Origin of the sequence: Duganella sp. S19_KUP01_CR8, from assembly GCF_036688705.1 — a bacterium.
Classification (GTDB): domain Bacteria; phylum Pseudomonadota; class Gammaproteobacteria; order Burkholderiales; family Burkholderiaceae_D; genus Rugamonas.
The window spans coordinates 115,344-229,335 of record NZ_JAQQPR010000005.1; the positions used below are offsets into that span (position 1 = coordinate 115,344).

A 113,992-nucleotide genomic window follows, 5' to 3' on the forward strand; every position below is an offset into this window, starting at 1 on the left:
AACTCCTGGTTCGGCAGTTCGATCTCGCTGCCTTCCTCCATGCCGAACGGCGCCACGCACAGCGCCTGGATCGGAGGTTCCATGCCGGGGATGGCAGGCATCGACGATTCGATCGCCACATAGTAGGCACGCGCCGTACCGCCGCGAATGCGCACGCCGCTGCCGCGACGCACGTAGCTGTAGTAGGCCGCGCCGCGCGCCACCGCCAGGTCCAGGTCCGCGCCGCCCAGCATGCGCGCAGGCTCGGAGCCTTCCAGGTACAGCCAGTCGTTGATGGCGTCCATGATGCGCTGCGACAGCAGGTCCGACTTGAACACGCCGCCGTTGAACAGCACCGCCGTTGGATGCAGGAAGGTCGCGTCGGCGCTTTGCTTGCCGACGTAGCCTTCCAGTTCGCTGGTCGCACCCAACTGGCGCGCCAGGAAGGCGGCCAGATGGCGCGTGATGCCGGCGTCCTGCGCATACGGCAGGCCAAGCTGCGTCAGGCCTGCGCGTGTGCGCACCGCCGGACGGGCCGACGCTTCCACCTGTGGGAAGAAACCGTCGAGGATGAAGGTAGTCACTTCGTCGCGCGTCAGTTCGGTGCGGATCGAACCGCCGATCAGCTTCGAGCCACGGCTCGGCACGACGATAGGCCAGGTATCGACGCTGGCGTCGGCCAGCAGTTTTTCCTTGGCGCTGCGGCAGCCGTAGGTCAGCGCGCGCATTTGCCAGGCGTCGAGCTGGGTGCCGTTGGCGGCCAGCTTGCGCGCCACCAGATGCGCCAGCGCCAGGTCCATATTGTCGCCGCCGAGCAGAATGTGGTCGCCCACCGCGATGCGGTGCGGTTCCAGCACGCCGTCGCGTTCCAGCACGGCGATCAGCGAAAAGTCGCTGGTGCCGCCGCCCACGTCCACCACCAGGATGATGTCGCCCGGCTTGACTTCCTTGCGCCAGCGGCCTTCGCTGCCCTGGATCCAGCTGTACAGGGCCGCTTGCGGCTCTTCAAGCAAGGTCAGGTTGGTGTAGCCGGCCGCGCGTGCCGCGTCGGCCGTCAGTTCGCGCGCGCCTGGGTCGAACGATGCGGGGATCGTCACCGTCACCGCCTGTTCGCCGAACGGCGCGTCAGGGTAGGCCTGCTCCCACGCCTGGCGCAGGTGCGTCAGGTAGCGGGTCGATGCTTCCAGCGGCGAGACGCGCGACACTTCTTCCGGCGCGTCGTTCGGCAGCAGGGCGGAGCGGCGGTCGACGCCCGGATGGCTCAACCAGCTCTTGGCGCTGGAGACCAGGCGGATAGGCGTGGTGGCGCCACGGCTGCGCGCCATCTCGCCGGCGACGGCGGTTTGTTCTTCCGGCGATTGCGGCCATGGCAGGCTCAATTCGCCCGGCGCCAATTCGTCCGCGTGCGGCAGGTAAAGGAAGGACGGCAGCAGCGGCAGTTCTTCCACCGTGCCCGGTGCGGTCAGCTGCGGAATGGCCAGCACGCCGTGCTGGGTTTTCTCGCCGTCGCTGGCGCCCAGGTCCACATAGGACAGCGCGCTGTGCGTGGTGCCAAGGTCGATGCCGATGGCGTAGCGTGGGTCGCTCATAATTCCACCTCCGCCGGCGCCAGGATGGCGGCATCGTGTGCTTCGGCCAGTTTCGGCAGACGCACGTTGGAGGCGCGCCAGCCGCGATGGCTCAAGGCGCCGCGGAACGGCGCGCTGCCGACCACGTTGCCGGTCAGGCGCACGGCGCTGGCGTCGAAGCCTTCTTCCAGCACCACGCGGCTGCCTTCGGCCTCGCTGCGTACCGCTTCGATGGTGAAGTGCTCGCGCAGCACTTTGCTGCAGCCTTCATGCACCACGCGCGCGGCGGCGCCGATGTCGGCGTCGGAGTAGGCGCTCAGGTTTTCCTGGGTGAAGTCGATCAGGCGCGCTTCGCGCTGGAACAGGCTCAGAAGCTGCAAGGCGGCATCCGGCGTGGCCACGCGCAGCGGCGTTGGCGCAGGCGCGGGCGCCGGGGCTGGTGCCGGAGCTGCCACAGGAGCGGCGGCCGGCTGCGGCGCGTCGTCGATGCGCATCAGGCGCGCTGCGTACTCGGCGTCGGACAGCGCGCGGAAAAACGCGCCGATGGCGATGGAAATCCTGCTAAAAAACGACGGCAATGGTTGAGTCGAATTGTTCATATTGTTTGCTCGTATCGGGTGAGCCGGGGCGCCGCATCGGCGGCATCCTGGCGAGGTGTGGGTTGGGGGCGCGCGTGGCGCGGGGAAATTCCGTCCCCCGGAAGCCCTGCATGATACCAGCTTGATCACTTGGTTCCCAAGAAGGCAAGCATGCACCTTTGATATTTCGCTTGATATCGTCATTTTAAGCGCCTAGAATACTGTATATGTATACAGTAGTTTGGTGCCGCGATGTCTTACGATGAAAACCACGATGAAAATAATCAGGAGCATGTAATGCTGCCGCCGCCGTCGTTGAAGGCGCAAAAAGGCCGTGGCGCGGTGTCGAACCTGCAAGGGCGGTTCGAGGTCCACGCGCGCGAGGCGTATGACGACGGCTGGGAGCGTGAAGAGGAGGAAGCCCCGCCCTGGAAGACGCAAGTCACGGACGAGCTCTGCAAATCCATCCTCAGCCGCAATGCTTCGCCGGATTTGCCGTTCAGCGTCTCGCTCAATCCCTACCGGGGCTGCGAGCACGGCTGCATTTATTGCTTCGCGCGGCCCACGCACAGCTATCTCGGCCTGTCGCCCGGCATGGACTTCGAGAGCAAGATCTTCGCCAAGGTCAACGCGCCGGAAGTGCTGCGGCGCGAGTTGGCCAAGGCCAGCTACGAGCCGTCCTCGATCGCGCTCGGTGTCAATACGGACGCCTACCAGCCCTGCGAGCGTGAACGCAAGCTCACCCGCCGCGTGTTGGAGGTGCTGCAGGAATGCCAGCACCCGGTTGGCCTGATCACCAAGTCCTCGCTGATCGAGCGCGATATCGACATCCTGTCGGCGATGGCGGCCCGGCAGCAGGCCGGCGTCGCCATCACGCTGACCACGCTGGATCCTGCCATCGCGCGCACGCTGGAGCCGCGCGCCGCCGCGCCCGCCCGTCGCCTGCGCACGATCCGCACGCTGACCGCCGCCGGCATCCCGGTCGCGGTCAGTGTCGCGCCCATCATCCCCTTCGTCACCGAGCCCGATCTGGAGCGCATCCTGGAAGCGGTGAAGGAGGCAGGCGCCGTCAGCGCCCACTACACGGTGCTGCGCCTGCCGTGGGAAGTGGCGCCGCTGTTCCACCAGTGGCTGCAAGCGCACTTCCCGGAGCGGGCCCAGCGCGTGATGAACCGCGTGCGTGAAATGCGCGGCGGCAAAGACTACGACAGCAACTTCGGCGCCCGCATGAAAGGCGAGGGCGTGTGGGCCGAGCTGATACGCCAGCGCTTCAAGATCGCCACCGAACGTCTCGGCCTGACCGGACGCGGCAGCCGCTTTCACAACATGGACGCGTCGCAGTTCACCCGTCCGCTGGTGGTGCCGCCGCTGGGCGCGCGCGCCAAGGCGACGGCCGACGCCGGTCAGCTGGACTTATTTTGAGGAGGCCTACACGCCGGTGTAGACGGAAAGTTCAACATCTTCCGCAAACGGCAGCGACATGAAGCCAGATTCAGGCGAACGCACCAGCGCCACATAGTCCGGATTCATGTCGGCGTTGTCCGCGATGACGAGCGCACCCGGCCGCAGCCGGCTCCGCACCAGGCCGAGGATCTCGGGATACAGCGCCTTGGCGCCGTCGAGCAGCAGCAGGTCGACCTGTTCCGGCAGATCGCTGGCGAGCGTTTCCAGCGCATCGCCGGCGCGGATGTCCACCAAGTCGAGCACGCCGCCTTGCTCCAGATGGTCGCGGGCCCGCGCCACCTTGGTCGGTTCGAACTCGCTGGTGATCAGATGGCCGCCGCCGTTGTCGCGCAGCGCGGCTGCCAGGTACAAGGTCGAGATACCGAACGACGTGCCGAACTCGACGATATTGCGGGCACGGCAGCTGCGCGTCAGCATGTACAGCAACTCGCCGGTCTGGCGCGACACGGGCAGCGGCACATCCTTCAGCCGATGGTAGAGGTTGAGGTATTCGGTCTTGCTGCGCATCAGGCGGTCGCGCTCGTCCTTGGACAATTCGGCGACGGCCGGAATCGCGGCGATCTGCACGGCGTCGGCTTCGTCAAACAGGCGGTCGAGCAGCGAGGCCACGGGATTATTGGTCAGGGTTGTCATGGTGATTCCTTTCGAATGAAGAATGGATATAATATGAAGAATCCTTCATGTTTCATATTCGCATTCGGAAGCTCCCCCCATGGCAGACCCCGCAAAAGCCCCAATCTCCTCGCGCAGGAAGCCCAAGCAGGCACGCTCGGCGGACCTGGTTTCGGCCATTCTTGAAGCGGCTATTCAGGTTTTGGCGAAGGAGGGCGTGCGCCGCTTCACCACCACGCGGGTGGCGGAGCGTGCCGGTGTGAGCGTGGGATCGGTGTACCAGTACTTTCCGAACAAGGCGTCCATCCTGTTCAGGCTGCAGTCGGATGAGTGGCGGGAAACCACCGAGATGCTGGTCAACATCCTGCAAGACAAGCAGAAGCCGCCGCTGGAGCGGCTGCGCGCACTGGTGCACGCCTTCCTGCGTTCGGAAGTGGAAGAAGCCGACATCCGCACCGCGCTCAACGACGCCGCGCCGTACTACCGCGACAGCCCCGAAGCCCACGAGACGCGGTCGGAGGTCGATGACATCATGAACGCCTTCATGCTGGAAGCCCTGCCATCGGTCACGGACAGCGTGCGGGCCCTGGCGGGCGACCTCATCATGACGACCTTCGGTTCAGTCGGCAAACAGTTTTCGGAAATGCCGCGCACGGAGGAAGAAACCCACGCCTACTCGGAAGCCTTGGCCGATATGCTGTGCGCCTACCTCGCCAGTCTGAACTAGCAGGCCGCAGGACAACACGCCTATATTCCCTGCCGTGTCATGCTGTTTCAAACGCCATCCAGCACCAAGGCGGCAGCCTGGAAATCCCCTTCGAGCACGACATCGATTCCACGCCCCATCCAGTAAGCGCCGCTGGCGCGCTGCGGCGTCTGCGGCGTGGCACTGCCGGAAATCGCCCGAAGCGCATAGTTCCGTTTCGGATCAAGTCCGCGCAGCTGGATGCGCGGCTGCGGATTGCGTCTGCCGCCGGAGTGCAGGAAGGCAAACAGCACGGCCTGTTTGCCGTCCTGTGCCACGGACAGCGTGGCCGAGCGTGCCGCTCCGCGCTGCGGCGACACCAGACGGTACAGCTTCCCTTGCTGCACCGTCGATCGGACACTCTTGTATTCCGCGACCAGGCGCTTGGCTTTCGCGAAATCCTCGTCCTTCCAGTGATTCAGATTGGCGCCGATGCCCAGCGCTCCCTGCATCGATGACAGGAAGCGGTATTCCAGCGACGTGACGCGCTTGTTGAGGTAGTTCGGCGCATCGGTCACCCAGGCCATCATGATCCCTGGTGCATAGGCGTGGCTGAAGCCGTCCTGGATCAGCAGCCGATCGAACGGATCGGTGTTATCGGATGTCCACACTTGATCGGTCAGCGCCATGATGCCGAGATCCACGCGGCCGCCACCGCTGGCGCAGGATTCGATCTCGAGCTTCGGGTGGCGCCGGCGCAGTTCGGCCAGCAGTTTGTACAGGTTTTCCACGTAGCTGACATACAGCCTCTGCTGCTCTCCAGGCGCCGCCTCCGGCCAGCCGGGTTCCGACCACGCGCGGTTGTGGTCCCACTTGAGGAAGGCGATGTCATGCTCAACGAGGAGCTTGTCGAGCACCGTCAGCAGGTACTCGTACACATCCTTGCGCGCCAGGTTCAGTACCAGCTGGTTGCGTGCCTCGTTGCGCGGCCGGCCCTTGAAGTTGATGACCCAGTCCGGATGGGCTCGATACAGATCACTGTCCGGATTGACCATTTCCGGCTCCACCCACAGCCCGAACTCCATGCCGAGCGCGTTGACTCGCCTGATCAGCGGCGCCAGCCCGTTCGGGAATTTTTGTCGGTTGACGAGCCAGTCGCCCAGGCCGGCCTTGTCGCTATTGCGCGCCCCAAACCAGCCATCATCGACCACGAAACGCTCCACGCCGATGCTTGCCGCCTTCTCGGCAAGCGCCACCTGTCCCGCTTCATCGACGGCGAAAGCGGTGGCTTCCCACGAATTATAGAGAATGGGGCGCAGTCGCGGCTGCGGCGCACCAGGCAGGATGCGCTCGCGCTGGTAGCGGTGGAACATGCGGGACGCGCCGCCAAAGCCACTCTCCGAATATCCGGCGTGGAACGCAGGCGACGCCAGGCTCTCACCCGGCTTCAGCCGATAGGCGAAGTCGAAAGGGTTGTAGCCGGCGGTCGTGCGGACGCCGCCTAGCGCATCCATGTCGACGTGGATGCGCCAGGAGCCGCTCCATCCCAGCGCACCGAACCACACGGGACCGGATTCCTCTTCCGTGCCGGCATGGCTGATCGCGATCCACGGATTGGCCTGGTGGGAAGTGATGCCCTTGCGGCTTTCAATGACGATGGAGCCCGGCTCGATCGGGCGCGTCTGCAATGCGAATTCACCCCCCCAGCGTCCTGTCAGGTAGGAAAGGCGGTAATCGTCCCGGTATGGCAGGTTGATGCTCGCGGCCGCCAGCTGGTCGAGCTGGATCCAGCTGGCCGTGCGGTTTTCCACCACGGCCGAGCGGACCAGGATGCCTGTCGCCATATCCATTGCATACGTGAGGGTCACATGGACGGCGCGGCTGGCATCCTTCATCCGCACCACGATCCGGTCCTTGTCGAGCTGGTGACTCACGTAGCGCAAGGCGAGGTCGCGCACGCCGTCCGGGAACGTCACCTTCAGGGCTGGTTCGACGGTCAGGCCACCGCCAAAGGACGGGAACTCGAACGGCGTGATCGTGACCGGCATTTCATTGGAGGAGTTTTCGGGCACCGGCACGGGGGCCGGCAAGCTATCCTCGCTGGACAAGGCGCTACCCCAGTACATCGACTGCAACTGCCCTTCGCTATTGACGCCGAACGCGTAGGTGACGCCCGGTCCATCGAGCCGGAAGACCCTGGTGGTTTCGTCCACGGAAGGCCGGGCCATGACGGAGCCGTCGATGGCGATACCGGCGAGGCCGCCGAGAAGTTGCATGCAGAGGGTGCGGCGGCGCTGGTCGATATGAGCCATATGGTGTTGTCTCGCGATCGTTATCGTTGCAGTGGATGTGGTTTCGACTGGATGGGACTGATCCCGGCCGCCATCATATCAAGTACCTTGGTCTTTCAGCGCGGCCAGATGGCGTTCGATCTCGAACACATGCTGGTCATGGCGGCCCAGTTCGCGCAGCGCGCTGGCCAGATGGTTGAGATAGTCGCTGTTCGGCCCGCTGGGTCCGGCGGAGCGGGCGATATGCCGCGCGATCTCCTGCTCGGAGGCGGCGCCGAGGAAGGCCGTGTTGTCCGGCGTGGCAATGTAGACCAGGCCTTCGACGCTGTCGCCGTCCTCAAACGCGATGGCGATCGCCAGCCGCAGATAGCCGTTCTTCTCGCGATGGTCCAGGTGCGCGAACACTTCCGGCGTCACCAGATAGGCCATGCCGTGGCACACCGCGCCGGGCGCTTCGATGATGGTCACGACCCGGCCCGGCGCGTCCGGCGTGCCGCGATGGTCGTGCGAGCCTTGCCAGAAGCGCCGCGTCCAGTTGGCGATGCTGGCCGGACGGCGTTCAAGGTAAGGGAAGTCGGCTTTGTAAATCAGTGAGCCGTAGCCGAACAACCAAACGCTGTGGTGGCCGTCGAACTGGTCCATCTTCTGATTGATGGCGATGGTATCTGCTGTCATGCGTCAATTATAAAACGTTCAGCCCTGCGGCACATTCCACTGATGCGCCGCTGCAAACTCTTGCAGGAAGGCGACGAAACTCTCGGCCGCGGGGGACAGCGCCCGCGCGTTGCGCGTGTAGACGAAGAAGCGCCGCGTCAGCGCCGGCGATTCCAGCGGCCGCATCTGCAAACCATACAGCTGCACCATCTTTTCCGCATACGGCAGGCACACCGTGATGCCCAGCCGCGCATGCACCATGGCCAGCGCGGTGGTCATGAAGGTCACCTCGTTGTACGGGCTCAGCGACTGCTCGCGGAACGACGCGTGCATGTCGCGCAACAGCCGCTCGGTGAACTGTCCCTGCAGCGAGATCAAGGGAAACTCGTTCACATCGGCCCAGGTGATGCGCTTGCGCTGCTCCAGCGGATGGCCGGGCGGATACACCACCACGAAGGGCATCTCAAACAGCGGCTGCGCTTCGATCTCGGCGGTGGTATCGCGGTCCGGGCCGATGCCGAAGTCGGCCTCGCCACTGAACACCCGCGCCGACACCATCTCGACCGGGCTGTCGGCCAGCCACACCTGCACGTCCGGGTAGCGCGCCTTGTAGGCCGCGATCACCTCCGGGATCAGCGTGCAGGACAGCATCTGCGGCGCCGCCACCCGCACCGAACCCTGCTTGAGCGCCTTGCGGCTGGCGATGTCGGCCATGGCGCGGTCCAGGTCCTGCAGCATCTTCTCGAACAGCGGCGTGAGCTCGCGGCCGATCTCCGACAGCTGCGCTTTGCGCGTGGTACGCTCGACGACGCGCACCCCCAGCATCTGCTCCAGCTCCTTGATCTGGCCGCTGAGCGCGGATTGGGTCACATTGAGATGCTCGGCGGCCAGCGTAAAGCTGCCGGTTTTGGCGAGCGCCACCAGGGCGCGCATCTGGCGCAAACTAGGATTCATCGGGAAATCTGATAAGTGGGTTGGAAAATATCGTTTGTATGATATCTGAAATTCGCATTTAATGCGGAATGACTGATCTGGAGACAAGCATGAAAATCAAGCAAATCCACCATGTGGCCTACCGCTGCATCGACGCCAAGCAGACCGTCGAGTGGTACGTCAAACACCTGAACATGAACTTCGTACTGGCCATCGCCGAAGACGAAGTACCGTCCACCAAGGCGCCGGACCCGTACATGCACGTGTTCCTGGACGCCGGCCATGGCAACGTGCTGGCCTTCTTCGAGCTGCCGACCCAGGCGCCGATGGACCGCGACCACAACACCCCGGCCTGGGTGCAGCACCTGGCGATGGAAGTCGAGACCATGGACGAACTGCTGGCCGCCAAGGAGCGCCTGGTCGCCGCCGGCATCAGCGTGATCGGCCCGGTCAACCACACCATCTTCAAATCGATCTACTTCTTCGACCCGAACGGCCACCGCCTCGAATTGGCGGTCAACACCGGCACGCCGGAGATGATGCAGAAGCTCGACGCCGTCAAATGGGAGATGCTGGAAGAGTGGTCGCAGACCCGCAAGGCGCCCAAGCACGCCGCCTGGATGCACGCACCGGAGGTGAAAGCATGAAGCTCGCAACCCTGAAAGACGGCAGCCGCGATGGCCGCCTGGTGGTGGTCAGCCGCGACCTGTCGCGCTACCAGCACGTACCGAAAATCTCCGCCACGCTGCAGCACGCGCTGGACAACTGGGAGCTGGTATCCCCGCGCCTGGAGCAGGTCTACGCCTCGCTGAACGCCGGCGACGCCATCGATACCCATCCGTTCGACCAGCAGTACTGCCACTCGCCGCTGCCGCGCGCCTACCAGTGGGCCGACGGTTCGGCCTACATCAACCACGTTGAGCTGGTGCGCAAGGCGCGCAACGCCGAAGTGCCGGCCTCCTTCTACACCGACCCGCTGATGTACCAGGGCGGCTCGGATAGTTTCATCGGCCCGCGCGATGCTATCTTCGCGCTGTCCGAAGAATGGGGCATCGACCTGGAGGCCGAAGTGGCCGTCATCACCGGCGACGTGCGCATGGGCGCCAGCGTCGGCGACTGCGCAAAAGCGATCCGCCTGGTCATGCTGGTCAACGACGTCTCGCTGCGCAACCTGATCCCGAACGAACTGGCCAAGGGTTTCGGCTTCTTCCAGTCGAAAGCGGCCAGCGCCTTCTCGCCGGTGGCCGTCACGCCGGACGAACTGGGCGCGCACTGGGCCGACACCAAGCTGCACCTGCCGCTGCTGGTCGACCTGAACAAACAACCCTTCGGCAAGCCGAACGCCGGCGACGACATGACCTTCAACTTCGCGCAACTGGTGGCGCACGCCGCCGCCACGCGTGAACTGGCGGCCGGCACCATCATCGGTTCCGGCACGGTGTCGAACAAGCAGGGCAGCCTGCACGGATCGAGCATCGCCAACGGCGGCGTGGGCTACTGCTGCCTGGCCGAAGTGCGCATGTACGAGACCATCGAAAGCGGCAAGCCGCAAACCGGCTTCCTCAAATTCGGCGACAGCGTGCGCATCGAGATGAAGGACGAGCAGGGCGCCAGCATCTTCGGCGCCATCGAGCAAACCGTCACGCACTACCAAGAGCGCAGCTAAAGCATGAAGCTTTATACCTACTTCCGCAGCACTGCGGCCTATCGCGTGCGCATCGCGCTGAACCTGAAAGGCCTGGCCTACGATGCCGTGCCGGTGCACTTGCTGCGCGACGGCGGCGAACAACTGGCCGACTCCTACCGCGCGCTTAATCCGTCGGCGCTGCTGCCGACGCTGGACGACGACGGCAGCGTGATCGGCCAGTCATTGGCCATCATCGAATATCTGGAGGAGACGCGCCCGCAAGTGCCGCTGCTGCCGACCACCGCTGCCGACCGCGCCCGCGTGCGCGCGCTGGCGCTGACGGTGGCTGCGGACACTCACCCGCTGGGCAACCTGCGCGTGTTGAAGTACCTGAAGAACCAGTTGAAGGTGACCGAAGAAGTCAAGCTGGAATGGCAGCAGCACTGGCTGCGCACCGGCATGGCGACGCTGGAGCGCCTGCTGGCCGACGATACGCGCACCGGCCGCTACTGCCACGGCGACACGCCAACGCTGGCCGACTGCTGCCTGGTGCCGCAGGTATTCGGCGCCCAGCGCTTCGGGGTGGACATGGCGCCGTATCCGACCATCATGCGGATCTTCGAGGCCTGCGCCGAGCTGCCGGCCTTCCAGCAGGCGCACCCGTCGCAGCAGCCGGACGCGGAGTAAGCAAGCACCCCGTACGCCTAAGCGATACGCATGCCGCGCCACTTAGGGGTCGGACCCCGTACGGGGTCCGACCCCGTTGGTCGTGCGGGGTAATCAGGCGCTGACCACGCGGTCGCGCCCTTGGTGCTTGGCCTGATACAGCGCCTTGTCGGCGCGCGAGATCAGCGACGAGGCGCTGTCCGGTGCTCCTTCCGGCGCCGACGCCGCCACGCCGATGCTGACGGTGAGCGTAATCAGTTCACCGTTGTCGCCCTCGATGCGCAGGTCGGCGACGTCGCAGCGCAGCCGCTCGGCGGCGCCGCTGGCGACATTGATTTCGGTCTCCGGCATCAACAGCACGAACTCCTCGCCGCCGAAGCGCGACGCCATGTCGATATTGCGCATGCCGCCGGCCAGCGCCTTGGCGACGGCCACAATGGCGCGGTCGCCGGCCTCGTGGCCATAGACGTCGTTGACGTTCTTGAAGTGGTCGATGTCGACCATCAGCAGCGACAGCGGATGCTTGAAGCGGCGGCTGCGTTCCAGCTCCTTGTTGATCTGCTCCGTCATGCGGCGGCGGTTGCCGATGCCGGTTAGTGGATCGGTGGTGGCCAGCTGTTCCAGCTTGGTGTTGGCGATCATCAGCTCCAGCGTGCGTTGCATCACCCGCGCTTCCAGCTGGTTGCGTTCATCGTGCAGCGCGGACAGTGTTTGGCGGCGCCCGCGCAGCGCGACGATCAGCGCCGAAATCAAGATCCCTTCCAGCACGATCAGCGTGGCGCCGGCCAGTATCTGCCACAAGTATTCCTCGAACACGCTGCGCGGGCGGTTGAGCCATTGCGCCGTCGGCGGAATGTTCTGCAAGTGGAAGCGCTGTGCGGCGCCGTAGTCGAACAGGTAGCCGGGGATGCCGGCGATATCGGGCTTCTGCTGCATCAGGATGGCGGCGATGGCGCGGCCTATGCGCTCGGCGCTGACCACGTAGCCGCCGACCACGCCGGGCACCACGATGGCCTCCCAGTTGGTGAACACCGGCACCTGCGTGGTGGCCGCCAGCTTGCGCGCGATGTCCACCGGCCGGCGCCGCTCCCCGGTGACGTCGTGGTAGGTGGGCAGCAGGAAGATGGCGCTGCCGGGCCGCAGCAGCGCGGCCAGGCGGAAGATCTCGTCGTAGCTGAGTTGATCCCAGTATTCGAAGCGCATTTGCTTGTCGTAGCCGGCGGCCGCCTTGCGCATGCCGGTCACGGATTCCTGCATGCGTTCCGTGCTGTCGCCGATCACCACCACGTGCCGCACGTCCGGCGCCACTTGCGGGATGATGCCGATGGCGCGGTCGAAATCCGCATGGACCTGGTAGGCTATGCCGTCGGACGGCGTCCAGTCCAGTCGTCCATGGTTGACGTAGTGGCGCGGCACGCCTCGGAACAGGTCGGGACGCTCGCTGAGGAAGCGCGCCGCCACGTAGTTCTCGGTGATGATGGCGTCGAACTTGATGTTGGCATACTTGGTGCGCAGGTACTGCTCCATACCGGCCTGCGCCTGCTCGTCGCCGACGCGCACGGCGTCGAAGCGTTCTTCGAAAATACCCAGCGCGGAAGTCAGGTTTTTGTCCGCCAGTTCGGTCGTTAAACCCTTGTTGATCAGGCGCTGCCAGGCCGACGCGGAATCGGAACCCAGCGAATACAGCACCAGCACCTTGCGCTCACCGGCGGCCCATGCGGGCGCCGCCAGCATCGACATCAGCAGGGCACAGCAAAGCAGTAGCCGGCGCCAGAATTGGCGTGGCCCGGTTCCGTGCGCGGCAGGTGGATGATCCTTGTGCGGCATGGTCGGCTGTGATTCCGAAGGCAAAAATGGCGTATGCGGCGAAATTTGCATTCAGGCAAGTCTAGCATGCTTTCTTTCACTATTGTTTAGTCATGCGGCGCGCAAGGCGTCGACGATTTTCATGCGGGCCGCGCGCAGCGCCGGCAGGAAGCCGCCGACCATGCCCATCGCCAGCGAAAACATGAGCGTTTTGACCACGATCGCCGGCGTCAGGCGGAAGCCGAAGGCCAGCTCGGAGAAGGACTGGAAATTGGTGGTCGAGAAGGACAGGAACTGCATCAGCGAGGCGCAGGCCAGGCCCAGTGCGCCGCCCAGCACCGCCAGCAGCATCGACTCCGCCAGGAAGGCGGCCAGGATGCTGCGGCGCTGGAAGCCCAGCGCGCGCAAGGTGCCGATCTCGCCGACGCGGTTGGCGACCGAGGCGTACATGGTGATGGTGGCGCCTATCATCGCGCCGATCGAGAAGATGATCGACAGGATCAGCCCTAGCACGCTGATGAAGGTGGACAGCGCCTTCGACTGGTCGGAGTAGAAGGTCTGTTCGCGCTTGGCGTCCAGCGTCAGGCGCTGGTCGGCTTCGATGTCTCTCTTGAAGCCGTCGAACAGCGAGGTGTCGGCCAGCCGCAGCACCATGGCCGAATAGGCGTTGCGGCGGAAGGCCGGCATCAGCTGGTCGGCGTCGCCCCAGATCTCGGAATCGAAGCCGCTGTTGCCGGCGTCGAACAGGCCGACCACGGTCCACTGGCGCTGGCCGAAGCGCAGCGTCTCGCCGATGCCGGCGCCCTCGAAGCGGCGCGCGATGCTGGCGCCGGCGATGATCTCGGAAGCGCCGGGACGGAACATGCGGCCCGCCGTCAGCTTGACTTGCGGCCGCAGCATCAGTCCGCGCGGCGAAATGCCGCGGATGATGACGTTGGACGGCTTGGCCGAGCCGCGCTTGTTGAGCGAGATCAGCACCACCGTTTCCTTCGACAGCAAGGGCTGGCCATCGGCGCCGAGTGCGATGGCCGGGTGGCTGGAGGCGATGTTGGCCTGGGTGCGGTCTACGCCGCTCTGCACTTCGGTGGCGGCCGAACGGCGGATCAGGATCACGTTGTCGTATTCGCCGGTGGTGACCATGGTGTTGCGCAGGCCTTCGTCCAGCATCAGCACCGTGGCGAACACGAACACCACCAGCGCCAGGCCGGCGCCGGTCAGCGCGGTGGTCAGGCGGCGCGCCCACAGGTTGCGGGCCACGTAGGACAGGGGAATCTTCAACCTATGCTCCTCAAGCCGTCGACGATGTTGATGCGCACCGCCCGTATCGTCGGCGCGATGGCGGCGACGGCGCCGATGGCCAGCGCGGCCAGCACCTGCTGGATCACCGTCAGCTGCGACACTTCAAACACCGGGAACATGGTGCCCATCACCTTGCCGAGGAAGCTCGCGAACGGGAACAGGATGACGATGCCGATCGCCGCGCCGATCGCCGACAGCAGCAGCGATTCGCCCAGGATCATCAGCGTCAGGAAGCCGGGGCCGAAGCCCAGCGCCTTCAGCGTGGCGTATTCGCCCAGCCGCTCGCGCGCGCTCATGGCCATGGTGTTGGCCATCACCGCCGCGATAATGATGATGACCACGAACGACACCACGCGGATCGCCACCACGATCGCTTCGGACATCGACACGAAGCCCAGTTGGAAGGCCTTCTCGGTCTCGGTCAGCGTCTCGGCCAGCGAGTTGGCGAACTCCTTGTCGACGGCGGCGGAAATGGCGGCGGCGTTCTCCGGCTGGTCGATCTGCACCACGTACACGCCGATCTGGTTGGAGCGGCGCGGCGCCACCTTCTTCATCGTCTCGTTGACGTAGTCCCAGTGGAAGAACAGGGTGGAGGTGTTGGTGGTGCTTTGCTTGCCGTCGTAGATGCCACGCACCACCAACTCCCAGTTGCCGGGGTAGATGGTGCCCTTGAGCGGAATGATGTCGCCGACCTTGAAGCCATATTGGTCGGCCAGCTTGCGGCCGACGATGCAGCCCTTGCGGTCCTTGAGGAAGGCGGCGCGGTCGTCCGGCGGCAGCAGGTAGTCGGGATAGATGTTCAGGTAGCTGTCGCCGGAGATGGCGAACTGCGCGAAGAAGTTCTTCGGATCCTTGTACGTGCCCTGGAACCAGTTGGCGAAGCCGACGCCGGATACGCCCGGCACCGCGCGGATGCGCGCCTGGTAGGACAACGGCAGCGGGAACACCAGCGAGGTCTTGTTGCGCGTGACCAGCGTGGTGTTGGACGCACCCTCGGCGCCGGCATACCACGCGTCGACCACAGTTTGCAGCAGGCCGAAGGAAAAGATCGCCACCACCAGGCCGAGTATGGTCAGCGAGGTGCGCAGCTTGTGGCGCATGGAGTTCTTGAAGATCAGCCGCAGCGTGTACATGGTGCTAGGCCGTAGCGGCAGGTTCGCCGGCGATCAATTCGCCTTTTTCGAGATGGACCATGGTGCGCGCCTGCGCCGCCGCGTTGGCGTCGTGCGTGACCATGATGATGGTCTTGCCCAGCTGCTGGTTCAGCTGCTGGAGCAGGGCCAGGATCTCGGAGGCCGAATTGCGATCCAGGTCGCCGGTGGGCTCGTCGGCCACGATGATCGTCGGATCGGTGACGATGGCGCGGGCGATGGCCACGCGCTGCTGCTGGCCGCCGGACAGTTCGTTCGGCGTGTGGTCCATGCGGTCGGCCAGGTTGACCATCTCCAGCGTCAGCTCGACGCGCTCGCGCCGTTCGCGGCGCGACAGGGGCGTAAGCAGCAGCGGCAGTTCGACGTTCTCAAACGCCGACAGCACCGGCATCAGGTTGTAGAACTGGAAGATGAAGCCGACGTTGGTGGCGCGCCAGCGCGCCAGGTCGGTCTCGCCCATGCCTGCGATATCGAGGCCGGCTATGCGCAGCACGCCGCGGTCCGGCTTGTCGATGCCGGCGATGAGGTTGAGCAGCGTGCTTTTGCCGGAGCCGGAAGGGCCCATCAGCGCCGTGAAATCGCCGGCCGGTATCGCCAGGCTGATATCGCGCAGCACCTCCACCACCTGGTCGCCGCGACGGTAGGACTTGACCAGGTGCTCTATCAGTACCAGTGGCTCGCTCATTATTTTTTCGCCAGGCTGACCGGGGCGCCGTCGTGCAGCTTGGCGTCCGGCGTCATTACCAGCTTGTCGCCGGGTTTGACGCCTTTGATTTCGACCAGCTCTCCGATCTTGCGGCCCTGCGTGACGGCCACCTGCCTGACCTTGTCGCCATCGACCACGAACACCACGGTCTTGCCGTCGCGCGTGGCGAGGGCGGCGGCCTGCACGGCGGTGACGGCCTGCTTGTCCTCGGGCGGAACGGCCTTCGACAGGAAGGCCACCTTGGCGCTCATGTCCGGCAGCACGCGCGGATCGCGGTCGACAAAGCGCACCTTGACCAGCAAGGTCGCCTTGCTGCGGTCCATGGTCGGCACCATGCGCGAGACGGTGCCGGCCAGGTGCAGTTCGGGGAAGGCGTCGAGCAGGATTTCGGTAGGCTGGTCGACGCGGATTTTGCTGAGGTTCGATTCGGAGACATCGGCCTCCACCTCCAGCGTATCCATGTCGGCGATGGTGACTACCGCGCCCTTGCTGTCGGCGGCGGAGGAGAAGGGCGTGATGTTGTCGCCGACGTTGGCGTTCTTGGTCAGGATCACGCCGTCGAAGGGAGCGCGTATCACGGTCTGGTCCAGCGCCACCTGCGCGGCCTGCGCGTTGGCCCTGGCGGCGGCGATACCGGCGTTGTAGCCGGAGATGTTGGCCTTGGCCTTGTTCAGCCGCGCGTGCGCGGTGTCGTAGGCGGAGGCGGTGATGAATTTCTGGCTGAGCAGCTCTGCGGTGCGTTTGAAGTTGGCCTGCGCATCCAGTAGTTCGGCCTGGCCCTGTTCCAGGTTGGCCTGCGCCACCTTGATGTTAGCCTGCGCCAGGCCCAGCGAGGCGCTGACGTCGCGGTTTTCCAGCCGTGCGATGACCTCGTCCTTTTTGACCTTGCTGCCCTCGAGCACGCCCAGCCACTCCAGCCGGCCGGTGGCCTTGGACGATAGCGCCGCCTTGCGCTGCGCCACCACGTAGCCGGTAGCATTGAGCAGCGTGTAGCTCTGCGCCGGATAGGTCTGCGCCACGGTCACGGTTTCCACGCTGGTCTTGCCGCTGAACTGGCCCATGGCGACCTTGCCGCCTATGCCGATGGCGATCACCACCACCGCGATCTTGATCCATCGGCGACGCCTGGAGCGCTGCCCCTGAACCTGCAGGGTTGCACCTCGTTCAATTTTCAGCCGGGAAATATCAGGAGTCGCCACGAAAGCCTCACAGGAAAGCAGAAAAGTTAACAAGAAGTTCAGCAAATAGTGCGGGAAAATCGGGATCGCTGCAAGTTGATTTGCAGTAACGCCGCAGTCGCGCCGAGCTGGACGCATGGCTTCTCTGCTGTCATGCGTGCGGTGAGGTACATACGCTGGTGGTCGCCTGTGACAGCATGGAACTTTGGTAATTGCCGGGCCCGCTATGACCACCATGCCGCACGATGCCGCGTCGCTGAAGTTGCTGACGGAGATGCAAAAGGATTCCTTCGAATACTTCATTCACGAAACCAATCCATCCAACGGCCTGATACGCGACAAGACCGAACCGGGCTGGCCGGCCAGTATCGCCGCCGTCGGCATGGCGTTGACGGCCTACACGATAGGCGTCGAGCGTGGCTGCATGCCGCGCTCGGAAGCCGTGTCGCGCACGCTGACCACCTTGCGTTTCTTCGCCAACAGTGAGCAGAGCAACGCGCCCGGCGCCACCGGCCACAAGGGCTTCTACTATCATTTCCTCGACATGGAGAGCGGGGCGCGCGCATGGAAGTGCGAGCTGTCCAGCATCGACACCGCGCTGCTGATCGCCGGCATGCTGACGGCGGCCGAGTATTTCAGCGGTGCGTCGCCGGGCGAGGGCGAGATCCGCGAACTGGCGCACATGCTGTACCGGCGCGTGGACTGGCAGTGGATGCGCCGCCGCAACGCGTTGCTATGCCACGGCTGGAAGCCGGAAAGCGGTTTCCTGCGCTGGCACTGGGAAGGCTACGACGAGGCGCTGATCCTGTACGTGCTGGCGCTGGGTTCGCCGACATATCCGATCGGGCGCGACAGCTACGACGCCTGGGCCAGCAGCTACGAATGGAAAACGGTGCACGGCATCGACTACCTGTATGCGGGGCCGCTGTTCATCCATCAGATGTCACACATCTGGCTGGACCTGCGCGGCATCCGTGACGACTTCATGCGCGAGCACGACCTGGACTACTTCGAGAACAGCCGACGCGCGGCCTACGTGCAGCAGCGCTACGCGATCGAGAATCCGATGGGCTTCCCCGAGTACGGCGAACTATGCTGGGGCATCACGGCCAGCGACGGACCCGGCCCGACCACCCGCAAGATCGACGGCGTGCAGCGCAAGTTCTACGACTACGTGGGGCGGGGCGCGCCGTACGGCCCGGACGACGGCACCTTGGCGCCGTGGGCGGTGGCGGCTTCGTTGCCGTTCGCGCCGGAGATCGTCCTGCCCAGCATCGCCCATTATCAGGGCATGCAGCTGTGCGAGAGCAATCCCTACGGCTTCAAGGCCTCGTTCTCGACGATTTTTCATCTGTGCGAGAAGGGTTGCCGGCGCTGGGTGTCGCCTTACCACTTCGGCATCAACGAAGGGCCGACCGTCATCATGGTGGAAAACCATCTAAACGATTTCCCCTGGAGCCTGCTGCGCCGGAACACCTACCTGCGCAACGGCCTGCTGAGCGCCGGCTTCACCGGCGGCTGGCTGGACGGCCAATAATTCCAGCTCATTGGGCAAGAACAAGGATCGGCGATACAATCTCGCCTTTCCCCAAAAGTTTTTTCTCATGACGATCCCGACTTCGATCCTCGATGCGCTGGCGCGCGCAGATGCTTCCTGGCGTCCATTGCTGGTGCAAGGACTGGAGGCCATGATGGCCGCCACGCCCGACTACCTGCCGCAATTGGCCAACGACCAGTACCTGCCGACCGAGCAGCGCCTGTTCGCCGCCTTCGCGCTGCCGCTGGATAAAGTGCGCTTTGTATTAGTCGGTGAAGGCCCGTATCCGCGCGCCGAGAGCGCCACCGGCGTCTGCTTCATGGACGGCGCGGTCGGCAGCCTGTGGTCGGACGAGGAGGGGGGCGGCCTGTCCAAGCCGGTCAATAAAGCCACCTCGCTGCGCAACTTCATGAAGATGCTGCTGGTGGCCGACGGCCAGCTGTCGCTGGACAACACCGCCGGCGAAGCGATGGTGGCCGTCGCCGCCCGCGCCCGCAGCGGATCGGGCAGCCACATCCAGACCCTGGCCGACATGCAACAGAAATTGATCCAACAGGGGTTTTTGCTGCTGAATGCCTCGCTGGTGTTCCGCAGCCACGTCGCCCCGGCCAAGGATGCCAAAGCCTGGCTGCCGTTCTTCGAGACCGTGATGGCCGGCTTGGCCGCGCAGGCGTCCACGACGCCGACCATGGTTTTATGGGGAAAGATCGCTGAGTTGCTGAGCAAGTTGCCGGTAATGAAGGAGTTCTCGCAGATCGTGGCAGAGCACCCTTACAACCTAAGCTTCATCGGCAATCAGGACATGCACCAGCTATTTAAGCCGATGGAGTTGTTGAAACGCTAAGCAACCCTTTGGGCGCAAGGGCCTCCGGGCAAACTTTGTTAAAGTTTGGTATACTTGACTAAATCGATCAACTAATCAGCTCTTTGCAACACTGTGATTAGCGACAAGGTCGATATTTTAACCCAGTTGAACCGAGGTAGTGATGCGTCTGACCACCAAAGGCCGTTTTGCTGTGACTGCGATGATCGATCTGGCTTTGCGCCAAGGCAAAGGCCCGGTCACGCTCTCCGGCATCAGCCAGCGCCAGGCCATTTCGCTGTCCTACCTGGAACAGTTGTTCGGCAAGCTGCGCCGCCATGAGATCGTCGAATCGATCCGCGGTCCGGGCGGCGGCTACAGTCTGGCGCGCCGCGCCGACAAGGTCACCGTTGCCGACATCATCATCGCCGTCGATGAGCCGCTTGATGCGACCCAGTGCGGCGGCAAGGAAAATTGCCACGGCGCGGATGCCGCCAGCGGCGCGCGCTGCATGACCCATGAACTGTGGGCCACGCTGAACGAAAAAATGGTGGATTACCTGGATTCCGTGTCGCTGCAGGATCTGGTCGATCAACAGAAGCAAAAGAATGCTGAACAAAACGTGGTCGTGATGCACCGTAACCACGCCGCGCTTGGTTAAGAGAAATAAATAACGGAGTAACCCAGATGAACGCCCCTGAAAAAAATATCGCGCCAGTGAAGTTCCAGACCGCCCCGCATTTCCCGATCTACATGGACTACTCGGCCACCACGCCGATCGATCCACGCGTCGCCGACATGATGATTCCTTACCTGCGCGAGCAGTTCGGCAATCCGGCATCGCGCAGCCACATGTACGGCTGGACCGCGGAAAAGGCAGTGGAAGAGGCGCGCGGCCACGTCGCCGCCCTGGTCAACGCCGACCCGCGCGAAATCATCTGGACCTCCGGCGCCACCGAATCGAACAACCTGGCGATCAAGGGTGCGGCCCAGTTCTACAAGACCAAGGGCAAGCACATCATCACCGTCAAGACCGAGCACAAGGCGGTGCTGGACACGGTGCGCGAACTGGAACGCCAGGGTTTTGAAGCGACCTACCTGGAACCGCAGGACAACGGCCTGATCACCATCGAGCAGCTGACCGCCGCGATCCGTCCGGACACCATCCTGATCTCCGTCATGCTGGTCAATAACGAAATCGGCGTGATCCAGCCGATCGACGAAATCGGCGCGCTGTGCCGCTCGAAAGGCATCATCTTCCACTGCGACGCCGCGCAAGCGACCGGCAAGCTGGTGATCGACCTGCAAAAAACCAAGGTCGACCTGATGACCTTCACCGCGCACAAAACCTACGGTCCTAAGGGCGTGGGCGCGCTGTACGTCTGCCGCAAGCCGCGCGTGCGCATCGAAGCGCAAATGCACGGCGGCGGCCACGAGCGTGGCCTGCGCTCCGGCACCCTGCCTACCCACCAGATCGTCGGCATGGGCGAAGCCTTCCGCCTGGCCAAAGTGGAAATGGACAGCGAGATCACCCGCATCAAGGGCCTGCGCGACCGCCTGGCCACTGGCCTGCAAGAGATCGAAGAAACCTACATCAACGGCGACATGGAACACCGTGTGCCGCACAACCTGAACGTCAGCTTCAACTACGTCGAAGGCGAGTCGCTGATCATGGCCGTGAAAGACCTGGCCGTATCGTCCGGTTCGGCCTGCACCTCGGCCTCGCTGGAACCATCGTATGTGCTGCGCGCGCTGGGTCGCAGCGACGAGCTGGCGCACAGCTCGATCCGTTTCACCATCGGCCGTTTCACCACCGAAGAGGACATCGACTTCGCCATCAACCTGATGAAGTCCAAGGTACACAAACTGCGTGAGCTGTCGCCACTGTGGGACATGTTCAAAGAAGGCATCGACATCAGCTCGATCCAATGGGCAGCCCACTAATTTTTAAGATACAGAAAATACAGGAGCACCAAAATGGCTTACTCGGAAAAAGTGTTGGACCACTACGAAAATCCACGCAACGTGGGCGCGTTCGAAAAGGGCGATGACAGCGTTGGCACCGGCATGGTCGGTGCACCGGCTTGCGGCGACGTGATGAAGCTGCAAATCAAGGTCGGCGCCGATGGCCTGATCGAAGATGCGAAGTTCAAGACCTACGGCTGTGGTTCGGCCATCGCTTCCAGCTCGCTGGTGACCGAATGGGTCAAGGGCAAGACGCTGGATCAGGCGCTGGCCATCAAGAACACCCAGATCGCTGAAGAACTGGCGCTGCCGCCAGTGAAAATCCACTGCTCGATCCTGGCGGAAGACGCCATCAAGGCAGCGGTACTGGACTACCAGACCAAGCACCCAGTCGCAGCGTAACCCAGTCATTCCCGCGAAAGCGGGAATCCATGCCGAGCCGGATACGGCCAGTGAGCATGGGTTCCCGCCTGCGCGGGAACGACGTAGGAGAATCAAATGGCAATCACCCTGACCGAAAAAGCAGCCAAGCATATCAACCGCTACATCGAACGCCGTGGTAAAGGCGTCGGTTTGCGTTTCGGCGTGCGTACCACCGGCTGCTCGGGCCTGGCCTACAAGCTGGAATATGTGGACGAAATCGCCGACGAGGACAGTGTCTTCGAATCGCACGGCGTCAAGGTATTCGTCGATCCGAAAAGCCTGCCGTACATCGACGGCACCGAGCTCGATTTCGCGCGCGAAGGCTTGAACGAAGGCTTCAAGTTCCATAACCCGAACGAGAAAGACGCTTGCGGTTGCGGCGAAAGCTTCCGCATCTGATAAGCCATGCAAAATCACTTTGAGCTGTTCAATCTGCCGCAGCAGTTTGCCGTGGACGCGGAGGCGCTGGACGGCGCCTACCGCGACGTGCAGGGCCGCGTCCATCCCGACAAGTTCGTCAATGCCACCGACGCCGAAAAGCGCGTCGCCATGCAGTGGGCCACCCGCGCCAACGAAGCCTATCAGACCCTGAAAAATCCGCAGAAGCGCGCGCAGTACCTGTGCGAGCTCAATGGCGTCGATTTGCAGACCGAGTCGAATACGGCGATGCCGATGGCCTTCCTGATGCAGCAGATGGAATGGCGCGAAGAACTGGGCGACGCCCGCGCCGCCAAGGACAGCGACGCGCTGGAAGCGCTGGACAAGCAGCTGCGCAACGAACGCAAGGCGCGCCTGGCGGAGATCGAAACGCAGATCGACGGCGGCGATTTCCACGCGGCGGCGCAAGGCGTGCGCGCCCTGATGTTTTTAGAAAAATTCAAAGAAGAAATAGAGCATAGCTTCACAGCGCTCGAAGACAACTAACAAACCCGGGGTCAGGTCCCCCATTTGAGCATGACCTCGGCTGTCCAAGCGAGGTCATGCTCAAATGGGGGACCTGACCCCGGATTAAAGGCATCGAAATGGCACTTCTGCAAATTTCCGAACCAGGCATGTCCACCGCACCGCACCAGCATCGGCTGGCGGTCGGTATCGACCTGGGCACCACCAATTCGCTGGTCGCCACTGTGCGCAACAGCATTCCAGAAGTGCTGAACGATGAAGATGGCCGCCCGTTGCTGCCGTCCGTGGTGCGCTACCTGCCGAACGGCCATGCCAACATCGGCTACAAGGCGCAGGCCGCGCAGACCACCGATCCGAAGAACACCATCGTTTCCGTCAAGCGCTTCATGGGGCGCGGCCTGGCCGACATCGCCTACGCGGAAAACATGCCCTACGATTTCCAGGACACCCCTGGCATGGTGCAGCTGAAGACCATCGCCGGCGTCAAGAGCCCGGTCGAGATCTCCGCGCAGATCCTGGCCACGCTGCGCCAGCGCGCGGAAGATTCGCTGGGCGACGATCTGGTGGGCGCGGTCATCACCGTGCCGGCTTACTTCGACGACGCGCAGCGCCAGGCCACCAAGGATGCGGCGCAACTGGCCGGCATCAACGTGCTGCGCCTGCTGAGCGAGCCTACCGCCGCCGCCATCGCCTACGGCCTGGATAACGGTTCGGAAGGGCTGTACGCGGTCTACGACCTTGGTGGCGGCACCTTCGATATCTCCATCCTCAAGCTGAGCAAGGGCGTGTTCGAAGTACTGTCCACTGGCGGCGATTCCGCGCTGGGCGGCGACGACTTCGACCACCGTCTGTTCTGCTACATCCACCAGCAGGAAAAACTGGCGCCGCTGTCGGACGAAGACACCGCCGTGCTGATGGTCAAGGCGCGCGAAGCCAAAGAGCAGCTGTCGAACAAAAACGATGTGACCGTCGACGCCATCCTCGGCTCCGGCGAAGAAGTGCATCTGAAGATCACCGCCGAGACCTTCCAGGAGATCACCAAGCACCTGATCGACAAGACCATGAAGGCCATCAAGAAGGCTTTGCGCGACGCGAATGTCGATGCGGACGACGTCGACGGCGTGGTCATGGTCGGCGGCGCGACGCGCATGCCGCACGTGCAGCGCGCGGTCAGCGAATACTTCCACACCATCCCGCACGCGAACATCGATCCGGACAAGGTGGTGGCGCTGGGCGCGGCGGTGCAGGCCAATCTGCTGGCCGGCAATCGCGCGCCGGGCGACGACTGGCTGCTGCTGGACGTGATCCCGCTGTCGCTGGGCATCGAGACCATGGGCGGCCTGGTCGAGAAGATCATCCCGCGTAACTCGACCATCCCTTGCGCCCGCGCGCAGGAGTTCACCACCTTCAAGGATGGCCAGACCGCGCTGGCGGTGCACGTGCTGCAAGGCGAGCGTGAGCTGGTGTCCGACTGCCGTTCGCTGGCGCGCTTCGAGCTGCGCGGCATTCCGCCGATGGTGGCCGGCGCCGCGCGCATCCGCATCACGTATCAAGTTGATGCGGATGGCTTGCTGTCGGTGTCCGCGCGCGAGCTGCGCTCCGGCGTCGAAGCGTCGATCATCGTCAAGCCGGCCTATGGCCTGGGTGACGACGACGTCGCGCGCATGCTGCAGGATTCGTACAAATCGGCCGATACCGACATGGTCGCCCGCGCACTGCGCGAAGAGCAGGTCGAGGCCGAGCGCATCTTGCTGGCCACGCAATCGGCGCTGGACGAAGACGCATCCCTGCTGAGCGACGAAGAACGCGCGGCGGTCGACCTATTGATGAACAAGGTGCGCGACGTGGTCGCCCAGTCGCAGACCGGCGCCGTCGATCACGCGGCGGTGAAGTCCGCCGTCGAAGCGCTGGCCAACGGCACCGAAGAATTCGCATCGCGCCGCATGGATCGCAGCGTGCGCAGCGCACTGGCCGGCAAGACGCTGGACCAGGTAGTTTAAGGCGCCGCACGTCATTCCCGCGCACGCGGGAATCCATGCTGAGCTGACTGAATCGCGCCCCTATGGGCTCCCGCTTTCGCGGGAGCGACGGCGGGGCCCATTAAATGTAGAGGTATCAAGTGCCACAAATCGTATTCCTGCCCCACGAAAAACTGTGCCCGGACGGCGCCGTCGTCGAAGCCGAAGTCGGCAAGACGCTGTGCGACATCATGCTCGAAAATGACATCCACATCGAGCACGCCTGCGAGAAGTCCTGCGCCTGCACCACCTGCCACGTGCTGGTGCGTGAAGGCTTCAACTCGCTGAGCGAAGCCAGCGAAAACGAAGAAGATCAGCTGGACAAGGCCTGGGGCCTGGAAGCCGTGTCGCGCCTGTCGTGCCAGGCGGTGGTGGCGGACGAAGACCTGGTCATCGAGATCCCGAAATACACCATCAATCACGCAAGCGAAGGCGGGCACTGATATGAAATGGACCGACATCACCGCGATTGCGGAAGCGCTCTACGATAAGCACCCGGACATCGATCCGCTGACTATCCGCTTCACTGATCTGCACAACTGGATCGTCGACCTCGAAGAGTTCGACGACGACCACTCGCGCGGCGGTGAAAAAGTCCTTGAAGCGGTTCAGCAGGCGTGGATCGATGAAGCCAAGTAAGCAAACGACCAAGATCGGCGCCACCGTCACCGGCGCCGACAACATGCCGGAAATCCGCGAAGGCCAGACCGTCGCGCTGCTGCAAGAGCTGCACATCCTTACCCGCGACGGCAAGATGAACCAGGACAGCCGCCGCAAGCTGAAACAGGTCTACCACCTGTACCAGTTCATCGAGCCGCTGCTGAAGGAAGTGCTGGCCGAGAAGGAAAGCGTATCGCTGGTCGATCATGGCGCCGGCAAGTCCTACCTCGGTTTCATCATCTACGACCTGTTCTTCAAGGCGCTGGGCGATAACTCGCACATCTACGGCATCGAAACCCGCGAAGAGCTGGTGGCGCGTTCGCAGGAACTGGCCAAGCAGTTCAAGTTCCCCGGCATGTCCTTCCTGCCGCTGTCGGTGGCCGAGTCCACCGAATCGAAGCTGCTGCCGGACCAGATCGACGTCGTCACCGCGCTCCACGCCTGCAACACGGCGACCGATGACGCCATCCACTTCGCGCTGAAGAAGAAGGCCAAGTACATGGTGCTGGTGCCGTGCTGCCAGGCGGAAGTCGCGACGGTGCTGAAGAAGAACAAGGGCAAGTCGCTGGCCAAGTCCGCGCTGACCGAGATCTGGCGCCACCCGATCCACACGCGCGAATTCGGCAGCCAGATCACCAACGTGCTGCGCTGCCTGCAACTGGAGGCGCACGGCTATCACGTCAACGTGACCGAGCTGGTAGGCTGGGAGCACTCGATGAAGAATGAGCTGATCATCGCCACGTACAAGAACCTGCCGCGCCAGCGACCATCGGAGCGTTTGCAGGAAGTGCTGGAGACATTGGGGCTGGAGGAGATGGGCAACCGTTTCTTCACGGAGCAGGTAGCAAAACAGTAAATCAACAAAGGGTGATGGAACGATGAGTGAGCTGAACGAAAAATGGTTGGACCTCCGCAGCGACACCATCACCCGCCCCAGCGCGGCGATGCGCGCCGCGATGAACGCAGCGGACGTCGGCGACGATGTCTACGGCGATGATCCCACCGTCAACCGCCTGCAGGAATACACGGCCGACTTGTTCGGCTACGAGGACGCGCTGTTCGCGCCGTCCGGCACGCAGAGCAATCTGCTGGCGTTGCTGGCCCACTGCGGCCGCGGCGACGAATACCTGGTCGGGCAGGAAGCCCATACCTACCGCTACGAAGGCGGCGGCGCTGCGGTGCTGGGTAGTATCCAGCCGCAGCCCATCATCAACCAGCCTGACGGCAGCATCGCGCTGGCCGACATCGCAGCCTACATCAAGCCGGACGATTTCCACTTTGCGCGCACCAAGCTGCTGGCGTTGGAAAACACCATCGGCGGCCGCGTGCTGGGTCTCGACTACCTTAAGCAGGCGACCACGCTGGCGCACGAGCGCGGCCTGGCCACGCACCTGGACGGCGCGCGCGTCTGCAACGCCGCCGTCAAGCTGGGTGTGAGCCCGCGCGCGGCAGTGGCGGGCTTCGATTCCGTTTCGGTGTGCCTGTCCAAAGGACTGGGCGCGCCGATCGGCTCCGTCCTGTGCGGCAGCAAGCCGTTGATCGCCGAGGCCAAGCGCTGGCGCAAGATGCTGGGCGGCGGCATGCGCCAGGCCGGCATGATCGCGGCGGGCGGCATGTACGCCTTGCAGCACAACTTCGAGCGGCTGGCGGAAGACCATGACAACGCCACTTACTTCGCGAGCGAACTGGCCAAGCTGAAAGGCATCCAGGTCAGCACGCCGCAAACCAATATTTTCTACGTCGATATCCCGGCCGATACCTGTCGTGCCTTGAACGACGTGCTGCAACTGACCCGCATACGTGTATCGATGTCGCCGCACCTGCGCATCGTTACGCACATGGATGCATCGCGCGAGGACATCGACCGCGCCATTACCGTTTTTGGAGATTTCTTCGGATGACCGATACCACCACTGATAACAGCATCCGCCTGGCCAAGCGCCTGTCGGAGATGCGCCCATGCTCGCGCCGCGAAGCCGAACTCTATATCGAGGGCGGTTTCGTCAGCGTCGATGGCGTTGTGGTGGAAGAAGCGGGCGCCCGCGTGACGATGGAGCAGCAGATCGAGGTCGCACCCGACGCCACGCTGCTGGAGATCCTGCCGGTGACGATCCTGCTGCACAAACCGGTGGGCGCCAACGGCGGCATCGGCAAGGACGGCTCGCCGGCGGTGCATCTGCTGAACGCCGCCTCGCTGACGCGCTCCGCGCCGGGCCAGCGCTTCCTCAAGCGCCACCTGGTCAACCTGACCCTGACCAATCCGCTGGAGACGCATGCCAGCGGCCTGCTGGTGTTCACGCAGGACTTCCGCGTCAGCCGCAAACTGGTCGACGAAGCGGCCAAGATCGAGCACGAGATCATCGCCGAGGTGACCGGCACCATCGTGGAAAACGGCCTGGCGCTGCTGAACCACGGCCTGCCGTTCAACGGCAAGCCGCTGCCGCCGATGAAGGTCAGCTGGCAAAACGAGAACCGCCTGCGCTTCGCGCCGAAGAATCCCAAGCCGGGCCAGATCGAACATATGTGCAAAATGGTCGGCCTGACCGTGGTGTCGCTGAAGCGCATCCGCATCGGACGCATCGCGATGTCCAGCCTGCCGGTAGGCGAGTGGCGCTACCTGCAGGATCACGAGCGCTTCTGATTATTTCGCGGTGGTCTGCGACAGGATGAAGGCGTAGGTATCGGCCGACTCCGCATCCTGTTGCGCGCGGGTCGAGCCCATGCCGTGGCCGGCGTCGAAGTCCACCCGCAGTATCACCGGCTTGCCGCTGGCCGTGGCCGACTGCAGGCGCGCCGCCATCTTCGCCGGATGGAACGGCGCCACGCGCGGATCGGTCACACCGGTGGTCAGCATGATGGCCGGGTACTTCGTGCCGTCGACCACCTGCTGATAGCTGTCGATGCTCTTCAGCGCCTTGAAGCCGGCAGGATCGGCAATCGCACCCCACTCAGGCTCTTCGCCGTAGCCGTTCTGCTCCGCCACGTAGCGCAGCGGATTGTGCCAACCCACTCCCGATACCACCGCCGCAAACAGGTCCGGCCGCTCTTCCAGCGCGCGGCCCATGGTGATGCCGCCGGCCGAACGGCCGCCGATCGCCAGATGCTGCGGCGAGGTGTAGCCGTTGGCGTTCATGTCCTCGCACACGGCGATCAGGTCGCGCCAGGTGTTTGGTTTGTTTTCCAGCTGGCCGGCGCGGTGCCACTGGCGTCCGAACTCGCCGCCGCCGCGCACATTGGCGTAGCCGATGATGGCGCCCTGGTCGGCCAGTGCCAGCGTGCGGCCCGCGAACGAGGGCGTGTACGCGGCCGAGCCGTAGCTGCCGTAGGCGGAGATGAAGGCCGGATTTTTACCGTCCATCTTCAGGCCTTTTTTGTAGATCAGGCTATACGGGATCTGTGTGCCGTCCTTGGCGGTCGCGTAGCGGCGCTCGGTGGTGTAGGCGCTGGTGTCGATGGCCGGTTTCGGCGTGATGCCGGTGTCGGTCATCTTGCCGTCGGCGGCCACGCTCCAGATGCCGGCCGGTTCCAGCCAGCCGGTCAGCACGGTCAGCACGCCCGGTGCGTTCGGATCGGACTCGATCCCGCGCAGCGTGCCTTCGAAGGGCAGGGTGATTGTGGTCAGCTTGCCGTCGTTGCCGAGGCGTTGCAGCGTGCTTGGGCCGCCGTCCATCGCCCGCAGGTACAGGCCGTCCTTGGCGCGCGCCATGCCCTGCAGGACCTGCTTCGATTCGGCCACGACTTCGCTCGCCTTGGCCAGCGATGGCGCCTTGGCCGAGGTTTTCAGCAGGCGTCCGCGCGGATGGTCCTTGGTCGACAGCAGGTACAGGTCGTCGCCGTCCAGGTCCACGTCCGTCACCTCGTCGGCGAAGTCGGCCACCTGCTGCCATTTGGCCTTGCCCTCGACGACGTCGCGCAGCGGCGCGGCGTAGATGCGCTTCTCGGGGCGCACGTCGGCCAGGATCAGCAGCGCGGTGGCCGAGTGCAGCGAGGTGCCGATGTACGGCGACTGGATTTTTTCATACGCGATCGCCGGATCGAAGCCGCGCTTCATCAGCAGCGGGTCCTTGGCCGGATCGCCGCCCAGCTTGTGGAAGCGGGCCACCGAATCGAGGTAGCGTTCCGGCGTGTTGTTCTTGCCGGTCAGCTGGTTGTAGAAGAAGCCGGAGCTGTCGTCCAGCCAGCTGGGGTTGGCGCCCTGCGTGTCGGCGATGCGCTCCTTGAGGATGGCGCCGGTGCGCACGTCCATGATCTGCAGCACCGAGTCTTCGCTGCCGTCCTTGGACAGGCCGTAGACCAGCTTGCTGCCGTCCGGCGAGGCTTGCCACCAGTCCAGCGAGATGTGGCTGGTCTTGGTGTCGAGCTTGGTTGGATCGACCAGCACGCGATCCTTGCCGCTGTTTTTGCCAACCTCGCGCACGAACAGCTTGAAGTTGTTGGCGCCGGCCGGGCGCTGCTGGTAGAACAGGCGCGAGCCGGCTTTCTGCACGCGCGATGGCGCGGCCACGTCGCCGGACAGTTGCTGGATGCGGCTCAGCAGCACGTCGCGTTTCGGCAGCGCGTCGAGCAGGCCGCGGGCGTGGGCGTTCTGTTGTTTGAGGTAGGGCAGCCAGTCGGGGTCTTTGTCGTTTTCCATCCAGCGATAGCGGTCGACCACGGCTTCGCCGAAGTAGGTGTCGCTGACTGGTTCAACCCGCGCCACCGGCGCGGCGGGAATGTCGGCCGCGAACGCGGCGGAGACTGACAGGGCGAGGACCGCCCCGTACATCGTGCAAACAACTTTGCTCATTTGTACCCCCTGTGGCGAAAGGCTTATTCTGCCACAGAAGATTGCAAGAATTACACCGCTGGCACGGCCTTCTTTTTCTTTTCCGGCGGCGGCAACTGGACCAGGCGGGTGCCGGTCAGTTTGTCGTGCAGGAACTGGCGGTCCTTGTCGAGGAAGGCCGTCAGCGACCATAGCAGGATGCCGGCGCCGACCGCGCCCAGCGCCTGCCATTTATGCAGGTCCAGCACCAGCGATACCAGCAGCGCCGGCAGCACCCACATCCAGCTCAGCAGGTAACGCACGGCGGCCGCTTGCAGCGACAGGTGATTGTGGCCGGGGCGCACGACTTTCAGGCGCCAGGTTTTCATCGCCAGGGTCTGGCCGTCGCGGCTCCACTGGTGGATGAAGTAGGCGCCCAGCACCAGGAAGGCCAGCGCCTGGCGCATGTGCTCCAGGGTGGGCGTGTGGTTGCCGTGGACGATGAATTCAAAAATCAGGAAGGGCAGGAACAGCACCGCGAAACCCAGCAGGGTTTCATAGACCATCGAAATCAGACGGCGTTTGACGGTGGGAATGGTGACAGCCGGATTATTTGACATTGCTGGTGGCGGGTGGGGCAGGCGACACGGGCGCAGAAGCGGCCGGCGCGACGACCGGTGCGATATTCGATGCGTTGGGGATGGCGGCGCCGGTGGCGGGATCGATGCCGGGCGCGGAGGCAGGCGCGGTGCCCGCGACAGGCGAGGCCGGCGCCACGGCGGGACCGCCGCTGGTCGGCACGGACGGCTTGATCGGCGCCACGGTTTTCATCTTGCTCTGGGCTGGCGTCGGCAGGTTGGCGACTTGCTTCTTCACCGCCGCCTTGGCCGCCAGTTCCTTCTTCTGCTCGTCAGGCAGCTGCTGGTACGACTCCCACTGCGTGGATTTCTGTGACGGATCGATCTTCTGCGCGCGGGTGAAGTTCTGGCGCACCTGGCGGCGTTCTTCCGGCGTCATCTTGACCCATTCGCGCATGCGTTCCTGCACGCGGGCCTGCTCGTCCGGCTTCATCGACGCATAGCGCTTGACGATGCCCAGCCATTTTTGCTTGCGGATCGGCTCCATCTGGTCCCACTCGGGCGCCAGCGGCTCCAGCGCCTGCTGTTGCTCAGGCGACAAATCTTTCCACATGGTTTTTTCCGGCGACTTGGCCGACGCGCGCTTGCCCGCCGCTACACCCGGCTGCGCGCCGGAAGCGGAAGAACTCGGCGCGGCGTGCTGGGCCGGCGTTTCAGACCGGCCGCAGCCGACCAACGCCGCGCTTGCCGCTGCTATCGCTAACACCACCACTGTTCCAGCGCCCCATTTTGCGCGACCGCTCAATCCCATGCTGGTTACTCGCTTTGGGTCAGGTAGGCGTTAAAACCGTGGTCCAGATAGGCGGACAACGGCAGTTCGTCCGACAGCACGGCGGCGTCGAGCTCGGCCAGGTCGGCCACCCGCTGTTCCTGCTCGTACTGGTAGATGCCGGCCAGGCCGCCGACCAGCACCAGCAGTGGCAGCGCCACGCCCATGCGGCTCATCCAGCTGAACGAGAAGAAGCCGGTGCCGGCGCCGGCCAGTGCGTTCTTGCTGACGCGCACCTTCAGCGGCGCCTCCACGTGGGCCTTCTTGCGGGCGAGCGCCTGCTTGCGCGCCTGCGCCAGGCGGTCGGTGGTCGATGCGGGCAGATCGTCCAGGTGCTCATTGAGCGCGTGACGCACCTTGTAAGCGAAATTCAGATCGTCGGTGTTCATAGTGTTATTCCCTTGGCTTTTAGCGATTCGGCGAGCGTATGTGTTGCGCGTGAGCAATGTGTCTTCACGCTCCCCTCGGAACATCCCATCGCTTCGGCTGTTTCAGCCACGTCCATGTCCTGCCAATAACGCATAAGGAAGGCTTCTCGTTGACGTGCCGGAAGCTTTTGTACTTCGGCATCGATCAGCGCCAGCATTTGCTGGCGTTCGATCTTGTCCGCGCTGGACTCGGAGGCTTCGGAACCCTCTTCGGCGGCATACGATTCGAGCATGTCGAAATCATCATGGTCGTCGCCGGAAGGGCCCATGCCCGAGAACAGGCTGACCCAGGTGTTGCGGACCTTTTCCCTGCGGAAATAATCGAGGATGGTGGTTTGCAGGATGCGCTGGAACAGCATCGGCAGCTCGGCGGCCGGCTTGTCGCCGTATTTCTCGGCGAGCTTGATCATCGCGTCCTGCACGATGTCCAATGCGGACTCGTCCTTGCGCACTGCATAGACGGCTTGTTTAAAGGCACGCCGCTCGACGTTTTCGAGAAAGTCGGATAATTCTTTGTCTGTGGCCATGCGTCGGGTGTGGATACTGCCGGGAAAGCCGGCGCTGGGCCGCTAGGGAGCGGCTCGTGAACTGAGCGCATGCTAGCAAAAATTAGCCATTTCTGCATGGTTTTTGCAGCTTTGACGGTGCAAAATGTACCGTAATCCCCCTTTTTTCGATATTTCACTTGCCGAAACCGGGGTGGCGGGTGTACCGTATGGGACGCTTTGAACACCCCGAAGCTCTATGGTCTGGTCGCAGTTGGCACACAACGCCGCAATCGACGAGACGCGCTTTCATATGTCAGCAGTTTGCTCTAACCCGTGCCACAAGCGCGAGAGGTACGCAGAACCGCTACAGACAGATCCAGCCAAACGAGAGTTTGCAGCTAGCACTGCTTTGCACGTCACTACGGTTGACGGAAGAGGCAGGTGTGACTGCAGAAAAAAAGGGAAGCAGGGCAATGCTGTAGAGGTGGGCCTACTTCGTTAGGAAAGAGCATCCGATCAATCTCCTATGGACCTTGAAAGGAATGTTTCATGAATACCGAAGCAACCGCATCACAAGGAGCGAACACGCTCACAGGCGCTGAAATACTGGTGCGCTGCCTGGCCGAGGAAGGCGTAGAACACGTCTTTGGCTATCCGGGCGGAGCCGTACTGTATATCTACGACGCCATCTTCAAGCAAGACAAATTCCAACACGTCCTCGTGCGTCACGAACAGGCCGCAGTGCATGCCGCCGATGCGTACTCGCGCAGCTCGAATAAAGTTGGTGTCGCGCTGGTCACGTCCGGTCCGGGCGTCACCAATGCCGTGACAGGTCTTTCCACCGCTTACATGGACTCCATCCCCATGGTCGTGATCTCGGGCCAGGTGCCTAGCCACGCCATCGGCCAGGATGCCTTCCAGGAATGCGACACGGTCGGTATCACCCGTCCCGTGGTCAAGCACAATTTCCTCGTCAAAGACGTCAAGGATTTGGCGGAAACCGTCAAGAAAGCCTTCTTCATCGCCCGCACCGGCCGTCCAGGCCCCGTGCTGGTCGACATCCCGAAGGATATCTCGATGCACAAGACGACGTACTCGTACCCGAAAGAGGTCGAGATGCGTTCGTACAAACCGGTCGACAAGGGCCACTCCGGCCAGATCCGCAAGGCAGTCCAACTGCTGCTGCAAGCCGAACGTCCGATGATCTACACCGGCGGCGGCGTGATCCTGGCCAATGCCTCGCCCGAGCTGAACAAGCTGGTCGACAAGCTGGGCTTCCCGGTCACCAACACGCTGATGGGCCTGGGCGCCTACAAAGCGTCGAGCGAGAACTTCGTCGGCATGCCCGGCATGCACGGCACCTATGAAGCGAACATGGCGATGCAGCATTGCGACGTCCTGATCGCCATCGGCGCCCGCTTCGACGACCGCGTGATCGGCAACCCGAAACACTTCGCCTCCAACCCGCGCAAGATCATCCACGTGGACATCGATCCATCGTCGATCTCCAAGCGCGTGAAGGTCGACATCCCTATCGTCGGCAACGTCAAGGACGTGCTGATCGAATTCCTGGCCCAGCTCGACGCTGCGGACGCCAAGCCGAACGCGCCTGCGGTCAAGGACTGGTGGAAACAGATCAACGAATGGCGCGGCAAGGATTGCCTGAAGTTCGCCTCGTCGGAGCTGGTGATCAAGCCGCAGGCCGTGGTGCAGAAGCTGTGGGAAGTGACCAAGGGCGACGCCTTCATCACCTCCGACGTCGGCCAGCACCAGATGTGGGCCGCGCAGTACTACCCGTTCGACAAGCCTAAGCGCTGGGTCAACTCGGGCGGCCTGGGCACGATGGGCGTGGGCCTGCCGTACGCCATGGGCGTGCAGATGGCCAACCCGGACGCCACCGTCGCCTGCATCACCGGCGAAGGCTCGATCCAGATGTGCATCCAGGAACTCGCGACCTGCAAGCAATACCATCTGACACCGAAGATCATCATGTTGAACAACCGCTTCCTGGGCATGGTTCGCCAGTGGCAGCAGATCGACTACGGTTCGCGCTATTCCGAGTCCTACATGGATTCGCTGCCGAACTTCGAGAAGCTGGCGGAAGCCTACGGCCACGTCGGCATGCGCATCGAGAAACCGGGCGACGTCGACGGCGCGATGCGCGACGCCTTCGGCATGAAAGACAAGCTGGTCTTCATGAACTTCATTACCGATCAATCGGAAAACGTCTGGCCGATGGTGAAAGCGGGCAAAGGGCTCTCTGAAATGCTGTTGGGTTCGGAGGACTTATAAGATGCGACACATTATCTCTGTCTTGCTGGAAAACGAAGCCGGCGCGCTGTCGCGCGTGGTGGGCCTGTTCTCTGCCCGTGGCTACAACATTGAAACGCTGACCGTGGCGCCGACCGAAGACGCGACGCTGTCGCGGATGACCATCGTCACCACCGGTTCGGACGACATCATCGAACAGATCACCAAGCACCTCAACCGTTTAATTGAAGTGGTGAAGGTGGTCGATCTGACCGAGGGCCAGCACATCGAACGCGAGCTGATGCTCATTAAAGTGCGCGCGGTGGGCAAGGAGCGTGAAGAGATGAAGCGTACTGCGGATATCTTCCGTGGCCGCATCATCGACGTCACCGAGAAGACCTACACGATCGAACTGACCGGCGCCAAGACCAAGCTCGACGCGTTCATCGATTCGATCGACCGCGCCTCCATCCTGGAGACGGTACGCACCGGCGGTTCCGGCATCGGACGCGGCGAACGCATCCTCAAAGTTTAAACAAATTCAAAAATACTACTAAGGAAATACCATGAAAGTTTTCTACGACAAAGACGCTGACATCTCCCTGATCAAGGGCAAAAACGTTGCCATCATCGGCTACGGTTCGCAGGGCCACGCCCACGCGCAAAACCTGAGCGATTCCGGCGTCAACGTGACCGTCGGCCTGCGCAAAGGCGGTGCTTCGTGGAACAAGGTTGAGAAAGCCGGCCTGAAAGTGGCGGAAGTGAACGACGCGGTCAAGGCCGCCGACGTCATCATGATCCTGCTGCCGGACGAGAACATCGCCCAGGTCTACAACGAAAACATCGCTCCGAACGCCAAGCAAGGCGCGGTGCTGGCCTTCGCCCACGGCTTCAACGTGCACTACGGCCAAGTCGTGCCGCGCGCCGACCTGGACGTGATCATGGTCGCACCGAAGGCCCCGGGCCACACCGTGCGCGCCACCTACACCCAGGGTGGCGGCGTGCCGCACCTGATCGCCGTGTACCAGGACAAGTCCGGCATCGCCCGTGACATCGCCCTGTCGTACGCATCGGCCAACGGCGGCGGCCGTGCCGGCATCATCGAAACCAACTTCCGCGAAGAGACCGAAACCGACTTGTTCGGCGAACAGGCTGTTCTGTGCGGCGGCGCGGTCGAGCTGATCAAGGCCGGCTTCGAAACCCTGACCGAAGCGGGCTACGCTCCGGAAATGGCTTACTTCGAATGCCTGCACGAACTGAAGCTGATCGTCGACCTGATCTACGAAGGCGGCATCGCCAACATGAACTACTCGATCTCGAACAACGCCGAATACGGCGAGTACGTGACCGGTCCTAAGGTTGTGACCTCGGCCACCAAAGACGCGATGCGTCAGTGCCTGAAAGACATCCAGACCGGCGAGTACGCCAAGTCCTTCATCCTGGAAAACAAGGCGGGCGCTCCGACCCTGATCTCGCGTCGCCGCCTGACGGCCGAGCATCCGATCGAAGAAGTCGGCGCAAAACTGCGCGCCATGATGCCTTGGATCGCCAAGAACAAGATGGTCGACCAGTCGAAGAACTAAGCTTCATCTTCGTCACGAAAAAGCCGGCATTGATTGCCGGCTTTTTTCATTCTAAGGCCCCCTGGGATTTGGGGCTGGGGCGCATTCATATTTTGCTCAGTAGATCGGCCATGTGCTGTTGCCAGCCGGGGCCGGTCGCCCGCCAGCGCTCGATCACCGCAACGGGCAGGCGCAGCGAGATGAGTCCTCCCGCGTAAGCATAGATCGTTCGCCCGCCATCGCTTAGCGTCCCGCGTGCGACCATTTCATCCGTTAGTATATGTGCTAGATTGATGCCTGAAGGGAGGTTCTCATGCCAACTAAGATGATATGTTTGCTGGATGAGTTGAGAGTGTGCGTTGACAGCGCCGCCATGCGTGCCGACTTCGGGGCCGAAGCTGACGCGCGCTTTGCTAAGTTGCCCGCAACCGGAAAGACCATTCCCTGGACTGAAATGCGTGCGTATCTTGAGGAGCGCGTACGTGCTCGCAATACGTAGCCAGAAAGAAGCTGGATATGCGCGAGAATTCGTTTGTACAGTATAAATAATTTAAAGGGTGACACCCTTGTTGAAGTCCTGCGGCGAAAGGAAAAGTTTCCTTACCGCCGGGCCGCTCAGAATGTAGTGCGCTTCGCCGCACTTGGCACTGTCCCCGGAAGAGTTCGGGAACTCCACTGCAATCTTGCTGCCACTTTGGATCGACACTGTGCCCCATTCGAATGGCCGTTCATGTTGGCAGTGTTCGATATCCGAGGGACTCGCTTTCTTCTCCTCCAGGCCGAGCGCAATTTCATCCATCAGCAGCCCGTCTAATTCAAGCGCGGCATTGCTCTTGAAAAGGGACTTGACCGGAACTTCCCGTCCGTTCTTGAAGTCGAATATTCGATGGCTGATGCCATGCGTGGTACGTGCTTGGCCAGGCATCTCGATGTGAAGATCAAATGTGATGTGTCGGGCAAAACGCAAGGACACGAAGAGCTTGGACTGCGTCATCACGGACTCGCGCGCAGCCTTGTCGTTCGCCAGCAGAGCGAGTACGCCGGAGTCCTTGCTGCGAATGGCCTTTTGCAGCAAGGCGTCGTCCTGGAAAAGGGCTGCCAGCGAAACCGTCCGTGTCCACGCGTTCAGGCGCTCTAGTGCGGCCTTGTCCCCGCCTTTGAATACCGGGTATTGCCAATCTATGGTGTTTTCGCCGATGGCCGGATCGTCCAGCGGCTCCCCGGACCACCGTGCGACTTCGCCACCGCCGGTCAACTGCAAGACTGGTGGGGCGGCCTTATCTTTATCTTGCGCATGGCCGGATGAACAGGCCAGCAACGACCAGGTCACGACCATAAGAATGCGACGTTTGTTCATGAGGGGCGTCCCTTCATGCGTCCGGTACCGGTGGTCTTGCGTTGGCTGAGTATCAGCGTGCCGATGGCTCCCAGCGCTATCAGCGTTACCGCGATGATCTCCGCCTGCGTGGCATGCAGGCCGGCGACATTGAACACCGGATTGACGCGGATCTGCTCGATCAGCAGGCGCTCCACGCCGGCCAGCATCAGATACACCGAGAACAGCCAGCCGATGCGGAACGCATGCTTGCGCAGCGCCCACAGCACCGCGAAGCACAGCAGCGCCATCGCGGTTTCATAGATCGGCGTCGGATACACGCCGGGCAGGGCGATCAGCTCGCCGTAGATGTTGTTGTCGTAGGTTTGCGCCCACAGCCAGGTCGGCAGCCAGTCCGGCTTGAGCGCCATATTGGCCGCGATGCCCCAGTCGCCGTCGCCCGACACCTGGCAGCCGATGCGGCCGATGGCGTAGCCGATCATCATCGCCGGCGCCGCCGCGTCCAGCAGCGGACGCACCGGCAAGCGCCAGCGCCGCACGCAGACCATGCCGGCCAGCGTACCGACGATCAGCCCGCCGAATATGCTCAGGCCCGAGCGCGTGAAGATCATGCTCATCGGATCGGCGGCAAACTGGGTGGTGTGCTCCAGGATGTGGAACAGGCGCGCGCCGAATATGCCTGCCATCAGCACCACCATCGTCAGATCGCTGACCACGTCCTGCGGCGGCGCCTCGCGGCCGCGCACGCGCGCCGGCCCGATCCGGCCCGCTTGGTACAGGCGCTTGAGCTCGGCCCGCAGCAGCGCTCCCGCCGCCAGCGCGCCCAAGGCCACGAACAGTCCGAAGGTCGCCAGCGGCAGCGGCAGCTCATAGCCGGTCCAGGCCTGGACCACATCACTCAAATACGGATACGACATGTCAGCTTTCAAAAAGGAGTCCGGCGGAACTTTAGCACAAGGGGCGTGGCGAACAGCCGGACGGGTGCTATGCTGGCTGACGTTTGTTTTCTCTGCAAAGGTTGATACGCGATGGCCGCAAAACATGTGCTGTGCTACGGAGATTCGATGTCCTGGGGGATTATTCCGGGAACCAGGCAGCGCCACCCGCACGACAAGCGGTGGACCGGCATCCTGCAGCAACTGTTGGGCGATGATGTCCGCGTGATCGAGGAATGCCTGAACGGGCGGACGACGGTGTGGAACGATCCATTCCGCCCCGGCCGAAACGGCAAGGACCTGCTGCTGCCCATCCTGCACTCGCATGCACCGATCGATCTGGTCATCATCTTCCTCGGGACGAACGATCTGCAATCGGTCTATGGCGTGGGCGCCTATGAATCCTCGCTGGGCGCCGGCGCGCTGGTCGACATGGTCCAGGCCTGCCGCGCCGAACCGATGCAGGTCGCTCCCCAAGTGCTGCTGCTCGCGCCGCCACGAATCGTCGGGCTTGCTGGAACCATGGTGGAAAAATTTCACGGCGCCGAGGAAAAGTCGATCCACTTCACGCGCTGCTATGCGCGCATCGCCGAGGAGCGCGGCTGCTCGTTCCTGGATGCGGCGGAGTTCATTGAGCCTAGCGAAACCGATGGCGTCCATCTCGACGAGCTACAGCACCGGCAACTGGCGGAGGCGCTGCATCACCGGGTGCTGGACATGCTGGAGTGCTGACGATTGTTACAAACACTCACTATGTCTTACATATCTTGTAGGTAATTTCAGGTAAAGTTCTCCTTGTTGTAATTTTAACTTTGGAGCCCGCAATGACCGTCATGAAAACAATCGCCGCAGCCGCTGCCGCCTCCTTCGCGCTCGCCGCGCACGCCGCCCCGCTTGAATCGCTGCCGACCTCCGGCACGCTGGTCGTGGTGCCGGCCTTCGGCGAAGTCAAGCACGCCAATGATCAAGCGGTCGCCACCTTGGCGATCGAAGAGCAGGACAAGGACAAGGCCGCCGCCGCTTCGCGCGTCAACCTGAAAATGAAGCAGGGCCTGGACATCGTCAAGAAAGAAGACCCCAGCGCCAGCCTGAAAACCCAGGGCTATTACACCTATCCGGTCTATCCCGAGGAACGTCCAACGCTGAACGGCCAGCCGTCCAAGCCGCGCGCGCCGACCGCCTGGCGCGTGGGCCAGTATCTGCAAGTGACCACCACCAACCTGGAGAAGCTGCCGAAAACCGTGGCCGCCGCCCAGAAGATTCTGACCCTGAACGGCCTGCAGTTCGGCCTGACGCCGGAAACCACGCGCCAGCTGGACGACCAGCGCATCGCCGCCACCTATAAAAACCTGAACGAGCGCATCAACTCGATCGCCAGCGCGATGGGCCGCAAGGTCGGCGACGCCGTGCTCGATACGGTCGACTTCGAAGGCTCGGGCAACTACGCCCAGGAACGCATGGGCGGCGCACCTGCGCCGATGATGATGCGCTCGGCCAAGATGTCGGACGCCGCCGATGTGGCCGAACCAAGCTTCGAGCCGGGCGAGACCACGCTGCAAATGAACCTGGTGGGCAAGGTTCGCTTCAAGTAATCCCCGATGCGCGGCGGCGCATGTTGATGTACAGTTATGATTGTCTTTCTATTAATTCTGGAGATCGTAATGACTGCATTGAAACACCTGGCCGCCGCCGTTATCTCTGCTTGCGCGCTGTCCGCGCAGGCCGCGCCGCTCGAATCCCTGCCGACCAACGGCGCCCTGGTGGTGGTGCCCGCCTTTGGCGAAGTCCGCCACGTCAACGACCAGGCCATCGTCACGCTGACCGTCGAGGAAGTCGACAAGGACAAGGCCGCCGCCGCCTCCCGCGTCAACCAGAAGATGAAGCAGGGCCTGGAGATCGTCAAGCAGGAAGATCCGCAGGCCAGCCTGAAAACCCAGGGTTACTACACCTATCCGGTCTATCCGGAAGAGCCGGCCCCGGTGCCGGGCCAGCCGCGCAAGCCGCGCGTGCCGACTGCCTGGCGCGTGGGCCAGTCCTTGCAGGTGACCACCGTCAACCTGGCGGGCCTGCCGAAGACCGTCGCCGCCGCGCAGCGCATCCTGGCGCTGAGTAATCTGCAGTTCGGCCTGACGCCGGAAACCACCCGCAAGCTCGACGACCAGCGCATCGCCGCCACCTACGCCAACCTGAATGAGCGCATCAACTCGATCGCGCATGCGATGGGCCGCAAGCTCAGCGACGCCGCGCTGGACACGGTCGATTTCGAAGGCTCGGGCAATTTCGTCGACCGCGTCAGCGTGACCGGTTCGCGCGTGATGGGCGCGCCGGCGGCGGCGTACGCCAGCTCCGAAGCCGTGGTCGAACCGAGCTTTGAAGCGGGCGAAACCACGCTGCAGATGCGCCTGGTGGGCAAAGTGCGCTTCAAATAAGCAAACTTGGGCAGAATAGGGGGATGGCGCGCCATCCCCTTTTTTATGGTCGGCTCCTCTATAATGACGAGGCAACATCACCAGCTAATCAGAAACGGAACCCCATGGCCAAATTCCCCCGTCGCCGAGCCAAGAATGGCGCAGCCCAAGGCAAAACGCCGCAGATGTCGCGCTTTAGCCGCTTTGCACGCCGCGCCAGGGGCGAGGACCTCGACCGGCCGCGCCACCGCGGGATCTATCTGCTGCCGAATGCCTTCACCACCGCCGCGCTGTTCTGCGGCTTCTACGCCATCGTCATGGCGATGAACCAGAAATTCGAACACTCCGCCTGGGCCATCTTCATCGCCATGGTGCTCGACGGCCTGGACGGCCGCGTCGCCCGCCTGACCAATACCCAGAGCGAATTCGGCGCCCAGTACGACTCGTTGTCGGACATGGTGTCCTTCGGCGCCGCGCCGGCGCTGGTGATCTACGAATGGTCGCTGCGCGGCCTGGGCAAGCTGGGCTGGATCGCCGCCTTCGTCTACTGCGCCGGCGCCGCGCTGCGCCTGGCCCGCTTCAACACCAATATCGAAGTGGTCGACAAGCGCTTCTTCCAGGGCCTGCCGTCGCCTTCGGCCGCCGCGCTGGTGGCTGGCTTCATCCTGCTGATGGTGGACCAGGAAGTACCGGGCCTGCAACTGAGCTGGATCTCGTGGAGCATCGCCGTGTTCGCCGGCCTGACCATGGTGACCAACGTGCCGTTCTACAGTTTCAAGGACGTGAACTTCCGCAAGTCGGTGCCGTTCATCGCGGTGTTCCTGATCGCGCTGGTGTTCGCGCTGGTGTCGATCGACCCGCCGAAAGTGCTGTTCCCTATCTTCATCGCCTACGGCCTGTCAGGTTACGTGGTGTCGGCATGGCGGCTGGCCAAGGGCAAGAAGGTCAGCCTGATCCAGACCGACGAACATTCCGACGACCCCAGCGAGCGCCGCTAAACGACAGGGGCGGCAGGCCCTGAGAATTCAAGCAACGAAGCATCAGCCACGGAGCTATCATGAGCAACTCATCCAACCGCCTCATCATCTTTGACACCACCTTGCGCGACGGCGAGCAATCGCCTGGCGCGTCGATGACCAAGGACGAAAAAGTCCGCATCGCCAAGCAGCTGGAACGCCTGCGCGTCGACGTCATCGAAGCCGGCTTCGCGGCCGCCTCGCAAGGCGATTTCGAATCCATCAAGGCGATCGCCTCGGTGGTGCGCGAATCGACCGTCTGCTCGCTGTCGCGCGCCAACGACCGCGACATCGCGCGCGCCGCCGAAGCGCTGGCGCCGGCCGAACGCAAACGCATCCACACCTTCATCGCCACCTCCAAGCTGCACATGGAGATGAAGCTGCGCATGCTGCCCGACCAGGTGCTGCTGCAAGCGCGCAATGCCGTGCGCTTCGCGCGCCAGTTCACCGACGATATCGAATTCAGCCCGGAAGACGGCAGCCGCTCGGACGAGGACTTCCTGTGCCGCGTGCTGGAGGGCGTGATCGAGGAGGGCGCGACCACCATCAACTTCCCGGACACGGTGGGCTATGCGGTGCCGGAGATCTTCGGCGAAACCATCCGCCGCCTGCGCGAGCGCATCCCCAATTCCGACAAGGCCATCTGGTCGGTGCACTGCCATAACGACCTCGGATTGGCCGTGGCCAATTCGCTGGCCGGCGTGATGATAGGCGGCGCGCGTCAGATCGAATGCACCATCAACGGCCTGGGCGAACGCGCCGGCAACACCGCGCTGGAAGAAGTGGTGATGGCGCTGCGCACGCGCAAGGCTTACTACAACCTGGAAGTCGGCATCGACACCACGCAGATCGTCGCCGCCTCCAAGATGGTGTCGCAGATCACCGGCTTCGCCGTGCAGCCCAACAAGGCGGTGGTGGGCGCCAACGCGTTCGCCCACGCCTCCGGCATCCACCAGGACGGCATGCTGAAATCGCGCGAGACCTACGAGATCATGCGCGCCGAAGACGTGGGCTGGGCCGCCACCAAGATCGTGCTGGGCAAGCTGTCGGGCCGCAACGCCTTCAAGCAGCGCCTGCAGGAGCTGGGCATCGACCTGGATTCGGAAGCGGAGGTCAACGCCGCCTTCGTCCGCTTCAAGGAACTGGCCGACCGCAAGTCGGAGATCTTCGACGAGGACATCCTGGCGCTGGTGTCGGACGAAGCGCAATCGCATGAGAGCGAGTACTACCGCTTCCTGTCGTTGTCACAGCAGTCGAACACCGGCCAGACGCCGAGCGCGAAAGTGGTGTTCACGATCGACGGCGAGGAGCATGCCTCCGAAGGCAAGGGTGATGGCCCGGTCGACGCCACCGTCAACGCCATCGAATCCGAAGTGGGCAGCGGCGCCGAGTTGGTGCTGTTCTCGGTCAACGCGATCAGCACCGGCACCCAGTCGCAGGGCGAGGTGACGATGCGCTTGTCGAAGGAAGGCCGCATCGTCAACGGTGTCGGCGCCGATCCGGACATCATCGTCGCTTCGGCCAAGGCTTATCTGTCGGCGCTGAACAAGCTGCACTCGAAGATCGAGCGCGTTAATCCGCAGCCCTGATGCAGATACACACGCCCTACACATACTGCATGAGGTTGGTCGCCCTGCTTGGGCTGCTGCTTGTCTGCATGACGGCAAGCGCCCAGGTGGACACCGGGCTGAGGGCACTGGAGCCATTGCGGCTGGCGATCGATCAGCGCCTGCTGCTGGCGCAAGCCGTGGCGCGCGCCAAATGGAATGTGCAAGCACCGATTGAAGACATCGGGCGCGAAGCACAGGTCATCCAGGCTGCGGTGAAGGAGGGGAATGCACTTGGCCTTTCCAGTGCGTGGGTCGAGGCGGTGTTCCGTGCGCAGATCGAAGCGTCGAAAACCGTGCAGCGGGAATTGTTCGTTCAATGGCGCGCGCAGCATGCCGGCAAGTTTGATGACGCTCCCGATCTCGCCAAGACCGTGCGTCCCGAACTCGACCGGCTCACCACGCAGCTGTTGCGCTCCATGGCCGACAATCAGGCGGTGCTGAACGACGAGGCGCGCAAAGCCGATGTCGCTCGCTTCATGAGCTCGCTGGAGGCACGGACACTGAGTCCACATGCTGTTATGCAAGCGATCGCGCCATTCTCCACGCCCGCGCCGGCCGAACCCGTCAAAACTACCGGCGGAGCGGCTGAATGTGACGGACCGCACCCGCTACGCGCCGCCGCTGCATGGCCAAAGCTGGCCGGATGACACGCTGGTGGAATTTCAGTTCTAGTGGAAAGGATGAAATTGAGTACGACTTCCGGAGAATTTAATGTGGCGCCAACTGCGACAGCGTGGGCCAAGGGATGGACTCTGACGAGAAATAAAGCCTCACCCGTCAGTCAAGCCTACGGTTGCAAGATCGATCTGGGACTTCCTGAGTGTTTGGAGCGTCATGTCGTAGTCAGTGATGACGAGGGAATGTTGGTTGAACTGACCAGCAAATTACAGACTCCCGGAACGTGGCTCAAAGTGTGTGCGCATCCGGAAAAGGTCAGTCCTCTTCTGCATAAAAATTGGCAAGTCCAGGCGCCGGAATATTTGATGGCCGTGGCGCTGAAAGACGCAGTCGCGGGTACGCATGGCGGCTACCTGTTGTCGCTGTCCACATCCGGTGCGGTCACCGAAGCTGAGCTTCGGGATGTGGATGGACAACTGGCGGCTAAGGGGAAGGTAGCCCACTGCGATGGCGTCGCCACCTTTGACCAGATCGTGACTGAGCCCATGCATCAACGCAAGGGGCTGGGCCGGGTCATCATGGCGACGCTGGTCAACGCCGCTATCGCTCACGAGGCAAGAACCGGTGTGCTGGTTGCGACGGAGCAGGGCCGGGCCCTCTACCAGGCGATTGGGTGGGCCATGGTTTCGCCGGTCACTGCGGCGGTTATAGTTTAGAGCTGTCTGGCGCCGACCAGACCAGGTTCCACAGGTGGCCGTCGATATCTTCGAAGCCCTGGTCGTACATAAAGCCATGGTCCTCGGGCGGGTGCGGTGTACGGCCACCGGCGGCAACGGCCTTGGCGATCAGGCTGTCCACCTCTTCCCGGCTGTCGCAACTCAGGCAAATGACGATTTCATTGGCTTCCTTGGCATTCACGACGGGCTTGTCGATCAGGGACTTGAAGAAGGGTTCGGTCGTCAGCATGGCCTGGATGGTGTCGTCGACGATGTTCATGAATGCCGCGTTCTCTCCGATAAATTGGGGATTGAAGGCAAAGCCGAGAGCGGAAAAGAAGGCCTTGGATTTGTCCAGGTCCTTCACGGGCAGGTTGAGGATGATCTGTTTTTTCATAGCGCTTCCTTGGTTAGGTGGAATAGGCAATCGGTGCTTCATCCCTACGACGGGTGACGGCACACAAAATCGACACGCTTGCGAAAAATATTTTACTCCACGGGCTACGCATCCTTCGTTCCACGCCGAAGCATGCGCCGATTCAAACAGCTATCTTGTCGATTCGATGACAGGAGGCAGCAATGATCAAACTGATGGAAACGCCTATGCTGGCGCTGCAAGTACGCCGCGCCACTGAGGATCTGGGCGATGTAATCTACGTGCACGGCTCGACGTTCGGCGCCGATCTCTCCGTGTTCTATTCTTTCGACGACCGCAGCTGGGCCGATGCGCTGAACGCCGCTGGCTTCAATGTGTGGGGCTTCGACTTTGCCGGCTATGGCGCGTCCGAGCGATATGCGCGGCACGACAGCATTCCCGTTGGAGACTTGCGCAGCGTGCAGGACCAGCTGCATCGCGTGGTCTGCGCCGTTTGCGAGCGCAACGGCGGCCGGCCCGTCATGCTGTTGGCGCATTCATGGGGCGGCTCGGTGGCGTTGCGCTATGCGGGTGCGCATCCGCAGGCACTGGCCGCGCTGGCGCTGTTCGCGCCCATCGTGATGCGCGGCGCCACCGCTTCGGCGAGCGGCTACGTGCCGGCCGCCGCCGGTACGGCGTCGCACTATCCACTGACGGCATGGGCGCAGTACCGCCGCTTCGTTGAAGACGTCCCGCGCGGCCATCCACAGATGCTGGGTGAAGCACACTTCCAGCATTGGAGCGCCGCCTTCCTGGCGACCGATCCCGACGCCGCCAGCCGCACGCCGCCAGCCGTGCTGACGCCCGCCGGGCCGCAGGCCGATGTCCGCGCCTTGTGGTCCGGCGAGGCGCTGTATGATGCCTCGCGTGTCACTGCGCCGACGCTGCTGGTGCGCGGCGAATGGGACAGCGTATGTTCCGAGGCCGACGCCGTCAATCTGCTTGCCGACCTGGGTGGCAGCATCAAGCGCTGCGAGACCTTCCCGCGCGCTACGCACCTGATGCATCTGGAGTCGTCGCGCGGGCTGCTTTACAATGCCGTCAACGCCTTTTTGCGTAGGAGCGCCACATGATCGCCGTGATATTCGAAGTCATCCCCAGCACCGAAGGCTACGCCGAATACCTCGACCGCGCGGCTCAGCTGGCGCCGCTGCTGGAAAAGATGGACGGCTTCATTTCCATCGAGCGCTTCGAAAGCCTGAAGTCCCCCGGCAAGCTGCTGTCGCTATCCTTCTGGCGCGACGAGCAGGCGGTGCGCGCCTGGCGCGAGCAGGAACAGCACCGCGAGGCGCAAAGCGCAGGCCGCGCCGGCGTGTTCGACAACTATCGCTTGCGCGTGGCCAGCGTCATCCGCGATTACGGTTTGATGGAGCGCGACGAAGCGCCGCCATATCACCCACCGGTGGCCGCGCGATGAGTACGCCGCAACCGCGCTTCGCCCGCGTCGCCGCCGCGATCGGCGACCCGACCCGCGCGCTGATGCTGTCGCGATTGCTCGATGGCCGCTTCTACACCGCCACCGACCTGGCGCAGCATGCCGGCGTGTCCGCGCCGACAGCGTCACAACATCTGAAACTGCTGGTGGAAGAGCGGCTGGCGAGTGTGCGCGCGCAAGGCCGCCATCGCTACTACATGCTGGCCGACGGCAATGTCGCTCACGCGCTGGAAGCGCTGCTGCGCGTGGCCGACGGCGCGCTGCCCGAGAGCACGCGCTGGCAGGCGCCGGCCATGCGCGGCCTGCGCCATGCGCGCAGCTGCTACGGCCACCTGGCCGGCGTGCTGGGTGTGGATCTATGCCGCTGCTTCGTTGACAACGGCTGGGTGCGGCCAGGGGAGGGCGATGGCCACGACTATCCGCTCACGCCATTGGGCCAGGCGCAGCTGCGTCAGTTGGGCATCCAGTTGGCGGAAGGCGCCCCGGTCCAGCGCCAGTTGTATGGCTGCGTCGACTGGTCCGAGCGGCGCGATCACTTCGCCGGACCGCTGGCCGTGGCGCTGCTCGACAACTTCGTCGAGCGCGGCTGGCTGCGCCGCAGCGACGACACGCGCGCGCTGCAAGTCTCGGCCGGCGGCAAGACCGAACTGGCCGCCTGGCTCAGGGGTTGATCTTACTCGTCCTCTTCAATACGCATCGACAGCGCGGCCGCGATGAACATCGAAATGCCGCCGAGTACCAGCATCATCACGGCGCTGCCGTTGAACACATGCGTCAGGAAATAGCCCAGGCAGACGCCGGACACCACCTGCGGAATCACGATCGACATGTTGAACATGCCCATGTACATGCCCATTTTCTTGGCCGGGATTTTCCCCGCGAGGATGGCGTACGGCATCGACAAGGTGCTGGCCCACGCCAGCCCGACGCCGGCAAACGACAGCAGCAACATCATCGGCGACGTGATGAAGTAGATCGAGATGAAGCTGAGTCCGCCTACCACCAGTGCCAGCGCGTGCGCAGTCTTGCGGCTGGTGCGCGCGGCGATCAGCGGCAGCACGAAGGCGAAGGCGATCGAGGCCGCGTTGTAGACGGCGCCGCACACGCCCCACCAGTTGGCGCCTTCGTTGTACAGCGCGGAGCTGGTGTCGGTGGCGTGGTAGATGTGCTGGGTCAGCGTGGCCGTGCCGTAGGTCCACATCGAGAACCAGGTGAACCAGGTGAAGAACTGCACCAGCGACAACTGCACCATGATCTTCGGCATATTGAGGTAGTCGTTGACGAAGCCGCGCAGGCCGGTCGGCGCGTGTGCTTCCGGTTCCGCTTCGGGATGGAATTGGCTCAGCTGCTCAGGCGAGTATTCACGGGTGCGCAGCACGGTCCACAGCACGGCCGCCAGGTAGATCGCGCCGCCGATGTAGAAGGCGTAGACCACCGAATCCGGCGTCTTGCCGGCGGCTGCTGTGTTGGCCACGTTGAACCAGTGCGTCAGCACCCACGGCAGGGCCGAGGCGCCCACCGCCCCCACGCCGATGAAGAAGGTTTGCACGGCGTAGCCGGTGGTCAGCTGTTCTTTCGGCAGCAGGTCGCCGACGAAGGCGCGGAACGGCTCCATCGAAATATTGATCGCGACGTCGAGCACCAGCAGCATGGCGGCGGCGGTCCACAGCACGGTGGCGTTCGGCAAACCCAGCATCGCCAACGTGGCCAGCACGGCGCCGATGAAGAAGTAGGGACGGCGACGGCCCCAGCGCCCCCAGGTGCGGTCGCTCAGGTAGCCGATGATGGGTTGCACCAGCAGGCCGGCCAGCGGCGCGGCGGTCATCAGGAAGCCGATTTTGTCGAGCTCGGCGCCCATGGTCTGGAAGATGCGTGGGACGTTGCTTTGCTGGAGAGCAAAGCCGGCCTGGATGCCGAGAAAACCAAAGCTCATGTTCCAGATGGCCCAGAACGACAGCTTCGGCTTTTGCGCCGGCGCGGCGGCGGCGCCGGTTTCGGCTAGTTTCACATTTGCGTGCATGGGGATCTCCGTTTTTGTTGGCGTATTATCTACTTGAAAAAGTAGTTTGGCTACAAAATGCAGAGATCCTGCACAATAGGAAGAAATCCCTTTGTATCTTTGCTACATTTTAACGGCGGCGCGATTCCCGTTCCGGGTCTGGGCCGTTGACCAAGGCCTGGACGATGCCGTTGCGGTCGAATTCGACATGCATCACGGAATCCCACACGTTTTGTTCCTTGTAGCGATAAACCCACACGTCGCCGTCGACGCTGGCGTAGTGCACCTGCTGGGCCGGCTTGCCGAAGGTGCTGAGGATGGTTTGCTTGCTATCCTTGCGCGGTTTGACGGTGGCGAACTTCTCGCTGCTGAGCACTTGCTCGAAGGAGATCAGCTTGCCGTCCGGACCGATGCGCGCCATATGGGTGTACTGGCCGAACGGGCCGCCGGCGTATTCGAGCATGAGGTCCGGGCCGTTGGCATAGGTGCCGGTGGGCTGGCCCAGCTTGGCCTTGACGGCGTCGACCGGTTCGCCGGTCGCCAGCGGAGGGGTGTTGAGGCCGGCGCAAGCGCCCAGCATGGCAGGCAAGATTGCCATAAATATCAGTTTTTTCATCGCACACCCCTGTATAGGACCGGAAAGATGGAACAATTGTAGCCAACACAGGATACATGTGGGAGTTTTTCCGCTATACTTCCGGGTCTGGTCTTTGGATCAGTTTTTTTTTGAAGTTCACGATGTGCAGGGTTACGACTCCGCGCACCGCATGTTAAAGGTAAATATCATGACCGTAGAAAACATCAACAAAGCCGCCATTATCGCGGACAACGCCCGTGGTCAAAAAGACACCGGCTCCCCAGAAGTTCAAGTTGCGCTGCTGACCGCACGCATCAACGAATTGAACGGCCACTTCAAGGCACACAGCAAGGATCACCACTCGCGTCGTGGTCTGATTATGATGGTTAACCGTCGTAAGAGCCTGCTGTCCTACCTGAAGGGCAAAGATGCTACCCGTTATCGCGATCTGATCGCTAAACTGGGTCTGCGTAAGTAATTTTTGCGTCATCCGGCTTAATCGAAATGCCTGCGCCAGTTTGCTGACGCGGGCATTTTGTCATTTTTGCCGGGAAAAACTTGCCAAGCAGAATAGCGTCTTGGCAGTGCGACATGGAATTCCTGGGTTTTAGGAGTTGCAGTAAAGACGGCAGCACTGCCGTCTGTGGTGAGGTGAACGACAGCCCCTGAAAATCTGTCGGCAAATAGAAAGGGATTACCCATGTTTAATAAAGTTACGAAAACCTTCCAGTACGGTCAACACACCGTGACGCTGGAAACCGGCGAAATCGCTCGCCAGGCCTCCGGTGCAGTTCTGGTATCGATCGAAGATACCGTGGTGCTGGCTACTGTCGTCGCACGCAAAGACGCCAAGCCAGGCCAGGACTTCTTCCCGCTGACCGTCGACTACGTTGAGAAAACCTATGCTGCCGGTAAAATCCCGGGCGGTTTCTTCAAGCGTGAAGGTCGTCCTTCGGAAAAAGAAACACTGACATCCCGCCTGATCGACCGTCCTATCCGTCCTCTGTTCCCAGAAGGCTACCTGAACGAAGTGCAAGTGATCATTCACGTGCTGTCGGTCAACCCGGAAATCGATCCAGACATCGCCGCCATGATCGGCGCATCGGCCGCCCTGTGCGTGTCGGGCGTACCGTTCAACGGCCCGGTCGGCGCAGCGCGCGTCGGCTACGCCAACGGCCAGTACATCCTGAACCCTACCGTTGAACAACTGAAGACCTCGCAGATGGATCTGGTTGTCGCCGGTACCGAAACCGCCGTGCTGATGGTGGAATCGGAAGCCAAGCAACTGTCCGAAGAAATCATGCTCGGCGCGGTCGTATTCGGCCACACCGAAATGAAAGCAGTCATCGACGCGATCCACGAGCTGGTACGCGACGGCGGCAAGCCGGAAGTTGAATGGGTCCCACCAGCGAAGAACGAAGCGCTGATCGGCCGCGTGTCGCATTTCGCCGCGAGCAAAATCAACGCTGCTTACCAGACCAAAGACAAGCAAGAGCGCACCGCCAAGCTGAAGGCCGCCACCAGCGAAGTGCTGGCCGACCTGTCCGCTGAAGCCGCCGCCGCTGGCGCCGCGCCAGTCGACGCAGCCGAAGTGAACAACATCCTGTTCGACATCGAAGCCAAGATCGTCCGTACCCAGATCCTGGACGGCGAGCCACGTATCGACGGCCGCGACACCCGCACCGTTCGTCCGATCTCGATCCGTACCTCGGTGCTGCCACGCACCCACGGTTCGGCGCTGTTCACCCGCGGTGAAACGCAGGCGCTGGTGGTTGCCACCCTGGGCACCGCACGCGACAGCCAGAAGATCGACGCGCTGATGGGCGAGTTCACCGACTCCTTCATGCTGCATTACAACATGCCACCGTTCGCCACCGGCGAAACCGGCCGCGTAGGTACGCCTAAGCGCCGCGAAATCGGTCACGGCCGTCTGGCCAAGCGCGCGCTGATCGCCGCACTGCCGGCACCGGAAGAGTTTAGCTACTCCGTGCGCCTGGTGTCGGAAATCACCGAATCGAACGGTTCGTCGTCGATGGCTTCGGTCTGCGGCGGCTGCCTGGCGCTGATGGACGCTGGCGTTCCAATGAAAGAGCACGTCGCCGGTATCGCGATGGGCCTGATCAAGGAAGGCGGCAAGTTCGCCGTGCTGTCGGACATCCTGGGCGATGAAGATCACCTGGGCGACATGGACTTCAAGGTAGCCGGTACCCGCAACGGTATCACCGCGCTGCAGATGGACATCAAGATCATGGGCATCACCAAGGAAATCATGCAAGTGGCGCTGGCGCAAGCCAAAGAAGGCCGCGAGCACATCCTGGGCGAAATGCAAAAAGCCATGCCGACCGTGAAGACCGAACTGTCGGACTTCGCACCGCGCCTGATCACCATCAAGATCAACCCAGAGAAGATCCGTGACGTCATCGGCAAGGGCGGCGCAGTCATCCGCGCGCTGACCGAAGAGACCGGCACCCAGATCGATATCAGCGACGAAGGCGTGGTCACCATCGCTTCCGTCGACGCTGCCGCCGGCCAGGAAGCCAAGCGCCGCATCGAAGAACTGACCGCTTCGGTCGAAGTGGGCAAGACCTACGACGGCGTAGTATTGAAGCTGCTGGACTTCGGCGCGATCGTTCAGGTCATGCCAGGTAAAGATGGTCTGCTGCACATCTCGCAAATCGCCAACGAGCGCGTCAACGCCGTTGCCGATTACCTGAAAGAAGGCCAGGCAGTGCGCGTCAAGGTTCTGGAAACCGACGACCGCGGCCGCCTGAAACTGTCGATGAAAGCCGCTGCTGAAGAAGCCGCTGCTGCCGCTGCACAGTAATCTCAGACTAGTCTGATCGAAAGCCGCCCTTCGGGGCGGCTTTTTTTTTGTCCTGAACTTTTAGAGCCGCGCCCGGTCCAACCGGATCATGGGCACCTTATATGAAGACGACATCATTGCCTGGTCCGAACAGCAGGCGGCCTTGCTGCGCGCCGGCCGCTGGGAATTGCTGGACCATGAAAACATCGCCGGGGAGATCGAGGATGTGGGCAAGAGCGAAAAGCGAGAGCTACAAAGCCGGCTGTCCGTCTTAACCTCGCATCTTCTGAAGTGGAAGTTTCAGCCAATCAGGCGCACTCGTAGTTGGAAAAATACGATACGGGAGCAGCGTACGGCTATCAGGCAGGACATCAAGAAAACGCCTGGCCTGAAATTACTGATAAGTAATCCCAATTGGGTGGCAGGGGCCTATCGTCGAGCGCTGATCGACACCTACGCTGAGACCTCTTTGCCCGCTCTGCCGGACGAGTCGCCGTGGACGATCACGGAGATCCTGACGGAGGAGTTCTTTCCGGAGTAAATAATCATGGCGACAGGATATGAGGACGACGTGGCGGCATGGGCGAAGGAGCAGGCTTTCTGGCTGCGGTCAGGGCAACTCTCTCTGGCCGATGCCCTGCATCTGGCGGAAGAGATTGAAGGTGTGGCCGCATATTTTGAGTTTGAGCTGGACAATCGATGCTCGACTTTGCTGGCGCATCTGGCGCGATGGCAAAGGCAGGAAGGCAATCGCTGCGAGCTGTGGCGCCAGCTCATCGCGCTACAGCGCCGGCGAATAGAGCGAATGTTGGCGCGCCTGCCCAGCTTGCGTGCGGCCATCGCGGACCCTGAATTTCTCCAGGATGTATGGCTGGACGCCTTGATCAAAGTGGTGGGGGAGAACTACTGCTTTGACCTGCCTGAAACCAGCCCCTGGTCGTTGGAGCAGGCGCTGGCTCAGGACTTCTTTCCAGATTACTTGCCGTCGTAAGTGACGCGGTACACGCGGCCACCGTAGTCGTCGGACACAATCATCGAACCGTCCGGCAGCGTGGCCACATCCACCGGCCGGCCCACTACTTCATCCCCGCGCAGGAAGCCGTCGATGAAGGCGGTGTCGGTGACGACCTTGCTGTTGTATAGCGTAATCAGGCGCACGCTGTAGCCGCTCTTGGTCGTGCGATTCCACGAACCATGTTCGGCGATGTAGACGTTGTTGCGATACGCTTCTGGGAACTGCTTGCCGGTGTAGAAGGTCAACCCCAGCGGCGCCACGTGCGGCCCCAGCTTGGCGACCGGCGGCTCGAACTCCTCGCAGCTGCGGCCCTTGGCAAAGTCCGGGTCCGGCACCACGCCACCGTGGCAGTACGGGAAGCCGAAATGCATGCCGGCCTTGGGCGCCACGTTCAGCTCGCACGATGGTGTGTTGTCGCCCATCTCGTCACGGCCGTTATCGGTGAACCACAGCACCTTGGTGGTCGGATGGAAGTCGAAGCCCACCGTGTTGCGCACGCCGCGCGCGTACTCTTCCAACTGGCTGCCGTCCGCATTCATGCGATAGATCTTCGCGCTCTTGGTCTCCTCGACATCGCACACATTGCACGGCGCGCCGACCGGAATATACAGCTTGCCGTCCGGCCCGGCCTTGATGACCTTCTCGCCATGCCACTTGTCATTCGGCAGGCTGACCTTGACCACCTCGTAGGACGGCTTCTGCGCATAGCGCTTGTCGATATTATCGAAGCGGATCACGCGGCTGATTTCGCCCACGTACAGCGCGCCGTTGAGCAGCGTTACGCCGATCGGGTGTTCCAGGCCTTCGGCGATGGTGACCACGTCGGCCGTCTGCTTGTCGGCGCGCGGCACCAGCGCGTACACCTTGCCGGCCTTGCGCGAGCCGACGTAGACGATGCCGCTGTCCGACACCACCATGCTGCGCGCGGCGCTGACCTGGTTGGCGTAGACGCTGATGTGGAAGCCCTTGGGCAGCTTGAAGCCGCTCAGGTCGGGCACATTCTGCTGCGCCTTGGCGGCGGCCGCCGCAGCCGCTGCGGCCGGCGTCAGCGCCACGGCGGGCTTGGCGGCGTTGGCGGCGATCAGGTCGGCCAGCAGCGCGATCTGCGTTGCGTTCAGGGCAGGGGACCAGGCCGGCATGTCCTTCTCCGGCACGCCCTTGCTGATGATCTTGATGAGGTTGGTCTTGGTGGGCGCTCCGTGCAGCCACGCGTGATCGCCCAGCGACGGGCCGACGGCGCCTTCCATCTTGGCGCCATGGCAGGCGGCGCAATTGGCCTGATAGAGTTTTTCGGCGGCGCCAAGCTTGGCCTCGGCCGCACTGGTAAAGGAGGTGGCGGCCAGGCAGGCCATGAGGGTGGCGCGGAGTGCTGGATGTTTCATGGACGATTCTTTCGAGTGGCGACACGGTATTGTGCCAGTGTCTACCAGCTATTACCATGTTGCCGATACCGCAAGCCCCATCCACGCAGGGTGTACGGATGTACAATGTTCCTTCTTTACCAACTCTGTCGTACACCACTCATGATCAAACCTTTGCTGGCCGCTGTGCTCTGCGGCCTTGCCGCCTTTGCCTCCGCAAACACACCTGACGACAACTGGAACAAGCCGGTCGAACCCTTCCAGATTTATGGCAACAGCTACTACGTCGGCGTGAGCAGTCTCAGTGCGGTGCTGGTGACGTCACCGCAGGGCCATATCCTGCTGGACGGCGCCTATCCCGATTCGCCGCAACGCATCGCCGCCAGCATCAGCAAGCTGGGTTTCCGCATGCAGGACGTCAAGCTGATACTGAGCTCGCACGGTCACATGGACCACGCCGGCGGCATCGCCGAACTTCAGCGCATGAGCGGCGCGACGGTGGTGGCCAGCCCCCTCACGGCTGCGGACCTGAAGCGCGGCGGCATGGCCAAGGATGATCCCCAGTTCGTCGGCAGCACGCCGTTTGCCAAGGTGGCCAAGGTGCGCACGGTGCGCGATGGCGAAGCCATCAAAGTCGGCCCGCTGACGGTGACCGCGATGTACACGCCGGGCCACACCTCGGGCGGTACCAGCTGGACGTGGAAGTCCTGCGAACAAGACCGCTGCGCCAGCATCGTGTTCGCCGACAGCATCAATCCGGTTTCCAGTGATGGCTACAAATTCAACGCCCATCCGCAAGTGCTGAAGCAATATGAGCAGAGCTTCGCGGCGCTGGGGCAGGCCTCGTGCGACATCATCATCGCCGTGCATCCAGAATTCTCCGGCACCTGGGACAAGCTTCGGAGCGACAAACCGCATCCCTTGCTGGACGGCGGCGAGGGCTGTAAAGCCTACGCCAGGCAATCGCGCGACAATCTGAATCTGCGCTTGTCTAAAGAGGCAGGCAAATGATCGTGGACTTCGATGTACCCTTCGACGGCCACGTGCTGAAGGGCGATCAGTACGTCGGCGGCGACAACCGCGTGCTGTATTTGCACGGTGCCGGCGCCAGCACCCGGCGCGGCCATCATCTGCTGCGCAACGCTCTGCAGCAGCGTGGCGTCGGCAGCACCAGCTTCGATTGCATCGGCCATGGCGACACCGGCGGCACGCTGGCGCAATCGTCGGTGGCCAGCCGCACGCGCCAGGCGCAGGCGGTGGCCGCTGCGCGCGGCCTGCCGGAGCCGATGGCGGTGTTCGGCGCCAGCATGGGCGCCTACAATGCGGTTCGCATGACGCAAAGCCATCGTGTCGATGCGCTGGTGCTGATCGTCCCCGGCGTCTACACGCCGTCGGCGTACGAGGTGCCGTTCGGGCCGGACTTCTCGACCGTGATACGGCGCGAGCGCAGCTGGGTCGACAGCGACGCCTGGGACATCCTGTCGCGCTTCGAAGGCCGCCTGCTGGTGATCGCCGCCGAGAACGACGCCACCATCCCGCTGGAGATCCCGGAACGCCTGGTCGCCGCCGCAACGCGCGCGCAATCGAGCCGGCTGCACGTGGTGCAGGGCGCGGAACACAATCGCCTCTGGTCGCTGCTGGAGGAAGACCCGGCCAGCTTCGACGCCGCGGTTGACATGGTGGCCGATACGGTGAATGGCGGAAGGCAGTAGGAGTCGAACTTACAGGGGAGCGTCTGACGCCCCCCACCGGGTTTGAAGCCCGGCCCCATCACCGGATGAGTATGCCTTCCCTGGTACTACTCGCCACTGTACGACCAGACCGCGTTGGGTCGTATCAAGTGGATGTTGCCCACGCGCCGAGTATAGCCGACGCGATCGAAGAACTCCAATATCTGTATGGCCCGCTTGCGACCCAGCCCGGTCACATCGCGAAACACCGACGCCTGCACCTCGGGCAGCGACGTCACCAGTGCCGCCAGTTCGGCCAGCCGCTTTGGATGATAGAACAGATCCGGAACCAATTGGCTGATCTCTCCCGTCTTGGAGAGCTTGAGCAGCAAGCGTCGCACCTCCGCTTCCTGCATGCCGTGGTCGCGTGACAGGTCGCGCACCCAGGGCGGGTCGTATGCGCCATCCAGCAGGGAGGCCAGCAAGGGCTTGGCCTGCGCCTGTTCCTGTTCGCTTAGTTCGACGCTGTGACCGGGCAGGTGCAGGCTGCGGCCGCGTTGCTTTACCCGGCCTGCGGCGATCAAAGTTTCGATCAACCGGCTCCACAAACGGTCTTCCATCTCCGGCGCGACGATGCGCTTGAGGCGCCACAGTTCGGGGCCGGCGTCGTCTGGTGCGCGTGCGTGGAATTCGGCCAGGCCGTCCAGGATGCGCGCGTCCAGCATCTGCACTTCATCGGCGGCCAACAGCAACTGATCGCCGCCTTGCAGCGCGACCTCGATGGTATCCGTCGGCAGGGCGATTTGATCGGCGGGCAGCTGCGACAGGCGCACCAGCGCCGACATGCGCAGACCTAATGGGCTGCGAGCCAGCAGCGAGGCGACGTCGCCGCTGCCGACGAAATCGGATAGCGCCCGCAACCACGCCAGCCGCGTGGCGCTGCGTCGCTTGCGCGCCGGGCCGAAGGGATCGAGCACCGTGCCGCCGCCGATGGTTGCGGTGGCCTGCGCATTGCGGATCACGAAGCGGTCGCCGGGGACGGCATGCACCGGCGCGTCCAGCACCAGTTGCACGCGGCCGGTCTGGCCCGGCGCCAGCACGTCGCCGTCCAGCATCACGACGTTCGCCGTATGATGCGCCGCACCCAGGTGTAGGTGCAGCGGCGACCAAGGCTTCAGGGTCTGGCCGCAGTCCGGCGTGAGTGTCAGTTCGGCGTCGATACGCTCGGAACAGGCGGCGAGCGCCGGAGCGACGACCCAGGTGCCGCGCTGTATCTCTTCCTTCGATACGCCGCTTAAATTCAACGCCAGCCGCTGCCCTGCGCGGCCGCTGTCGGCACTACGGTTCTGCGCATGGATGCTGCGCACGCGCGCCGGCTGTCCGCCCGGCGCCAGTTGCAGCACGTCGCCGACGCGGACGCTGCCCGCCAGCGCTGTGCCGGTGACGATGGTGCCCTGGCCCGACAAGGTGAACACACGGTCCACACCAAGCCGGAACAGGCGCCGTTCGTCGCTGGCCGGCAGCGCCGCCGCCATCAGCGCCAGATGCCGCAGCAAGGCCTGCACGCCTTCGTCTGCGGCCGCGCTGGCATTGGTGCGGAAAATCGGCGCGTCGGCAAAGTCGGTCGCCGCCAGCAGCGCCTCGATATCCCGCTCCACCTGTTCCACGCGTGGCGTATCGACTCGGTCTATCTTGGTCAGGGCCACGGCGCCGCGCCGCACGCCCAGCAGGCGCAGGATGGCGAGGTGCTCCAGCGTCTGCGGCATGATGCCGTCGTCGGCGGCGATCACCAACAGCGCGGCGTCGATGCCGGTGACGCCTGCTGCCATGGTGCGGATGAATTTTTCGTGGCCCGGCACGTCGATCACGCCGAGGATCTCTCCGTTCCCTAGCGGCGTGTAGGCGTAACCGAGTTCGATCGATATGCCGCGCGCTTTTTCTTCCTTCAGCCGGTCGGTGTCGACGCCGGTGAGCGCGCGCGTCAGCGTGGTCTTGCCGTGGTCGATATGGCCTGCCGTGCCGACGATCATACGGCCAGCAGCGCCAGTTGGTCGGCGAAGCGCTGGCGCTGGTGGTCGTCCAGGCAGCGCAGGTCCAGCCACAAGGCATCCTGCGCAACGCGGCCGATCACCGGCAGCGGCAAGGCGCGCAGGCGCTGTTCCAGCACGCCCAGCGCGTTGCTGATGCGTCCAGCAGCGGCGGCGCGTATCACCAGGCCGTGGCTGGGCAGCTGGTCGACGGGCAGGGCGCCGCTGCCGATCTGGCTCATCATCGGCTCGCTGCCGACTTCATAGCCGGCGCCCAGCGCCGCCTGCAGTGGCGGCAGCAGTGCCTGCGCCAGCTCACGCATGGCGGCGGCGGGGCGGGTCAGCAGCTTGAGAGTGGTCAGGCGTTCGGGCAGCAGGTCCGGCGCGCGGTACAGCGCGAGCACCGGCTCCAGCGCCGCCAGCGTCAGTTTGCCGACGCGCAGCGCGCGCTTGAGTGGATTCTTCTTGATCTGCGCGATCAGGTCGGCGCGGCCGACGATGATGCCGCACTGCGGACCGCCCAGCAGCTTGTCGCCGCTGAAGGTGACCAGGTCCGCGCCGCCGGCGATGGTTTCGCGCACCGTGGTCTCGTGCGGCAGGCCGTATTGTTCCAGGTCGACCAGCGTGCCGCTGCCCAGGTCCACCGCCAGCGGGATGTTGCGCTTCTTCGCCAGCGGCGCCAGTTCCGGCAACTCGACGCTCTTGGTGAAGCCGGTGATGGCGTAGTTACTGCAATGGACCTTCATCATCAGCGCGGTCTGCGGTCCGGCCGCTTCGGCGTAGTCTTTCAGGTGCGTGCGGTTGGTGCTGCCCACTTCGCGCAGCACGGCGCCGGCGCGGGTCATGATGTCAGGGATGCGGAAGGCGCCGCCGATTTCCACCAGCTCGCCGCGCGAGACGATGACCTCCTTGCCTTGCGCGATCGTGTTCAGCATCAGCAGCACGGCGGCCGCGTTGTTGTTGACGATGGTGGCCGCTTCGGCGCCGGTCAGTTCCAGCAGCAGGTCTTCGACCAGGTTGTCGCGGTCGCCGCGCTTGCCGGTGTCGATGTCCCACTCCAGGTTCATCGGCCAGCGCAGCGCTTCGGCGACGGCCTGCACCGCGCTGTCGGGCAGCAGGGCGCGGCCAAGGTTGGTGTGCAGGACGGTGCCGGTCAGATTGAAGACGGGCCGCAGCGGCGAACGGTTGGTGTCGCGCAGGCGTTCGGCCAGCATCGCCAGCAAGGCGGGGATGCCGGTGCCGCCGGCTACTGGCATGCCGTCGCGGCGGCTGGCCAGCATCATGCTGCGCAGTTCGGCCAGAAGCATGCGGGCGGCCTCCAGCGTCTGCACGCGGCCATATTCGGCGATCAGCGGCGCGCATGCGGCGTCCGACAGGATCAGGTGGACGGCGGGCAGGTGGATCGAGCCCGCCGCGGTTGCCGCGCCCATGTCTGCGGTGTCGCCGCTCATTCGGCGTTGAACCACAGCAGAGGATTGCCGCTCGCGCGGGCATAGCCGGCTTCGCCCACCAGCAGGTCCAGCGCCAGGCTGGCCAGGTCGTCGGCCAGCGGTTCGACGTTGTAGTCGTGCTCCTGGTTGAAGATTTTGCGATAGGTGCGGCAGTCGTCGCAGGTTTCGGCGCGCGCCACCTTGCTTGGGTCATTGGCCTTGTTGACGATCTCCGGTGCGGCGTCGGCGTCGTCGGCCGGCTCGATGCTCTGGTAGGCGATGCGCGCCGTATGCTCGCAGCACGAGCACTTGACCCGCACCATGTGCCACTCGCTGGCGCAGCAGCTGCACTGCAAATAGCGATAACCCTGCGATTGCCCGCCGATGCGGATCACGCTGGCCACCGGATGCGCGCCGCACACGGGGCACAGCGTGTTGGTCACCAGCGGTTGCACGCGCTGCGCGTCCAGCTGGCCGGCGCGCATGCTCCACATGACCTGCAACGCCGCCGCGACGAACGGCGCGTGCAGCGGATTCACGCCGTCGGTCAGCTCCGACAGCACGGCGTCGGCGCAGCCTTCCAGCTCAGCGCTGTCGAGCGAGCGCAGCTCGGCCAGCACGGTGGCAATCTGTGGCTGGCCTTCCGCCAGCGTGTCGAGTTGATCGAGCAGGGCGTCGAACACAGAGCGCCACGACGGCGGCCGTGCGCCGCTGACGGGCAGCGGCGGCATATGGTGTTCGAGCGAGATGTCGATGTCGGCGGCGTCGGGCAAGGCGAAAGCCTCTGCCGGCAGGGCCAGCGCCACGGCGGCCTGCGCGTCGACCAGCGCCGCCATCAGCAGCAGATAGCCGCGCAGCGTTTCGCCGACGGGAATACCTTTGATTTCATTTTTGGCAAGTTGGCGCAGGCGGACGGCGCGCGCGGAGAACAGGCTGCGCGGCTGCGGCAGCAGCAGGCGCGGTATGGCGTTGTGATCGAGCGCTTCGATCTCGCCGGGTGCAAGCAGACGTTGTACCAAGATGTCTCCCAGATTGCCGGCGGCGACGGCGCCGCCGGCCCGGAGACTATTCTAATCCTAAATTGCTGAGCTAATCACGCGATTTTCGGGCGACTTCCTCGAACCAGCGCGGGTGATGCTTGCGCGCCCACCCGTAAGTCACGGTGCCGCGCACCATGGCGCCGATCGAACCTTTCACCCACACGCCCGCATAGATGTGGACCACGATGGAGCAGATGATCACAAACGCACAGAAGGCGTGCAGCAGCGCGGCGAAGCGCACGATCTCGATCGGGAAGTAGAACGCGAAGTAGGCCCGCCAGATCACCACGCCCGACAGCAGCAGCCCGCACATGCAGAAGATCAGCACATAGAACAGCAGCTTCTGTCCCGCGTTGTAGCGGCCCACCTTGGGCAGCTTGTCTTCGCGGTTGTTGACGACGTCGCCGATTTGATCCAGCCACTGCCTGTCGCCCGGCTCGAACTTATTGTGATGCCAGAAACGCATCACCAGCAGCGCGAACGACACGAACATCACCAACCCGATAAACGGATGCAGGATGCGCGTCCATTGGCCGCCGCCCAGGAACACCGCCATCCACGCCGTCGCCGGATGGAACATGGCCAGCCCGGAAACCGCCAGCAGGATGAAGCAGATGGCCGTTACCCAGTGGTTGCTGCGCTCATTGGGCGTATAGCGTTCGATCAGAGGATTGCCGTCCTTGTCGCGATTTGGCGTGCTCATTTTTCGCTCTCCCGGATGCGGTTGGCCTCATGCAGCGCCTCGGCTTCCTCCTCCTTGCTGACCTCATTCGGCCCGACGCGCGAATAGTGGAACCAGCCTGCCAGCGCGGTGACGGCGATGCCGGCCAGCGCCAGGGGCTTGGTCAAGCCTTTCCACAGTCCGACCATCGGACTGATGCTCGGATTCGCTTTCAGGCCGTGGTACAGGCCCGGTTGGTCCGCGTGGTGCAGCACATACATCACATGCGTGCCGCCGACGCCCGCCGGATCGTACAAGCCCGCGTTGGCGTAGCCGCGCGACTTCAGGTCCTCGATGCGCTCCGCCGCGTGCTCCTTCATGTCCTCCTTGGTGCCGAAGACGATGGCGCCGGTAGGGCAAGTCTTGACGCAGGCCGGCTCCTGGCCCACCGCCACGCGGTCCGAGCAGAGCGTGCACTTGTAGGCGCGGTCGTCCTTCTTGGAGATGCGCGGCACGTCGAACGGACAGCCGGCCACGCAGTAGCCGCAGCCGATGCAGTTCTCCTGATGGAAGTCGACGATGCCGTTGGTGTACTGGACGATGGCGCCCGGCGCCGGGCAAGCCTTCAGGCAGCCCGGGTCCTCGCAGTGCATGCAGCCGTCTTTGCGTATCAGCCATTCCAGGTTGCCGTCATTGGTCTCGTGTTCCGAGAAGCGCATCACGGTCCACGATTGCGGCGACAGGTCGATCGGATTGTCGTACACGCCGGTGGTCTCGCCGATGTCGTCGCGCAGGTCGTTCCATTCCATGCAGGCGGTCTGGCAGGCCTTGCAGCCTATGCACTTCGACACGTCGATCAACTTGGCGACGGTGCCGGTGACAGGCGTGCGCGCCACCGGTTCCTGCACCGTCGTCGCCGACATGCGTTTGATATCAAGGGATTGTAGTGCCATGGTCATTCTCCTCGGGCCGTCATGCTTTTTCCACTTTCACCAGGAAGGACTTGAATTCCGGTGTCTGTGAATTGCCGTCACCAACCGTCGGCGTGAGGGTGTTGATCAGGTAGCCCGGTTTGGTGACTCCCTTGAACCCGAAGTGGATCGGCAGTCCGACCTGGTGGGTCTTCTTGCCGTCGATGATGAGCGCCTTGATACGCTTGGTCACCACGGCTTTCGCCACGATGTGCCCGCGCTTGGAGCTGACCTTGACGCGGTCGCCGTGCGCCACGCCCAGCTCCTTGCCCAGCTCCTCGCCGATCTCGACGAATTGCTCCGGCTGGATAATGGCGTTCAGGCGCGCGTGCTTGGTCCAGTAGTGGAAGTGCTCCGTCAGGCGGTAGCTGGTGGCCACGTGCGGGAACTCCGCCACCTTGCCCAGCTTGGCCCGGTCGTTCGGGAACATGTGGGCGGCGGGGTTATTGGTGGCGCGCGCATTGGTCGGGTGCAGCGGGTTGTGGCCGATCGGCGACTCGAACGGCTCGTAGTGCTCGGGGAAGGGACCCTCGGCCATGGCGTCGCGCGAGAAGAAGCGCGCCACGCCTTCGGCCAGCATGATGAAGGGGCCCATGCCGTTTTCCGGCGGCTCGTCCGCCTTGAAGTCGGGGACGTCGGCGCCGGCCCAGTTGGCGCCGTTCCAGCTCACCAGCTTGCGTGTCGGATCCCACGGTTTGCCTTTCGGGTCGCAGGAGGCGCGGTTGTACAGGATGCGGCGGTTGGCCGGCCAGGCCCAGGCCCAGTTCAGCGTCTGACCGATGCCGCTCGGGTCGGAGTTGTCGCGCCGTCCCATCTGGTTGCCGGCCGCGGTCCAGCAACCGGCGAAGATCCAGCAGCCGCAAGCCGTGCTGCCGTCGTCGCGCAATTGCGCGAAGCCTGCCACCTGCTCGTTCTTCTTCAGGATGACTTTGGTCGGGTCCTTCGGATCGGTGAGTTCCTTCAGCGCCTTGCCGTTGTACTCCATCGCCAGTTCTTCCGGCGTCGGGCTGTACGGCTTGGCGTAGGGCCAGGTCAGGTTGACGATCGGGTCGGGGAATTTGCCGCCGTCGGCCTGGTACGCCTTTTTGATGCGCAGGAAGATGCCGGACATGATCTCCAGGTCGCTCCTGGTCTGACCCGGGCCGTCGGCCCCTTGCCAGTGCCATTGCAGCACGCGCGAGGAGCTCACCAGCGAGCCGCGTTCCTCGGCGAAGCAGGTGGTAGGCAGGCGGAATACCTCGGTCTGGATCTTGGTCGGATCGACCTGGTGGAACTCGCCGAACGGACGCCAGAACTCCGCCGTCTCCACCGCGAGGGGATCCATCACCACCAGGAACTTCAGCTTGGACAAGGCTTCCGTGATCTTTTGTTTGTCCGGCGCCGAGGCCAGGATGTTGAAGCCCTGGCAGATGTAGCCGTTCATTTTCCCTTGATGCATAAGCTCGAAGGCCTGCATCATGTCGTAGGGCTTGTCCAGCTTGGGCAGGTAGTCGAAGGCGTAGTTGTTCTCTTCCGTCGCCGCGTCGCCCCACCAGCACTTCATGAAGCTGACCAGGAACTTTTTGGCGTTGCTGTAGTAGCTGAGCTGATTCGGACGCAATGGCTTCAGCGCGCGCTTGGCGGCGTAAGCCTCGAAGTCCTGCTCCGCTTCGCCGGGCAGCGTCAGGTAGCCGGGCAGCATATTGGTCAGCAGCCCCAGGTCCGTCAGGCCCTGGATGTTGGAGTGGCCGCGCAGCGCGTTCATGCCGCCGCCGGCGATGCCGATGTTCCCCAACAGGAGCTGCACCATGGCGCCGGTGCGCAGCGTTTCCGCGCCGGTGGAGTGCTGCGTCCATCCCAGCGCATACAGGATGGTGGCTGCGCGGCCCGGAACGGCGGTCGATGCCAGCATCTCGGCGACTTTGAGGAATTTTTCCGGCGGCACGCCGCAGGCTTTTTCCACCATCGCCGGCGTGTAGCGCGAGTAATGCTTCTTCATCAGCTGGTACACGCAGCGCGGATGCTCGAGCGTGGCGTCGATCTTGGCGAAGCCGTCGTCGCCCATCTCGTAGTTCCAGCTGCTCTTGTCCGTGTACTTGCCCGCCTTTTCGTCGTAGCCCGAATACAGGCCGTCGTTAAAGGCGAAGTCCTCGCGCACGATGAAGGGCATGTCGGTGTAGTTGCGGACGTACTCGTGCTGTATCTTGTCGTTCGTGAGCAGGTAGTTGATGATCGCGCCGAGGAAGACGATGTCCGCGCCGGTACGGGTAGGGACGTAGTAGTCCGCCACCGAAGCGGTACGGGTAAAGCGCGGATCGACCACGATCAACTTGGCGCCGCGATGCGCCTTCGCTTCCGTGACCCATTTAAAGCCGCAAGGGTGTGCTTCTGCTGCATTACCGCCCATGACCAGGATGACATCGGCGTTCTTGATGTCCACCCAGTGATTCGTCATCGCACCACGTCCAAATGTCGAGGCAAGACCTGCCACCGTCGGACCGTGTCATACACGCGCTTGATTGTCGAATGCCAGCATGCCCAGACTGCGCATGGTTTTATGGGTTAAGTAGCCTACCTCGTTGGTGCTCGCCGACGCGCACAGCATGCCGGTGGTGGTCCAGCGGTTGACGGTCTTGCCGTCCGCCGTCTTGTCGATGAAATTGGCGTCTCGATCGGCCTTCATCAACTTGGCGATGCGGGTCAGCGCGTCGTCCCAGGACATCTTGCTCCATTCGGTCGCACCGGGCGCACGGTACTCGGGCACCATCAGGCGATTTTCGGAGTGGATGAAATCGATGAGGCTCGCGCCTTTGGGGCACAGCGTGCCGCGGTTGACCGGATGGTCGGCGTCACCCTCGATGTGGATGATGCTGGCCTTGGCGTTCTTGGCGCCGTCGCCCAGGCCGTACATGAGAATCCCGCAGCCTACGGAGCAGTAGGGGCAGGTGTTACGGGTTTCGGTGCTGCGCGCCAGCTTGTATTGCCGGACTTCGGCCAGGGCCGATGCCGGCGCAAAGCCGAGCAGCGCGATGCTCGAACCCGCGATGGACGCGCCAGTCACCCGAAGGAACTGACGCCTGGTCATCTGGTTCATGGGGTAAGCCTCTCATATTATGAAAAGACCTGCCAAGTCTATCACTATAAAAAAGGGAGCCTCGTAACGAATTGAATCGGATGTTGTGTTTTCAACAGTAAATAGTTTCTCGGTGGCTATACCGCTTCGCCGCAATCCGTGCACGGTCCGGCGCATTCCGCTCGACCGGCGCCTGCGGTGTGCTTATCGTGAGCTTTTAGTCACTTTGGAGCTTACATGCGCATACTGCTTTCTCTTGTTTTCGCCGTTATGGCCGCGTTGTGCACCGCGCCCGCGCGTGCTGCCGACACCGGGCATGACGCCGACGTGGCCGCGATTCGCCAGGTGGTGCAGCAATTCCAGTCCGCCATCGTCGCCCACGACGGTAAAACCCTGGGCGGCCTGTTCCTGCCGGACCACGACAGCTGGTTGTCGGTATTCGACACCCCGACCTGGAAGGTGGTCAAGGCGGAGAAGCCGGCCGCGCGCAAGGTGATGCGATCGACCTGGCAAGAGTTCGCGAATTTCGTCCAGACCTACAAAGGTCCGGTCGAGGAGCGCTTCTACGATGTACGCATCGACACGAATGGCGCCGTGGGTTCGGTGTACTTCAACTTTGATTTCCTCTCCGACGGCAAGGTCAGCAACCGTGGCAGCGAAAGCTGGCAGATGGTGCTGACCGAAGATGGGTGGAAGATCAGCTCAATGCTGTACTCGATCGGCGACTGACACGTTAGAATCGCTGGTTTCCTCTTTTTCCGGACGCTCAGCGTGAAAGAACCCACTCCACAACTCATCGCCGTCCTTGCCGCCCTGCCGGTCGCCGCCTGCATGGCGATCCTTGGGCTGCCGGCGCTTGGCCATGGCTACGCCGCAGCCTTCCGAGGACTGTTTTTCGTTGCGTGCATGGCGTGGATCGCGCCGTTGGCCCAACTGCAACGCGTTCTGTGGCGCCGCGAGAGTTCATTGATGCTCACGGCAGTGGTATTGCTGGTGGCAAGTTATGCGATGTCGATCGCTAACGCGCTGGCCGGGCAGCGCCTGGCGATCGCGCTCGGGCTGGAGACCGGCTATCAGTGGGCCTACCTGGTACAGGGCCTGGACGGCTGCTGGTTGGCGCTGATCGCCTTCTGTGCCGTGCATGCGGTTGCGGTTTACTACCTGTCGCTGCAACGCACCCGGCTTCACCTCGCGCAGGCGCTCGCGCACGCGCGGGACGCCGAGCTGCGCGCCCTGCGTCTGCAGGTGAACCCGCACTTCCTTTTCAATACACTAAACGCGATATCGGCGCTGGTCTCCGCCGGCGCCGATCGCGAGGCCACCCGCATGATCAGCCGCGTCGCCGACTTTCTACGCGCTACCCTCGCGCATGACGGTCGCCACGAACACGCGCTGGCCGAGGAGCTGGCGCTGATCGAGGCCTATCTCGACATCGAAAAGGCGCGGCTCGGCGAGCGCCTGCGGGTGACGATGACGGCAGGTCCCGACGTGCTTGACGCGGCGGTCCCGTACTTGCTGCTGCAACCGCTGGTCGAGAACGCGATCCGTCACGGGATCGCACCGCTGGCGACTGCGGGCCGGCTCGATATCCGGGTAGAACATACCGGCACCCACCTGGCGGTCGACCTGCTCAACGATGGACGCCGGCCCGCATCGGATGGGGCCAACGGTATCGGTCTTGCCAACGTAGCCGAGCGCCTGCGCCACCTGTACGGCGGGGAGCAACAGTTCGACGCCGGTTGGCGCGATGAGCGCAATTTTCATGTGCGTCTGACGCTGCCGTTGCGGCCTATGGCCGAATCCGCGCCGGCCGCTTTGCGGGCCGCGGCATGAAGCCCGTCCCAATCAGCGTTGCGATCGTTGACGATGAGCCGTTGGCACGTCTCGCGCTGAAGACACGATTGGCGCGCCGGCCTGGCTTCGAGCTGGTCGCGGAGTATGGTGACGGCGACGCCGCCGTCCAGGGCCTGACTGCCTTGGCTCCAGACCTTGTGTTCGTCGACGTCGAAATGCCCGGCCGTAGCGGGCTTGAAGTACTACGTGCGCTGCCCGTGGAGAGCAGGCCCATGGCGATCCTGGTCACTGCGCATGACAGCTTCGCCTTGCAGGCCTTCGATCTGGCGGCGCTCGACTATTTGCTCAAGCCAGTCGATGACGACCGCTTCGACGAGGCCTTGGACCGCGCCCGCCGGGCCTTTCCCTGGCGTCGCAAGAACGGCGCGCCTGCATTGGCGCCAGCCCCCTGGTTACGTACGTTTACGGTACGGGCAGGAACGCGGACGGTATTGGTGCGGGCCACTGACGTCGAACGCATCGAAGCGGATGGCGACTATGCGACGCTACATGCGGGCGGCAAGACGCATCTGGTGCGCGAACCGCTGCATCAGTTGGCGATGCAGCTTGACCCCTTGCAGTTTCAACGCGTACACCGTTCGGCGATTGTACGCATCGACATGGTCGTCGAGCTTCGGGCGCTGACGAATCGCGACGCCTTGCTGCGCCTGCGCGACGGCAGCCTGTTACGCGCAAGCCGCAGCTATATGCCGGCGCTGCTGGAGGCTCTTGAACGCCGCGACAAGCATGTAGTTAATGCCTGACTAGTTCGGCAGGTAGCAGGCGCGCAGGCCGGCGTAGTCGTAGTAGTGGCTGGCCGGGGCGATCTTTGCCTGGTCGCAGCCGCGCTTGAAGTCCGTTTCCTTCTCGTTGTACAGCATGCGGACCAGCGTTCGTCCTTGCTCATTGGTGTAGACATCCCATTGGATATTGGCTGCCATCGGCGCTACTGCATCGCCGCGCCAGTTGCTATTGCTGTAGCTGTATGCCACTGCGCGCGGTAACTGTTCCGACATGCCGGGCAGGCCGAGGATGGCCGCCATCGGAATGACGATTTCAGCGTGGGCGAAGCGCAGCTTGGCGGCGTGCGACAGATCGCCCTTGGCGACTGCATCCACCTCGTTGAAAAAATCGTCGAGCAGCGTTTGCGCCATGCGGTGGTTGATGCCGCCGTTTTCGCTGATGCCGGGGCCCTTGGTGTAGAAGGCGAGGGCATCTTCGGTGGCTGCGAACACTGCCGCCTGCTGTGCCGGCATGTAGCGGGTGAAGTCGGCTTTCAGTTCGGCCTTCATGTCGGCGGCGGCCGCGTACAGGTCGTAGATTGCTTGCGCTGCATCTGTCGCGGATTTGATCTCGGTGTCGCCATCACCAGTCAGCTTGTTGGTGAACTGCTTGTCGGCGCTGGTGTAGCTGTAGGTGCCGGTGTTGGCGGCGCTGTAGCGGCCTTGATTTAGTCCTTCGATAAAGGCCGGCGTGAACAGGCGCTCCAGCACTGCTTTGGCTGCCGCCGCAACCTGCGGCTGCGCCAGCACGGCGGCTTCGCGCGCACGCAGTTCGTCGCTCCTGGCCCAGGCTTGGTATTCCTGGCTGGCCCGGTAAGTGGCGTGCAGTGGATCGCCTTCGTCGGCCACCAGGTCCTGCTTTGCGCTCAGCTTGTGGAAGTAGAGCAGGAAGCGGTCGGTGCCTGCCGGGCGGCTGTCGTGATTCGTTTCGGCGCGCGGCGCCAGCGACGGCGGACGCACTATCAGCGCTTGCAGATTGGGCTGCTGCGCCACCAGCGATCCGGCGAAATAATCGCCGCTGTCCACGGCGCGGTCCTTGCCGGAGGTGACCAGCAGGATCTGGCGCGGCTGCGCCGCCGTGCCAGCACCAGCACCTGCACCTGCGGCCGCGTTGCGGAACAATTGCGGCAAGCGATGGTACATGCGCTCAGCGAGCTGCTTGTGCTCCATCACACCCTGCATGGTCTCGTTGCCGTAGCCCGGCTTGGTGATGCCGGCCACGCCGTAGCCCAGCAAGGCATTGGCCTTCATCATTTGCAGCAGGTCGTCGCCTAGGTGGGCGCCCAGCGGCGTCAGGCCCTTCTCCTTGCCGGCCAACTGCCACAGATTGTAGAGCACCAGGTCGGTCTTCATGCTGCTCAAACCGCGCGACCCATGCCGCGCCAGCAGCTGGGTGTAGACCGCGCGGTAGCCTTGCGGCGGCGCTTCGTAGCTGGCGCCGGCCTGCTGCGGTTGATACGGTGTCTTGGTTTGATAGTACTGCTCGCCGACGGCGTTCAACATCAACAGGGACAGCGCGGCGCCTGCCGCAAGGCGTGGTGGTTTCATACCTTAGAAGTCTACGCGAACATTCACGCTTGCAGTACGTGGCGAGCCGACGTTCAGATAGTTCTCCTGGTAGTAGGTCCAGTATTTGCGGTTGGCGATGTTCGAGATGTTGGCGCGCACGCTGACCATCTTGCCGAAGTAGCGGTGACGGTAGTTGAAGCCCGCATCGAACAGCGTGTAGGCCGGCAGCGTGTTGACGTTGGCCGCATCCATCGGCAGCTCGCCCAGGTACTGGGTGCCGGCGTGCAGCGCCAGGCCTGGCAGCACTTCGCGCCAGGTCGCCTGCACCGAAACCTGACGGCGCGGGGCACCGACGGCGCGCTTGCCGCTGTAGCCTGCGGCGGCGTTTTCCAGCGTCGCATCCAGCAGCATCAGGCCACCTTCGATCGACAGGTTTTTAGCTGCTTGCACCACGGTGTTGAATTCCACACCCTGGTATTTGGATTCGCCGTCTGCCACGAAGACATTGCCGGCATTGGTGTACTGTGCGCCACGCTTGATGTGGAACAGCGCCGCGCTGGCGTTCCAGAAACTGCGCTCGGTCTTGATGCCGACTTCGGCCTGCTTGCTCTTCAGCGGAGCGAAGGTCTGGTTGGCGTTGACGGTGGACGTGGGCGCGCTGGAAGCCTGTTCCATCGCCTCGACGTAGCTGCCGTAGACAGTGGTGTCCGCGGCCGGCTTGTACATCAGCGCCACGGTCGGCGTGGTGCGCTGAGCCGGGTAGTTGGCGATGACCACGCCCTTGGTGGAATAGGCGTTGTCGTTGTAGCGGGTATAGCGGGCGCCGGCCAACACCGACCAGTTGTCGGTCAGCTTGACGGTGTCGCTGGCGAAGGCCGCTTCCTGGCGGGTCGCTTCGTCGCGGTAGGTGCCGCCGCTCCAGTTGATGCTGTCGACGTTGATGATGGTCGGTGCATACAGGTTGCCGGTGCCCAGATAGGTTTTTGGCGTCACAGCGGAGGAGGTCGACGACAGGTTCTGCGAGGTCACGCCGGCGACGATTTCATGCGCCAGGCCGAAGGCGTTGACTTTGCCTTCGAAGCTGGCCTGCGCCTGGTCGAAGTGGTAGCCATGCAGCTCGGAGGTGACGCGGTCCTTGTAGTCGCCCTTGTTGCTGGTGATGTAGTACTGGTCCTTTTTATACACGCGGGTCGAGTTCGACGTGCGGTAGGAGAGGTTGGCGATCCAATCTGGGCTCAGGCGGTATTCCATGCCGACCGTGGACAGCGCGAATTCGACGTCGCTGCCGGCGCCGATGCTGTTCAATTTGCTGTCGCCGGCGATCGGCTTCGGCACCACATACAACGGCGAGATCACCACGTCGGTGCCACCCACGCTTTTGCGGCGTTGGTAGATCGCATCGTAGGTGAGCGCCACGTCGTTGTTGACGCGCCATTCCAGGTTGATGCCCGCAGCGTTACGCTTGATGGAGCCGCTTTCTTCCTGCACGCCGCCATCTTCGTGCAGCAGGTTCAGACGGTAACCGAAGCCGCCTTCATCGCCCAGGCGGCCGCCTGTATCGATATGTTCCTTGATCGCGCCGCCTTCCTGGTAGCCCAGCGCCGCGCTGAAGCTCTTGTCGGTGGTGGGGCGCTTGCTGACGTAGTTGACGATGCCGCCCGGCGAACCGAAGCCGTACATAAAGCCGGTCAGGCCTTTCAGCACTTCCACGCTCTCGAACATCTCCAGCGGCATTTCGGTGCCGCGGTTGACGTTGGCCAGGCCGTTGATCTTGTAGCCGTTCAGGTCATCGAGGCGCAGGCCGCGCATCTGGATGGTGGCCGGGTGGGTGCTGATCGGTGGGCTGATGGCGGTGACCGAGGCGTCGTACTTCAGTACTTCGGAGATGCTGGTGGCCAGGCGGTCTTCGATTTCGTCGCTGCTGACGGCCTTGGTGGAGAAGGGGGTATCGAGTTCCGACTTGCGTCCCAATGCACCGCCGCTGATGCTGTCGCCCAGTTTTTTCTTTTCCACCGTCGCCTTGATGACGACCTTGGACAGCGCGCCTTCGCCGCCGTCTTCTGTGGCGAGGGCCGCGCCGTGCAGTGCGCACAGGCCGGCGGCCGCCAGGGCCAGGTGCAAACGGGATTTAGCGAAGGTAGAAGTCGGGTGCATGAGAACCTAAAGTAGAGGGGCGATATAAAGCCCGCAATCTTATCGGTGTTGTATGACAACCGTATGACGGCCCTCATGCTTTTTACTGCGACGACTTACGGCAGCAGCGCCTCGATCTGCGCCAGCGACGGCGGCGATGCGCCCGCAGCCAGGCAGGCCGCCGCGCCGGCCGCCACGGCAAACTGCAGATGCTGCAAGGGTTGATTTTGCGGGCGATGCATCATGCTCCAGGCCAGCGCCGCGATGCTGGCGTCGCCCGCGCCGACGGTGTCGACCACGGTGATCGGCGGCGCGGGCAGGTGCCACGCCTGGTCGCCGACGTGCAGCGATGCTCCGGCTCCGCCCTTGGTGTACAGCCAGGTGGCGGTCGGGTTCCAGCTGCGCAGCGTAGCGAAGGCGCCGTCGATATCGGTGGTGCGGAACAAGCCTTCCAGATCTTCTTCGGACACCTTGATGACGTCCGCCAGCTCCGTCATGCGGCGCAGCGTGGCGTCGTACCGCTCATCCATCAGCAAGCGGTAGTTCGGATCGTAGCTGATGCGCACGCCGTCCTGCTTGAGCTGCCCGGCCAGTGCCACCAGCTTGTCCGCCAGCGGTTGGCGCGCCAGGCTGATGCCGCCGAAGTGCGCCCATTTGCAGTGGGCGCGCCAGCCATCCGGCAGCGCCGCCGCGTCGAACTGCAAGTCGGCGCTGTCGTCGCCGACGAAAAAGTAGGCCGGCGGATCGGTGCGGTGTACGATCGCCAGCAGCGGCGATTTGTCGCTGCGCTGGAGGAAGCGCAGGTCGAGCCGCGCGGCCTCGCTGGCCTGCCACAGCGCGTCGCCGAAGACGTCGCGGCTGATGGCGCCGGCGAAGGCGGTCGGCACGTCCAGCCTGGCCATGGTGCGCGCCACGTTCCAGGTCGAGCCGCCCACCTGGCTAAGCCACTGCTGCTGTTGCGGGTCCTGCACGATCATGTCGGTCAGCGCTTCGCCTGCCGCCACGAATACCGGAAAGGCCGTCATGCTTAGTCCTTCAATACGTTGAGCACTTCGTAGCAAGCGCCCATGGTGTGATAGTCCACCTTGCCGGCGGGGCTCTTCTCGTCGGTCAGCTTGCTGTTGTCCGCGCCGAGGATGCGATACCACGCGCCGTGCTGGTGGTCGACGAAATGCTCCCAGCTGTAAGCCCAGATCTTGTCGTACCAGGTCCAGTAGCGTGATTCGCCGGTGCGCGCGGCCAGCAGTGCGGCGGTGGCCAGGCTTTCGGCTTGCACCCAGAAGTATTTGAGATCGTCGCAGATGCTGCCGTCCGGCGCGAAGCCGTAGTAGATGCCGCCATGCTCATGGTCCCAGGCCTTGGCCAGCGCCGCGTCGAACAGCTCGACGGCGCGCGGCAGCAGCCAGTTGCTGCCGCCTTCCAGCTGCTCGCCGTGGCGCTCCAGCAGCAGCAGCAGCTTGGCCCACTCGGTCAGGTGGCCCGGCTGGTAGCCCCACGGACGGAAGATGTTGCTCTTGTCGTGGCGGTTGTATTCGGTGTCCACCGACCAGTCGGCGTGGTAATGCTCCCAGATCAGGTTATCGGCCAGCGCCGCCTGGCGTTGCGTGATGTTGCGGGCCAGCGTTTCGGCACGCAGCAGGTAGGCGTGTTCGCCGGTCGCTTCGAAGGCTGCGATCAGCGCTTCGCAGGCGTGCATATTGGCGTTCTGGCCGCGATAGGGCGCCAGGAAAGTCCAATCGGAGCTGGCTTCGTCGGCGTACAGGCCGTGGGCGGACTGCCAGAAGCGGCGTTCCATCAGCGCATAGGTCTCGGCGATCCATTCACGGGCCTGGGTCTCGCCGGCCATCAGCGCATGGCTATAGGCCAGCAGCACGAAGGCCAGTCCGTAGCAGTGGTTGGTGCCGTCGGTGACGAGGCCTGCGCCGTCGTTCCAGTCCAGCTGCCACGCGTAGCCGCCGGTGTCGGCGTTGCGGTGCGCCTTGCGCAGGAAGTCCAGGCCGTGGCGCAGGCGCTGCTGGTCGGCCGCCTCGCCGAACTGGCGCCACGCCATCGCATGCGTGAAGATGAAGCGCGTGCTGCTGACCAGGTGGCGGGTGTGCGCGTCATAGACCGTTCCATCATCCTTGTAGAAGTGATAGAAGCCGCCGCTGGGGTCCACGCAGCGGTCGTCGTAGAAGTGCTTGGTGTGGCGTATGTGGTTCAGCAGCGTTGCGCGGGATTGAAAATCTGGTACCATCGTCAGGTCCGTTTGTGGGTTAAAAAGCAGGCCGCCTTGTACGGCAAAGCACTGTATGTTTTTCAGGCGCGCAGCAGCCCCCGCATACGGTTCCTGCGAACCGTATGCCCTGCGGCAAAGCCTGGTCTGTAAAGATTATTTCTGTATGCGCCACCCGTCGAACACGGTGCTGGCACGGACGATCAATTCCACCGGTGCGATCTTTTCTACTGCCTCTTCCTGCTGCCCGCTGAGCAGCAGTTCCACGCCCAGCGCGCCCAACGCTTTCTTATCGATGCGCAGCGTCGTCAACGGACGATGCCCCAGCACGGCGGTCGCGATGTCGTCGAAGCCGACGATGGCGATGTCGTGCGGGACCTTCAAGCCTTTCGCCAGGCAGCAGCGCATCGCCACCAGCGCGGCGCTGTCGTTGTAGCAGAACACCGCATCCGGCGGATGGGGCAGCGACAGCAGCTTCTCCATCGCTTCCCAGGCGCCCGTTTCCAGGTCTACGCCGTCCGGCAATCCGGCTTCCAGGCGCGGATCGGCCAGGATGCCTTCTTCAAACAGCGCCTGCCGGTAACCCCGTGCGCGCTCGCGGATGCTGTAGTGCGACAGCGGGCCGGAGATGAAGCCCACGCGGGTGCGGCCGGTGTCGATCAGGTGCTTGGTGGCCAGGTAGCCACCCATCATATTGTCCGGGTTGACGGAGCTGTAGCCGCGCAGCTGCATATCGATCAGCACCAGCTGCTTGCCGGTCGAGCGCAGGGCGCTCAAGGTCTCCGGTTCGAAGAAGCCGGCGCAGACGATGCCGTCCGGCGCATGCATGCGTATCTGGTCGATCAAACCGTCCGCCGGGCCGACCGCCATGAACGACAACACGATGCCCTGCTTGCGGCAGGCTTCCTCGGCGCCGTGCAGCACCGGCGAGTAGAACGGGCTGCTCGACGCGGTGTTGTGCTGGCGGTGCAGCAGGAAAGTCAATCGCCGCAGGCGTTTCGGCCGCAGCTTGCAAAAATCGTAGCCCAGTTCCCGTGCCGCTTCCAGCACCATCTGGCGTGTGGCTTCGGTCAGTCCCGGTTCATTCTTCAGCGCCCGCGAGATGGTCCCGGCGGACACCCCGGCGACACGGGCGATATCCCGTATCGTCACTCCGGCGACATTCGTGGCATTGCCCATCTACCCTCCAAGTATCTTTATGAAACTGCTCGCGGCGGGGCCGTCGGCAGGATTCTGTATGAACGCAGTCTTGCATAAGCGTCCACGCCCGGTCAAACAACTAGGTGACTTTCCCGAAAAGTTTAGCGCAATTTACTAAACATGCCAGTTTTAGCCTTTCGCTGCGCCGCAATGGCTGCGTCGCGCCTATATCGGCGTGTTTAGTGAAGGTGGCTAAACTGCGGCCGAAATGCGCGTGTTGTTTGACCACCGGATGGCGCCCATGCAGAATCTTTTTCATTAATATAAAAACCATCCATACAGGAGACAGATTTATGGAACACGTTGCATCGGCAGCTATGCGCCCTCACGGTCAAGCGGACCAGGAAGGAACCAGCAACACCATCCCGCTGGTCATCATCACACTGCTGTTCTTCATGTGGGGGCTGCTAACGTCGCTAAACGACGTGCTGATTCCGCATCTGAAATCGATTTATACCCTTAATTATGTGCAGGCGATGCTGGTGCAGTTCTGCTTCTTCGGCGCCTACTTCATCGTCTCGCTGCCGGCCGGGATGCTGATCAAGCGCATCGGTTACCAGCGCGGCGCGGTCAGCGGCCTGGTACTGGCGGCCGGCGGTTGCGCGCTGTTCTATCCGGCGTCGATGAACGGCTACGCGCTGTTCCTGCTGGCCTTCTTCGTGCTCGCCAGCGGCATCACGATCCTGCAGGTGGCGGCCAATCCGTATGTGACGGTGCTGGGCGCGCCGGCCACCGCTTCGAGCCGCCTGACGCTGACCCAGGCCTTCAATTCGCTGGGCACCACCATCGCGCCTACGCTGGGCGGCATCCTGATCCTGTCCGAAGGCGCGCCCGTGGTGGCCAACCTGGTCAAGACCAAGGCCGAGGAGGCGGCAGCCGTGCAGGGCCCATACCTGGCGCTGGCTGCGGCGCTGCTGGCGCTGGCCATCCTGTTCGCGCTGGTGCGCCTGCCGAAGATGACCCACGCGGAAGAGGAAGCCGGCGTTATCGCCACCGTCGAGAAATCCGTGCTGGCGCATCGCCACCTGGTGCTGGGCGCGATCGGCATCTTCCTGTACGTGGGCGGAGAAGTCAGCATCGGCAGCTTCCTGATTAACTTCCTCGGCGAGTCGAATGTCGCCAGCCTGCCGGCCGGCGCCGCCGCGCACTACGTCAGCTACTACTGGGGCGGCGCCATGATCGGCCGTTTCATCGGCTTCGGCGTGATGCGCTATGTCAGCCCGGGCAAGGCGCTGGCCTTCAACTCGGCGGCGTCCATCGCGCTGATCCTGGCCGCCATCTTCGGCAGCGGCGCGGTCGCCATGTGGAGCATCATCGCGGTCGGCCTGTTCAACTCCATCATGTTCCCGACCATCTTCAGCATGGCGCTGCACAAGTTGGGCAAGCAGACCGGCCAGGGCTCCGGCATCCTGTGCATGGCCATCGTCGGCGGCGCGGTCGTGCCTTTCGCTCAAGGCCTGCTGGCCGACTCCATTGGCCTGCAATGGTCGTTTTTCGTGCCGGCTGCCTGCTACACCTTTATTCTCTACTTCGGCGTGAAGTATGCCGGCATGTACTCGACAAAATAGATCATGAAATCACTATTCAAGTTCTGCGCCGCCGCGCTGATGGTGAGCGCCTGCGGCATGGTTGGCGCGGCCGGCAAGGCCGATTTTGTCAGCGTCAAGAAGACCCACTTCTCCCACAAGGGGCAGGCCTATTACATCGTCGGCGCCAATTTCTGGTACGGCGGCTACCTCGGCGCGGCCAGCGGTGTCGGCGAGCGCGCCCGCCTGCTGAAGGAGTTGGACAATATGCACGCGCTGGGCATCAATAATCTGCGCGTGCTGGCCGTGTCGGAAAAGACGGACATGAAGAGCGCAGTCAGTCCCGCAACGACGACGGCGCCAGGGCAGTACGACGAGGAACTGCTGGTCGGCCTGGACTTCCTGATGGCGGAAGTCGCCAAGCGCGATATGACGGTGGTGCTTTACCTGAACAACTTCTGGCAATGGTCCGGCGGCATGACGCAGTACCTGAACTGGTTCGAGGGCACGCCCGCGCTGGACCCCAACGTCACCAAGGACTTCGACGGCTTCCTGACGAGCACCGCCGCCTTCTATCGCAGCGCCGCCGCGCAGGCGGAGTACCGCAACGTGATCGCCAGGATCGTCAAGCGCGTCAACACCGTCACCGGCAGGCCTTACTCCGAGGACGCTAGCATCATGGCCTGGCAGCTGGCCAATGAGCCGCGTCCGGGCACCAGCCAGGTCACGCAGAAGGAAAGGGCGGTCTACGTCAAATGGATAGACGAGACGGCGGGCTACATTCATAGCCTGGACAAGAACCACATGGTCAGCAGCGGCAGCGAAGGCGTGGTCGGCTCGGCGCAGGACGCGCAGCTCTACCTGGACGCTCACCGCACCAGCAATATCGACTACCTGACCTATCACCTGTGGCCCAAGAACTGGGGCTGGTTCGATTCGAAGAACCCCACCGGCAGCTGGGACGGCGCCATTGCCAAGAGCCGCGACTATCTGAACACGCACATCGAACTGGCGAAGAAGCTGAACAAGCCTATCGTGCTCGAAGAGTTCGGGCTTGATCGCGATGGACCATCGTTCAGCATCAAGGCCACCACCAAGATCCGCGACCGCTACTATCGCGAAGTCTTCGACGTCATCTACCAGCGCGCCAGCAAAGGCGATCCGATCGCGGGCTTCAATTTCTGGGCATGGGGTGGCGCCGGCCGCGCCGCCAACGCGGATTACTGGTGGAAGCCGGGGAACGATTTCGTCGGCGACCCGCCGCAAGAAGAGCAGGGCCTGTATTCGGTATTCGATTCCGACGTCGGCTCCCTGCTGCTGATTAAGGAATACGCCGACCGTTTGCACGGCATCTGCCGCATTCCAACAACAAGCTCCCAGGCTTTTTGTAAAGTTATGTAAGCATTTCTTACGAAGCCTTGCAGGGCGGGGGCGTTGTCCCCGCCATATCCCCCTCGCGTTCCCATCGGCAGTAAGGAAATGTAATGCAGTAGTCCCGCGCTGAAAATTTATATCAATGAATTCAACGTCTTAGCTAGTTGGTTCTGTAAGGCAACCCACTTGTCTGTCACAGAAAAGCCAATGCTAGAATAAATTCATCGTTGTAAATAAAGCCATGCAAAGGGACTCATACATGCAAGTACGCCGAATTGTTCGCCACGCTCTGTTGATCGCCATGTTCTCCGCCCAAGCCTCCCAGGCCGGCACCCTGGTGATCGAAAGCTGGCGCGTCGACGATAAGACGCTGTGGGAAAAAGTACTGCTGCCGGCCTTCGAAAAGAGCAATCCCGGCATCGAAGTCAAATTCGCGCCGACCGCGCCCACCGAGTACGACTCCAGCCTGGCTGCGCGCCTGGCCGGCGGCACCGCCGGCGACCTGATAGCCTGCCGTCCGTTCGATGTCTCGCTGTCGCTCTACAAAAAAGGCCATCTGGAGAAGCTGGACGGCAAGCCGGGCATGCAGAACTTCGCGCCCACGTCGACGGTGGCCTGGCAGACCGACGACGGCAAGGACACCTTCTGCATGCCGGTGGCCTCCGTGATCCACGGCTTCCTATACAACAAGAAGATCTTCAAGAAGCTGAACCTGCAACCGCCGAAGACCGTCGATGAATTCTTCGCCGTGCTGGAGGCGCTGAAGAAGGGTGGTATCGCGCCGCTGGCGCTGGGTACGGCCGACCAGTGGGAATCGAGCCAAATGGTTTATACCAATATCGGTCCGAATTTCTGGCGCGGCGAGGAAGGCCGCAAGGCGCTGATCTCCGGCAAAGCCAAGTTGACCGACGCACCGTTCGTCGAGGCCCTGCAGTTCGAGCAGAAGATGGGCACTTACCTCAGCAAGGGCGCCAGCGCCCAAACCTATGGCGACAGCCAGAACCAGTTCGCGCTGGGCCGCGCCGCGATCTATCCGACCGGCTCCTGGGATATCTCGTACTTCGGCCAGACGCCGGGCCTGGAGTTGGGCGCGTTTGCGCCGCCGGTACGCAAGGCTGGCGACCCATGCTTCATCTCCGACCACATGGACATCGGCATCGGCGTCAACAAAAAATCCCGCAACAAGGAAGACGCCTACAAATTCCTGGCCTGGGTGGGCTCGCAGGAGTTCGCGGACATCTACACCAACCGCGTGACCGGCTTCTTCTCGCTGTCCAACCACCTGATCGCGGTGCGCGATCCGGTGGCCAAGCAGATGGCGGAGTGGCGCGGCAGCTGCGCGTCGACGATACGCTTCAACGCCCAGGTGCTCAATCGCGGGCAGCCCAGCATGGAAAGCGAATTGTGGAACGTGAATGCGCAGGTATTGAACGGCAAGCTGGCGCCCAAGGATGCCGCGGCCAAGCTGCAGAACGGTTTTGCGAAGTGGTACAAGCCACAGCAAAAGTAGTATCACACCAATCCCTCCCCCTGATTGTGTGATTCCTTTGGCCGGCGCCGGGCGCGGCGCCGGCTCTTTTTTGCCCGAATTCTGGAGGCTTACTTGAAACACGTGGTTAATACGGTGCGGCCCTGGCAGTTGCTGATGTTCCTGGCGCCGGCGGTGATCGTCTACTCCCTGTTTAGCGCGCTGCCGCTGGTGCAGACGCTGGCGCAGGGCTTCTTCAGCGCCGACGACAACGGCACGACGGTCTTCGTCGGCCTGGAAAACTTCCGCACCATCCTGCTCGATCCGGATTGGTCGGCGGGGTTCTGGAATGCGATGGCCAACAACGCCAAATTCTTCTGCATCCACATGCTGCTGCAGAACCCTATTGGCCTGCTGCTGGCGACGCTGTTTAGTTTGAAAGGGCTGCGCGGCGCCCGTACCTACCGCACGTTGATCTTCTTGCCGACGCTGCTGTCGGTGGTGATCATCGGCTTTATCTGGCAACTGATCTTGTCGCCGCTGTGGGGCGTGGGCGAGAAGCTGATGGGCTTTGCCGGCCTGGCCGATTGGTTCGCACCGTGGATGGGGCAGGAGGAAACCGCCCTGGCGACGCTGTCGATGATCTCGGTGTGGCAGTACATCGGCATGCCGATGATGCTGATCTACGCCGCGCTGCTGGCGGTGCCGGAGGAAATCGTCGAAGCGGCCCACGTGGAAGGCGCCAGCGCGTTGCGTATCTTCTGGCAGATCAAGCTGCCGCTGATTTATCCGACGCTCGGCCTGGTGACGATACTGACCTTCGTCGCCAACTTCAACGCCTTCGATCTGATCTACTCGATCAAGGGCGCGCTGGCCGGGCCGAATTATTCGACCGATATCCTCGGTACGCTGTTCTACCGCACCTTCTTCGGCTACCAGGCGCAGGTCGGCAACGCCTACCTGGGTTCAGCCGTCGCCACGCTGATGTTCCTGGTGATCCTGGCCGGTGTGGGCGTTTATTTTGTCGGTGTCCAGCGCAGGCTGACCCGCTTTGCACTGTGAGGGCCGCGCCATGACCGCTATCGCCATGAATCCACCCGTACCGCTGGCCAGCCGCTTCGACCTGGGCCGCCTGATGGTGCATGCGACGCTGATCGCCTACACCGTGCTGGCGCTGTTCCCGATCGCGCTGATCCTGATTAACTCGGTCAAGAGTCGCGCCGCCATCTTCGACGATCCGCTGGCGCTGCCGACGATGGAGTCGCTGACTTTCATCGGCTTCCAGAAAGTCCTGGCCAGCACCAACTTCCTGCTCTACTTCGGCAACAGCCTGTATGTGACGCTGGTGGCGCTGCTGTGCATCGTGCTGTTCGGCGCCATGGCGGCGTGGGCGCTGTCTGAATACAGCTTCATGGGCAACCGCGTGCTGACGCTGTTCCTCGCCCTCGGCATCATGATCCCGATCCGCCTCGGCACGGTGTCGATACTGGAGCTGATGGTCAAGCTAGACCTGGTCAACACACTGGCCGCGTTGATCCTGGTGTACACGGCGCAGGGCCTGCCGCTGGCGATCATGATCCTGTCCGAATTCATGCGCCAGGTGCCGTCGGAGTTGAAGGATGCGGCCCGCTGTGACGGCGTTGGCGAAGTCCGCATCTTCTTCCAGGTGGTGCTGCCGCTGATACGGCCGGCGATTGCGACAGTGGCGGTGTTCACCATGATCCCGGCCTGGAACGATTTGTGGTTCCCGCTGATCCTGGCGCCGTCCGATCGCACCAAGACCGTCACGCTGGGCGTGCAGCAGTTCATCGGCCAGTACGTCACCGACTGGAATTCCGTACTGGCGGCGCTGTCGCTGGCGGTGATTCCGATGCTGATTTTGTACGCGGTCTTTTCGCGTCAATTGATCCGCGGCCTGACGGCCGGCGCGGTCAAGTAACCGACAACGTCATTCCCGCGCAGGCGGGAATCCATGCTGAGCGCGAATTGACGCGTTCTATGGGTTCCCGCCTTCGCGGGAACGACACTGACCTGATTTGAAAGAGGAATGTAATGGCAAGTGTCAGCTTAAAAGAACTGCGTAAATCCTACGATGGCAAGACCGATGTCCTGGCCGGCATCGACCTGGATATCGCGCACGGCGAGTTCGTGGTGCTGGTCGGTCCGTCCGGCTGCGGCAAATCGACGCTGCTGCGGATGTTGTGCGGCCTGGAGAGCATCACCGGCGGCAGCATGTCGATCGGCGACGAGGTGGTCAACCACCTGCCGCCGGCCGAACGCGGCATCGCCATGGTGTTCCAGAGCTATGCGCTGTATCCGCACATGACGGTGTACCAGAACATGGCCTTCGGCCTGAAGGTGGCGGGGCAGGGCAAGGCGGCGATCAAGGAGCGCATCACCCGCGCCGCCGCCACGCTGAAGATCGAGCACCTGCTGGAACGCCTGCCGCGCGAACTGTCCGGCGGCCAGCGGCAGCGAGTGGCCATCGGCCGCGCCATCGTGCGCGAACCGCGCCTGTTCCTGTTCGACGAGCCGCTGTCCAACCTGGACGCCGCGCTGCGCGTGCAGACCCGCCTGGAGATCGCCAAGCTGCACCGCCAGCTGGACGCCACCATCGTCTACGTCACGCACGACCAGGTCGAGGCGATGACCTTGGGCGACAAGATCGTCGTCATGCACGAAGGGCAGATCCAGCAAGCCGGCACGCCGCTCGACCTGTACCAGCAGCCGCGCAACCTGTTCGTCGCCAGCTTTATCGGTTCGCCGAAGATGAACCTGATGGCCGGCACCGTTGCCGAAGCCAGCGCCGGTGGCGTGCTGGTGCTGCTGCCCAGCGGCGAAGCGGTGCGCGCCTATGTCGACGGCAGCGACCTGCGGACCGGCATGAAGGTCACGCTCGGCCTGCGCGCTGAACATATCAACGAATCGCGCGCCGGTTCGGAAGTTTTCAAAGGCGAGGTCAGTGTGGTCGAACACCTGGGTGAAGCCAATTACATCTACGTCAGTCGTGAAGGTGCAGAAGACGTGGTGATACGCGGAGACGGCGAACGTCACGTCGAGATCGGACAGTCCATCGTCTTCTCGGCCGACAGCACCGCCTTCCACGTGTTTGACGAAGGGGGACAGGCGCTACGACGCCTGCGTCCGGGGAATATGGTGTCGGCCGCGCGCAGCATGATGCGCAGCGTCTGATATCAATGCGGTTCACATTTTTCAAACAAGGAGAATTGAATGACTAAGCCGGTACTTAAGAAAAAAATATTACCTCACTTGATCGCACTGGCGCTGAGCGGCGGCTTTGCGCACCAGGTATATGCAGCGGATCCAGTTGCGGCCGAAGCGGCCCAAACCAGCGAGGCTGCGCCAACTGGCGACACCGCAACCGTTGAAGTGCGCGGCATCCGCGAACGCCTGAAGCGCAACCTGGCTGAGAAACGCGATTCCGGCAACGTCATCGATACCGTCACTGCCGAGGAAGTCGGAAAATTCCCGGACAAGAACGTGGCCGACTCGCTGCAACGCGTGCCGGGCATCTCCGTCGACCGCACCTGGGGCGAGGGCCGCGACATCTTCGTGCGCGGCACAGACAAGAACCTGAACCTGACCCAGTTGAACGGCCAAGCCGTCGCTTCCGGCTACTGGTGGAAGAACGATTCGCAAAGCCGCGGCTTCAACTACGACATCCTGGCCTCCGAGCTGGTGGCCAGTATCGACGTCTATAAAAGCCCGTCGGCCGACCTGGACGAGGGCAGCATCGGCGGCCTGGTGATCGTCAAGACCCGCAAGCCTTTGCAACTGAAGCCGCTGGTGGCGCAGGTGTCGGTCGAGGAGACCTACAGCAAGCTGCCGAAGAAAACCGATCCGCAGATCTCCGGTTTGCTGAGCTGGACCAACGAGCAGAAGACCTTCGGTGCGCTGGTCGCCGTCAGCCGCCAGCAGCGCACCATGCGCCGCGACGGCCTGGAAAACTTCACCGATTCGACCAAGTACAACATCGTCGACCAGAACGGCGTCGTCACGCCTGGCGCTTATGCATCGTGGGGCGGCGGCTCGGCGATCTTCCGCCAGGACCGCAAACGCACCACCGGCGACATCACCTTGCAGGCCCGCCCGAATGCCAACACCGATATCTCGCTGAACTACATGAACTCGGATATGAGCATGGACAACAGCAACCAGAACTACCTGTGGGAAGCGGGTGGCCTGGCGGATGCGAAGGGGAATATCGCCGTCACCAATCCGAAGTTCATCACCACCTCCGATGGCACCAAGGCGCTGGTCGGCGGCACCGTCGGCCCGACGGGCGGCGTGTCGTTCGAACCGATCTTCCGCCAGTCCTATATCAAGTCGGAAGTGCTGGACCTGGAAGGCACCTACGACGCCGACAACTGGAAATTCCACGGCCAGGCCGGCACCACCAAGGGCTCCGGTGGCAGCGACCATGACCGCAACTTCTGGTTCGTCGGGAATACCCGCACCACCTTCAACATCGCGCCGGACACGTATGAGGTCAAGTACCAGGACATCAATCCTCTCGACCCGAGCAAGCTGACGCTGCAAAGCTCGCGCGACTGGATCCGCCGCATGGAGACCAAGGAAAACTATGCACAGGGCGACCTGACGCTGGACGTGAACAACGGCTTCTTCAAATCGTTCAAGGTCGGCGCCAAGTTCCGCGACACCACGGTGCAGAACCATCGCACCATCGGCACGGATGGTCCTGGCAATCCTGGCTGGCAGTCGTTCACGCTGGCCGACCTGTCGACCGGTGCTTCGCCCCTGCTGAGCCAAAAAGCCGCCAATCCAGGCTCGCTGACGCAGTACGCATGGGTGGATGACGGCCTGGCCTACTCCAAAGGCTTCCCGATGTATGACAAGGGCATGGTCTACGCGGAAGCGAAGGGCGAGTACTACAAGATCAAGGAAAAGATCTACGCGACCTATGCGCGCGCGGACTTCGCTGTTGGCCAATGGCGCGGCGACTTCGGCGCCCGCATCGTCAAGACCGACCAGAACTCCGAGGCCTACCAGGACTTGAAAGGCACCGGCAACTACACGCTGGCCAACGTCAGCCGCAGCTACACGGATGTGCTGCCGAACCTGAACGCGGTCTACACCGTCAACAAGGATCTGCTGGTGCGCGGCGCCGTGGCGCGTGTGATGGCGCGTAATACCTACAGCGATTTGAGCGCCAGTACGGAAGTCAGCGGCACCACCAACGCCGCCACCTCCGGCAATCCGCTGCTCAAGCCTTACCATGCCAACCAGGCGGAACTCGGCGCCGAATGGTACTACGCCGATGCGTCGCTGCTGTCGGCCACGGTGTTTGCGAAGAAGCTGGATACCTTCATCTACACGCAGACTGCGACGGAGAACGTGGGCGGCGTGCTGCGTCCGGTCACCCGTCCGTACAACGCCAACAACGGCGAAACGGTCAACGGCCTGGAACTGCAATGGCAGCAAGCGTTCAGCAGTGGCTTCGGCGCCATCGTCAACTACACCTACACCGACGCCAAGACCGGCGCCAATGCGGGCGGCGTGAAGCTGAACGTGGTCGGCAACTCGCGCAACCAGGCCAATATCACCGGCTTCTTCGAGAAGGATGGCTACAGCGCGCGGCTGTCGTACAACTACCGCTCCAAGGCCTACGGCGCGCTGGATGAAGGTGGCCAGGACGTGACCAGCGCCTACGGTCAGTGGGATGCGTCGGCCAGCTGGGATATCACGCCGAAGATCAGCCTGTACCTGACGGCGGTGAACATCACCAATGAAGTCATCCGCACCAATACGACCGACGGCTTGCCGGTGGGCGTGTATGAAAACGGCGCGCGTTACAGCGTTGGCTTGAAAGCCAAGTTCTAAAAAAGCTGGACGCAACACCTTGCTGGTGGCGAGATAAATAACGTTTGATCGGGAGAGTAATGATGTCGCATCATAGTTTCAAGAGAAAATTTATGAGTCTCGCCATCGGCAGCATTTGTGCCGGCACGGCTTACGCGCAACAGGAGGCCGATGTCTCGGCCATCGCCACCAAGGACCAGGTGGCGGAGGTCAAGGTGACGGCGACACGCCATTCCACCTCGTTGCTCAAGACGCCGGTGGCGGTAACGGCGGTGACGCAGGAGGCGCTGAGCCGCGACGGCATCACCGACGTGCGCGGATTGAGCGGCCAGATCCCCAATCTGCAGCTGGGCACCTCCAACGACGGCAGCGGTGGCGTGCAGATCGCGATCCGTGGCGTCAGCAGCTCCGACTTCACGGAGATCGGCAACCCGGCCGTGGGCTTGCACGTGGCGGGCTTGTATCAGCCGCGTCCCCAGGCTGCGCTGGCGCTGATGTTCGACCTCGATCAGGTCGAGGTACTGCGTGGTCCGCAGGGTACGCTGTTCGGTCGTAACTCGACCGGCGGCAGCATCAACATCATTCCGGCCAAGCCGGAATTCGGCAGCAGCTACGGCACTGCCGAAGCGGATTTAAGCAACTACCGTGGACGCCAGATCTCGGCGGTGCAGAACATCCCGGTCAACGACAATTTCGCGATGCGCGTCACTGCGATGAAGATCAAGCGTGACGGCTACATCAACCAGCAGCAGGATTTCTACGCGGCGAACTTCCCGGCGCTGGGCATCGTGCCGGCCCGCGATTCGGCCGGCAACGTCATTCCCGACATCGACCAGCGTTTCAACCAGAAGGTCGGCGCCGACAAGTTCTACACCAACAAGGATGAATACGCGGCGCGTCTGCAGGCGCGCTGGAAAATCCGTCCCGATCTCGACTGGCGCCTGACCTACGAGAAGTACCAGAACAACGGCGCCGGCGACCTGCCGATCAAGGATTGCGAACAGGCGGCCGGCACACCGTACGCCTGCACCGGCGGCCAGTGGGACGTGAAGGTCAACGTGCCGGGCGTGATGGACATGACCATCGACACCTTACGCAGCGGCCTGGTATGGGATCTGAATCCATCCACCACCATCGAGTACAACGCCTCATGGTCCAGCCAGAAGCGGCGCGAGATCCAGGACAGTGATAGCGGCTACCAGCCTATCGAGAGCGAGCTGGCCGAGCGTCCGGGCACGTCGCCGTTCAACGACTACGCGACCTACACCACGGCGTCCAAGTATGTCTCCACCGTCCACGAGCTGCAACTGCGCGGCAAGTACGACCGCCTGCGTTATGTGGCGGGCCTGTTCTGGATGCACGAGAAGAACAGCATCGACTACGCGCAGGACTACCTGGGGGCGTCGTGGGGCACGTATGGCTTCCCAGCCGAGTCCTACTTCTATCACCAGGCCGACCGCCAGTCCGATTCCAAGGCCATCTTCGCGCAGGCCGACTGGGAATTCGCGCCGACCTGGAACCTGACCGTGGGCGGCCGCATGACCCGCGACACCCGCAAGGACGTCGGCGGCCAGTATTGGGACACGGCGTTCTCGGACGATCCGGCGATCTACTTCAAGGGACTGCACAATCCCGGCACGCCGGGTACGCCGGGCTTCGTGCCGTTCAACAGCTCCGACCTGAAGCCGGGCATGGGTGGCTACTACGGCGCCGGTGGTTTCGATTCGTCGATCCATCCGGTGGTCAGCGACGATTCGGCCTCGTGGAAGAAGTTCACCTGGCGCCTGGGCCTGAGCCGCCAGCTGACGCCGCGCGACATGGTCTACACCTCGCTGTCGACCGGCTACAAGGCCGGGGGCTTCAGCGACAAGGAAGATATCTGCCGCACCGGCTTGAACGGCAACTGCGCCGGCCTGACGCCGGGACCGCACTACACCAACATGCCGTGGAATCCCGAGACGCTGACCAACTTCGAATTGGGCTACAAGGGCCGCCTGCTGAACAACAAGCTGAGTTTCTCCGCCACCGCGTTCTATAGCCGCTACAAGGACATGCAGCTGACCGGCGGCGTCACCGTCGGCAAGATCATTCCGAAGGTGCCGTGCACCGCCACCAATCCGTATTGCGACAGCGTGGTCATTTACGGCACGCAGAACGCGGCGCAGGCGAATATCTCCGGCCTGGAAATCGAGGGCGAGTACAAGCCGTGGCCCGGTTCGCACATCGGCTATTCATATTCGCATCTGAAGGCGGTCATCAAGTCCTATCCGACCTACAGCGAAGACAGCTCGATCAGCTGCAACATCCGCGACAAGTACGGCGCGCCGCCGTGCGTAGCGTACGAAGGAACAGATCCTCTGTTCGCCGGAAAATTCCCGCTGAATATCGCGGGTAACCGCTTGCCGTACGCGCCGGCCAATACGCTGAACCTGAACGTTTCACAGGACTTCGAACTGGGCGACTACACGCTGACCCCATGGATTTCCGCGCGCTGGCAGGACAAGATGTACTTCTCGCTGCGGAATCTGGATAATCCCCACATCTCCGATGCACAGAAGGCCTACACCACGGTCGATGCGGCGATCAAGCTGGTTGCTCCTGGCGGCAAATGGCACGTGGAGGCGTATGTAAAAAACTGGGGCCAGACGCTGGCGAAGAACTACGCAAGCGTGGTCGATCCCGGTTATGTGACGGCGTCCTACAACGATCCGCGCATCTACGGCATCCGCCTCGGCGCCACCTGGTAAAAGAAAAGGAATCGAATGCGTAAGCAGATCAAGTACAGTGGCATCGCGCTGGCCTCGTGGCTGATGGTGGCAATGGCGGGTGGAGCGTTTGTGCAGGCCGCGCCGGAAGCGAAGACGGCGGCAGCGTTGGCCAGATACGCCAACGGCGCGCAGATCCGCTTGCGCTGGGAGCTGGTGCGCACTGTGTTCACGCCCGAGGCGCCGGGCGGAGGCACGCAGGCGCGCCTGATCCTGACCAATCTTGGCCAGCAGCCTTTGCCCGCGCAGGGCTGGACGCTGTACTTCAACGTCATGGACGGCGTTGCGACCGGACCGCTGGACGGCAATCTGCTGCTGGAACAGGTGGCGGGCAATCTGTACAGCATTCGTCCTGCGTCCGGCTTTGCCGGCGTGCCGGCGGGGCAAACGCTGAACATCGCTTACTACCATCCCGACCTGGTCATCAAACTGGCCAAGGCGCCGGCCGGGCCTTACCTGGTCTACGACGCCGCGCCGGATGTCGGCCAGGCCATCGCCGACTACCAGCTGCTGCCGGTGACGCGTCCCGAGCAGCTGGACAAGGGCAGCAGCGGCGCCAAGCCGGTCGTCACCGTGCAGGACATCTATCGCCGCAACGCCAATGCGGACTGGATGCCGGCCGCCGCGCTGGCGCCGGTATTCCCGACGCCGCAGCATCTGCAAGCGGGCGGCGGCAAGCTGCAATTGGCTGCGCTGCCGAAGATCGTCGCTCCCGCCGCGCTGAAGACGGAGGCCGCGTTTGCGCGCTCACTGTTCCCTGCCAACTTGCCGGCGGCCGGTGAGGGCGCGCCGACGCTGCGGTTGAGCGTGGGCGCAGTGGCCGGCTCCACCTCACCGGAAGCCTACACGTTGACGATCAATAACGGCATCGACATCGTCGGCAACAGCGCTGCCGGCGTCGCGTATGGCCTGCAATCGCTGCGCGACCTGCTGCCGCTGCCTGGCACCGCCAATATCGAACTGCCGGCAGTGACGATCACCGACGCGCCGCGCTTCGAGTATCGCGGCTTCCAGCTGGACGTAGGCCGCAACTTCCACACCAAGCAAACCGTCTTCAAGCTGCTGGACCTGATGGCGCGCTACAAGCTCAATAAATTCCACTTCCACCTGACCGAGGACGAAGGATGGCGCCTGGAGATCGCCGGCCTGCCGGAGCTGACCAGCATCGGCGCGGTGCGCGGCCACAGCGCCAAGCCCGGTGTGCGGATGCAGCCGGCCTACGGCTCCGGCCCCGATCCGCGTGACGCCAGCGGCAGCGGCTACTACACCCGCGCCGAGTACATCGAGATCCTGCGCTACGCCGCCGCGCGCCACATCGAGGTAATCCCCGAAATCGAAATGCCCGGCCACGCCCGCGCCGCCGTCAAGTCGATGGAAGCGCGCTACCACCGCCTGAAGGCCGAAGGGAAGGGCGCCGCCGCCAAATACCTGCTCAACGATTTGAACGACAAATCCGTCTACAAGTCGGCACAGCTGTACACCGACCACGTGATCAATCCCGGCCTGGAGTCCAGCTTCACCTTCATCGACCACGTGATAACGCAGGTCGCGGCAATGTACAAGGAAGCGGGCGTGCCGCTGCATACCATCCACGTCGGTGGCGACGAATTGCCGGCCGGCGCATGGGAGCAGTCGCCCGCCAGCCGCGCGCTCATGCAGAAGAAAAAACTGGAGAGCACCGCCGAACTGTGGGACTACTTCTACGACCGGGTCGACGCCATCCTGCGCAAGCACGGCCTGTACGCCTCCGGTTGGGAAGAGATGGCTGCCCGTGGCACCAAGCTGCGCGGCGAGCACAAACTGATACCGAATCCGCATTTCACCCAACACGGCTTCAGCGCCTACGTCTGGAACAACACCGAAGGCGCAGAGGACTTCGCCTACCGTCTCGCCAACGCCGGCTACGACATCGTGCTGGCGCCGGTGACCAAAATGTACATGGACATGGCCTACAACGCCAATCCCGAAGAGCCGGGAGTGAACTGGGGCGATTACGTCGAGCTGGATACGGTCTACGACTTCATCCCGCTGGACTACCTGAAGAACGCCAATCCGCCGCTGGTCGGCAAGGACTCCCTGACCGATTACGGCAAACGCCGCATACGCGGGCTGGAAGCCACGCTGTTCACCGAAACCGTGCGCACGCCGGAACGCATCGACTACCTCGTCATGCCACGCCTGCTGGCGATGGCCGAACGCTCGTGGGCCGCCGATCCCGATTGGGCGACCGAACCAGATGCCGCCAAGGCCGCCGCACTGCACCGCAGCGCGTGGTCCGGCTTCGTCAACACGCTGAGCCAGCGCGTGCTGCCGCGCCTCGACCTGGAACACGCCAACGTCGACTACCGTATCGCGCCTCCGGGCTTGATGCTGGACGGCGGCCGGGTGCTGGTCAACCATGTCTTGCCAGGCATCGTCATGCGCTATACCAGCGACGGCAGCGAGCCGAATACCAATAGCAAACCAGTGAACGGGCCGATATCCGACAAGGGCCAGATCAAAGTGGCAGCGTTCGACCGCAACGGCAGGATGGGCGCGGTGTCGCACATCGACAACCATTGAACGGGGAGTGCGCACGCGAAGCATACCAATTGATCCCGGCGGCGATCTTCTCCGTTATAATCATGGCACTGTTTTGTTCGGGATAACGAGTGATTGCGTCGATAGAAAAAGTAGCCTTGCCGAGGTTAGCCTGGTTGCGCTTTCGTTCGACCGCCCGCCGCGCACCTCCTGCTCGGGCGTGGACCTTCGGCCTGCTGGCCGCGGCCTGCGCCTTCAATTGCGGCGGACTGTCCATGGCTTATGCCTCGCAACAGCCGGCGCCCACCGCAGCGGGCGCCGGTGCACCGGCCACCTCCCTCAATACGCTGCAGGTACTGCATTGGTGGACTTCCAGTAGCGAGCGCAAGGCCGCCAATGTACTGGCCACGCGCATGGCCGACGAAGGCCTTGAATGGAAGGATGCCGCCATACCGGGCGGCGCCGGACTGGGCGCAGGCAAGGTGCTGAAGAGCCGCGTGCTGGCCGGCGATGCGCCCGAAGTCACGCAGATCATCGGCGTCTCCGTCGCCGAATGGGCGGAACTGGGCCTGCTGCTGGAAATCGACAACGTCGCCAGCGCCGGCAACTGGAACGGCTTCCTGTTCCCCACCATCCAGGCCCTGATCCAGCATCGCAAGCATGTAGTGGCGGCGCCACTCGGCATCCACCGCGTCAATACGCTGTACTACAACCGCGCGCTGTTCGCCCAGCTGAAAGTGTCGCCACCGCAGACGTGGGAAGAATTCCAGAACGTCGCGCTCAAGTTCAAGGCCGTCGGCATCATGCCGCTGGCGCAGAGCAGCGAGTCCTGGCAGGTGGCCGCGTTGTTCGAAAACCTGGTGCTGGCCGAAAGCGGCCCTGAGTTTTATCGTGACTTGTTCGTTCGCCGCAATCCGGCCGCCGCCGCCGACCGCCGCACCGCCGAAGCGCTGGAACGACTGCGCGTCGTCAAGGGTTGGATCAGCGGCCAGCTTGACGAGCGTCCGTGGCCGGAGGTCGTGCGCCAGTTCGCGCGCCGCGAAGCCGCGATGATGATCATGGGCGACTGGGCCAAGCCGGAACTGGCTGAACGCGGCATGTCGCTGGACGACGATTACGCCTGCGGCACCGCGCCTGGCACCGCCAAATACCACCTGTACAGCGTCGACACGCTGACCATGTTCGCAGGCGACTACCGCCATATGGCGTCGCAGGAAAAGATGGCGCGCCTGCTGGTGTCGCCGACGGTGCAGGCGGAATTCAATGCGCTGAAGGGCGCCGTGCCTGTGCGGCGCGACGCCGACCCGTCCAAAATGGACAGCTGTGCGCGCGCCTCATGGACCACCTTCGCGCAGGGCGCTGCGGTGCAAGCGCCTAGCCTGGTGCACCGCATGGCCACCGACGAAGCCAGCCGCGACGCCATCATCGCCGAAATCCACCGATATTTTCTAGACGACAGGGCCACGCCCGCCGAGGCGCAACGCCGCCTGGGCGCGTTGTTCCGACTGTTTAACCTCAGAAGCCAAGGAGCACCAGGTGCGCAAGATACTGATCGTAGACGATGACCAAAAGACCCGCGTCCTGCTCAAGACCTACCTGGAGAAAAACCAGTACGAGGTAATCCTGTCGCACAACGGCGAGAGCTTCCTGGCTGAGCTGCACACCCACTCCGAGCAGCTGTCGCTGGTGATCCTGGACGTGATGCTGCCCGATACCGACGGCTTCGCGCTGTGCAAGCAGGTGCGCCAGCGTTCGAATGTCCCCATCATCATGCTGACGGCCAGCTCCGACGAGACCGACCGCATCGTCGGCCTGGAGCTGGGCGCGGACGACTACATCGCCAAGCCATACAGCCCGCGCGAGCTGCTGGCCCGCATCAAGGCCATCCTGCGCCGTACCGCGCTGGAGACGCCGTCGGCGCGCTACTACCGCTTCGTCGGTTTTACGCTGGACCTGATGGAGCGCAAGGTGCTCGATAGTGCTGGCGCAGTCGTCGCGCTGACTGGCCTGGACTTCCAGCTGCTGAAGTACTTCGTCGAACATCCGGGCGTGATCCTGGACCGCAGCGTGCTGTGCGAAGAAACCCGTGGCCGCGACGCCGGCCCGTTGGACCGTTCGCTCGATGTGCAGATCAGCCGCCTGCGCCTGCGCCTCAACGACGACGGCAAGCAGCCGGCCTTGATCAAGACCGTGCGTGGCGCTGGTTACGTGTTCTCGGCCGATGTCAGCGTCTCGCATGCTTAAGCGTGCATCGAATCGGATGCTGGAGCGGCTGGGCAGGATCTGGCCGCAGTCGCTGCTGGGACGATTGATGCTGGTGATGGCGGCCGGCCTGCTGGTGACGCAGCTGGCCGCCAGCGTGATCTGGGCCAGCCAGCTGCGCGCCAAGGCGGAGGTGGAGGCGCAGTCGGCATCGCAGTACATGGCGCACGGCGCATCCGGCGCGATCCGTTTCTTCCGCAGCCTGCCGCCGAATTACCGTTTGCTGCTGATCCAGCAGCTGCGCGAGATGGGCGGCACGCGCTTCTTCGTCAACCTCAATCACGCTTATGTGCCGGTCCAGCAGATCGCCGAACATTCGCTGGCCAGCAGCGTGCTGGCGACGGTGGGCGCCACCTTGAAAAGCGACCTGCCGCATTCGCCCAGCTTCCGCCTGGCCTTCGCCTGGCCGGACCAGCTGGTGGTGTCGGAAGACGGCGTCCGATTGAGCGACCTGCCGGACGCCTGGGTCCAGCACATCCTGCTGATCCAGCCGGACCCCGCGCCGATACTGGTGATCCAGACCGAGATCGAGCCGGGCAACTGGCTGTACATGGCGGCGCTGATGCCCAACCCGTACTTCTTGAGCAGTAACGATCCGCTGGCGTGGGACCGCCTGGCGCTGCAAGGCCTGTCGCTGGCCGTGGTGCTGCTGCTTTGCCTGCTGGTGGTGCGCTGGATCACGCGGCCGCTGGCCGCCTTGTCCGACGCCGCCGCCGCTTTCGGGCAGGGGCAGGACGACCGCGCGCCGCCGCTGCCGGAGACCGGCAGCCGTGAATTCATCAACACCGCGCGCGCCTTCAGCGCCATGCGCGAACGCATCCAGCGCTACATCGAAGACCGCGAGCGGCTGTTCATCTCGATCTCGCATGACCTGCGCACGCCGATCACGCGACTCAAGCTGCGCTCCGAGCTGCTGGACGACGAAGCGCTGCGCAACGAGTTCGAAGAAGACCTCGATGAACTGGACATGATGGTCAAAGGCGCGCTGCAATGCGTGAAGGACAGCGACATCCACGAGAACCCGGCCGAGGTCAAGCTCGACGCGCTGCTGGGACGTCTGGTGCGCAGCGCGCGGCTGGCGGGGCACGAGGTGGGCTATCGCGACAGCGGCGTCACAGTGCGCGCCAAGCCGCTGGCCTTGAAGCGCGCCATCGGCAACCTGCTGGACAACGCCTTGTACTACGGCGACCGCGCCGAGATCAGCGTCAGCTCCGAGCCGGGCGCGGTGGCGATCGCCGTGCGCGATCACGGACCGGGCGTGCCGGAGGATGCCTTCGCCAGCCTGTTCGATCCTTACGTGCGGCTGGCCCACGGCCGCGAGCAGAACGACGCCGGCATGGGGCTGGGGCTGGGCATCGCCCGCAGCGTAATCGAGGCCCACGGCGGCCAACTGCTGCTGGAAAACCATCCCGAGGGCGGCTTGAACGCCACCATCCGCCTGCCTGCCCCCGCCTGAGCGCCAAAGCAACAGGCGCGCAATACATTTTGTAAGGCTCTGTGAAGTTTTGTTGCAGCGGCGGACGCGCCGCCGCACAGGGCGCGTCGGCACGCGTAAGGAACTGTAAGCGGCGCCGGCAACAAGTCAATGGAATCAAAGCCTTATCGTCATTCGCCGGACGCTGGCGATGATGATAACGTTTGCATTAACCCCACACACACTGAAAGTCGACCATCAATGAAGACACAGCATCAACGCTCGCAAGCCATCGACGTGCTGCGCGGCCTGACGGTCGCGCTGATGATCATGGTGAACATGCCGGGCACGCCGGCCACCACCTACGCGCCTTTCCTGCACGCCGAATGGCACGGCCTGACGCTGACCGACCTGGTGTTCCCGACCTTCATGTTCGTGGTCGGCACGGCGCTCAGCTTCACGCTGGAGAAGTACGAGGGCATGGGCGAGGCGGCGGTGCTGAAGAAGATCTTCACCCGCACCGCGCTGATCTTCCTGTGTGGCTTCCTGATGTACTGGTACCCCTTCTTCACCACCGAGGGTGGCTCGCTGACGATGCTGCCGCTGTCCGGCACCCGTATCTTCGGTGTGCTGCAACGCATCGCGCTGGGTTACTGCGCCGGCTCGCTGATCCTGCATTACTGGAAGGAGAAGGGCGCCATCGTGTTCGCGGTGCTGGCGTTGCTGGGCTACTGGGCCCTCATGTACTGGTTCGGCGACTACACGCTGGCCGGTAACGCGCAACGCAAGCTGGATCTGCTGGTGCTGGGCGAAGCGCATATGTACCACGGCGAGGGCATCGCCTTCGATCCGGAAGGGATATTGAGCACGCTGCCGTCCATCGTCAACGTGCTGGCCGGTTACTTCGCCGGCCGCCTGGTGCGCCGCCTGGGCGCCGGCTACGAAACCATCGCCAAGCTGACCATGTCCGCCGCCGTACTGGCTGCACTGGCGCTGTGCTGGAGCAGTGTCTTCCCGCTCAATAAAAAGCTGTGGACCAGTTCCTACACGCTGATGACCATCGCCATCGACCTGTTCACGCTGTCGCTGCTGCTGTACGTGATCGACATGCTGGGCAAGCGCGGTTGGACTTACTTCTTCGAAGTCTTCGGCCGCAACACGCTGTTCATCTACCTGTTCAGCGAAGTGGTGGCGAGCACCTTCTTCCTGTTCAAGATCGGCGACTTGAATATCTTTGACTGGATTTACCTGAACCTGTTCCAGCCGTGGGCCGGCGCCCGCAATGGAACGCTGCTGTGGGCTGTGGTGTACATGCTGGGCTGCTGGTCGGTTGGTTACGTGCTGGATCGGAAAAAAATCTACATCAAACTCTGACAGGAGAAACGCAATGAAAAAACTGTTGATATCGGCCTGCATTACGGCAGTGCTGGCGGGATGCGGTGGCTCGGAACCCACCGCGCAGCAATCGCCGCGCGCGATGGCGCGCATGGGCAACCTGGCGGCTGCGCGGGCCGTGACGTCGCCTGATACGCCGGCCGATGCCGGTAGCGAGCACGTAGTGCAGGGCGGTGCCCCAGCCAGCAAGGCGCTGGCCAATGGCAAGATGGTGCTGGCCTACTATTCGGGCTACACCAACAACTACAGCTCGCTGACCAAGTACTACGCCAACGTCAATGCGGTGGCCATCGATTTCTGGAACATCACCAGCGCCGGCGCGGTGGTCGGCAACGGCGATCCGACGCCGACCAACGCCATCACCTTCCTCAAGTCCAAGGGCATTCCGATTTACGGCTGCATCTCCAATGTCTCCAACGATGGCTGGGACCCGGTCATCTCGCATGCGGTCACCGGCGCCAAGCGCGCCACGGCTGTCGCCAACCTGGTTGCCTTTGCCAAGACCAACGGCTTCGCCGGCATCAACGTCGACTTCGAAGCGGTGGATCAGGCCGACCGCAAGAACCTCAGCGACTTTTCCGCCGCGCTGGCGACGGCCCTGCACGCGCAGGGCTTGAAGCTGATCATGACGGTGCCCGCGTTCTCCTCCACCGACGAAAACGACCCGTACAACCTGCCGTTCGACCTGGCGGCGCTGGGCAAGTCGGCCGACTATATCCAGGTGATGACCTATGACGAGGCGATTCCGGATTGGGCGCCGGGCGCGGTCGCCGGTTCTGACTGGATGGAAAATGCCCTCGATTACGCCACCAGCAAGGCGCCGGCGGCCAAGGTGTTGAACGGCATCCCGGCCTATGGCTATGACTGGGTCAAGGAAGGCGAGGGCAGCCAGCTGTTCTGGCGCAACGTGCCTGCGCTGCTGACCAAGTATGGCGTCACGCCGAAGTACGACAACGGCGTCAACGCCATCACCTTCAATTACACCACCGGCGGCAAGAAGCACACGGTGTGGAACGAGAACGCCCAGAGCGTGACCATGAAAACCGGTCTGGTCAGCGCTTACGGACTGGCCGGCACCTCGATCTACGCCTTCGGCATGGAAGACGCCAGCTTCTGGAGCGCCGTCCACGCCGGCCTGAATCAGTAACACCCCCTCGCGCAGCGGCGTTCGCCGCTGCGCATCTCAGCCTTATTCCCGGTTTTCTGTCGCCCAGTCCCCCATTTGTGCAGTTCGTCGCAATCCGCATGATCGTTAGTCAAGTGATGGCTATAGTGATCACATACCGAAACGCATTCAAGGAGAGCAAAAATGAACATCGCCAAAAACATGGAAGCCATCTTCGTCGTCGCCGCCGTACTGCTGGGCGCATCCGCCTACGCCAGCGCCGCCGCCCAGGCAACCGTCGCCCTGCAACCGGCGATCCAGGTCGCCGCCGCCCAGGCTCCGATGCAAGTTGTAGTAATCAAGGCCAAGCGCCTGACCGCAGTGGAAAAAGCCAGCCTGTCGTAATTTGACAATTGGTCGTACTGCAAAGATTGCTAGAAAGCTTAGTGCACTGCTACATTAGCCGTTCGCAGCACCTAAGAACAACACCAGAGGAACCCGATAATGAACAAGCTTTTCCAATTTGGCCTGCTGTTTGCCGCTGTCTGTGCGCTGTTCGGCCGCGCCCAAGCTGCCGACGAGCCTACCGAGAAGCGCGTGATCCCGCTCGACGCCCGCGTGGTGCGCGTCAAGCTCGATGGCGTACTCGACCTCAAGCTGCGCCAGGGCGCCACGCCTTCGTTGACGCTGTATGCGGACAAGCGCACCATGGAAAAGGTGACGGCATCGGCCAGCGGCGACACGCTGCACCTGGAGACCGAGGGCCGCGGCCTGAAGATCGGCCGCTCCTCCACCCGAGCCGAGCTGGTGTTGCCGATGTTGCGGGAAGTGGTGTCGGAGGGCGTGGGCTCAACCGAGATCAACGGCTTCAGCGGTGACGAACTGGAATTGACGATGGATGGCGCCGGCACGATGAAAGTGGTCTGTGACTACAAGGTCCTGAAGGCCAACCTGGGCGGTGTCGGCAGCATGCATCTGTGGGTCAGCGAGAACGAGAGCGTGGAACTGGACCTGCGCGGCGCCGGCTACATCACCCTCGGCGGCAACAGCAAGCTGCTGAAGGCGACCTTGGGTGGGCTCGGCGGCCTGAATGCGCAGAAATTCCAGGCCGACTCGGTCAACGTCGAGCTCAGCGGCCTTGGCAACGCCACCGTCAACGCCAAGACCAATGCGACATTGAACTTGAGCGGCCTTGGATCGGTCACTGTCTATGGCAAGCCCCTGAACCGCAACGTGAGCGTTGACGGTCTGGGCAAGGTAAGTTGGAAGTAAAACATACACACCTACGCGACATGAAAAAATTCATACTAGCGATCGGTCTCGCACTAGGCCTGCAACAGGCTGCGATGGCCGGATTCGCCGAAGGCGCTACCGCCTACAACAACAAGAACTACGCGGCGGCCTTGAAAGAGATCTCGCCGCTGGCCAAGGCCGGCAACCCGGACGCCCAGCACCTGCTGGGCTTGATGTATTACATGGGCCGCGGCGTCGCCCAGGATTACAAGCAGGCGCTGGAGTGGCATCGCAAGGCCGCGCTGCAAGGCAAGGCCGACGCGCAGTATGTGGTCGGCGCCATGTACTACACCGGCAACGCGGTGATCCAGGACCACAAGCAGGCGGTCACGTGGTTCCGCAAGGCGGCCGAGCAGGGCCATCCGGACGCGCAGCAGGCGCTGGGGCTGATGTACCGCTATCACATGGCCGGCATGCCGCAGGATAACGTGATCGCCTACATGCTGTGGAACCTGGCGGCGGCCAATGGCTCGATGAACGCGGCCGAGCAACGTTCCGCGGTGGTCAAGAGCATGACGCCGGAGCAGATCGAGGAAGGGCAGGCGCTGTCGGCATCCTGGAAGCCGAACACGCCGCTGCCTAAGCAGAGCCGTACTGGCGGCGGCTAACCCCTCCGCCGGGCGGGGTCTGACCCCGTACGGGGTCAGACCCCAGTGTCGCCGTGCGGGGTACAATCGCCCTTTCACCATGAGAGGGCGAGCCATGCGCGCGATTGAAATCACCCATCCCGGCCCCGCCGATGTCCTGAAACTGTGCGAGCGGCCGATGCCGGTCGTCAAAGGAGGCGAGGTGCTGATCAAGGTCCACGCGGCCGGCGTCAACCGCCCGGACGTGTTCCAGCGCATGGGCAACTATGCGCCTCCCGCCGGCGCTTCCGACCTGCCGGGCCTGGAAGTGGCCGGCGAGATCGTCGACGGCGATCTCGACTACACCACCTTCGATATCGGCGACAAAGTCTGTGCGCTGGTGCAGGGCGGCGGCTATGCCGAATACGTCGTCGCTCCGCTGGAGCAGGTGCTGCCCATCCCCAAGGGCTGGAGCATGCTGGAAGCGGCTACCATTCCCGAAAATTACTTCACCGTCTGGAGCAATGTGTTCGACCGCGCGCATCTGGCCGCCGGCGAAACCTTGCTGGTGCAGGGCGGCAGCTCGGGCATCGGCGTGACGGCGATCCAGCTGGCCAGCGCGCTGGGCCACCGCGTGTTCGCCACCGCCGGCAGCGACGACAAGGTGGCCGCCTGCATGCAACTGGGCGCCGAGCGCGGCATCAACTACAAGACCGAGGATTTCGCCGTCATCGTCAAATCGCTGACCAACGACCGCGGCGCCGACGTCATCCTCGACATGGTGGGCGGCGACTATCTGCCGCGCGAAATCTCCTGCCTGGCCGACGACGGCCGCATCGCGCTGATCGCCACGCTGGGCGGCGGCAAGGCCACGGTGGACCTGGGCCAGGTGCTGCGCCGCCGCCTGACCATCACCGGCTCGACGCTGAGGCCACGCTCGGCCGCCTTCAAGGGCGCGATCGCCAAGCAGCTGCTGGACAAGGTGTGGCCGCTGATGGCGGCCAAGAAGCTCAAGCCGGTGATCTACGAAGTGTTCCCGCTGGAGCAGGCCGCCGCGGCGCATGCTTTGATGGAGACCAGCAATCATGTCGGTAAGATCATGTTGCAGGTAATCTAGCCTCACAGCGTCATTCCCGCGCACGCGGGAATCCATACTTCGCCGGATAGGATGCGGCCTATGGATCCCCGCTTTCGCGAGGATGACGGCTGCTTTTCGTACCATTTTCACCATTCACGGGCTCGGCCGGAGCCCGCTGGTTTGACCGGGCTACCAGCCTAGCTTAAAATAGCGGGTTATTGAATTTTAGGCTACTATGCGTCGCAAACTCGTCATCGGCAACTGGAAAATGAACGGCAACCGTGCCGGCAATACGGCTCTGTTGTCCGGAATACTGGCCGGCCTGAACGACTTTGGCGCCGATTGCGCCGTGTGCGTGCCGGCTCCATACCTGGCCCAGTGCCAGGCTGAACTGCAAGACAGCCCGCTCGCCTGGGGCGGACAGGACGTATCGGTCCACGCCAGCGGCGCCTACACGGGCGAAGTCTCGGCCGGCATGCTGGTCGATTTCGGCTCCCGCTATGTGCTGTGCGGCCACTCGGAACGCCGCGCCTACCACAAGGAAAGCAGCGAACTGGTGGCGCAGAAGACCGTTGCGGCCCTGGCCGCCGGCCTGACGCCGGTAGTATGCGTGGGCGAAACGCTGGAGCAGCGCGAAGCAGGGGAGACCGAAGCGGTCATCTGCGGACAGTTGCAGGCGGTGCTGGATGTGATCGGCGCCGACGACCTGGCCAAGATCGTGCTGGCTTACGAGCCGGTCTGGGCTATCGGCACCGGCAAGACGGCGACGCCGCAAATCGCCCAGGACGCGCATGCCTTGCTGCGCGCGCGCATGGCGCAAAAGAATGCGCCGGTCGCGGCCGGTGTGCAGATCTTGTACGGCGGCAGCATGAAGCCGGACAATGCAAAAGAATTGATGGCCCAGCCGGACATCGACGGCGGCCTGATAGGCGGCGCCGCATTAAAAGCGGTGGATTTCCTCGGGATTATCCAAGCCGTGTAGTGCATAAAATCAGCAGTAGAAACAAAACGATACAAATCTCTTATTTTTGAATGGAATAACATGAACTCCTTGTTCAATCTGGTTATCGTAGTACAGGTCATTTCCGCAATTAGCATTATTGGCCTGGTATTGCTGCAGCATGGTAAGGGCGCCGATATGGGTGCGGCCTTCGGTTCGGGCGCTTCGGGCAGCCTGTTCGGCGCGACCGGTTCGTCGAACTTCATGTCCAAGTCGACCGGCGTTGCCGCCGCGATCTTCTTCAGCGCCACGCTGGCCCTGTCCTACATCTCGAGCCAGCACGGCAGCGGCGCTGTCAGCGGCGGCGTGATGGACAAGGCCGTGCCAGCGGCGCCAGCCCCGGTTCCAGCAACCGGCGCGGCGGCCATCCCTACCGCACCAGCGGCAGCGCCTGCCGCAGCACCAGTGGCGCCAGCCGCTCCGGCAGCGACGGGTCCTGCAGCATCGATCCCAAAGTAATATAATAATGAACTAGTTGTGAAGTTCAGCAGGTCCCTTAGCAACTTTTTAAGTTGTTTGCTCATTGTTTTGGCAGTACATTAGCGTTGCAAGCTAGAAAAACAATTCAGAGTAAAAAGAAGCAAAGATTTATCGTTTTTCTTCTTGTTTTGGCGCAATACGGATTAACAACCGCGTGAAAACACAGTAGAATAGCGGCCTTACGCCGACGTGGTGAAATTGGTAGACACGCTATCTTGAGGGGGTAGTGGCGCAAGCTGTACGAGTTCGAGTCTCGTCGTCGGCACCAGAAATATAAGGCCAGCAAGGGAGCACCGAAGTGTACCTGAGCTGGCTTTTTTACGAGGATGTGTCGTTCGATCCTGGTCTAAGAAGTTTTACGATTGGGACGAACGTTAAGAGCACCGCAGACCATCGCAGTGTGTCCTTTTAACCGACCGTTCAATATAAGCTCATCAATCGTGAACCTCGAAAATTATCTCCCCGTCCTGTTGTTCATCCTCGTCGGTCTCGGCGTAGGCATCGCTCCCCAAGTTCTGGGCCACATCCTTGGGCCTAACAAGCCAGATGCGGCTAAGCTCTCCCCGTATGAATGCGGCTTCGAAGCGTTCGAAGACGCGCGCATGAAATTCGACGTGCGTTACTACCTCGTCGCAATCCTCTTTATTTTGTTCGATCTGGAAACGGCATTCTTCTTCCCGTGGGGCGTATCCATGCGCGAACTGGGCTGGAACGGATTCCTGGTGATGATGAGCTTCATCGCTGAATTCGTCGTCGGTTTTTGGTATATCTGGAAGAAAGGTGCCCTTGATTGGGAATAAGCCATGGCTATTGAAGGCGTATTAAACGAAGGTTTCATCACCACCTCGGCCGACAAGCTGATCAACTGGGCGCGCACGGGTTCGATGTTCCCGATGACGTTCGGTCTGGCATGCTGTGCGGTTGAAATGATGCACGTGGGCGCAGCCCGTTACGATATGGACCGCTTCGGCGTTGTGTTCCGTCCATCGCCACGTCAGTCCGACGTGATGATCGTGGCCGGCACGCTGTGCAACAAGATGGCTCCCGCGCTGCGCAAGGTCTACGACCAGATGCCGGAACCGCGCTGGGTCATCTCGATGGGCTCCTGCGCCAACGGCGGCGGCTACTATCACTACTCCTACTCCGTGGTGCGCGGTTGCGACCGCATCGTGCCAGTGGACGTCTATGTGCCGGGCTGCCCGCCGACGGCTGAGGCTCTGCTGTACGGCATCATGCAGCTGCAAAACAAGATCAAGCGCACCAACACGATCGCACGCTAACGGGGTCGCTTCAAGAATATGACTACACATTTAGAACAACTGCAAACCGCCCTCGGCACTGCCTTGGGCGATCGCGTTTCCACCACCGTGGCGTTGGGCGAAATCACGCTGGTCGTGAAAGCCGCCGACTACTACGGCGTGATGCAAACGCTGCGCGACGACAAGTCGCTGGGCTTCGATCAGCTGATCGACCTGGCCGGCGTCGATTACCTGAGCTATGGTGAAGGCGCCTGGGACGGCCTGCGATTCGCAGTGGTCGTCCATTTGCTGTCCGTGAAGCACAACTGGCGCGTGCGCGTGCGCGCGTTCTGCGCCGACGACGAGATGCCGCTGCTGCCGTCGCTGATCCCGCTGTGGCGCGCCGTCAACTGGTACGAGCGCGAAGCGTTCGACATGTTCGGCATCCTGTTCGAAGGCCACAACGACCTGCGCCGCATCCTGACCGACTACGGTTTCATCGGCCATCCGTTCCGCAAGGACTTCCCGGTATCGGGCTATGTCGAAATGCGCTACGACCCCGAGCAGAAGCGCGTGATCTACCAGCCGGTCACCATCGAGCCGCGTGAAAACGTGCCTCGCGTGATCCGCGAAGAAAACTACGGGAAGTAAGAACATGGCAGAAATTAAGAACTACACCCTGAACTTCGGTCCGCAACACCCGGCCGCGCACGGCGTGCTGCGCCTGGTGCTGGAGCTGGACGGCGAAGTCATCCAGCGTGCCGACCCGCACATCGGCCTGCTGCACCGCGGCACCGAGAAGCTGGCGGAGCAGAAGACCTACCTGCAGTCCGTGCCTTACATGGACCGCCTCGACTACGTCTCGATGATGTGCAACGAGCACGCCTACGTGATGGCCATCGAGAAGCTGTTGGGCCTCGAAGTGCCGCTGCGCGCGCAATACATCCGCGTGATGTTCGACGAGATCACCCGCATCCTGAACCACCTGATGTGGCTGGGCGCGCACGCGCTGGACGTCGGCGCCATGGGCCCGTTCCTGTATTGCTTCCGCGACCGCGAAGACCTGTTCGACTGCTACGAAGCGGTGTCGGGCGCGCGCATGCACGCGGCCTACTACCGTCCGGGCGGCGTCTATCGCGACCTGCCGGACGCGATGCCGCAGCACAAGCCGTCGATCATCCGCTCGGCCAAGGCCGTCGCCGGCCTGAACGAACACCGCCAGGGTTCGCTGCTGGACTTCATCGAAGCGTTCACCGGCCGTTTCCCGACCTACGTCGACGAATACGAGACCCTGCTGACCGACAACCGTATCTGGAAACAGCGTACCGTCGGCATCGGCGTGGTGGCGCCGGAAGATGCGCTGGCGATGGGCTTCACCGGCGCCATGCTGCGCGGTTCGGGCATCGAATGGGATCTGCGCAAGCACCAGCCGTACGAAGTGTACGACCTGATGGACTTCGACGTGCCTATCGGCACCAACGGCGACTGCTACGACCGCTATCTGGTGCGCGTGGAAGAACTGCGCCAGTCGAACAAGATCATCAAGCAGTGCGTGGAATGGCTGCGCAACAATCCGGGTCCGGTCATGACCGACAACCGCAAGGTGGCGCCTCCGGGCCGCGTCGACATGAAGACCAATATGGAATCGCTGATTCACCACTTCAAGCTGTTCACCGAGGGCTTCCACGTGCCGCCGGGCGAAGCGTACAGCGCGGTGGAGCATCCGAAGGGCGAGTTCGGCATCTATCTGATTTCCGATGGCGCCAACAAGCCGTACCGCATGAAGCTGCGCGCTCCCGATTACGCGCACTTGCAATCGCTGGATGAAATGGCGCGCGGCCACATGATTGCCGACGCCGTGACCATCATCGGTACGCAAGATATCGTGTTCGGCAGTATCGACCGCTAAGGAAAAAGTATGTTGTTATCAGAGCAGTGCTACAAAAAAATCGACCGCGAGTTGGCCAAGTATCCGGCCGACCAGCGCCAGTCGGCCGTGATGGCCTCGCTGGCCCACGCCCAGGTTGAACTGGGTTGGATCTCGTCGGACGTGATGGCCGAGTTGGCCGACTACATCCGCATGCCGGCCATCGCCGTGCAGGAAGTCGCGACTTTCTACAATATGTACAACCTGAAGCCGGTCGGCAAGCACAAGATTTCCGTGTGCACCAACCTGCCATGCGCCTTGTCGGGCGGCGTGCGCGCGGCCAACCACCTGAAAGAAAAGCTGGGCATCGACTTCCGTGGCACCACGGACGACGGCGCTTTCACGCTGGTGGAAGGCGAGTGCATGGGCGCCTGCGGCGACGCGCCGGTAATGCTGGTGAACGATCAGCGCATGTGCAGCTTCATGTCCAACGACAAGATCGATACCCTGGTGGAGGAATTGAAGAAATGACGTCACTCCACAATCGTCACATCGACCCAGTCATTCTCGCCGGCCTCGACGGCAAGAACTGGCATCTGGAAGATTACGTCAAACGCGGCGGCTACAGCGCCCTGCGCAAGATCCTCGAAGAAAAGATCACCCCGGAACAAATCATCGCCGACCTGAAAGCGTCGTCGTTGCGCGGCCGTGGCGGCGCGGGTTTCCCTACCGGCCTGAAGTGGAGCTTCATGCCACGCCAGTTCCCGGGCCAGAAGTACCTGGTATGCAACTCAGATGAGGGCGAGCCGGGCACTTTCAAGGACCGCGACATCATGCGCTACAACCCGCATGCGCTGATCGAGGGCATGGCCATTGGCGCCTACGCCATGGGCATCACCGTGGGCTACAACTACATCCACGGCGAGATCTTCGAGGTCTACACCCAGTTTGAAGATGCACTGGAAGAGGCGCGCGCCGCCGGCTTCCTGGGCGACAAGATCATGGGCAGCGAGTTCAGCTTCCAGCTGCACGCGCACCATGGCTATGGCGCTTACATCTGCGGCGAGGAAACCGCGCTGCTGGAATCGCTGGAGGGCAAAAAAGGCCAACCGCGCTTCAAGCCGCCTTTCCCTGCGTCGTTCGGCCTGTACGGCAAGCCGACCACCATCAACAACACCGAGACTTTCGCGGCGGTTCCGTTCATCCTGAACATGGGTCCTGAAAAGTACCTGGGCATGGGACGTCCGAACAACGGCGGTTCGAAGATCTTCTCGATCTCGGGCGACGTTGAACTGCCGGGCAACTACGAGGTGCCGCTGGGTACCCCGTTCGCCAAACTGCTGGAACTGGCAGGCGGCATGCGCGGCGGCAAAAAGATCAAGGCTGTGATCCCTGGCGGTTCGTCCGCTCCGGTGATCCGCGGCGAACTGATGATGAACACCGACCTGGACTACGACTCGATCGCCAAAGCTGGCTCGATGCTCGGTTCGGGCGCCGTCATCGTCATGGATGAAACGCGTTGCATGGTCAAGGCAATGGAGCGTCTGGCTTACTTCTACTTTGAAGAGTCGTGCGGCCAGTGCACCCCATGCCGTGAAGGTACGGGTTGGATGTACCGCATGATTCACCGCATCGAAAACGGCCAGGGACGTCCTTCGGACCTGGACGTGCTGAACTCGATCTGCGACAACATCCAGGGCCGCACCATTTGCGCGCTGGGCGATGCCGCGGCGATGCCGATGCGCGCGTTCATCAAGCAATTCCGCGAAGAATTTGAATATCACGTCGAGCACAAGCATTGCTTAGTGCCCGCTTACATCTAAGCTGCGTCAGGTAACGATCACCATGGTTGAAATCGAAATAGACGGCAAAAAAGTCGAAGTCCCTGCTGGTAGCATGGTGATGGACGCCGCCAACAAATTGGGAACCTACATTCCGCACTTCTGCTATCACAAGAAATTGTCGATCGCTGCGAACTGCCGTATGTGCCTCGTCGAAGTGGAAAAGGCGCCCAAGCCTTTGCCAGCATGCGCAACGCCGGTCTCGGCAGGCATGATTGTGCGCTCCGCTTCGGACAAGGCCGTACAGGCACAGAAGTCCGTCATGGAATTCCTGTTGATTAACCACCCGCTGGACTGCCCGATCTGCGATCAGGGCGGCGAGTGCCAGTTGCAAGACTTGGCAGTCGGCTACGGCAAGGGCGAATCGCGCTACGAAGAAGACAAGCGCGTCGTCGTGCCGAAAGATGCCGGCCCGCTGGTCTCCATGCAGGAGATGGCGCGCTGCATCCAGTGCACCCGTTGCGTACGTTTCGGCCAGGAAGTGGCCGGCGTGATGGAACTGGGCATGATCGGCCGCGGCGAACACTCGGAAATCACCGCGTTCGTCGGCCAGACCGTCAACTCTGAGATGTCCGGCAACATGATCGACCTGTGCCCGGTAGGCGCGCTGACGTCGAAGCCGTTCCGCTACAGCGCCCGTTCGTGGGAACTGTCGCGCCGCAAATCGGTATCGCCGCACGACGGCCTGGGCGCCAACCTGATCGTTCAGGTCAAGGCCGGCAAGGTCAAGCGCGTACTGCCGCTGGAAAACGACGCCGTCAACGAGTGCTGGATTTCCGACAAGGACCGCTTCTCGTACGAAGGCCTGGAAGCCGCCGACCGCCTGACTCAGCCTATGCTGAAGCAGGGCGGCGAGTGGAAAGAAGTCGATTGGCAGACCGCGCTGGAATACGTCGCGCACGGCCTGAAGAACATCAAGCACGAACACGGCGCCAACGCGCTGGCCGCACTGGCCACGCCGCACTCGACGCTGGAAGAACTGCACCTGCTGCAAAAGCTGACCCGCGCCATGGGCTCGGACAGCGTCGACACGCGCCTGCGTCACAGCGACTTCTCGCTGAGCGATGTGACCCCTTGGCTGGGCATGTCGATCACCGAGTTCGGTCAGCTGAACCGTGCCTTCGTCATCGGCTCGTTCCTGCGCAAGGATCACCCGCTGCTGGCTACCCGCCTGCGCACGGCAGTGAAGGGCGGCGCCAAGCTGTCCATCCTGCACGCAAGCGACGACGACCAGCTGATGAACATCGCGAACAAGATGATCGTGGCTCCGTCGGAGTGGCTGTCGGCGCTGTCGCAAGTGGTCGTGGCCGTGGCCAAAGCCAAGGAAGTTGCCGCACCTGCGGGCTTCGAAGGCGTACAAGCTTCCGACGCCGCCAACGCGATCGCCGCTTCGCTGATCTCCGGCGAGAACAAGGCTGTCTTCCTGGGTAACGCGGCAACGCAACACCCACAGGCTGCCGCGCTGCACGCCGCCGCACAATGGATCGCCGAACAAACCGGCGCCAAGCTGGGCTACCTGACCGAAGCCGCCAACACCGTCGGCGCTTACCTGGTCAACGCCAACGGCGCCAAGGCTCCTGCGTTCTCCGAGCAGAAGCAAGCCTACGTGCTGCTGAACGCCGAGCCTGAGCTGGACGCACACAACCCGCAAGCCGCCGCCGCCGCACTGAAACACGCGGAGATGGTCGTCGTCATGTCGGCCTACAAGCACGGCATGGACTACGCCGACGTACTGCTGCCGGTCTCGCCATTCAGCGAAACCTCGGGCACCTTCGTCAACTGCGAAGGTCGCGCGCAAAGCTTCAACGGCACCGTCAAGCCGCTGCTGGAAACCCGCCCTGCGTGGAAAGTCCTGCGCGTGCTGGGCAACATCCTCGGCCTGTCCGGTTTCGACTACGACACTTCCGAAGCGATCCGCGACGAAGTGCTGGGCGCCGGCGTGACCGACCTGTCGGCCAAGCTGAACAACATCACCAAGCAAGCTGTCGTTGCAGCCTCCGCTGCTTCCACCGGTACGGAACGTATTGCAGACGTGCCTATCTACTTCGCCGACGCCGTTGTGCGTCGCGCCGAGTCGCTGCAGAAGATGGCCGATGCGGCTGCGCCTAAAGCGCACCTGTCGACCGCCCTGGCGCAGCAGCTGGGTGTCGCCGCCGGCGACAAGGTCAAGGTAACGCAAGGTTCCGGCAGCGCGATCCTGGTCGCCGCTGTTGATGCCAAACTGCCTGCCAACGCAGTCCGTGTCGCCGCCGCTCACGCGTCGACCGCTGCACTGGGCGGCATGTTCGGTTCCATCACCGTTGAAAAAGCAGGGGAGGGTAAATAATGGCTCTGCCTGAATTCGTCAATACCATCAATGCCACCGGCGCGGAAGCGCTGGGGCAGTACTGGCCACTGGCCTGGGCGCTGATCCGCGTGATCGTCGTGCTGCTGCCGCTGATGGGCCTGGTTGCCTATCTGACGCTGTGGGAACGTAAGTTCATCGGCTGGATCCAGATCCGCGTCGGTCCTAACCGCGTCGGTCCGATGGGCCTGCTGCAGCCGATCGCCGATGCGCTCAAGCTGCTGTTCAAAGAGATCATCACCCCGGCCAAGGCCAACCGCGGCCTGTTCGTGATCGGTCCTATCATGACCATCATGCCGGCGCTGGCCGCATGGGCGGTGGTGCCGTTTGGCGCCGAAGCCGTACTGGCCAACGTCAACGCCGGCCTGCTGCTGCTGATGGCGATCACCTCGATGGAAGTCTACGGCATCATCATCGCCGGCTGGGCTTCGAACTCGAAGTACTCGTTCATGGGCGCGATGCGCGCTTCGGCACAGATGATCTCCTACGAAATCCCGATGGGCTTCGTACTGGTGGTCGTGCTGATGGTGTCCGGTTCGCTGAACTTCGGCGACATCGTCGCCGGCCAACAGAAGGGCATGTTCGCCGAGCACGGCCTGAACATCCTGTCGTGGAACTGGCTGCCGCTGCTGCCGCTGTTCGTGGTCTACCTGACCTCGGGCCTGGCGGAGTGCAACCGTCACCCGTTCGACGTGGTCGAGGGCGAGTCCGAGATCGTTGCCGGCCACATGGTCGAGTACTCGGGCATGGCCTACGCCATGTTCATGCTGGCCGAATACGCCAACATGATTCTGATCGCGACCCTGGGTTCGATCATGTTCCTGGGCGGCTGGTCCGCACCGTTTGCCTTCCTCGAATTCTGGGGCGGTTTCGGCGGCTTCTTCTGGTTGTTCGCCAAGGCGTTCTTCCTGGTGTCCGTCTTCATCTGGGTGCGCGGTACTTTCCCACGCTACCGTTATGACCAGATCATGCGTCTGGGCTGGAAAGTGTTTATCCCTCTGACGCTGGTGTACCTGGTGTTCGTGGCCGGCTGGATGCAGACATCCTGGAATATCTGGAAGTAAGGACTGGAAAAAATGGAACGTTTAAAAGACTTTATCGGCAGCTTCATGCTGACCGAATTGATCAAAGGGATGGCGCTGACGGGCAAGTATATGTTCTCGCGCAAGATCACCGTGCAGTACCCGGAAGAGAAGACGCCTATGTCGCCACGCTTCCGCGGCCTGCACGCTCTGCGACGCTATCCGAATGGTGAAGAGCGCTGCATCGCCTGCAAACTGTGCGAAGCAGTGTGCCCGGCGATGGCGATCACCATCGAATCCGAGCAGCGCGACGATGGTTCGCGCCGCACCACGCGTTACGACATCGATCTGACCAAGTGCATCTTCTGCGGTTTCTGCGAAGAGTCGTGCCCGGTTGATTCGATCGTTGAAACGCACGTGCTGGAATACCACGGCGAGAAACGCGGCGATCTGTACTACACGAAAGAGATGCTGCTGGCCGTTGGCGATCGTTACGAAAACGAGATCGCCGCAGCCCGCGCAGCGGACGCTCCTTACCGCTGATGAAATGCGGCTGGTCCTTAACCTCGCCAAGGCGAGGCCAAGGCACGCCGCATATCACTGGTGTGTCGATCAATAATGTACGTCTCTTGGGTTAGTTATGGAATTTAAAACTGCTTTGTTCTACGCCTTCTCAGCCATCATGATATTGGCTGCGACGCGCGTTATCACGGCCCGCAATCCGGTCCACGCCGCACTGTTCCTAGTGCTGGCGTTCTTCTCGGCTGCCGGCATCTGGATGCTGCTGGAGGCTGAGTTCCTCGCCATCGTGCTGGTTCTGGTCTACGTGGGCGCCGTCATGGTGCTGTTCCTGTTCGTGGTCATGATGCTCGACATCGATACGGACAAGATGCGCGAAGGCTTCTGGGGCTACCTGCCTGTCGCTTCCTTCGTCGGCGTCATCATCGTGCTGGAAATGGCCGCCGTGCTGTGGCGCTCCTTCCTGTCGTTCGATCAGCAGCCGGTCAACGCCGGCAACATCGGCGGCACCAAGGAACTGGGTATCCAGATCTACACCAAATACATCTACGGCTTTGAGATCGCCGGCGTCATCCTGCTGGTCGCGATCATCGCCGCCGTGGCGCTGACCCTGCGCAAGCGCAAGGACACCAAACATTTCGACCCGGCTGACGCAGTGCGCGTCAAACGTAACGACCGCCTGAAGATCGTCAAGATCGCACCGGTCACCACACGTGGCCAGGATGCCGCAGGGTCGGCAGAAGTTAAGGAGGCACCATGACTTTATCGCTCGCTCACTACCTCGTTCTCGGCGCGATACTGTTCGCGATCTCGATCGTTGGTATTTTCCTGAACCGCAAGAACATCATCGTCCTGCTGATGGCCATCGAATTGATGCTGCTGGCAGTGAACATGAACTTCATCGCGTTCTCGCACTACCTGGGCGATGCGGCCGGGCAGATCTTTGTGTTCTTCATCTTGACCGTGGCGGCTGCTGAATCGGCAATCGGCCTCGCGATCCTGGTGGTGATGTTCCGTAACCTGGACACCATCAACGTTGAAGACCTCGATAGCCTGAAGGGTTGATCCCGTGGCTAAAGTTCAAACCTCGAAAAATAACGATTAAGGTTCATCATGGCGGTTACACTTAACCCTAATCTCCTGCTAGCCGTACCCTTGGCGCCGCTGGCCGGCGCCGCGATTGCGGGCTTGTTAGGAACTAAATTCTTCGGCAACGTCGTAGGTCGCAAGACCTCGCACACCGCGACCATCTTGGGCGTGCTGGTTGCCTTCATCCTGTCGGCGCTGACGCTGAACGACGTGGTCAACGGCGCCTACTACAACGGCACCGTCTACAACTGGATGACCGTGGCCGGCCTGAAGCTGGAAGTCGGCTTCCAGATCGACGCGCTGTCGGCGATGATGATGTGCGTGGTGACCTTCGTGTCGCTGATGGTGCACATCTACACCATCGGCTACATGGCGGAAGACGAAGGCTACAACCGCTTCTTCGCCTACATCTCGCTGTTCACGTTCTCGATGCTGATGCTGGTCATGGCGAACAACTTCCTGCAACTGTTCTTCGGTTGGGAAGCCGTGGGCCTGGTTTCCTACCTGCTGATCGGTTTCTGGTACACCCGCCCAACGGCGATCGTGGCCAACATGAAGGCCTTCCTGGTCAACCGCGTCGGCGACTTCGGTTTCATCCTGGGTATCGGCCTGCTGCTGGCCTACGCCGGTTCGATGGACTATCAGGAAGTCTTCGCCAAGAAGGAACAGCTGATGTCGATGACCCTGCCGGGCACCGACTGGGCGCTGCTGACCGTCGCCTGTATCTGCCTGTTCATCGGCGCGATGGGCAAGTCGGCGCAGTTCCCGCTGCACGTCTGGCTGCCTGACTCGATGGAAGGCCCAACCCCGATCTCGGCACTGATCCACGCCGCGACCATGGTTACCGCCGGTATCTTCATGGTGACCCGCATGTCGCCGCTGTTCGAACTGTCGGACACCGCGCTGTCGTTCATCCTGGTCATCGGTTCGATCACCGCGCTGTTCATGGGCTTCCTGGGCATCATCCAGAACGACATCAAGCGCGTGGTCGCTTACTCGACGCTGTCGCAGCTGGGCTACATGACCGTGGCGCTGGGTTCGTCCGCTTACTCGGTGGCTGTGTTCCACCTGATGACCCACGCATTCTTCAAAGCGCTGCTGTTCCTGGGCGCCGGTTCGGTCATCATCGGCATGCACCACGACCAGGACATCCGCAACATGGGCGGCCTGCGTAAGTACATGCCTATCACCTGGATCACTTCCTTGCTGGGTTCCCTGGCGCTGATCGGCACGCCGTTCTTCTCGGGCTTCTACTCGAAGGATTCGATCATCGAAGCCGTCGCCGCGACCCATATCTGGGGCGCAGGCTTCGCTAACTTCGCCGTGCTGGCTGGCGTGTTCGTGACCGCGTTCTACTCGTTCCGTATGTACTTCCTGGTGTTCCACGGCGAAGAGCGTTTCGGCAAGGCCCACGCGCACGATGACCATCACCATGCTCCGGCCAAGGCGCATGACGACGGCCATGGCCACGACGACCACGGTCACGACGAGGAATCGCATGCCGATTCCGACGACCACGCACACCACGGTCTGGCCCCAGGTCAGAAGCCGCATGAATCGCCATTCGTGGTCTGGTTCCCGCTGGCGATGCTGGCCATCCCTTCGGTCATCATCGGCTACCTGACCATCGGTCCTATGCTGTTCGGCGACTTCTTCAAAGGCGTGATCGCCTTCGGTGAAAACCACCCTGCGATGGAAGAACTGGCGCACGAGTTCCACGGCCCGATGGCGATGGCGATGCACTCGCTGACCTCGCTGCCGCTGTGGCTGGCCATCTCCGGTGTCGCATCGGCGTACTACTGCTACATGATCAATCCACGCGTACCGGCCTGGTTCTACGCCAAGTTCAAGTTCCTGCACACGCTGCTGGAGAACAAGTACTACATGGACAAGTTCAACGAGGTCGTATTCGCCGGCGGCGCGCGCCTGCTGGGCAATGGCCTGTGGAACATCGGCGACAAGACCCTGATCGACGGCTTGCTGGTCAACGGCAGCGCCAAAGTAGTGGCTTGGTTCTCGTCGCTGACCCGCCTGGCGCAGACTGGTTACATCTACCACTATGCGTTCGTCATGATCCTCGGCATTCTGGGGTTCCTGGTCTACTTCCTGCCGTTTTGGCACGCTTAATTAGCTGATACGCAAAGAGATAACGATAACCATGATGCAGTCAATTACATCCTATCCTCCGTTCCTGAGCCTGGCGATCTGGCTCCCGATCCTGTTCGGCCTGATCGTGCTGGCCCTGGGCCGCGACTCCAACGCCGGCCTGGTCCGCGTTGGTTCGCTGATCGCTTCCATCATCAGCTTCGTGGCCACGCTGCCGCTGATCGTCCACTTCAACAACGCGGCCCACGGCATGCAGTTCGTCGAGAAGTCGCCGTGGATCGAGCGCTTCAACATCTACTACTCGCTGGGCATCGACGGCCTGTCGCTGTGGTTCGTGCCGCTGACCGCCTTCATCACCGTGATCGTCGTGATCTCGGCCTGGCAGGTGATCCAGAAGCGCGTCGCTCAGTACATGGGCGCCTTCCTGATCCTGTCCGGCCTGATGATCGGCGTGTTCTGCGCCATGGACGGCCTGCTGTTCTACTTCTTCTTCGAAGCCACGCTGATCCCGATGTACATCATCATCGGTATCTGGGGCGGCGATAACCGCGTGTATGCGTCGTTCAAGTTCTTCCTGTACACCTTCTTCGGTTCGCTGCTGACGCTGGTCGCCATCATCTACCTGTACAAAGTATCGGGCGGCAGCTTCGACATCCTGATGTGGCACAAGATCGCCCTGACGATGAAAGAGCAGATCTTCATCTTCATCGCCTTCTTCATGGCCTTCG

At 62.7% G+C, this 113,992-nt stretch carries 106 protein-coding genes and 2 tRNA genes (2 of these 108 only partly in view); 74 read left to right on the forward strand and 34 right to left on the reverse strand.

Going from position 1 to position 113,992, the window contains the following annotated elements; genetic code table 11:
• Both V6M89_RS06805 and V6M89_RS06810 read right to left on the reverse strand, forming a co-directional pair.
• On the reverse strand, positions 1–1,568 hold the 5' portion of the coding sequence (locus V6M89_RS06805) for an Hsp70 family protein (RefSeq protein ID WP_332852488.1). 286 nt of this gene lie to the left of the window's left edge; the window shows 1,568 of its 1,854 coding nt (coding positions 1–1,568); its start codon is at positions 1,566–1,568; the stop codon falls past the left edge of the window.
• Entirely contained in the window at positions 1,565–2,146 is a 582-nt protein-coding gene (locus V6M89_RS06810) for a DUF2760 domain-containing protein (protein ID WP_332852489.1), read from the reverse strand. Before V6M89_RS06810 ends, V6M89_RS06805 begins: the two co-directional genes overlap by 4 nt.
• Before the next feature lie 276 nt (positions 2,147–2,422).
• On the opposite strand from V6M89_RS06810, the gene V6M89_RS06815 reads away from it, so the two are divergent.
• Positions 2,423–3,547 carry a PA0069 family radical SAM protein gene (locus V6M89_RS06815; protein ID WP_332852490.1) on the forward strand — a complete coding sequence of 375 codons (1,125 nt, stop codon included), beginning with the start codon at positions 2,423–2,425 and terminating at the stop codon, positions 3,545–3,547.
• 6 nt (positions 3,548–3,553) lie between these two features.
• Here V6M89_RS06815 and V6M89_RS06820 read toward each other — a convergent pair whose 3' ends face one another.
• The gene (locus tag V6M89_RS06820; RefSeq protein WP_332852491.1) at positions 3,554–4,222 is read right to left on the reverse strand and encodes an O-methyltransferase; all 669 of its coding nucleotides are present in this window, start codon (positions 4,220–4,222) and stop codon (positions 3,554–3,556) included.
• Positions 4,223–4,301: 79 nt separating this feature from the next.
• Between V6M89_RS06820 and V6M89_RS06825 the strand changes: the two genes are divergently transcribed.
• Positions 4,302–4,928, forward strand: a complete 627-nt coding sequence (locus V6M89_RS06825) for a TetR family transcriptional regulator (protein WP_332852492.1) — start codon at positions 4,302–4,304, stop codon at positions 4,926–4,928.
• A 47-nt stretch (positions 4,929–4,975) separates the two neighbouring features.
• Here V6M89_RS06825 and V6M89_RS06830 read toward each other — a convergent pair whose 3' ends face one another.
• From V6M89_RS06830 to V6M89_RS06840, 3 genes are all read right to left on the reverse strand, one after another.
• Complete coding sequence (locus tag V6M89_RS06830; RefSeq protein WP_332852493.1) at positions 4,976–7,198, reverse strand: alpha-galactosidase; 2,223 nt, start codon at positions 7,196–7,198, stop codon at positions 4,976–4,978.
• Positions 7,199–7,276: 78 nt separating this feature from the next.
• Positions 7,277–7,852: a gamma-glutamylcyclotransferase gene (locus V6M89_RS06835; RefSeq protein ID WP_332852494.1), complete on the reverse strand. Its 576-nt coding sequence runs from the start codon at positions 7,850–7,852 to the stop codon at positions 7,277–7,279.
• 18 nt (positions 7,853–7,870) lie between these two features.
• Positions 7,871–8,785, reverse strand: a complete 915-nt coding sequence (locus V6M89_RS06840) for a LysR family transcriptional regulator (RefSeq protein WP_070268713.1) — start codon at positions 8,783–8,785, stop codon at positions 7,871–7,873.
• 89 nt (positions 8,786–8,874) lie between these two features.
• On the opposite strand from V6M89_RS06840, the gene V6M89_RS06845 reads away from it, so the two are divergent.
• The 3 genes from V6M89_RS06845 to maiA are packed head-to-tail and all read left to right on the forward strand — an operon-like array spanning position 8,875 to position 11,078.
• Positions 8,875–9,411 (forward strand): VOC family protein, encoded by a 537-nt coding sequence (locus tag V6M89_RS06845; protein ID WP_332852495.1) that lies wholly within the window; start codon positions 8,875–8,877, stop codon positions 9,409–9,411.
• On the forward strand, positions 9,408–10,430 hold the full coding sequence (locus tag V6M89_RS06850) for a fumarylacetoacetate hydrolase family protein (RefSeq protein WP_332852496.1): 1,023 nt from the start codon (positions 9,408–9,410) through the stop codon (positions 10,428–10,430). Before V6M89_RS06845 ends, V6M89_RS06850 begins: the two co-directional genes overlap by 4 nt.
• A 3-nt stretch (positions 10,431–10,433) precedes the next feature.
• The gene (gene maiA, locus V6M89_RS06855) at positions 10,434–11,078 is read left to right on the forward strand and encodes a maleylacetoacetate isomerase (protein WP_332852497.1); all 645 of its coding nucleotides are present in this window, start codon (positions 10,434–10,436) and stop codon (positions 11,076–11,078) included.
• Between the two features lie 93 nt (positions 11,079–11,171).
• On the opposite strand, the gene V6M89_RS06860 is transcribed toward maiA, so the two are convergent.
• The 5 genes from V6M89_RS06860 to V6M89_RS06880 form a co-directional block, all read right to left on the reverse strand.
• Positions 11,172–12,797, reverse strand: coding sequence for a diguanylate cyclase (locus V6M89_RS06860; RefSeq protein ID WP_332852498.1), 1,626 nt, complete (start codon positions 12,795–12,797; stop codon positions 11,172–11,174).
• Between the two features lie 177 nt (positions 12,798–12,974).
• Positions 12,975–14,141: an ABC transporter permease gene (locus V6M89_RS06865; RefSeq protein WP_332852499.1), complete on the reverse strand. Its 1,167-nt coding sequence runs from the start codon at positions 14,139–14,141 to the stop codon at positions 12,975–12,977.
• Positions 14,138–15,295 carry an ABC transporter permease gene (locus V6M89_RS06870; RefSeq protein ID WP_332852500.1) on the reverse strand — a complete coding sequence of 386 codons (1,158 nt, stop codon included), beginning with the start codon at positions 15,293–15,295 and terminating at the stop codon, positions 14,138–14,140. The genes V6M89_RS06865 and V6M89_RS06870 overlap by 4 nt, the downstream gene beginning before the upstream one ends.
• 4 nt (positions 15,296–15,299) lie before the next feature.
• Positions 15,300–15,998, reverse strand: coding sequence for an ABC transporter ATP-binding protein (locus V6M89_RS06875; protein ID WP_332852501.1), 699 nt, complete (start codon positions 15,996–15,998; stop codon positions 15,300–15,302).
• Complete coding sequence (locus V6M89_RS06880) at positions 15,998–17,218, reverse strand: efflux RND transporter periplasmic adaptor subunit (RefSeq protein WP_332852502.1); 1,221 nt, start codon at positions 17,216–17,218, stop codon at positions 15,998–16,000. The genes V6M89_RS06875 and V6M89_RS06880 overlap by 1 nt, the downstream gene beginning before the upstream one ends.
• A 205-nt stretch (positions 17,219–17,423) precedes the next feature.
• On the opposite strand from V6M89_RS06880, the gene V6M89_RS06885 reads away from it, so the two are divergent.
• From V6M89_RS06885 to V6M89_RS06945, 13 genes are all read left to right on the forward strand, one after another.
• Positions 17,424–18,734 (forward strand): glucoamylase family protein, encoded by a 1,311-nt coding sequence (locus V6M89_RS06885; protein WP_332852503.1) that lies wholly within the window; start codon positions 17,424–17,426, stop codon positions 18,732–18,734.
• Between the two features lie 67 nt (positions 18,735–18,801).
• Positions 18,802–19,578, forward strand: a complete 777-nt coding sequence (locus tag V6M89_RS06890) for a uracil-DNA glycosylase (RefSeq protein ID WP_332852504.1) — start codon at positions 18,802–18,804, stop codon at positions 19,576–19,578.
• 142 nt (positions 19,579–19,720) lie between these two features.
• Positions 19,721–20,197 (forward strand): Fe-S cluster assembly transcriptional regulator IscR, encoded by a 477-nt coding sequence (gene iscR, locus V6M89_RS06895; RefSeq protein ID WP_008450513.1) that lies wholly within the window; start codon positions 19,721–19,723, stop codon positions 20,195–20,197.
• Between the two features lie 26 nt (positions 20,198–20,223).
• Entirely contained in the window at positions 20,224–21,480 is a 1,257-nt protein-coding gene (locus V6M89_RS06900) for an IscS subfamily cysteine desulfurase (protein WP_332852505.1), read from the forward strand.
• 33 nt (positions 21,481–21,513) lie between these two features.
• The gene (iscU, locus tag V6M89_RS06905; RefSeq protein WP_020702063.1) at positions 21,514–21,903 is read left to right on the forward strand and encodes a Fe-S cluster assembly scaffold IscU; all 390 of its coding nucleotides are present in this window, start codon (positions 21,514–21,516) and stop codon (positions 21,901–21,903) included.
• A gap of 96 nt (positions 21,904–21,999) precedes the next feature.
• The gene (gene iscA, locus V6M89_RS06910) at positions 22,000–22,323 is read left to right on the forward strand and encodes an iron-sulfur cluster assembly protein IscA (RefSeq protein ID WP_056160441.1); all 324 of its coding nucleotides are present in this window, start codon (positions 22,000–22,002) and stop codon (positions 22,321–22,323) included.
• 6 nt (positions 22,324–22,329) lie between these two features.
• Positions 22,330–22,848 (forward strand): Fe-S protein assembly co-chaperone HscB, encoded by a 519-nt coding sequence (gene hscB / locus V6M89_RS06915; protein ID WP_332852506.1) that lies wholly within the window; start codon positions 22,330–22,332, stop codon positions 22,846–22,848.
• Between the two features lie 98 nt (positions 22,849–22,946).
• Complete coding sequence (hscA, locus tag V6M89_RS06920) at positions 22,947–24,827, forward strand: Fe-S protein assembly chaperone HscA (RefSeq protein WP_332852507.1); 1,881 nt, start codon at positions 22,947–22,949, stop codon at positions 24,825–24,827.
• Between the two features lie 119 nt (positions 24,828–24,946).
• A complete protein-coding gene (gene fdx, locus V6M89_RS06925; RefSeq protein ID WP_332852508.1) occupies positions 24,947–25,288 on the forward strand; it encodes an ISC system 2Fe-2S type ferredoxin in 342 nt (113 codons plus the stop codon).
• A 1-nt stretch (position 25,289) separates the two neighbouring features.
• Entirely contained in the window at positions 25,290–25,484 is a 195-nt protein-coding gene (gene iscX / locus V6M89_RS06930) for a Fe-S cluster assembly protein IscX (protein WP_116987985.1), read from the forward strand.
• Positions 25,471–26,361 (forward strand): class I SAM-dependent methyltransferase, encoded by an 891-nt coding sequence (locus V6M89_RS06935; protein WP_442881955.1) that lies wholly within the window; start codon positions 25,471–25,473, stop codon positions 26,359–26,361. Before iscX ends, V6M89_RS06935 begins: the two co-directional genes overlap by 14 nt.
• Positions 26,362–26,383: 22 nt before the next feature.
• Entirely contained in the window at positions 26,384–27,406 is a 1,023-nt protein-coding gene (gene ltaE, locus V6M89_RS06940) for a low-specificity L-threonine aldolase (protein ID WP_332852509.1), read from the forward strand.
• A complete protein-coding gene (locus V6M89_RS06945; RefSeq protein WP_332852510.1) occupies positions 27,403–28,146 on the forward strand; it encodes an rRNA pseudouridine synthase in 744 nt (247 codons plus the stop codon). The genes ltaE and V6M89_RS06945 overlap by 4 nt, the downstream gene beginning before the upstream one ends.
• On the opposite strand, the gene V6M89_RS06950 is transcribed toward V6M89_RS06945, so the two are convergent.
• The 5 genes from V6M89_RS06950 to V6M89_RS06970 are packed head-to-tail and all read right to left on the reverse strand — an operon-like array spanning position 28,147 to position 32,611.
• Positions 28,147–30,291: a prolyl oligopeptidase family serine peptidase gene (locus V6M89_RS06950; RefSeq protein ID WP_332852511.1), complete on the reverse strand. Its 2,145-nt coding sequence runs from the start codon at positions 30,289–30,291 to the stop codon at positions 28,147–28,149. It lies immediately after the preceding gene.
• A 50-nt stretch (positions 30,292–30,341) separates the two neighbouring features.
• Positions 30,342–30,869 carry an RDD family protein gene (locus V6M89_RS06955; RefSeq protein ID WP_332852512.1) on the reverse strand — a complete coding sequence of 176 codons (528 nt, stop codon included), beginning with the start codon at positions 30,867–30,869 and terminating at the stop codon, positions 30,342–30,344.
• Positions 30,859–31,593: a DUF3106 domain-containing protein gene (locus tag V6M89_RS06960; RefSeq protein WP_332852513.1), complete on the reverse strand. Its 735-nt coding sequence runs from the start codon at positions 31,591–31,593 to the stop codon at positions 30,859–30,861. Before V6M89_RS06960 ends, V6M89_RS06955 begins: the two co-directional genes overlap by 11 nt.
• A gap of 50 nt (positions 31,594–31,643) precedes the next feature.
• Entirely contained in the window at positions 31,644–32,045 is a 402-nt protein-coding gene (locus V6M89_RS06965) for a DUF3619 family protein (RefSeq protein WP_332852514.1), read from the reverse strand.
• Positions 32,042–32,611, reverse strand: a complete 570-nt coding sequence (locus V6M89_RS06970; protein ID WP_217944273.1) for an RNA polymerase sigma factor — start codon at positions 32,609–32,611, stop codon at positions 32,042–32,044. The genes V6M89_RS06965 and V6M89_RS06970 overlap by 4 nt, the downstream gene beginning before the upstream one ends.
• A 510-nt stretch (positions 32,612–33,121) precedes the next feature.
• On the opposite strand from V6M89_RS06970, the gene V6M89_RS06975 reads away from it, so the two are divergent.
• The 3 genes from V6M89_RS06975 to ilvC are packed head-to-tail and all read left to right on the forward strand — an operon-like array spanning position 33,122 to position 36,405.
• Positions 33,122–34,864: an acetolactate synthase 3 catalytic subunit gene (locus V6M89_RS06975; RefSeq protein ID WP_332852515.1), complete on the forward strand. Its 1,743-nt coding sequence runs from the start codon at positions 33,122–33,124 to the stop codon at positions 34,862–34,864.
• Position 34,865: 1 nt separating this feature from the next.
• Positions 34,866–35,357 (forward strand): acetolactate synthase small subunit, encoded by a 492-nt coding sequence (ilvN, locus tag V6M89_RS06980; RefSeq protein WP_026334297.1) that lies wholly within the window; start codon positions 34,866–34,868, stop codon positions 35,355–35,357.
• A 31-nt stretch (positions 35,358–35,388) separates the two neighbouring features.
• Positions 35,389–36,405 (forward strand): ketol-acid reductoisomerase, encoded by a 1,017-nt coding sequence (gene ilvC, locus V6M89_RS06985; RefSeq protein ID WP_217944275.1) that lies wholly within the window; start codon positions 35,389–35,391, stop codon positions 36,403–36,405.
• Positions 36,406–36,934: 529 nt separating this feature from the next.
• Here ilvC and V6M89_RS06990 read toward each other — a convergent pair.
• Both V6M89_RS06990 and V6M89_RS06995 read right to left on the reverse strand, forming a co-directional pair.
• On the reverse strand, positions 36,935–37,741 hold the full coding sequence (locus V6M89_RS06990) for a hypothetical protein (protein WP_332852516.1): 807 nt from the start codon (positions 37,739–37,741) through the stop codon (positions 36,935–36,937).
• Positions 37,738–38,637, reverse strand: a complete 900-nt coding sequence (locus V6M89_RS06995) for a prolipoprotein diacylglyceryl transferase (protein ID WP_332852517.1) — start codon at positions 38,635–38,637, stop codon at positions 37,738–37,740. The genes V6M89_RS06990 and V6M89_RS06995 overlap by 4 nt, the downstream gene beginning before the upstream one ends.
• A gap of 111 nt (positions 38,638–38,748) precedes the next feature.
• On the opposite strand from V6M89_RS06995, the gene V6M89_RS07000 reads away from it, so the two are divergent.
• The 7 genes from V6M89_RS07000 to V6M89_RS07030 all read left to right on the forward strand — a co-directional run bounded on the left by V6M89_RS07000 (position 38,749) and on the right by V6M89_RS07030 (position 45,023).
• The gene (locus tag V6M89_RS07000; RefSeq protein ID WP_332852518.1) at positions 38,749–39,387 is read left to right on the forward strand and encodes an SGNH/GDSL hydrolase family protein; all 639 of its coding nucleotides are present in this window, start codon (positions 38,749–38,751) and stop codon (positions 39,385–39,387) included.
• 92 nt (positions 39,388–39,479) lie between these two features.
• Positions 39,480–40,247: an SIMPL domain-containing protein gene (locus V6M89_RS07005; RefSeq protein WP_332852519.1), complete on the forward strand. Its 768-nt coding sequence runs from the start codon at positions 39,480–39,482 to the stop codon at positions 40,245–40,247.
• A gap of 69 nt (positions 40,248–40,316) precedes the next feature.
• Positions 40,317–41,084 (forward strand): SIMPL domain-containing protein, encoded by a 768-nt coding sequence (locus V6M89_RS07010; protein ID WP_332852520.1) that lies wholly within the window; start codon positions 40,317–40,319, stop codon positions 41,082–41,084.
• Positions 41,085–41,188: 104 nt separating this feature from the next.
• Positions 41,189–42,061 (forward strand): CDP-diacylglycerol--serine O-phosphatidyltransferase, encoded by an 873-nt coding sequence (gene pssA / locus V6M89_RS07015; protein ID WP_332852521.1) that lies wholly within the window; start codon positions 41,189–41,191, stop codon positions 42,059–42,061.
• Positions 42,062–42,120: 59 nt separating this feature from the next.
• Positions 42,121–43,668, forward strand: coding sequence for a 2-isopropylmalate synthase (locus V6M89_RS07020; protein WP_332852522.1), 1,548 nt, complete (start codon positions 42,121–42,123; stop codon positions 43,666–43,668).
• Complete coding sequence (aroQ, locus tag V6M89_RS07025; RefSeq protein ID WP_332852523.1) at positions 43,668–44,336, forward strand: gamma subclass chorismate mutase AroQ; 669 nt, start codon at positions 43,668–43,670, stop codon at positions 44,334–44,336. The genes V6M89_RS07020 and aroQ overlap by 1 nt, the downstream gene beginning before the upstream one ends.
• 33 nt (positions 44,337–44,369) lie before the next feature.
• A complete protein-coding gene (locus V6M89_RS07030) occupies positions 44,370–45,023 on the forward strand; it encodes a GNAT family N-acetyltransferase (protein ID WP_332852524.1) in 654 nt (217 codons plus the stop codon).
• Here the strand turns inward: V6M89_RS07030 and V6M89_RS07035 are convergent.
• A complete protein-coding gene (locus V6M89_RS07035) occupies positions 45,013–45,420 on the reverse strand; it encodes a VOC family protein (protein WP_332852525.1) in 408 nt (135 codons plus the stop codon). The genes V6M89_RS07030 and V6M89_RS07035 overlap by 11 nt on opposite strands.
• A 182-nt stretch (positions 45,421–45,602) precedes the next feature.
• On the opposite strand from V6M89_RS07035, the gene V6M89_RS07040 reads away from it, so the two are divergent.
• Genes V6M89_RS07040 through V6M89_RS07050 form a run of 3 tightly spaced genes read left to right on the forward strand, consistent with a single transcriptional unit; the run spans position 45,603 to position 47,544 of the window.
• Positions 45,603–46,511: an alpha/beta fold hydrolase gene (locus V6M89_RS07040; RefSeq protein ID WP_332852526.1), complete on the forward strand. Its 909-nt coding sequence runs from the start codon at positions 45,603–45,605 to the stop codon at positions 46,509–46,511.
• A complete protein-coding gene (locus V6M89_RS07045) occupies positions 46,508–46,855 on the forward strand; it encodes an antibiotic biosynthesis monooxygenase family protein (protein WP_116988002.1) in 348 nt (115 codons plus the stop codon). Before V6M89_RS07040 ends, V6M89_RS07045 begins: the two co-directional genes overlap by 4 nt.
• Entirely contained in the window at positions 46,852–47,544 is a 693-nt protein-coding gene (locus tag V6M89_RS07050; protein ID WP_332852527.1) for an ArsR/SmtB family transcription factor, read from the forward strand. The genes V6M89_RS07045 and V6M89_RS07050 overlap by 4 nt, the downstream gene beginning before the upstream one ends.
• Before the next feature lie 2 nt (positions 47,545–47,546).
• Here V6M89_RS07050 and V6M89_RS07055 read toward each other — a convergent pair whose 3' ends face one another.
• Together V6M89_RS07055 and V6M89_RS07060 are read right to left on the reverse strand one after the other, a co-directional pair.
• Entirely contained in the window at positions 47,547–48,893 is a 1,347-nt protein-coding gene (locus tag V6M89_RS07055) for an MFS transporter (RefSeq protein WP_332852528.1), read from the reverse strand.
• A gap of 109 nt (positions 48,894–49,002) precedes the next feature.
• The gene (locus tag V6M89_RS07060) at positions 49,003–49,470 is read right to left on the reverse strand and encodes a hypothetical protein (RefSeq protein WP_332852529.1); all 468 of its coding nucleotides are present in this window, start codon (positions 49,468–49,470) and stop codon (positions 49,003–49,005) included.
• Positions 49,471–49,657: 187 nt separating this feature from the next.
• Here V6M89_RS07060 and rpsO point away from each other — a divergent pair, with 187 nt between their 5' ends.
• The 4 genes from rpsO (at position 49,658) to V6M89_RS07080 (ending at position 53,243) form a co-directional block, all read left to right on the forward strand.
• Positions 49,658–49,927 (forward strand): 30S ribosomal protein S15, encoded by a 270-nt coding sequence (gene rpsO / locus V6M89_RS07065; RefSeq protein ID WP_008450438.1) that lies wholly within the window; start codon positions 49,658–49,660, stop codon positions 49,925–49,927.
• A gap of 222 nt (positions 49,928–50,149) precedes the next feature.
• The gene (gene pnp / locus V6M89_RS07070) at positions 50,150–52,273 is read left to right on the forward strand and encodes a polyribonucleotide nucleotidyltransferase (protein WP_116988006.1); all 2,124 of its coding nucleotides are present in this window, start codon (positions 50,150–50,152) and stop codon (positions 52,271–52,273) included.
• Between the two features lie 88 nt (positions 52,274–52,361).
• Positions 52,362–52,793, forward strand: coding sequence for a DUF29 domain-containing protein (locus V6M89_RS07075; protein ID WP_332852530.1), 432 nt, complete (start codon positions 52,362–52,364; stop codon positions 52,791–52,793).
• Between the two features lie 6 nt (positions 52,794–52,799).
• On the forward strand, positions 52,800–53,243 hold the full coding sequence (locus V6M89_RS07080; RefSeq protein ID WP_332852531.1) for a DUF29 domain-containing protein: 444 nt from the start codon (positions 52,800–52,802) through the stop codon (positions 53,241–53,243).
• On the opposite strand, the gene V6M89_RS07085 is transcribed toward V6M89_RS07080, so the two are convergent.
• The gene (locus V6M89_RS07085; protein WP_332852532.1) at positions 53,228–54,649 is read right to left on the reverse strand and encodes a PQQ-dependent sugar dehydrogenase; all 1,422 of its coding nucleotides are present in this window, start codon (positions 54,647–54,649) and stop codon (positions 53,228–53,230) included. The genes V6M89_RS07080 and V6M89_RS07085 overlap by 16 nt on opposite strands.
• Positions 54,650–54,790: 141 nt before the next feature.
• Here V6M89_RS07085 and bla point away from each other — a divergent pair, with 141 nt between their 5' ends.
• Together bla and V6M89_RS07095 are read left to right on the forward strand one after the other, a co-directional pair.
• Positions 54,791–55,639, forward strand: coding sequence for a subclass B3 metallo-beta-lactamase (bla, locus tag V6M89_RS07090; protein ID WP_332852533.1), 849 nt, complete (start codon positions 54,791–54,793; stop codon positions 55,637–55,639).
• Complete coding sequence (locus tag V6M89_RS07095; protein ID WP_332852534.1) at positions 55,636–56,340, forward strand: alpha/beta fold hydrolase; 705 nt, start codon at positions 55,636–55,638, stop codon at positions 56,338–56,340. The genes bla and V6M89_RS07095 overlap by 4 nt, the downstream gene beginning before the upstream one ends.
• Here V6M89_RS07095 and V6M89_RS07100 read toward each other — a convergent pair.
• The 7 genes from V6M89_RS07100 to fdnG all read right to left on the reverse strand — a co-directional run bounded on the left by V6M89_RS07100 (position 56,325) and on the right by fdnG (position 65,500).
• Positions 56,325–56,420: transfer RNA gene (locus V6M89_RS07100), tRNA-Sec, on the reverse strand. The genes V6M89_RS07095 and V6M89_RS07100 overlap by 16 nt on opposite strands.
• A 6-nt stretch (positions 56,421–56,426) precedes the next feature.
• Positions 56,427–58,328, reverse strand: coding sequence for a selenocysteine-specific translation elongation factor (gene selB, locus V6M89_RS07105; protein ID WP_332852535.1), 1,902 nt, complete (start codon positions 58,326–58,328; stop codon positions 56,427–56,429).
• Positions 58,325–59,776, reverse strand: coding sequence for an L-seryl-tRNA(Sec) selenium transferase (gene selA / locus V6M89_RS07110; RefSeq protein WP_442881956.1), 1,452 nt, complete (start codon positions 59,774–59,776; stop codon positions 58,325–58,327). Before selA ends, selB begins: the two co-directional genes overlap by 4 nt.
• On the reverse strand, positions 59,773–60,774 hold the full coding sequence (fdhE, locus tag V6M89_RS07115) for a formate dehydrogenase accessory protein FdhE (protein ID WP_332852537.1): 1,002 nt from the start codon (positions 60,772–60,774) through the stop codon (positions 59,773–59,775). The genes selA and fdhE overlap by 4 nt, the downstream gene beginning before the upstream one ends.
• 70 nt (positions 60,775–60,844) lie before the next feature.
• Entirely contained in the window at positions 60,845–61,498 is a 654-nt protein-coding gene (locus V6M89_RS07120; protein ID WP_116988013.1) for a formate dehydrogenase subunit gamma, read from the reverse strand.
• Entirely contained in the window at positions 61,495–62,409 is a 915-nt protein-coding gene (gene fdxH, locus V6M89_RS07125) for a formate dehydrogenase subunit beta (RefSeq protein ID WP_332852538.1), read from the reverse strand. The genes V6M89_RS07120 and fdxH overlap by 4 nt, the downstream gene beginning before the upstream one ends.
• Positions 62,410–62,428: 19 nt before the next feature.
• Positions 62,429–65,500, reverse strand: a complete 3,072-nt coding sequence (gene fdnG / locus V6M89_RS07130; RefSeq protein ID WP_332852539.1) for a formate dehydrogenase-N subunit alpha — start codon at positions 65,498–65,500, stop codon at positions 62,429–62,431.
• Positions 65,501–65,716: 216 nt separating this feature from the next.
• Here fdnG and V6M89_RS07135 point away from each other — a divergent pair, with 216 nt between their 5' ends.
• From V6M89_RS07135 to V6M89_RS07145, 3 genes are read left to right on the forward strand one after another with little or no spacing between them, the layout of a single operon-like run.
• Positions 65,717–66,208 carry a nuclear transport factor 2 family protein gene (locus tag V6M89_RS07135; protein WP_332852540.1) on the forward strand — a complete coding sequence of 164 codons (492 nt, stop codon included), beginning with the start codon at positions 65,717–65,719 and terminating at the stop codon, positions 66,206–66,208.
• 42 nt (positions 66,209–66,250) lie between these two features.
• Complete coding sequence (locus V6M89_RS07140) at positions 66,251–67,312, forward strand: sensor histidine kinase (protein WP_332852541.1); 1,062 nt, start codon at positions 66,251–66,253, stop codon at positions 67,310–67,312.
• A complete protein-coding gene (locus tag V6M89_RS07145; protein ID WP_332852542.1) occupies positions 67,309–68,076 on the forward strand; it encodes a LytR/AlgR family response regulator transcription factor in 768 nt (255 codons plus the stop codon). Before V6M89_RS07140 ends, V6M89_RS07145 begins: the two co-directional genes overlap by 4 nt.
• Here the strand turns inward: V6M89_RS07145 and V6M89_RS07150 are convergent, their stop codons facing one another.
• From V6M89_RS07150 to V6M89_RS07170, 5 genes are all read right to left on the reverse strand, one after another.
• Positions 68,077–69,642: a histidine-type phosphatase gene (locus tag V6M89_RS07150; protein WP_332852543.1), complete on the reverse strand. Its 1,566-nt coding sequence runs from the start codon at positions 69,640–69,642 to the stop codon at positions 68,077–68,079. It lies immediately after the preceding gene.
• A 3-nt stretch (positions 69,643–69,645) separates the two neighbouring features.
• Positions 69,646–71,757 (reverse strand): TonB-dependent siderophore receptor, encoded by a 2,112-nt coding sequence (locus V6M89_RS07155; RefSeq protein WP_332852544.1) that lies wholly within the window; start codon positions 71,755–71,757, stop codon positions 69,646–69,648.
• 95 nt (positions 71,758–71,852) lie between these two features.
• On the reverse strand, positions 71,853–72,761 hold the full coding sequence (locus V6M89_RS07160; RefSeq protein WP_332852545.1) for a carbohydrate kinase family protein: 909 nt from the start codon (positions 72,759–72,761) through the stop codon (positions 71,853–71,855).
• A 2-nt stretch (positions 72,762–72,763) separates the two neighbouring features.
• On the reverse strand, positions 72,764–73,972 hold the full coding sequence (locus V6M89_RS07165) for an AGE family epimerase/isomerase (RefSeq protein WP_332852546.1): 1,209 nt from the start codon (positions 73,970–73,972) through the stop codon (positions 72,764–72,766).
• Between the two features lie 135 nt (positions 73,973–74,107).
• A complete protein-coding gene (locus V6M89_RS07170) occupies positions 74,108–75,130 on the reverse strand; it encodes a LacI family DNA-binding transcriptional regulator (RefSeq protein ID WP_116988019.1) in 1,023 nt (340 codons plus the stop codon).
• A gap of 314 nt (positions 75,131–75,444) precedes the next feature.
• On the opposite strand from V6M89_RS07170, the gene V6M89_RS07175 reads away from it, so the two are divergent.
• The 34 genes from V6M89_RS07175 to V6M89_RS07340 all read left to right on the forward strand — a co-directional run.
• Complete coding sequence (locus tag V6M89_RS07175; protein WP_442881957.1) at positions 75,445–76,719, forward strand: sugar MFS transporter; 1,275 nt, start codon at positions 75,445–75,447, stop codon at positions 76,717–76,719.
• 3 nt (positions 76,720–76,722) lie between these two features.
• The gene (locus V6M89_RS07180; protein ID WP_332852547.1) at positions 76,723–78,078 is read left to right on the forward strand and encodes a glycoside hydrolase 5 family protein; all 1,356 of its coding nucleotides are present in this window, start codon (positions 76,723–76,725) and stop codon (positions 78,076–78,078) included.
• Positions 78,079–78,310: 232 nt separating this feature from the next.
• On the forward strand, positions 78,311–79,561 hold the full coding sequence (locus tag V6M89_RS07185) for an ABC transporter substrate-binding protein (protein ID WP_332852548.1): 1,251 nt from the start codon (positions 78,311–78,313) through the stop codon (positions 79,559–79,561).
• A gap of 135 nt (positions 79,562–79,696) precedes the next feature.
• Complete coding sequence (locus V6M89_RS07190) at positions 79,697–80,581, forward strand: carbohydrate ABC transporter permease (RefSeq protein WP_332852617.1); 885 nt, start codon at positions 79,697–79,699, stop codon at positions 80,579–80,581.
• Between the two features lie 10 nt (positions 80,582–80,591).
• Positions 80,592–81,458 (forward strand): carbohydrate ABC transporter permease, encoded by an 867-nt coding sequence (locus tag V6M89_RS07195; protein ID WP_217944307.1) that lies wholly within the window; start codon positions 80,592–80,594, stop codon positions 81,456–81,458.
• Positions 81,459–81,571: 113 nt separating this feature from the next.
• Positions 81,572–82,711, forward strand: a complete 1,140-nt coding sequence (locus V6M89_RS07200; protein WP_332852549.1) for an ABC transporter ATP-binding protein — start codon at positions 81,572–81,574, stop codon at positions 82,709–82,711.
• Between the two features lie 39 nt (positions 82,712–82,750).
• Positions 82,751–85,381 (forward strand): TonB-dependent receptor, encoded by a 2,631-nt coding sequence (locus V6M89_RS07205; RefSeq protein WP_332852550.1) that lies wholly within the window; start codon positions 82,751–82,753, stop codon positions 85,379–85,381.
• A 92-nt stretch (positions 85,382–85,473) separates the two neighbouring features.
• Positions 85,474–88,107, forward strand: coding sequence for a TonB-dependent receptor (locus tag V6M89_RS07210; RefSeq protein WP_332852551.1), 2,634 nt, complete (start codon positions 85,474–85,476; stop codon positions 88,105–88,107).
• 15 nt (positions 88,108–88,122) lie between these two features.
• Positions 88,123–90,687, forward strand: a complete 2,565-nt coding sequence (locus V6M89_RS07215) for a family 20 glycosylhydrolase (RefSeq protein WP_332852552.1) — start codon at positions 88,123–88,125, stop codon at positions 90,685–90,687.
• An 89-nt stretch (positions 90,688–90,776) separates the two neighbouring features.
• Complete coding sequence (locus V6M89_RS07220; protein WP_442881958.1) at positions 90,777–92,210, forward strand: ABC transporter substrate-binding protein; 1,434 nt, start codon at positions 90,777–90,779, stop codon at positions 92,208–92,210.
• Positions 92,182–92,889, forward strand: coding sequence for a response regulator (locus tag V6M89_RS07225; protein WP_116988028.1), 708 nt, complete (start codon positions 92,182–92,184; stop codon positions 92,887–92,889). Before V6M89_RS07220 ends, V6M89_RS07225 begins: the two co-directional genes overlap by 29 nt.
• On the forward strand, positions 92,882–94,363 hold the full coding sequence (locus tag V6M89_RS07230) for an ATP-binding protein (RefSeq protein WP_332852554.1): 1,482 nt from the start codon (positions 92,882–92,884) through the stop codon (positions 94,361–94,363). The genes V6M89_RS07225 and V6M89_RS07230 overlap by 8 nt, the downstream gene beginning before the upstream one ends.
• Before the next feature lie 219 nt (positions 94,364–94,582).
• Positions 94,583–95,695, forward strand: a complete 1,113-nt coding sequence (locus tag V6M89_RS07235; RefSeq protein ID WP_332852555.1) for an acyltransferase family protein — start codon at positions 94,583–94,585, stop codon at positions 95,693–95,695.
• 13 nt (positions 95,696–95,708) lie between these two features.
• Complete coding sequence (locus tag V6M89_RS07240) at positions 95,709–96,863, forward strand: glycosyl hydrolase family 18 protein (protein WP_332852556.1); 1,155 nt, start codon at positions 95,709–95,711, stop codon at positions 96,861–96,863.
• A gap of 162 nt (positions 96,864–97,025) precedes the next feature.
• Positions 97,026–97,226, forward strand: a complete 201-nt coding sequence (locus V6M89_RS07245) for a hypothetical protein (protein WP_332852557.1) — start codon at positions 97,026–97,028, stop codon at positions 97,224–97,226.
• 99 nt (positions 97,227–97,325) lie between these two features.
• Positions 97,326–98,093 carry a GIN domain-containing protein gene (locus V6M89_RS07250; protein WP_332852558.1) on the forward strand — a complete coding sequence of 256 codons (768 nt, stop codon included), beginning with the start codon at positions 97,326–97,328 and terminating at the stop codon, positions 98,091–98,093.
• A 20-nt stretch (positions 98,094–98,113) separates the two neighbouring features.
• The gene (locus tag V6M89_RS07255; RefSeq protein ID WP_332852559.1) at positions 98,114–98,722 is read left to right on the forward strand and encodes a tetratricopeptide repeat protein; all 609 of its coding nucleotides are present in this window, start codon (positions 98,114–98,116) and stop codon (positions 98,720–98,722) included.
• Positions 98,723–98,816: 94 nt separating this feature from the next.
• The gene (locus V6M89_RS07260; RefSeq protein WP_332852560.1) at positions 98,817–99,797 is read left to right on the forward strand and encodes an NAD(P)H-quinone oxidoreductase; all 981 of its coding nucleotides are present in this window, start codon (positions 98,817–98,819) and stop codon (positions 99,795–99,797) included.
• A gap of 196 nt (positions 99,798–99,993) precedes the next feature.
• Positions 99,994–100,740: a triose-phosphate isomerase gene (gene tpiA, locus V6M89_RS07265; protein ID WP_332852561.1), complete on the forward strand. Its 747-nt coding sequence runs from the start codon at positions 99,994–99,996 to the stop codon at positions 100,738–100,740.
• A gap of 60 nt (positions 100,741–100,800) precedes the next feature.
• Positions 100,801–101,217, forward strand: coding sequence for a preprotein translocase subunit SecG (gene secG / locus V6M89_RS07270; RefSeq protein ID WP_332852562.1), 417 nt, complete (start codon positions 100,801–100,803; stop codon positions 101,215–101,217).
• Between the two features lie 204 nt (positions 101,218–101,421).
• Positions 101,422–101,506, forward strand: a tRNA-Leu gene (locus V6M89_RS07275).
• 172 nt (positions 101,507–101,678) lie between these two features.
• Positions 101,679–102,038, forward strand: a complete 360-nt coding sequence (locus tag V6M89_RS07280) for an NADH-quinone oxidoreductase subunit A (protein ID WP_116988038.1) — start codon at positions 101,679–101,681, stop codon at positions 102,036–102,038.
• A gap of 3 nt (positions 102,039–102,041) precedes the next feature.
• Positions 102,042–102,518, forward strand: a complete 477-nt coding sequence (locus tag V6M89_RS07285) for a NuoB/complex I 20 kDa subunit family protein (protein ID WP_008450353.1) — start codon at positions 102,042–102,044, stop codon at positions 102,516–102,518.
• A gap of 18 nt (positions 102,519–102,536) precedes the next feature.
• Positions 102,537–103,127 carry an NADH-quinone oxidoreductase subunit C gene (locus V6M89_RS07290; RefSeq protein WP_332852563.1) on the forward strand — a complete coding sequence of 197 codons (591 nt, stop codon included), beginning with the start codon at positions 102,537–102,539 and terminating at the stop codon, positions 103,125–103,127.
• A gap of 4 nt (positions 103,128–103,131) precedes the next feature.
• Entirely contained in the window at positions 103,132–104,385 is a 1,254-nt protein-coding gene (locus V6M89_RS07295) for an NADH-quinone oxidoreductase subunit D (protein ID WP_020702138.1), read from the forward strand.
• Positions 104,386–104,394: 9 nt separating this feature from the next.
• Positions 104,395–104,874 carry an NADH-quinone oxidoreductase subunit NuoE gene (nuoE, locus tag V6M89_RS07300; protein ID WP_332852564.1) on the forward strand — a complete coding sequence of 160 codons (480 nt, stop codon included), beginning with the start codon at positions 104,395–104,397 and terminating at the stop codon, positions 104,872–104,874.
• On the forward strand, positions 104,871–106,166 hold the full coding sequence (nuoF, locus tag V6M89_RS07305) for an NADH-quinone oxidoreductase subunit NuoF (RefSeq protein WP_008450345.1): 1,296 nt from the start codon (positions 104,871–104,873) through the stop codon (positions 106,164–106,166). The genes nuoE and nuoF overlap by 4 nt, the downstream gene beginning before the upstream one ends.
• A gap of 22 nt (positions 106,167–106,188) precedes the next feature.
• Positions 106,189–108,510: an NADH-quinone oxidoreductase subunit NuoG gene (gene nuoG, locus V6M89_RS07310; protein ID WP_332852565.1), complete on the forward strand. Its 2,322-nt coding sequence runs from the start codon at positions 106,189–106,191 to the stop codon at positions 108,508–108,510.
• Positions 108,510–109,592 carry an NADH-quinone oxidoreductase subunit NuoH gene (gene nuoH, locus V6M89_RS07315; RefSeq protein ID WP_332852566.1) on the forward strand — a complete coding sequence of 361 codons (1,083 nt, stop codon included), beginning with the start codon at positions 108,510–108,512 and terminating at the stop codon, positions 109,590–109,592. The genes nuoG and nuoH overlap by 1 nt, the downstream gene beginning before the upstream one ends.
• A 12-nt stretch (positions 109,593–109,604) precedes the next feature.
• A complete protein-coding gene (nuoI, locus tag V6M89_RS07320) occupies positions 109,605–110,093 on the forward strand; it encodes an NADH-quinone oxidoreductase subunit NuoI (RefSeq protein ID WP_020702142.1) in 489 nt (162 codons plus the stop codon).
• 97 nt (positions 110,094–110,190) lie between these two features.
• Complete coding sequence (locus tag V6M89_RS07325) at positions 110,191–110,829, forward strand: NADH-quinone oxidoreductase subunit J (protein ID WP_332852567.1); 639 nt, start codon at positions 110,191–110,193, stop codon at positions 110,827–110,829.
• Positions 110,826–111,134 carry an NADH-quinone oxidoreductase subunit NuoK gene (gene nuoK / locus V6M89_RS07330; RefSeq protein WP_008450334.1) on the forward strand — a complete coding sequence of 103 codons (309 nt, stop codon included), beginning with the start codon at positions 110,826–110,828 and terminating at the stop codon, positions 111,132–111,134. The genes V6M89_RS07325 and nuoK overlap by 4 nt, the downstream gene beginning before the upstream one ends.
• Positions 111,135–111,182: 48 nt before the next feature.
• Positions 111,183–113,285, forward strand: a complete 2,103-nt coding sequence (nuoL, locus tag V6M89_RS07335; protein ID WP_332852568.1) for an NADH-quinone oxidoreductase subunit L — start codon at positions 111,183–111,185, stop codon at positions 113,283–113,285.
• A gap of 31 nt (positions 113,286–113,316) precedes the next feature.
• Positions 113,317–113,992, forward strand: partial view of an NADH-quinone oxidoreductase subunit M gene (locus tag V6M89_RS07340; protein WP_332852569.1) — the 5' end (the start) only. 827 nt of this gene lie beyond the right edge of the window; only the first 676 of its 1,503 coding nucleotides appear in the window; the start codon lies at positions 113,317–113,319; the stop codon falls past the right edge of the window.

What these genes read in the sequence shown, in the direction of transcription:
- V6M89_RS06810 (WP_332852489.1), bottom strand. Translation starts at nt 2,146, where the DNA reads ATGAACAATTCGACTCAACCATTGCCGTCGTTTTTTAGCAGGATTTCC.
- V6M89_RS06815 (WP_332852490.1), top strand. Translation starts at nt 2,423, where the DNA reads ATGCTGCCGCCGCCGTCGTTGAAGGCGCAAAAAGGCCGTGGCGCGGTG.
- V6M89_RS06820 (WP_332852491.1), bottom strand. Translation starts at nt 4,222, where the DNA reads ATGACAACCCTGACCAATAATCCCGTGGCCTCGCTGCTCGACCGCCTG.
- V6M89_RS06825 (WP_332852492.1), top strand. Translation starts at nt 4,302, where the DNA reads ATGGCAGACCCCGCAAAAGCCCCAATCTCCTCGCGCAGGAAGCCCAAG.
- V6M89_RS06830 (WP_332852493.1), bottom strand. Translation starts at nt 7,198, where the DNA reads ATGGCTCATATCGACCAGCGCCGCCGCACCCTCTGCATGCAACTTCTC.
- V6M89_RS06835 (WP_332852494.1), bottom strand. Translation starts at nt 7,852, where the DNA reads ATGACAGCAGATACCATCGCCATCAATCAGAAGATGGACCAGTTCGAC.
- V6M89_RS06840 (WP_070268713.1), bottom strand. Translation starts at nt 8,785, where the DNA reads ATGAATCCTAGTTTGCGCCAGATGCGCGCCCTGGTGGCGCTCGCCAAA.
- V6M89_RS06845 (WP_332852495.1), top strand. Translation starts at nt 8,875, where the DNA reads ATGAAAATCAAGCAAATCCACCATGTGGCCTACCGCTGCATCGACGCC.
- V6M89_RS06850 (WP_332852496.1), top strand. Translation starts at nt 9,408, where the DNA reads ATGAAGCTCGCAACCCTGAAAGACGGCAGCCGCGATGGCCGCCTGGTG.
- maiA (WP_332852497.1), top strand. Translation starts at nt 10,434, where the DNA reads ATGAAGCTTTATACCTACTTCCGCAGCACTGCGGCCTATCGCGTGCGC.
- V6M89_RS06860 (WP_332852498.1), bottom strand. Translation starts at nt 12,797, where the DNA reads ATGTCGATGCTGGCGGCGCCCGCATGGGCCGCCGGTGAGCGCAAGGTG.
- V6M89_RS06870 (WP_332852500.1), bottom strand. Translation starts at nt 15,295, where the DNA reads ATGTACACGCTGCGGCTGATCTTCAAGAACTCCATGCGCCACAAGCTG.
- V6M89_RS06875 (WP_332852501.1), bottom strand. Translation starts at nt 15,998, where the DNA reads ATGAGCGAGCCACTGGTACTGATAGAGCACCTGGTCAAGTCCTACCGT.
- V6M89_RS06885 (WP_332852503.1), top strand. Translation starts at nt 17,424, where the DNA reads ATGACCACCATGCCGCACGATGCCGCGTCGCTGAAGTTGCTGACGGAG.
- V6M89_RS06890 (WP_332852504.1), top strand. Translation starts at nt 18,802, where the DNA reads ATGACGATCCCGACTTCGATCCTCGATGCGCTGGCGCGCGCAGATGCT.
- iscR (WP_008450513.1), top strand. Translation starts at nt 19,721, where the DNA reads ATGCGTCTGACCACCAAAGGCCGTTTTGCTGTGACTGCGATGATCGAT.
- V6M89_RS06900 (WP_332852505.1), top strand. Translation starts at nt 20,224, where the DNA reads ATGAACGCCCCTGAAAAAAATATCGCGCCAGTGAAGTTCCAGACCGCC.
- iscU (WP_020702063.1), top strand. Translation starts at nt 21,514, where the DNA reads ATGGCTTACTCGGAAAAAGTGTTGGACCACTACGAAAATCCACGCAAC.
- iscA (WP_056160441.1), top strand. Translation starts at nt 22,000, where the DNA reads ATGGCAATCACCCTGACCGAAAAAGCAGCCAAGCATATCAACCGCTAC.
- hscB (WP_332852506.1), top strand. Translation starts at nt 22,330, where the DNA reads ATGCAAAATCACTTTGAGCTGTTCAATCTGCCGCAGCAGTTTGCCGTG.
- hscA (WP_332852507.1), top strand. Translation starts at nt 22,947, where the DNA reads ATGGCACTTCTGCAAATTTCCGAACCAGGCATGTCCACCGCACCGCAC.
- iscX (WP_116987985.1), top strand. Translation starts at nt 25,290, where the DNA reads ATGAAATGGACCGACATCACCGCGATTGCGGAAGCGCTCTACGATAAG.
- V6M89_RS06935 (WP_442881955.1), top strand. Translation starts at nt 25,471, where the DNA reads ATGAAGCCAAGTAAGCAAACGACCAAGATCGGCGCCACCGTCACCGGC.
- ltaE (WP_332852509.1), top strand. Translation starts at nt 26,384, where the DNA reads ATGAGTGAGCTGAACGAAAAATGGTTGGACCTCCGCAGCGACACCATC.
- V6M89_RS06945 (WP_332852510.1), top strand. Translation starts at nt 27,403, where the DNA reads ATGACCGATACCACCACTGATAACAGCATCCGCCTGGCCAAGCGCCTG.
- V6M89_RS06950 (WP_332852511.1), bottom strand. Translation starts at nt 30,291, where the DNA reads ATGAGCAAAGTTGTTTGCACGATGTACGGGGCGGTCCTCGCCCTGTCA.
- V6M89_RS06955 (WP_332852512.1), bottom strand. Translation starts at nt 30,869, where the DNA reads ATGTCAAATAATCCGGCTGTCACCATTCCCACCGTCAAACGCCGTCTG.
- V6M89_RS06965 (WP_332852514.1), bottom strand. Translation starts at nt 32,045, where the DNA reads ATGAACACCGACGATCTGAATTTCGCTTACAAGGTGCGTCACGCGCTC.
- V6M89_RS06970 (WP_217944273.1), bottom strand. Translation starts at nt 32,611, where the DNA reads ATGGCCACAGACAAAGAATTATCCGACTTTCTCGAAAACGTCGAGCGG.
- V6M89_RS06975 (WP_332852515.1), top strand. Translation starts at nt 33,122, where the DNA reads ATGAATACCGAAGCAACCGCATCACAAGGAGCGAACACGCTCACAGGC.
- ilvN (WP_026334297.1), top strand. Translation starts at nt 34,866, where the DNA reads ATGCGACACATTATCTCTGTCTTGCTGGAAAACGAAGCCGGCGCGCTG.
- ilvC (WP_217944275.1), top strand. Translation starts at nt 35,389, where the DNA reads ATGAAAGTTTTCTACGACAAAGACGCTGACATCTCCCTGATCAAGGGC.
- V6M89_RS06990 (WP_332852516.1), bottom strand. Translation starts at nt 37,741, where the DNA reads ATGAACAAACGTCGCATTCTTATGGTCGTGACCTGGTCGTTGCTGGCC.
- V6M89_RS06995 (WP_332852517.1), bottom strand. Translation starts at nt 38,637, where the DNA reads ATGTCGTATCCGTATTTGAGTGATGTGGTCCAGGCCTGGACCGGCTAT.
- V6M89_RS07000 (WP_332852518.1), top strand. Translation starts at nt 38,749, where the DNA reads ATGGCCGCAAAACATGTGCTGTGCTACGGAGATTCGATGTCCTGGGGG.
- V6M89_RS07005 (WP_332852519.1), top strand. Translation starts at nt 39,480, where the DNA reads ATGACCGTCATGAAAACAATCGCCGCAGCCGCTGCCGCCTCCTTCGCG.
- V6M89_RS07010 (WP_332852520.1), top strand. Translation starts at nt 40,317, where the DNA reads ATGACTGCATTGAAACACCTGGCCGCCGCCGTTATCTCTGCTTGCGCG.
- pssA (WP_332852521.1), top strand. Translation starts at nt 41,189, where the DNA reads ATGGCCAAATTCCCCCGTCGCCGAGCCAAGAATGGCGCAGCCCAAGGC.
- V6M89_RS07020 (WP_332852522.1), top strand. Translation starts at nt 42,121, where the DNA reads ATGAGCAACTCATCCAACCGCCTCATCATCTTTGACACCACCTTGCGC.
- aroQ (WP_332852523.1), top strand. Translation starts at nt 43,668, where the DNA reads ATGCAGATACACACGCCCTACACATACTGCATGAGGTTGGTCGCCCTG.
- V6M89_RS07030 (WP_332852524.1), top strand. Translation starts at nt 44,370, where the DNA reads ATGAAATTGAGTACGACTTCCGGAGAATTTAATGTGGCGCCAACTGCG.
- V6M89_RS07035 (WP_332852525.1), bottom strand. Translation starts at nt 45,420, where the DNA reads ATGAAAAAACAGATCATCCTCAACCTGCCCGTGAAGGACCTGGACAAA.
- V6M89_RS07040 (WP_332852526.1), top strand. Translation starts at nt 45,603, where the DNA reads ATGATCAAACTGATGGAAACGCCTATGCTGGCGCTGCAAGTACGCCGC.
- V6M89_RS07045 (WP_116988002.1), top strand. Translation starts at nt 46,508, where the DNA reads ATGATCGCCGTGATATTCGAAGTCATCCCCAGCACCGAAGGCTACGCC.
- V6M89_RS07050 (WP_332852527.1), top strand. Translation starts at nt 46,852, where the DNA reads ATGAGTACGCCGCAACCGCGCTTCGCCCGCGTCGCCGCCGCGATCGGC.
- V6M89_RS07055 (WP_332852528.1), bottom strand. Translation starts at nt 48,893, where the DNA reads ATGCACGCAAATGTGAAACTAGCCGAAACCGGCGCCGCCGCCGCGCCG.
- V6M89_RS07060 (WP_332852529.1), bottom strand. Translation starts at nt 49,470, where the DNA reads ATGGCAATCTTGCCTGCCATGCTGGGCGCTTGCGCCGGCCTCAACACC.
- rpsO (WP_008450438.1), top strand. Translation starts at nt 49,658, where the DNA reads ATGACCGTAGAAAACATCAACAAAGCCGCCATTATCGCGGACAACGCC.
- pnp (WP_116988006.1), top strand. Translation starts at nt 50,150, where the DNA reads ATGTTTAATAAAGTTACGAAAACCTTCCAGTACGGTCAACACACCGTG.
- V6M89_RS07075 (WP_332852530.1), top strand. Translation starts at nt 52,362, where the DNA reads ATGGGCACCTTATATGAAGACGACATCATTGCCTGGTCCGAACAGCAG.
- V6M89_RS07080 (WP_332852531.1), top strand. Translation starts at nt 52,800, where the DNA reads ATGGCGACAGGATATGAGGACGACGTGGCGGCATGGGCGAAGGAGCAG.
- V6M89_RS07085 (WP_332852532.1), bottom strand. Translation starts at nt 54,649, where the DNA reads ATGAAACATCCAGCACTCCGCGCCACCCTCATGGCCTGCCTGGCCGCC.
- bla (WP_332852533.1), top strand. Translation starts at nt 54,791, where the DNA reads ATGATCAAACCTTTGCTGGCCGCTGTGCTCTGCGGCCTTGCCGCCTTT.
- V6M89_RS07095 (WP_332852534.1), top strand. Translation starts at nt 55,636, where the DNA reads ATGATCGTGGACTTCGATGTACCCTTCGACGGCCACGTGCTGAAGGGC.
- selB (WP_332852535.1), bottom strand. Translation starts at nt 58,328, where the DNA reads ATGATCGTCGGCACGGCAGGCCATATCGACCACGGCAAGACCACGCTG.
- selA (WP_442881956.1), bottom strand. Translation starts at nt 59,776, where the DNA reads ATGAGCGGCGACACCGCAGACATGGGCGCGGCAACCGCGGCGGGCTCG.
- V6M89_RS07120 (WP_116988013.1), bottom strand. Translation starts at nt 61,498, where the DNA reads ATGAGCACGCCAAATCGCGACAAGGACGGCAATCCTCTGATCGAACGC.
- fdxH (WP_332852538.1), bottom strand. Translation starts at nt 62,409, where the DNA reads ATGGCACTACAATCCCTTGATATCAAACGCATGTCGGCGACGACGGTG.
- V6M89_RS07135 (WP_332852540.1), top strand. Translation starts at nt 65,717, where the DNA reads ATGCGCATACTGCTTTCTCTTGTTTTCGCCGTTATGGCCGCGTTGTGC.
- V6M89_RS07145 (WP_332852542.1), top strand. Translation starts at nt 67,309, where the DNA reads ATGAAGCCCGTCCCAATCAGCGTTGCGATCGTTGACGATGAGCCGTTG.
- V6M89_RS07150 (WP_332852543.1), bottom strand. Translation starts at nt 69,642, where the DNA reads ATGAAACCACCACGCCTTGCGGCAGGCGCCGCGCTGTCCCTGTTGATG.
- V6M89_RS07155 (WP_332852544.1), bottom strand. Translation starts at nt 71,757, where the DNA reads ATGCACCCGACTTCTACCTTCGCTAAATCCCGTTTGCACCTGGCCCTG.
- V6M89_RS07160 (WP_332852545.1), bottom strand. Translation starts at nt 72,761, where the DNA reads ATGACGGCCTTTCCGGTATTCGTGGCGGCAGGCGAAGCGCTGACCGAC.
- V6M89_RS07165 (WP_332852546.1), bottom strand. Translation starts at nt 73,972, where the DNA reads ATGGTACCAGATTTTCAATCCCGCGCAACGCTGCTGAACCACATACGC.
- V6M89_RS07170 (WP_116988019.1), bottom strand. Translation starts at nt 75,130, where the DNA reads ATGGGCAATGCCACGAATGTCGCCGGAGTGACGATACGGGATATCGCC.
- V6M89_RS07175 (WP_442881957.1), top strand. Translation starts at nt 75,445, where the DNA reads ATGGAACACGTTGCATCGGCAGCTATGCGCCCTCACGGTCAAGCGGAC.
- V6M89_RS07180 (WP_332852547.1), top strand. Translation starts at nt 76,723, where the DNA reads ATGAAATCACTATTCAAGTTCTGCGCCGCCGCGCTGATGGTGAGCGCC.
- V6M89_RS07185 (WP_332852548.1), top strand. Translation starts at nt 78,311, where the DNA reads ATGCAAGTACGCCGAATTGTTCGCCACGCTCTGTTGATCGCCATGTTC.
- V6M89_RS07190 (WP_332852617.1), top strand. Translation starts at nt 79,697, where the DNA reads ATGTTCCTGGCGCCGGCGGTGATCGTCTACTCCCTGTTTAGCGCGCTG.
- V6M89_RS07195 (WP_217944307.1), top strand. Translation starts at nt 80,592, where the DNA reads ATGACCGCTATCGCCATGAATCCACCCGTACCGCTGGCCAGCCGCTTC.
- V6M89_RS07200 (WP_332852549.1), top strand. Translation starts at nt 81,572, where the DNA reads ATGGCAAGTGTCAGCTTAAAAGAACTGCGTAAATCCTACGATGGCAAG.
- V6M89_RS07205 (WP_332852550.1), top strand. Translation starts at nt 82,751, where the DNA reads ATGACTAAGCCGGTACTTAAGAAAAAAATATTACCTCACTTGATCGCA.
- V6M89_RS07210 (WP_332852551.1), top strand. Translation starts at nt 85,474, where the DNA reads ATGAGTCTCGCCATCGGCAGCATTTGTGCCGGCACGGCTTACGCGCAA.
- V6M89_RS07215 (WP_332852552.1), top strand. Translation starts at nt 88,123, where the DNA reads ATGCGTAAGCAGATCAAGTACAGTGGCATCGCGCTGGCCTCGTGGCTG.
- V6M89_RS07230 (WP_332852554.1), top strand. Translation starts at nt 92,882, where the DNA reads ATGCTTAAGCGTGCATCGAATCGGATGCTGGAGCGGCTGGGCAGGATC.
- V6M89_RS07235 (WP_332852555.1), top strand. Translation starts at nt 94,583, where the DNA reads ATGAAGACACAGCATCAACGCTCGCAAGCCATCGACGTGCTGCGCGGC.
- V6M89_RS07240 (WP_332852556.1), top strand. Translation starts at nt 95,709, where the DNA reads ATGAAAAAACTGTTGATATCGGCCTGCATTACGGCAGTGCTGGCGGGA.
- V6M89_RS07245 (WP_332852557.1), top strand. Translation starts at nt 97,026, where the DNA reads ATGAACATCGCCAAAAACATGGAAGCCATCTTCGTCGTCGCCGCCGTA.
- V6M89_RS07250 (WP_332852558.1), top strand. Translation starts at nt 97,326, where the DNA reads ATGAACAAGCTTTTCCAATTTGGCCTGCTGTTTGCCGCTGTCTGTGCG.
- V6M89_RS07255 (WP_332852559.1), top strand. Translation starts at nt 98,114, where the DNA reads ATGAAAAAATTCATACTAGCGATCGGTCTCGCACTAGGCCTGCAACAG.
- V6M89_RS07260 (WP_332852560.1), top strand. Translation starts at nt 98,817, where the DNA reads ATGCGCGCGATTGAAATCACCCATCCCGGCCCCGCCGATGTCCTGAAA.
- tpiA (WP_332852561.1), top strand. Translation starts at nt 99,994, where the DNA reads ATGCGTCGCAAACTCGTCATCGGCAACTGGAAAATGAACGGCAACCGT.
- secG (WP_332852562.1), top strand. Translation starts at nt 100,801, where the DNA reads ATGAACTCCTTGTTCAATCTGGTTATCGTAGTACAGGTCATTTCCGCA.
- V6M89_RS07285 (WP_008450353.1), top strand. Translation starts at nt 102,042, where the DNA reads ATGGCTATTGAAGGCGTATTAAACGAAGGTTTCATCACCACCTCGGCC.
- V6M89_RS07290 (WP_332852563.1), top strand. Translation starts at nt 102,537, where the DNA reads ATGACTACACATTTAGAACAACTGCAAACCGCCCTCGGCACTGCCTTG.
- V6M89_RS07295 (WP_020702138.1), top strand. Translation starts at nt 103,132, where the DNA reads ATGGCAGAAATTAAGAACTACACCCTGAACTTCGGTCCGCAACACCCG.
- nuoE (WP_332852564.1), top strand. Translation starts at nt 104,395, where the DNA reads ATGTTGTTATCAGAGCAGTGCTACAAAAAAATCGACCGCGAGTTGGCC.
- nuoF (WP_008450345.1), top strand. Translation starts at nt 104,871, where the DNA reads ATGACGTCACTCCACAATCGTCACATCGACCCAGTCATTCTCGCCGGC.
- nuoG (WP_332852565.1), top strand. Translation starts at nt 106,189, where the DNA reads ATGGTTGAAATCGAAATAGACGGCAAAAAAGTCGAAGTCCCTGCTGGT.
- nuoH (WP_332852566.1), top strand. Translation starts at nt 108,510, where the DNA reads ATGGCTCTGCCTGAATTCGTCAATACCATCAATGCCACCGGCGCGGAA.
- nuoI (WP_020702142.1), top strand. Translation starts at nt 109,605, where the DNA reads ATGGAACGTTTAAAAGACTTTATCGGCAGCTTCATGCTGACCGAATTG.
- V6M89_RS07325 (WP_332852567.1), top strand. Translation starts at nt 110,191, where the DNA reads ATGGAATTTAAAACTGCTTTGTTCTACGCCTTCTCAGCCATCATGATA.
- nuoK (WP_008450334.1), top strand. Translation starts at nt 110,826, where the DNA reads ATGACTTTATCGCTCGCTCACTACCTCGTTCTCGGCGCGATACTGTTC.
- nuoL (WP_332852568.1), top strand. Translation starts at nt 111,183, where the DNA reads ATGGCGGTTACACTTAACCCTAATCTCCTGCTAGCCGTACCCTTGGCG.